Here is a 112,569-nt window from a genome sequence, read left to right as displayed (position 1 = left end):
CACCCCGTCATAGGTGACCACGTTCTTCACGCCGTTGCCTTCTGCGTCGGCGTAGTAGTCGTCCACCTTCTCGTCGATGCCCACGACCACGCCGGTTTCCTGATCCACCAGGATTTCGCGCTCGGCGGCGTGGTGCAGGAAGGTGCGCTGCGGCTCGCCGTTGTCGTCCTCGAGCGTGAGCGTGTTGCGCGGGTCGGCGTAGCGCATGGCCACGTTCGTCGGCGCGATGCGTTGGGTATAGCGGTACACCGTACGCCCGGCGATCTCCTCTTCACCGGCAAACTCCGCAGGCGCCGCGCCACGCAGCACCGCGTCGAAGACCTGGACGGTGTCCTGCGGCGCGGGGGCGGGGAAGGTCAACCACGCGCCGTCGATAGGCACCTGTGTTGCGGGCATGCCCATGACCATCAGCGCCTCCGCCGGGCCTTGCGCGGCACCTGAAACGCGGTCCACGGCGTACGACCACGTCGATGCCGTGAGCAGGTCATTGAAGTCGGAACCGGACTCCCCCGCCCGCAGCGTGTCGCCCACGCGCACGCTCGCCGTGTCACCGTCGGACGGCTCCTGGATCTCCATGTGCAGCTGGCGCGTCACCGGCGCCGCCTCGCCCTCGCGGGTGCCGTTCGGGTCCGTGATGGTCCACGTGGCCTCCCCCAGCGCCAACGGCAGGCGGTTGCCGGAAAGCAGCACGCTCGGCGCCAGCAGCCCCGCCACCACCAGCGCAGCACCGACGCCGGCGAGTAGCACGGAAAGAATGCGGGAAGTGGGCAGCATGGTGGGAAAGTGTAGCGCAGCCGGTGGGCGCGCCAGCGCTGCGAACTACCGTTACTGATACAGGACAGGAACCAGCCGCCCGTCGCCAACCTTGCGGTATAGCGAGTGGATCACGTCCATGAACCACTCCGGCTTGTCGGTGAATGCGAGCTCGTGGACATACCGCGCGCCGCGGCTCTCGTCGTAGTCGAGCGAATCGTCGCTACTGAATCCGCTGTTGGAGCTGCGGGACAGCGATGCGTCCTGCGACAGGGCGTCGAAAACCTCGATGGACGCGTACTCGACCTTCTGGTCGGGACTCGCCATCGCCTCCCGAACAACCGAGTACACGTCGTTTGCGACCGACGCCCAATCCTCGACCACCAGCGCCTCGTCCTCCGGGGAAAGCTTCACGCGCTCCATCGGGATGCCCTGGAAACTGACGTTTTCCAGCTTGCACCCGGACAAGTCGACGCCGTCGAGCTGGTCGTAGCGGTAGTGCTCGCCAAAACCGACATTGCGCAGCTCGCCAGTAATCGTCGAATCCAGCACACGCGCGCGAATTGGAAACTGTGCACCGCGCCCCTCGATCACCACATCGCGCAGGGTGGAACCGGTAACGGTGCTCAACCAGTCGGCACGGAAGCCAAACTCTGGGGCCGACAAATCAGTATCTATGAACGCAATATCGTTGACCTTGCCCGGGTTCCCGCGCGGGCGGGTGATGGTGCAGGACTCGAATCGGACCGTCGAAAAGTTGATGTTGTCGACGCTGGGCTCGTCGAACGTGCGATCGTCGTAACGCACAGCATGCAATTCCATGATCTACAGCTCCACCCCGTAGGTGCGCATCCACTCGGCCATGCTGGGATACGGCCCGTCCAGGTACTGCCTGTCCCAGAAGTGGTAGCGGCCAAACTCGACCGAACCGTCGTCGTTGCGGTGGTACACGGCGTACGCGCCATCACCAACGATCGCGACCGGGAACCAGGCGTCAGGGTCGTCTCCGAACGCCTCGGCTTCCTCGCGGACACTGCTCAGGATCGACTTGATACTCAAAGGATCACCCGGCGGAATCTCCGGATAGAGCCACTCGCCGTGTTCGAAATTGAACGAGTTGTACGAGTCGAAAAATTCGCGGTACTCGGACGGCACCCAATCAGGCACACACGACAGTGAGAGCTCGAGCACATCCGGATCGATTGGCCACCTCCACGGAACGACGCGACCAGGTTGCTTTGCCGGGGTATCAGACATCTTTAATCAGCCCTAAGCAGCGGCGCTCAGCGGGTTCGGCAGCCCCAACGTCTCGCACCACAACGCAACGAGGTCGCCGCCGTCGCTGGCCGCGTCGTCAAACTTACTCTCGGTGTCCGTGGACATAATGCGGTACTTGCGCACAAACTCCGCGATGCCGTCCTTCGCCTCCGGGTAACGCTCGGCGAAGAATGCGTCGAACCTCTCGATGTCGTAGTCAGGGACGTGCTCCGGCTCAACCCCGTCCACAAGGGTGGGGTTCGCGCCGAAAAAGTACTCTTTATTACCGTCGGCGGTGCTGATGGTGATGAAACACATGTCCAGATCGGCGACGCTGATCATCCAGTCTTCCTCGGGGCCAATACCCGGATCGCCGATCTCCCAGTCACCGTCGATGTATTCAAACCCTGCATTAATACTCATCTTTAGTCCTCACTTTCTTCAAACGGGTCACGCATGAACTCCGCCCCCGCGTCGCGGTACAACCCCAACAGGTAGTCGTGACTATGCCCCCAGTCGGCCCAGGCATCGAGTTCAAGGCAATATCGGGCGCCACGGGGCCGTGGTGCTTCGTCGTGTTGTCCCCTGAAGTCGTCCTCCATGAAGATCAGCGCCAAGCTCGACTGCTTAAACGCTTCTTCCCCCTGGGAAGACGCCTCATGTAATTCCTTCACCAGCTCCACCACGCGTCCGCGAATATCCTCCCAGTTCAGCACAGTGAGGCGCTGCAGCTCTGCCGGGATTTTCACCTTGCGCATATCCACGTATTTGAAGCTGGCCGTGCCAAATTCAACCTCGCTGAAATCGCAGCCAACGAGCTGATCCCCCTCGACCGTCTCTTCAAGACTGCACTCTTTCCACTTGCCGCTCACCGTCACATTGGTCAACACCGGGTTGTTAAGTCCTCCGCCTACCGGCCCCTTCAACCGCATGTCAATGGCCTGGCAATTGTCGTAGCGCGCTCCCCAAGCAAAGACCTCCGGAAACTTGCACGCCCGAAACACGCAATTAGTCACAGTCGTCTTAAGCCAGGGCATCCTACCTTTCACCGTGCAACGCTCAAACTCGCAGTCAGCCACACTGCCATGCACCCAGTCGGCCACGAAGATCTTCGCCCGCTTAGCGTAACTATTAGTCAGCGTGAATTCTCGGGCTGTAAACGGACTGATCTCCGCATAACTGAGATCAACATTGTCAACCGTCTGCCCGCTGACCGAAAACACCTTCTTCGGAAACCCCCACTTATCCAACGGGTACGTCCAGTGAAAACCACGAAAATCTTCCCGGCCATCAAACAAGCCGAACGGCGACGGGGCGAGCAACATCTCAGGCGTGCAGGCGTCCTCCCAACGCTCCACAAGCTGCTTTCGGGTCGGACCACTCATCGCGTCGGCCTCCTGACGCTCATCGGAATCACACCATTGCGGTCAAGCGTGCCGAAACTCCGCAAAGATTTCCACCGTTTTCGGCAAACATCCTGTTCAGATGGTCCGCCATAACGGCAGTAGTGTCTAATGTTCGGAGCTGATTTGCCCGGGCAGCCAGGTATCGAGGCCGTTGGTATTGGTCTCTCTCGGCTTGTAAGACAAGGCTTTGAGCATATCCAGATCAGCCGCGGTGTTGGCGGTCCGCGCTACCGCATCCCAGTGATGCTGATGCCCCTTCGTGGCAAAGAGGTACTGGAATAAGCCCTTGATCTCTTCGCGTGGGTACGGCGCGTCGACCGTGCGGTGGTCTTGCTCGTAGAGTTCCAACATCTGGTCCAGCAATTCAGGGTCGTGCGCGGTCAGGCGGTCAAGGCACTGGAACATGTGGAAGCGCACTGCGAACCGCGGTTCCGCAAGATAGCAGCGGTAGATGGTGTCGAAGTGCTTCGTATGCCTTGGACGAAGATGCTCATCGACGACTCGGGCCAGGCCGGACACCGCATCTAAGTCACGGTCGGATACCGCGAGTTGATCAGTGAGATCGGAAACAAAGGCATCCAGCTCTTCGTCGCTGACCGTGTCGTATCGAGTAGGTAGTGCCGCCATCGCGAGAATCTCCTCTAGCTGAAGTACACCGCAACGGCGTCGCCACGCTGCGCTGCTGCTGTGTAGAACTCGATGAGTGTTTCCACGGCGTCGGGAGAGTCGAAGTCCTCCGGCTCAACGCTCTCCAACGCCTCGGCGAAGCTGCCTACCTGGTCTGGCGTGTTGATGCGCATCCCGTCGGTCAGGTTTTCGCCGTCCCAATCCGCGGCGCCGAAGACGATGCTGTTGGCAGTTTCCTCATCAAGGCTGGCTTTCAATTCCTCGACAACACCGCCGAAGAACTGGTCAATATCCGCCACCGGACGGTTCGACGTCTCAAGCGCCTCCGTGATCGTGTCCCGGCGTGACTCTGCTTCGGACGCTTGCGCTTGCTCGTATTCGTCCTGGCTAAATGCGACATAAAACGGAATGATCATTGGGGCTCCTAATCCTCAGTAGTGGGTGGGACGCTGATTACGCGTTGCGTGATATCAAGCTCAGGTATCCACGCATTCACACCGCGACGATCCAATTTCTTCTTGAACTTATTGGAGAACAGAACGAGCATCTCGATATCCCGCTGCGTATCCGCGGTTTGCGCGATGAGATCCCAGTGGCGCTGCTTTCCCTTGCGGGCCACCATGAGCTGGAAATACTCTTTGATCATTTCGCTAGTGGACCCGATGCTGCGACGATCCGTCATATACATCTCAAGCATCCGGTCCAGCAATGGTCCCTTCGTCCCCGCCAACCGGTCCAACGAGAAAAACACCTGGTCGCGGGGTGTCAGGGTAGGCACCGCGTAGTAGATCTCTTCAAACTCATCGAAGAAGCGATGATGCCGTGCCTTGAGAAACTCGTTGACGGCACACACCATCTGGTCAACCCCAATTGGCGTGTACTCATTTCGCCGAACAGCCTCCGTCATACCCACGATGTAATGCTCCAGCAAATCATCGGGCATTTCCTCCCAGCGCGACGGCACCGGGGTGTGGAGCCCTACGGATGCTGCGAATTCGTTTACCAACTCGTTCAAAACGCCTCCCTCCAGGCGGGTCACCGTTGCAACCCAGCGTGCCGAAATCCCAGACGGATGTCCAGCGTTTTCCGAAAACGCTCTAGGTGCGGTCCGGGCGGTAGAAGTATGGGTCGCGTTCCACCCTGTTGATGCTTAGCCCGCGGGTGTCGAAGTTCGCCTTCAGCCACTCCGCAAACTGCGGGGTGTAGTACTGATCCATCCACAGGTCAGGGTTCGACGGCGTAGTGCGAGTCCTAAACACCGGGGCCTCCGGCGTCTCCTCGTACAGATTGAAAGCGCGGAACCCGTAGTAAGTGCCGAACTGGCTGACAAACGTCGCCTCCGCAATCTTCGCCCCACCTTGATTCAACGCGTCACGGACCGCGGGAGCTAAGTCGCTTTCAACCACCAACGCCCCCAATGCCTCCGTCAGGCCATATTGCGGCAGCGGGGTGCCGTCGGTGTCTTTTCGAACTTCCAACACCTCGAAGTGCTGGCCGTCGAACTCGTTGAAATCCTGGGTCTCAGTCATACGCAACACATGAAATGACCCGTCGTGTTCAAACAGCGCTGAAACACTTGCTGCATCGACTCGGAAGCAAATCACAGGTGCACTCCTCCGGGTAGCACGGTTTGCGCCCGAAAATACACGCGTTTCGTCCCCCAGACACGCGAAACCCCCGCCCGCCGGAGTGGATACCGGCGACGGGGGTGTCGTCGTCAAGCAAAAAGCTCTTACTTGAGGGTGACCTTTGCGCCAGCCTCCTCGAGCTTGGTCTTGGCAGCCTCGGCGTCGTCCTTGTTGGCGCCCTCGAGGATTGCCTTCGGAGCACCCTCGACCATTTCCTTGGCGTCCTTCAGGCCCAGGCCCGGAACCAGCTCGCGGACAACCTTGATCACGCCGATCTTCTTGTCGCCAGCGTCCTCGAGAACGACGTCGAACTCGTCCTTCTCCTCAGCGGCAGCGTCGCCGCCAGCGGCCGGAGCGCCTGCAGCTGCAACAGCAACCGGAGCGGCTGCGGTCACGTCGAAGACCTCCTCGAACTCCTTCAGGAACTCGGAGAGCTCGATGAGGGTCATTTCCTTGAACTGCTCGATGAGCTCGTCCTTGGTGAGCTTAGCCATTGTGGCTTCCTTTCTGTTGTTGGGCGTTTACAGCCCGGATGTAAAAGAGTGTTTATGCGGCTTCCTGCTTGTCCTGCAGTGCAGCGACAAGGCGGGCCGTCTTGGATGCCGGAGCCTGGAACAGGCCGGCTGCCTTTGCCAGAGAGCCCTCGAATGCGCCAGCAAGCTTGGCAAGGGTGGTCTCGCGGTTGTCCATCTCGGCCAGAGCGTCGACCTGGGAAGCGTCCAGGACGTTGCCGTCCATGTAGCCGCCCTTGATCACGAACGCGTCGTGGTCCTTGTTGAACTTCTTCATCACCTTCGCAGCGTCGACAGCAGCGTCGCCCTTGATGAACGCGACGGCGGTCGGGCCGGTGAGAAGATCATCGAGACCCTCAATACCGTGCTCGTTTGCAGCGATCTTGATGAGGGTGTTCTTGGCGACGTGGTACTCGACATCGAAGCCCATATCGCCGCGCAGCTGCTGCAGCTCGCCGACGGTCAGGCCACGGTACTCAGTCAGCACGAGGGAATCCGCCTCAGCGAACTTCTCCTTCAGAGCTGCAAGTTCCGCAGTGTTCTTCGGGTTTGCCATGACACACGCCTCCTTCCGATAACTTCATGTTGTTCAATCCGCCCGGAGCATCTTGCCTATCGACGTTCGCTTAGCGCGAAGCTGACGCGTATCAAGCAAAAATGCCCCGTGCAGAAGCACGAGGCATACGTTGGAGTGTGCCGCGTTTCTCCTGCGTGGGTCGGCCCCGTAAGTGGAGCGCCTTCGACTCCCTCACGAGAGTGACCGACGGTCTTCGGTGAAACTTGAGCTCGGCCTTTGCGGGCCGTTCAAACTTCGGTAGGGAATGCTAGCGGGTGGACGCGGGTTTGACCAAATCGCGGGTCACGCGAGCTGGCGGTTTTGGCGGCGGTTCTCCAGGATCTCGCCGAGCCTAGAGCCGTAGCGCGCCCAAATCGCGCCCTCTTCCGGAGTGAAACCGAGGTACTCGTAGAGCGTGAGGTCCTCGCTTCCTGGCTCGGAGTTGTGCCAGGCCGTCACCCAGTCGTCGACGTCATCCGGTTGCGCGGTGCCTTCCAAGCACCGTTCCACAAACGTCTTAAACATCGATCTTCCTTCCACGAATTGGATCTCCGATTTGCATCCCGCTCACTGCGTCATACACGCCGACGTGTTCTCCTCGCAGGTTATAGCCCTCAATGTGGCCGTGTAAAGGGTCATACTCAAAGAGACGCTTTTCTTTGAGATCACGCCACCTGGGCGGACCGCTTCTACTCAGCCGCTCCAAATTGTCCAAGAATCCCGGCCTCGGCCGCGGAATATAGCTCGCCATAAAACCCCTCCCCATCCGTTAGACGTAGTGGAGAGAGTTCCGGTTCCCTTGCTTTACGACGCGCTCCGCTCCACGCGCCGCAGCAACCTCGCCGCCGCGACGAACAAAACGCACCCGCCGATGAGCGCCATGACGCCCACGCCGATGGCGAGGCCCGCCCAGAATCCTCCCGCGGTCGGTGACGTGTCCGACGCCTGGTCGCCCGGCTGCGCGCCGGCTGCGTCGAGCGACGAATGGATACCGGTCTCGCTTCCGCCGGCGGGGTTGCGCGACGAGGCGTAGTCGTCGGGCGCGGCTGGGGCCTCAGACGTCGCGGGGCTGCTGGTGGACCTCGCCGACTTCGAGGACTTGGAGTCTTCCCGGGAGTCGGCGCTGGTCTTGCTTTTACTGGTTTGCCGGTTGCTGGGCTTGCTTGAGGAATTGCTGGCTCGGCTGCGTTCCGGCGCGCGCTGCGCCTGCGCCGCCGGTTTCGCGGAGGCTGGCTCCGCTGCACGCGCGGGCGCAGCCTGAGCGGGAGCAGATTGCTGGACGGGAGCGGCCTGGGCCGGCGCCGCCGGGGTTGCCAGCGTCGAGACATTCCCTGAACCACCTTTGCCGCCGTCGTTGGTCTTGCGCGCGAGCGTGTCGCCCGCCTTCTTAATCTCCTTTTCCAGCGAACGGATGCCTTCCGCGAGCGCGCCCGGCAGCGTGAGCTTGCCCTTGCCGGCGCTGGCCCCGCCAGCGCCGGCGTCGCCGAGGCGGCCGTCGCGTGCGGCGGCGACGGCCTCGTCGCCCACGGCGAAGGTGGCTACCAAGTCCTCGGAGAAGTCCTCGCCGGAGGCGGACGTGCCGGCGAAAGTGAACGTGGCGGTGTACACGCCGGGTTCGGTGAACCCGAAGCCTTGGTGGTCGTGCGCGTTGACCGGGTACTCAAGTTGCTTGGAGGCGTCGCCGGAGTCCAGCTCCACGCGCAAACCCCGCAGGTCCTCGTGCCAGGTGTAGATGCGACCGGGCCCGGACACGTCGCGCATGGACACTGTGACCTTCGAACCTTGCGACAGCGCGTCGGCGCCCACCCGGGTGGTGGAAAAGCCCAGCCAAGGCAGGTTCTTCTCCTGCGCCTGCGGCAGGATCCACATCGCCTCAGGCGGCTCCGGGAAGCTCTCGCGTGCACCTTCCGGCAGCGTCTTTTTGGCCGCGTCGGGCACGGCGAAAATGAAGCTGCCGGATTCGCGTTTGGCCTGGTTGTGGGGGTCGGAGTCGTCGATAAGCACTGCGCCTATCGACGACCCTTCGGCCACCAACGCCATATCCATATGTCCGGCCTCAATGAGCTTGCGCCGGTCCTCGGCCGCGGCGGAACCGGTGCTCGTGGGCGTTGGCGCGGTCGTGGACGTGGGCGGCGACGTGGGCGGCGACGTGGGCGTCGACGTGGGCCGCGACGTGGGCCGCGGCGCGGGCTTCGGCGACGGCTTCGCGCTCGTCGTCGGGCTGGCGGTGGTGGTTTCCTCCGTGGTGTTGGGGGTGCGCAGGTCGGTGGTGGTGCCCTCGGGGAGGCCGACGGTGGCGTCGTCGCCGACAAGCCAGTACTGGGTCACCGGCTCGGAGCGCTCCACCCCGCCGCCTTTGAGCTCGGCGCGGCCCTGCCAGGTCATCTCGTAGATGCCTGGTTCGGAAAACGTCCAGGTGAAGTGGCCGTGGCCGCCGACGTCGTAGGTGATGGTGCGCATGTCCTCGTCTGCGGAGCTAAACAGCCGCTCCGGGTCACCCACGCGCGAGGAGAAAAACACGTTGACGTCGCCGGGGCCGTCCATCTCCACCAGGTCGAAGTGCATGACGTCGTCGACGAAGTTGTCCGGGATGTCGCCCGCCTCGTGCGCGGGGTCGAACGCGCCCAGGCCCGACCAGATGGGCCGCCAGCTGTCGGTCCAGTCCGCGGACTGCGGCGCGGCCCACACGGTGGTGCCGGGCTCGCCGAGGAAGTCCAAGGAGCCGTCCTCAGGCACGGTCAAGGTGGACACGTCGTTGCCGTCGGCATCCGCGTCCGGGGCGAGGCGGAAGCAAACCTTTTCCTGGTCGGTGACCTGCTGGCCGTCCACTGCCATCACGGTGAGCTTGTCGTTTTTGTAGGTGCCGTAGAGCGCGTCGTTGTGGGAGTGGTAGAGCAGTTTGCGCCCGGCGCACGGGTGGTCGATCTTCCCCAGTTCCACGCTGTGGCCCGGGTCGCCGGGGTTGTGCTCCGAGGCCTGCGCCAGCGGCGCGGCCACGAGCGTGAGCACTGCTGCGGCTGCTGCTGCGACGAATCGCTTCACCGTTTCACCCCCTGAAGCCAGCCGGCCAGCGCACCGCGCTTCGGGGCGAACAGCCAGCTCAGCGCGAAGATGGCGGTCACGGCCAAAACGATGGTCGCGCCCGTGGGCGAGTCGTAGGACCACGCCAGCCACACCCCCATCACGCTGCCGGCCACGCCGAACGCGGCGGCGATGCACATCATCGCGCCCAGCTTGTCCGTGAACAGGCGCGCCGCGGCGGCCGGGGTGATCAGCAGGGCCACCACCAGGATGTTGCCCACCGTCTGCACCGCCAGCACCACTGCAAAAGTCACGCACAGGTACAGCGCCAGATCCAGCGCGGCGACCGGCAGGTTCATCGCCCGGGCGGTCTCCCGGTCCAGTGCCACCGCTGTGAGCCACGGGCGAAGCGCCACCACCACGGCCACGATCAGCGCGCCGGCGACGGCGTGGACGGCCAGTGTGGCGGAGCTGACGCCCGTCAGCGAGCCGAACAGGAACGAGCTGACGGAGGCGGTGTAGCCCTCCGCACGGGAGATCACCACCAGGCCGAAGGCGAACGCGGCGGTGAACACGATGCCGATCACGGAGTCCTCTTTAATGGTGCGCCGCTGCGACATCACCGCGATCAACACCGCGACGATCGCGCCGGCCACCGCCCCGCCCAGCAGCACGGAGACCTGCCACGCAAACGCCACCGCGATGCCCGGAAAGACGGCGTGCGCCACCGCGTCGCCGATAAAGGCCATGCCGCGCAGCACCACAAAACAGCCCACCACCGCGCACAGCACCGCCGCGATCACCGCGGCCGCCAGCGCGCGCGGCAGAAACGCCAGCTGGGGGTTGGCCATGTCGGCCAGGAATTGCACAAACGAAATCTCAGGCACGGGCAGCCTCCAAATGCGCTCGCACGCCGCGCAGCCACGGTGAATCCTCGTCGACGGAGAAGGTGCGGGTCCACGGGGCGTCGTCGTTAAGCTCATGCGTCGCAGCATCGGCGACGACCCCGCGGTTGAACAGCACCAAGCGGTCGCAGGAATCGATGGCCTCGGCGATGTTGTGGGTGGACATGACAACGCCGAGCCCCCGGTCCACCAGGCGGCGGAACAGCCGCAGCAGGTGCTCGGTGGTGGGGATGTCCAGGCCGGTAAACGGTTCGTCGAGAAGCAGCATGCCCGGCCGCCGCACCAGGGCGCGCGCGATAAGCACACGCTGGCGCTGGCCGCCGGACAGGTCGTGGATTGGGCGCGCGGCCAGGTCGGTCAGGTTGACCATCGCCAAAGCTCGCTCGGCGGCACGGTGCTCGCGCTCGCCAGCGCGGTGCCACCACGGGCGCTGGCCCAGAGTGGCGTTGAGTGTGGCGTCATAGACGTCGATGGGGAAATCCCAGGCCACGTTGTGCGCCTGCGGCACGTACCCCACCACCTTGCGCACCGGGCGCCTGCCAGCGGAAACCGTCCCGGCGTCCGCGGGGATAAGGCCTAACACCGCACGCATGAGGGTGGTCTTGCCCGCGCCGTTGGGCCCGAGCAGGCCGACGAACTCGCCGCCGCGCAGCGTGAGGTCCACCCCACGGAACACGTCGCGGCTCGGATACGACACCGCCAGGTCGCGCACCTCAATCCTTCTCATCGGCGGCCCCGCACAACAAACAGCGCAATCAAAGCGAGAAGCAGCACGCCCGCGCCCGCCAGCAGCCCGATTTTCAGGCCGTTGTTCTGCTGCTCCGCGCCGGCCTGCCCCTCAGCCCGGAATTCGCCGAACGTCGCATCCGCCGCCTCCGCCGGGTCCACGCCCACGGCGATGCGCACGACCTGCTCGTCGGTGTGCACGGTGCCGTCTTGGTCTTCCACCGTCGCGCGCACCCCCACCAGGTGAGCGCCCGGCTCGGTGAACACCCAGTTGGCGTGGGTGTGCGTGTTCGGCTCCACCCACATCGACTGCGTGCCGGTCTCCTGCTCGTTCCACAGCTGCTGCGGCTCGTGGAACCCGCCGGGCTGGACAAACAGGGAGAACTGGCCCGGGCCCTCGTGTCCGCCGAACTCCAGGCTCATCCCGTTGGCGGAGCGTTCCAGAAGCGATGGCGCCTGCGAGTTCCACCCCAGCCACGGCACGCCGGCGACCTCGGTCTGCGGGATCACCCACACCTCGGCCCCCGGCTTCGCGCCGGTGAACGCGAACTGGTCGGTCTCCGGCAGGGTCTGCTTCGCGCCGTCGCCGACGGCGAAGACCACGTCCTCGAGGTGGCGCCACACGGGCGTGTCCTGCGTGTCGTCGCGCACCAGGAACTGCATTTTGCCGTCAGCGAAGACGGGGCCCAGGTCCGCGTGGCCGGCGTCGATAACGGCGCGCTCGCCCAGCGGGGCGACCTGCTCGTCGGCGCCGACGACCTGCTGCAACGCCGGGTCGTTGTCCGGCACCTGGGCGGCAGCGACGGGTGCGGCCGCGATCATTGCGGCGGTGATAATGGCGGGAATCTTCATGGTTGTCCTTTCAAACATTTGCTTATCGACGCCCCATTGGCCCGCACCAGATCCACATACGTCTGCGCAGGCCCCTCCCCCGGCGGGTCCAAGGTGTCGCCCCAGATCGGGCACACCTCAACCCCGTGCGAGGCAGCGGTTTCGTTCAAAACGGGCGTTTCGTCTTCCTGGCCGTGTTCGACGAACACCGCCGGCACGCCCAAGTTCTCCAGCGTGCGCGACAACGCCATCAGGTCGCGCGGGCTCGGCTCCACGCGCGGATTCGGAGTGACAAACCCGGCCACACGCAGCCCGTACGCGCGCGCCAGATACGCGTAGCCGTGGTGGGTGGTGACCAGGTTGCGGTTGGTCTCCGGGACCTGCTCGATCTGCTCGCGCACCTCCTGCGCCACCTGCTTGAGCTGGGCGCGATAGCGCTCCGCGTTGTCGGCGTACGTGCTGGCGTGGCGCGGGTCGGCCGCGGACAGCTCGTCGCGCACCACCTGCACCACCGCATCCATCGCGGCCGGGTCGTGCCAGATGTGCGGATCCAGCTCGCCGTGGACGTGGCGGCCCAGCACCGCCTGCGGCAGCAGGTACGTCTCCTCGCCCGGGTCGCCGAGAAAGCGGAACTCGCGCTGCGGCGGGATCGGCTGCAGCGTCTTCGACGGCACCACGACCACCGTGCCCGCGGGGTCCAGGTCGCCCTCGTCGTCCGTGCGCAGGGTCAGCTGCGTGTTGTCGTTGTCGGCGACCGTGGCGATGTCCACGTGCCCGCGCTCCACCGCATGCTTGCCCGGGGCGGCCTGGGCCGGGTCCTGCCCCACCACGAGGGTGACCGTCTGCTCCGTCTGACTGCGCACCGGCGCGTCCACCGCGTCGCGCACTGAGGCGCGAAGCTTCAGTTCGTACACGCCGGGGGCGGAAAAAGCCCAGCTGACGTGGGTGTGCGCGTCCACTGGCAGCGTGGTGGCGCCACCCGTGGAGTCAAACAGCAGCTCCGGGGTGCCAAAGGTGCCGAGGATGAAGGCGGAGGCGGTGCCGGGGCCGGAGGCGTCGACAAGCTCAAGCTCCGCCACCGCCGTGCGCGGCAGATCCGCCGCAAACCGCAACCCCAGCCACACCGTGTCCAGGCTCGCGTCCTCCACCAGCGGAATCGGCGCGTAGCCGAAGCGCTGCGTCTGCTCCGCCAGCGCCACCACCCGCGCCTGCGGGCGCGCCGTCGCATCAATCGTGCGGGTCAGCGCCTGCGGCTCCAGCAACAACCCGTTGGTAAACACCGCGTCCGCGTACGCGATATCGCGCGTGTTGTGCAGCGTCGGCTCGTACGAGTGCGGGTCGGCGCCGCGGCGCATCAGCGTCTTGACCTCGGCGTTATCGCCGGCGACGTTGCGCACGACGTCCGCAAGAATGCTTGTCGACGCCACCACGTTCACCCCCTCCTCCGCCGGAGCCTGCGCGCACCCCGCGAGCCCGGCAGCGAGCGCGCACGCGGCAAGCGCCCGCGCACGCGTCACCGCTTCGCCCCCGCGAGCAGCTTGCGGCGCAACGCCGTGTCCAGACAGCACATCGCCGCGCCAAACACCGCCACGCCGAGGCCGAGGACCGCGAACGGGACAGTCATCACCGTCGTACCGGTCTCCGCGAGAGCGTCAGGGCGCTGCTCGGGCTCCGGTTGGGGCTGAGCTTCGGCCGGGGCCGGCTTGGCTTCTTGCTTCGGGGCTTGCTTTGGAGCCTGCTTCGGGGCCGAGCTTGTCGACGCCTTGCTCGCCGGCGCCGCAGGTGCTGCGGGTGCGGCTGACGTTGCGCTCGCCTCAGAAGTTGTCGCCTGCGCCGGTGCTGCGGGCGCCGCTTCACCGTCGCCGACAACCCAGGTGTATGTGGCCTCGTTCGAGCTCGAGCCGCCGCCCTCCGCCACAACGCGCATCTGGTAGGTGCCGGGCGCGGTGAACAGCCAGTTCGCGTGCACGTGCGCCGGCTCTTCCTGGGCGATGACCGCACCGGATTCCAAACGCGTCGCACCGCCCTCAAGCACCGCATCCAGCGAGCCGAAGCTGCCCGTCTGGAACAGGTACACCTCGCCGGGGCCGGTGACCTCGACGAACTCCAGGTCAATCGCGCCGACATCGCGCGCGCCCTGCGTGTCCCAACCCGGCCAAATCAGATCCGAGCGCTGCGTCTGCGGCAGCAGGTATCCGGCCTTGCCGATCTCCGGGACCTCGGCGGTGCGATCGGTGTACGCATCCTTGCCGACGACTAACTCCACGTCTTCCGGCGCCCTCCGCACGTGGGTGCCGGTGGCGTCCTCCTTCAGGTCCAGGGTGAGCTCGCCGCCGTCCGCGGTGACGTTGAACGCGTCGATGTGGCCGCGATCCAGGCGTTCAACCTGTGCGCTTGCTGGGGTGACGCCAAGCAACGCGAGTAGAAACACCGCCAAGCTAATGAAAACTTTTTTCAACACTTAATGGAGATTAGTTTCAATAGCGTTTGGCGCGGGAACGCTACCCCCATCACGGGGAAAACGCAAGGGTCTTCCCCGGCTGTGGACAACTTTGGGGCTGGTGTGGCGAGTTGTCCACAGATTTCGGTTCGGGGGTTGTGTGGGGTTGCGTTGTGTTTAGTGTTCGTGGCATGAACCCGTTCGACGCATTCATTCAGGCGATGGCCGCAGCATCCATGGAGACGCTGCGGCACTTCGACCTGTCTGTTGCGCTGGGCGCCGGGATGGCGCCGGATCGGGCACGGGCGTGGGACGCAATGCAGAAGGTGTACTACGGGCCGACCAAGTTCACCCGCAAACAAGCTGTGGCAGCACAGAAGGCCCGCGGGTTCTCCCTGGACGAGCTCGCGCTGATCGAACGCCGCGTCGGGGGCGTGAAAGATCTTGGTGAGCGGTGGCGGCTGCGCCTCGCCTTGCTGGACGTCACCGGCGGATACCGCGCGATCGAACGCGCCGCACGAGAGCTGGTGCCCCGCGACGATGACACCCCGAAAAAGCAACAGGTCGCGTTCTCCGCACCGAGAAACGGCCGGGCGCGCATCACCATCGACACCACCGACCGCAAAGCCGCAGACCTCGAGCACCGCCTGCGCCAAGACATCGACGCCACACAGCCGGCCGCAGCCCAGATGGAGGAGGCGTTTTGGCGCATCGTCGAAGGCAAAACCGGCGGGGTCGTCGCCGCGGCACCACGCCCGATCGTGATGGTGCCGATTTCGGAGCACGCGCGCATCATGGCGGGTGACGGCGACGACGTCATCCTCACCTTGACTGACGGCACCACCATGACCGGGGCGGAGTACATGCAGCAAGAGTTCGGCGACACCTTGGAGGTTGCCGCCTTCCACCCGGAGGAAGGCGCGGTGAACCTCTACGACACCGAGCGCTTCGCCAACCAGAAACAACGCGACCTCGCCTGCATGGTCTCACCCGTGTGCGCCTTCCCAGGCTGCAGGCACGGGGCGTTGGGCTCCGAGATCCACCACGTGGATGCGTGGAAACACGGCGGCTACACCAACATGAACAACCTCGTGCCGCTGTGCCGCTACCACAACCGGGTCAACGACGACGACCCCTGGCGCAAGAGCCGCGGCCGCATCACCATGATCAGAGGCGCACCCTGGTGGATCTCACCGCGGGGATACCACCTGAGAAACACCGACCGCGGAGCACTCGACCAACTCTTCGGACCCCGAAGCACACCCCTGCCCTAACAACGCGAAACGCCGCCGCCCAACAACGGACGACGGCGATTCGGCGCGCGCGAAAGAAGACGAACTACTTGGTGGCGTAGTTCTTCTCCACGGAGGTGTCCACCGGAACACCCGGGCCCTGGGTAGCGGAGACGGTGATCTTCTTCAGGTAGATGCCCTTGGCGGACGCCGGCTTCAGGCGGATGACCTCGTCGAGCAGCGCGCCGTAGTTCTCAGCGAGCTGCTCCGGGGTAAACGACGCCTTGCCGATGATGGCGTGCAGGTTGGACGCCTTGTCCACGCGGAAGGCGATCTTGCCGCCCTTGGAGTCGGCGACAGCCTTAGCCACGTCCGGGGTGACGGTGCCGGTCTTCGGGTTCGGCATCAGACCACGCGGGCCCAGCACGCGGGCGACGCGGCCGACCTTGGCCATCTGGTCCGGCGTAGCGATAGCCACGTCGAAGTCGATGGTGCCTGCGTTGATCTGCTCGATCAGCTCGTCGGTGCCGACGATGTCCGCGCCAGCCTCCTGCGCCTTGGTTGCGTTCTCGCCCTCGGCGAAGACAGCGACGCGGACGGTCTTACCGGTGCCGTGCGGCAGGTTGACGGTGCCGCGGACCAGCTGGTCGGCCTTGCGCGGGTCGACGGACAGGCGCATTGCAACGTCGATGGTTGCGTCGTACTTGTCGGAGGAGGTCTCCTTCGCAAGCGTGACGGCGTCGAGCGGGTGGTAGAAGCTGTCGCGGTCGACCTTCGCCAGCTGCTCGATGTAGTGCTTGGACTTCTTAGCCATGTTGGGTTCCTTTCAGGAGCTGTGGTTTGCGGGCCTGGCTAAAGGCCCTTCCACGCGAAGCTTTTTACTTCTCGACGTCAATACCCATGGAACGGGCAGTACCAGCGATGATCGCAGCACCTGCCTCGATATCGCGGGCGTTGAGGTCGTTCTTCTTGGTCTCGGCGATCTCCTTGCACTGCTCCCAGGTGACCTTGCCAACCTTGTCAGTGTGCGGGACGCCGGAGCCCTTCTTCAGGCCTGCAGCCTTCAGCAGCAGCGACGCTGCCGGCGGGGACTTCAGGATGAAGTCGAAGGAGCGGTCTTCGTAGACCGTGATCTCCACCGGCACGATGTTGCCGCGCATGGACTCGGTTGCGGCGTTGTAGGCCTTGGTGAACTCGACGATGTTGACGCCGTGCGCACCGAGGGCCGGACCGACCGGCGGGGCCGGGTTGGCCATGCCTGCTTCGATCTGCAGCTTGATCAGGCCGGTGACCTTCTTCTTTGCCATCGCAGTACCTCCTAGTTACAGCACCCGCAGCCACGATGAGCTGCCGCGGGGCTTCCGGATGCCGGGGGTAGACCCAGCCACCGGGGATTTACAAGAATTGAAAACGTCGCGCGTGCGTGCACGCGCGACGAATTAGGATACGCCGTGAGGACGTCGAGAAGCAAAACGCTCCTACATGATGCGCTCGATCTGGTCGGCGGTCAGCTCCACCGGGGTCTCGCGGCCGAAGATGGACACCAGCGCCTCGATCTTGCCGGTCTCCGGGTCGATCGCGTTGATGGTGGCGGACACGCTCGCCAGCGCGCCGGAGAGGATCGTGACGGCCTCGCCGACCTTGTAGTCGTGCGCGAGCTTCTTCGGTGCCTCTTCCTCCGGCATCGCCACGACGGTCTCGCCGTCGGCGTTGACCTCCGGCTTCGCGCCGGTTGCGGCGGACTTGGGAAGCAAGAACTTAGCGACGTCCCGGTGCTTCACCGGCGTCGCATTACCCTCGTTGCCCACGAACGAGGTCACACCCGGGGTCTCACGGACCACGGACCAGGCAGCGTCGTTCATGTCCATGCGCACGAGCACGTAGCCCGGCAGAAGCTTGCGCTTGACCAGCTTCTTCTTGCCGTCCTTGTTCTCGATGGCCTGCTCGATGGGCACGACAACCTCGTAGATGGAGTCCTCGACCTCGAGGGTCTGGGAACGCATCTCCAGGTTGGTCTTTACCTTGTTTTCGTAGCCGGAGTAGGACTGGATGATGTACCAGTCGCCCGGCTGCTTCTTCAGCTCGCGGGTGTACTCGCGCAGGCGGCGCTTGTACTCGCTGTCTGAGTCGGCGTCTGCCTCGGCGCCATCTTCACCCTCGGCGGACTCGATGGTGTTCAGGTCGGTCTCCTGGACCGGCTCCTCCACCGCGCCCTCGGCTGCGGCGTCGGCGCTACTGTCGCTCTCCTCGTCGGAGGAGTCACCGCCCTCGGTGCCGGCCGAGTCGTCGTCGCCGCCGTTCAGGACCGGGTCGGTGGACGGCTGCACGGGCGCGCCCTCGTCGATCATTTCCTGCTCGTTGTTCTCGATTGCGCCTTCAACGTCTTTGTTTGCCTCAGTCATGGGTGTGTCTCCTCATCCGTCGAAACGTGTGCGCCCCAGGGTACCGGGGCAAAAATTATCCCGCCCTCCTCGGCGTCCGAGGCGGCGGGAAAAGTTTGTGCGCGTTGAATTGTACCTAGCGGATGAAGATCCAGCGAATCAGCCACGATGCCAGCGCGTCGGTGCCCCACACGAAGATGGTCAGCACGATCAGGAACGCAAACACGATGAGGGTGTAGTTGAGCATCTGCTTGCCGGTCGGCCAGATGACTTTGTTCATCTCGGAGACGACTTCGCCCGGGAAGGCGGCGACGCTGGAGCCGTCCTTCTCGTCCGCGTCGTCGGCGACGGGGGCACGCTTCGCTTCGTAGCCCTCGGAGGAAACGGGAGAAGCCCCACGCAGCTGACGCTTGCCGGTCGGCTGTGCGGGGTTTTGACCGTTGGGGTTAGTCACTAAAACTCCTCCAGGTTGTTTTGGCAGGGGCGACAGGACTCGAACCTGCAACCTACGGTTTTGGAGACCGTTGCGCTACCAATTGCGCCACGCCCCTAGGGCACTCGTTCAAGTGCGCCTAACCCTACCACGGTCACCTTTCGGCTCCCGTTTGAGGTGAGTAGCGATGGAGAGAATTGAACTCTCGACACAGCGATTATGAGTCGCTTGCTCTACCACTGAGCTACACCGCCCTGGTGTTCGCCGGGCCAAAAGGCCCTAGCAAACAACAGAGCCCCCTGACAGAATCGAACTGTCGACCTTTTCCTTACCATGGAAACGCTCTGCCGACTGAGCTAAGGGGGCACAGCCTCTGTGTTGTGGATCTTCGCTTTCGCTCTGACCCGCTCCGTTGAAGCCTTGGAAAGATTAACCTGATGTTGTTTTCAAACACAAATCGCCAGGCAGTTGCGGGTTTTTTAGGCGGTTACGGTGGGTGCTTTAGACGTCGTGAAGCACTTGCTTAACGACGAAACCCCGCCGGTGAAACCGGCGGGGTTTGTGTGTGGTGCCAGGTAGAAGATTCGAACTTCTGAAGGCAATGCCGGCGGATTTACAGTCCGCTCCCTTTGGCCGCTCGGGCAACCTGGCAAGCACGTTCAAAGTGCGGGATTTACCTTACAACACCGCCCCGCGATCGGTGCAAATCGGCTGGTTAACCGACTCGTTCGACGGTCAGGCGGGTCATGGTGCGAAGCGCTTCGCGGGCGGGGCCGTCCGGCAGGGCGTCGAGTTCGCGCTCGACGTCGTCGACGTAGCCGCGCACCGTCTCCAGGGCGCGCTCGCGCCCGCGGGTTTGGCCGAGGAGTTCCAGGGCGCGGGCGACGTCGGCGTCGTCGGTGAGCGGGCCGGTGAGCAGGCCGCGCAGCTCCTCGCCGGCGGGCGAGTCCTCCTTCAGCGCGTAGAGCACCGGCAGGGTGAACACACCCTCGCGCAGGTCGGTGCCGGGGGTCTTCCCGGACTGCTCGGGGTCGGAGAAGATGTCGATGATGTCGTCGACGATCTGGAAGATCATGCCCACCGCGTCGCCGATGCGGGAGCAGCGCTCCACCACCTCGTCGGAGGCGCCGGCGTGGCGCGCGCCCAGGTAGGCGGCGGAGGAGATGAGCACACCGGTCTTTTCCTCGATGACCTTCAGGTAGTGCTCCACCGGGTCCGCCGCGCCCGTGCCGTCCGCGCCGACGGTTTCGCGCATCTGGCCGGTGACCAGCTCGGAGAAGGTGTCCGCGAAGTGGGCCACGGTGTCCAGGTCCATCAGGCTCATCTGCCGCGACGCGTGGGCGAACAGGATGTCGCCGGCGAGGATGGCCACGGTGTTGGTCCAACGGGTGTTGGCGGATTCCACGCCGCGGCGGCGCTCGGCTTCGTCCATGACGTCGTCGTGGTAGAGCGTGGCTAGGTGCACCATCTCGGTCGCCGCGGCGCCGCGGATGACGTTCTCAGCGCCGGGGTTCGGCCCGAACTCGCTGCACAGCAGCGCCATCATGGGGCGGAAGCGTTTGCCGCCGGCTTTGGCCAGGTGGGTGACTTTGTCGGTGAGGAAGCTCTCCCCGCGGGAAAGTTCCGTAATCAGCAGCTCCTCCACCGCTTCGAGCCCGGTGTTGAGCCGGGTGTTGAGCGCGTCGTCGCCCAGGTCCAGGTTGAATCCGTGGCGCGGTGACGGAGTGGTGCCGTACGTCATAGATAACGTCCTTGCAGGTTGGATGGGCCCATGTGTAACGCACTAACCGTAGCCCAATTACCCCGCCGGGTGCACTTGCGGGTGGCGCTGGCAGAATGTGGCGCGTGAGTGAGTTGTTCGACCTCGTCGTTGTGGGCGCAGGCCCTGCGGGTTCCGCCGCCGCGATCGCCGCGCAAAGGGCCGGCATGAGCACCCTGCTTCTCGACGCGCAATCCCCCCGCCGCGACAAAACCTGCGGGGACGGGCTCACGCCGCGCGCCGTCGATACGCTTGCGCGCCTGGGGCTGGAGGTGCCCGCGTACCGCAACAAAGGGCTGAAGCTGCACGGCTTCGGCGGCGATGTGGTCGCGCCGTGGCCGCGCGGCGAGGGGTCCGCGTCCCCGCGCGCGAAATTCGACGCGATGCTTGTCGACGAAGCTTCGCTCGCCGGCGCCACCGTCCGCCACGACTGCGCCGCGACGGGGGTGCGTTTCAGCGACGGGGCGATCAGCGCGGTGGAGACTTCCGGCGGCGTGGTCCGCGCCCGCTGGGTGATCGTGGCGGACGGGGTGCGCTCCCCCTTCGGCAAGCTGCTGGGGCGAAAGTGGCACCGCGGGCAGGTCTACGGGATTGCGGCGCGATCCTACTGCGCCTCGCCGTTTTCGGACGAGCCGTGGATGCACTCGCACGTGGAACTTCGCGACGCCGACGGGGTAATCCAGCCCGGCTACGGCTGGATCTTCCCGCTTGGCGACGGCACCGTGAACCTCGGCTGCGGCGCACTGTCGACGGATGCGCGCCCGGCGAAAGTGAACACGAAGAAGCTGCTCGCCCTGTACGCCTCGCAGCAGCGCGAGGAGTGGCAGCTCGGCCCAGAACAGGCCGTGGCCTCGGCGCTGCTGCCCATGGGTGGGGCGGTGTCCAACGTGGCGGGCCCGAACTGGGCGCTGATCGGCGACGCGGCGGCGTGCGTGAACCCGCTCAACGGCGAGGGCATCGACTACGGACTGGAAACGGCGGTCGCCGCCGTCGAGCTGATCGCAGGCGGCGGCGACCTGACGCTGGCGTGGCCGGCGCTTCTGCGCGAGCGCTACGGCGAGGCGTTCACCCTGGCCCGCACCCTGGCGCGCCTGCTTACGTACCCGCAGTTTTTGCCGCTGGCGGGACCGGTGGCGCTGCGCGGGCTGGGCGGGCGTTACATCATGCCGGTGGCGGCGTGGCTGATGGGCAACCTCGTGGCTGAGGAGGACACGGACCTCGTCGCAAGGCTGTGGCGTATGGCCGGTAAGGGCGCGCGGGCGGTGTCGGGCGACCAGCCGCTTTGGGACGTGCGCTAGGCAGGCTTGACCGCGCTGTGCAGCGCGACAATACCGCCGGTGAGGTTCTGCCAGCCGGCATCGGTCCAACCGTTGGCGTTAATCGCCGCGGCGAGCTCTTCCTGGCCGGGCCAGGCGCGGATGGATTCGGCGAGGTACTCGTAGGCCTCCGCGTTGGAGGAAAATAGCTTCGCCAGCGCCGGCACCGCCAGCGGCAGGTACTCCTTGTACAGCGTACGGAAGCCGGGCACGACGGGCGTGGAGAACTCGTTGACGGCGAGGCGCCCGCCCGGCTTGGTCACGCGCGCCATCTCGCGCAGGCCGGCCTCGAAGTCGTGGACGTTGCGCAGGCCGTAGGAGATGGTCACCGCGTCGAAGGTCTCGTCGGCGAACGGCAGGTGCATCGCGTCGCCGACGACCTTGGGCACGTCGCGGTCCTTGCCGGCGGCGAGCATGCCCTGGGAAAAGTCGCAGGCCACCACCCACGCGCCGGACTTGCCCAGCTCCACGGTGGACACGGCGGTGCCGGCGGCCAGATCGAGCACGAGCTCGCCGGGCTTTAAGTCCAGGCGCTCGCGGGTGCGACGTCGCCAGTACTTGTCCAAGCCGAACGACAGCACGGTGTTCGTCGTATCGTACTTCGCGCCGACATCGTCGAACATCCCCGCGACGTCGAAGGGCTTTTTCTCCAGATCCGCCTTGGCCATGATGCGCAAGTCTACTTTGCCACCCACAAACGGAGGCCATACGACAACACAACACTTGCAAGTTCGGCGCACCGAACTTTATTATTCGCCGGTATGGGACTTGATGACTCCAACATGGGCGCATGGCTCGAAGCCATCGCATTGTTCGAGACCGCACGCGAAGGCGACTACCTCGCGTCCGCGCGGCTCGTGCGCTCGAGCGCCAACCCGGAAGACGTCACGCTCAACCTGATGCGGCTGCTCGCCGTCTACCTGCGCGACGAATCCCCGGAAAAGCTCGACCGATTCATTGCCACGTCCCACCGCGTCGGCCCGCCGCCGCTTCTCTAACCGCACGGAAAAGAACACAGAAGAACACGGAAAGAAGAGGACCAACATGCTGAAATCCAAGGTGCTCGCACTCGCCGCCACGGCTGCGCTAGCCGCCGGCCTGGCAGGCTGTTCGCAGGACAGCACCGACGCCGCAGGCGACAAAGACACCCCCGTCGTGCTCACCACGTTCACGGTGATCCAGGACATCGCCTCGAACGTCGCTGGCGACCACCTGCGAGTGGAGTCCATCACCAAACCCGGCGCGGAAATCCACGGCTACGAGCCCACCCCGGGCGACATCTCGCGCGCCTCCGACGCCGACCTGATCCTGGACAACGGCATGAACCTGGAAAACTGGTTCTCCCAGTTCGTCGCCGACCTGGACGTGCCCCACGCCGTGGTCAGCGAAGGTGTCGACCCGATCGACATCGCGGAGGACGCCTACGCCGGCAAGCCCAACCCGCACGCCTGGATGAGTCCGGTGAACGTGCAGAAGTACGTGGACAACATCGTCGACGCGTTCAGCGAACTCGACCCGGAGCACGCCGATGATTTCAAGGCCAACGGCGAAACATACAAGCAGGAACTGCAGGCTGTGCAAGACGAGCTGGAAACCAAGCTCGCCGCTGTCCCCGACAAGCAGCGCGCCTTGGTCACCTGCGAAGGTGCGTTCTCCTATCTGGCTCGCGACGCGAAGTTGACCGAGCGCTACATCTGGCCGGTCAACGCTGAGCAGGAAGCCACCCCGCAGCAGATCGCCGGCGCGATCGAGTTTGTGAAGGAAAACAACGTCCCGTCTGTGTTCTGTGAATCCACGGTCTCTAACGCGCCGATGATGCAGGTCGTGAAGGCCACCGGCGCGGAGTACGGCGGCACCCTCTACGTCGATTCGCTTTCTGAGGAAAACGGTCCGGTGCCGACCTACCTGGATCTGATTCGCCACGACACGAAGGTGATCATCGACGGTTTGAACGGGGGCAAGCAGTGATCCCCGCAATCGCGGTTGACGATGTTGCGGTGCGCTACGGCGACGTCGTCGCGCTCGACGGCGCAACTTTGAGCGTCCAACCAGGCCGTATCTGTGGGCTGATCGGGATGAACGGCGCGGGCAAATCCACGCTACTCAAGGCGATCATGGGGTTGGTCAAGCCGGATCGCGGCACGGTTCGTATCAACGGCATCGACCCCATGCGCGCCCGCAAGACGCAGGTGCTGGGCTACGTCCCGCAGAGCGAGGACGTGGACTGGCAGTTCCCGGTCACAGTGCGTGATGTGGTCATGATGGGCCGCTACGGCCACATGGGCTTTACCCGCCACGCGCGTGCGGAGGACATTGCGGCTGTGGATCGCGCGCTTGAGCGCACCCACCTTGAGTCGTTCGCAGACCGCCAGATCGGTCAGCTTTCGGGTGGCCAGAAGAAGCGTGCCTTCATCGCCCGCGGTATCGCTCAGGGTGCGAGCATCATGCTTCTCGACGAACCCTTCGCCGGCGTGGACAAACATTCCGAGGCCACCATCACTGAGCTGCTGCGTGACCTCGCGGCAGAAGGCACCACTATTTTTGTGGTGACGCACGACCTGGTTGCCTTGCCCCAGCTCGCGCCGGAGACAGTGCTGTTGAACCGCCGGGTGTTGATGCACGCCCCGACTGAAGTGGTGTTAGAGCCGGACAATTTGGTACAGGGCTTCGGTATGGGGGTGTCAGCATGATTGCGCTGCTTACGGAGCCGTTTGGGTACGAGTTCATGATGCGTGCGCTTGCGACCTCGCTGGTGGCGTCGATTGTCTGCGCGCTGTTGTCGTGCTGGCTGGTGTTGGTTGGCTGGTCGCTGATGGGCGATGCGGTAAGCCACGCTGTCCTGCCCGGCGTGGTGCTGGCCTACATTCTGGGCGTGCCGTTTGCCGTCGGCGCGGTGGTGTTCGGGTTCCTTGCGGTGGCACTGATCGGGCTGGTGCGCGATACGTCCCGGGTGAAGGAGGATGCGGCCATTGGCATTGTGTTCACCACCATGTTCGCGCTGGGGCTCGTGCTCATTTCGGTAACCCCTTCGCACACGGATCTGAACCACATCATCTTCGGCAATCTGCTTGGTGTGTCCCGTGGGGACCTGCTGCAGGTGGCCATCCTGGGAGCGATCGTGTTGAGCGTGCTGGTGCTCAAGCGGCGCGACTTCACCCTCTACGCGTTCGATCCCACCCATGCACACGCGATTGGGTTGAATCCGCGCCTGCTCGGTGCGGCCCTGCTGGCACTGCTGGCGCTGACGTCAGTGGTGGCACTCCAGGCCGTTGGCGTGATCCTGGTGGTGGCGATGCTGATCATCCCGGGTGCGACCGCCTACCTGCTCACCAACAAGTTCGGCACGATGCTGGTCATCGCCCCGACCATGTCGGCAGCGTGTGCAATCGTGGGGTTGTACTGCTCCTACTACCTGGACACAGCCTCTGGCGGCATGATTGTGCTCGCCCAAGGTGTGGTGTTTGGTGTGGTGTACCTGTTCGGCCCGCATGGGGTGCTGCGGGGTCGTCGTTACGCATCCACGCGCACGAAGACGGAATCCGTGGCTTCCTCGCCGAGCGGCACCGCCTCCGCCGCGCCGGCAAGCCGGACCGCGACCGCGCCGGAGTAAGGGGCACCCTCTCCCACCTCGAGGGTTGCGCCGACGACGAGCCCGTGACTGTCGAAGAATTGCAGCAGTTTCGGGTCGTCGTCGGCAATGCGTTCAATCGTGGCCTTCTGCCCCGGCTGCACGCCGGTCAGTGGGACGGCCTCGGGGGCATCAACACGCCCGCTGGCTGAGGGGATGGGGTCACCGTGGGGGTCGCGGCTGGGGTAGTCCAAAAACGCGTCGATGCGGTCGACCATAAAGTCGCTCACCGAGTGCTCGAGGTTTTCGGCCTCGTCGTGCACCTGGTCCCAGGTGTAGCCCAACGCCTCCACCAAAAACGTTTCAATCAGGCGGTGGCGGCGGATCATCGCCACCGCGTACGTGCGGCCAGTGTCGGTCAGCTCGACGGCGCCGTAGGGCTTGTGCTCCACCAGGCCCTGCTCGCCGAGTTTGCGCACCCCGTCGGAGACGGTGGATTTGCGCAGTCCAAGGTGCTTGGCCACTGACGACGGCGTCACCGGCGTATCTGACCACTCCGAAAGCGCCCAGATGCCTTTGAGGTAGTTCTGGGTGCTGGTGGACAGGTCGCCGACGGACATGCTCGCCACTCTACTTGGCGGCGCGCATGCGCCTACGCGGTGTCGCCGCGCCGCGCTTGCCTGCGGGATTGGCCTAGGCGTGCCGGTGCCCAGCGCGGCAGGGCCACGTCGCGGCCGAACAGGCTGACCACCTTGCGCTCGTAGGAGTCCAGCACCTCGGTGTAGTAACCCAGCAGCTGGTCGCCGAGTGCGGCCCAGGTCTTGTCGGCCACGGACTCGCGGGCGGCGGCCTGCAGGGTGGCGTGGCGGACGTCGTCGAGGATCCAGCGCGCGGCGTCCGGCAGCTCGTCTTCGAAGGTGTCCACCTCAAGCAGCAGGCCGTTGTCTCCGTGCTTAATCAGGTCGATGGGGCCGCCGGCGCGCGGGCCGATCGTCGGCACGCCCGAGGCCTGCGCCTCCTGGATGGCCTGGCAGAACGTCTCAAACTCGCCGGTGTGCACGAACAGGTCCAGCGACGCGTAGGCGCGGGCGAGCTCCTCGCCGGACAGCGCGCCGGTGAACACGGCGGAAGGCAGGGTCTCGGCAAGGCAATCCCGCTCCGGGCCGTCGCCGACGATGACGAGTTGGACCGCAGGGTCGTCGACAAGCGGGGCAAGGCGGTGCACCGACTTCTCCGCGGCCAACCTGCCCACGAAGCCGACGATCTTCTTCTCGCCCGTGGGATCCCACATGCGGCGCAGCACGTCGGAGCGCTTTGCCGGATTGAACAGCTCGGTGTCCACGCCGCGGCCCCAGTGGCGCACGTTTTTGATGCCGTGGGACTCGAGCATGCGGATGTAGCTCGACGACGGCGCCAGCGTCATCTCGCTCATGTTGTGGATCGTGCGCGTCCAATCCCACGCCAAGTTCGCCACCATGGGCAGGTGGTACTTGGTGGCGAAGCCGGCGACGTCCGTCTGGTACAGCGCCACCGCCGGCACACCGAGCTGGCGCGCCGCGAACACGCCGGCCCCGCCGAGGACGAACGGGCTAGCCAGGTGGATGATGTCCGGCTTGAACCCGGACAGCGCCGCCGCGACGGTGGAGGTGGGCACGCCGATCGGCAGCGAATCCACCAGGGGGACCATGACTGTGGGCACGCGGACGATCTCGAAGCCCAAGTAGTCGGGGATCTCGTCCTGGAAGTCGCGCGCGCCGGGTGCGACGACCATCGCCTCGTGGCCTTCGCGCTTGAGGTGCTCGAGCACGCGCAGCACCGAATTGGTCACTCCGTTGACGTTGGGGAGGAAAGACTCCGCCACGATTCCCACTCGCATATCAGGCACTCTCCCACTGCAATTCGAACTTGCCACCAATTCTGGTTGAACCGGACATGAATTTTTTTCTACCCCTCCGGCACCCACCGGCCCACGGCGAACCAGGCCCCGGCGGCGACGAGCGTGACCACAGCCCAGGTGGACAATGCGGGCAGAAGCGCCAGCGCCCAGCCGCGGCCTTCCACCTTGACCAGGTCAGGGTCGGTTTTGTCGTAGGTCACCCACACCTGCTGCCCCTCCCCTAGCCCGGTCGGGTACAGCAGCCCGCGCGGCGGGGAGACCAGCTGGCCGTCTTCGGTCTGGTACTCCACAAAGGTGCGCATGCGCCCGGCTTCGGTGACTATGGCGGTGCCGCGGCCGGGGTTGGCCTGGATGCGGGCGTCGTTGAGCGCGGGACCTGCGACCATGGCCACGCTGCCGAGGGTGGCAAAGGCGTAGAGCGCGAGCACCACCTGGTGCGCGCGGCGGCGCCACCTCATCGGTTCAGGCGCGCCGCCAACGCTCGGCGGGTGGTGCGTGTGGTGGCGGCCTCCACGACGGTGATCGGGCTCGGCTGCGCTTCGAGCTCCAGCAGCACCTCGTTGAGCTCGGCGAGGGCGTCGGCGCGCCGGTAGTCGGCGCCGTACGCTTCCGCCAGCTGCTCGATGTCCGCGCCGTGCGGCGTGCCGAAGACCCGCTCAAACGCGCCGCGGAGGTGATCCGCACCCGGCTCGAGGGCTTCGAAGATGCCGCCGCCGTCGTCGTTGGCCACCACGATGGTGAGGTTGCCCGGGCGCGGCTCGTCGGGCCCGATGAGCAGTCCGTTGGCGTCGTGGAGGAAGGTCAAATCCCCCATGAGCGCGACGGTGCGCGGTGCGCGGATCTCGTCCGGGCGCAGCGCCTGGGTGGCCAATGCCACGCCGACGGCCTGGGAGACGGTGCCGTCGATGCCCGCAGCACCCCGGGCGGAATAGGTGTCCACGCCGTCGAAGGGCATGCCCACGAACGACGCGTCGCGCACCGGGTTGGACGAGCCGAGCACCAGCGTGTCGCCCACGCCGAGGGTGTCGCACACCGCGGCGGCGACGTGCAGGCCGGTGAACCCGAACTCGTCCTCCGTGAGCGCTTGGCGCACGGTTTCGGCGCCGACATCGCCGGCGGCCTCGCAGATCTTCAGCCACGTGTCCGTGGGCTGGCCGGTGGCGTTGACCCGCGAGCCGCGCTTATCCGGCTGCCCGGTGAACGTCTCTGTGCGCGAGATGCCGACGACCTCGATGTCCGGGTCCGCCAACAACGCCATCACGTCGCGGTGCAGCGTCGGGTGGCCCACCACGATGACCTGCTCCGGCTTGGTGTCGGCAGCGAAGTCGCCCCCGTCGTGGGAGATGGCCACCTCAGATTGCGCGAAAAAGCGCGCGGCCAGCGGGTGCACCTGGTGGAACGGCGTGGGCGCGGTCGGCTCAGCGATGGTGGGCACGTGCTCCAGCCCCGGCACCTCCCAGGCCTCGTCGCCGGCAATGACCAGGGTGTTGCGGGTCAGGTCCACGTCCACGACGCCGTGATCCTCCCAGCCGCGCGAGCCCTCGAGGGCACCCGGCCCGACCCGGCGCGGCTGCCCCACCGGTTCCGGCAGCTGCTCCGGCACGAGCGGGGTGTCCAGGGCCACGTTGATGTGGACCTGGGGGGTGGCAAAGGAGGCTGCGTGGACGTCGTCAAGCGATTGCACCTGCTGCGTCTCGGCGTAGCGGCTGAAGATGCCCTGCTGCCAGATGGTCTGCGACGCGCCTGTGCCGACGAGGCGCTCCGGGCGGTCCGCGCTGATCACCGCGAGCGGGGTGTGGGACATGTGCGCCTCAATCACCGCCGGGTACGCATTCGCCACGGCGGTGCCGGAGGTCATCACCACGCCGACGTGGCGGCGCTGCACTCGTGCCAAACCGAGGGCGGTGAAGGCAGCGGAGCGCTCGTCGATACGCATGTGCACCCGCACGTCGCGGCGCGCGAGCAGCGCGTATGCCAGCGGCGAGTTGCGCGAGCCCGGGCTCATGACCACATCGGTGCAATGCTTGGCGACGAGCTCCGCCACCGCCGCCGCAATCTCCATAGCTGCCATCTACTGCTCCTGTAGGTACTCGTCCGCGCCGCCGCGCAGCTGGTCCAGAATGTCGCGGGCGCCGTCGCGGATCTCACGCTCGAGCTCGCCCGGATCCGGTGCCGGCACCGGCTCCGTCGGCTCCAGTGTCGCGGTGGGGTTGTCCCGGTCCCGGAAAATGGACGGGAACTTGGTGGTGGTCTCCGTCTTCGTCTCGCGCTCGGTGGTGGTTTGCACGATGGTGCTGGTCTCCGTCACCGGCGGCTTGTCCGCCTCCGCGGCGGCGCCGCGCCACAGCACGGCCAGCACCACCGCGGCGATGAAGCTCAGCGCCGCGAACACGCCGAGCGCGATCGCGCCCGCCGAGGTGCCCTTCTCCGGCTCTGGCTCGTACCCGTTGTCGTAGTACGGCTGCTCGTAGGCGGGCTGAGCGTAGTGCTCCTCGTAGCGCGACTGCGGCTGCGGTTGCTGGTACTGGTTTTGGGACTGGTCCGGGAAGTACTGCCGGGGTCGCTCGCGGCGCGGCTCGCCACCCTGGGGGCCGTACTGTCTCGTCTCGTTATCCATGCGAAATACACTAGCGCGCCCCGCCAAATGCTCTTGACGGGGCGCGGAGGTGTCGGGCTTTAGAGGCTTTACAGCACCAGCCCGAACACCGGCACCGCGATGAAGTAGGTGGCCAGGGTGATCAGCACCATGGCAATGGCGTTGAGCCAGACGCCGCCCTTGATCATCTCGCCCATGGTGACGTAGCCCGACGAATAGGCAATCGCGTTCGGCGGGGTGGCCACCGGCAGCATGAACGCACAGGTGGCGGAAAGTGCCACCGGGATGGCGAGCAGCATGACGTTCATCTCCGTGGCGTCGGTAAGCCCGATGCCCACTGCGACGCCGCCCATGATGGGCAGGAACGTCGCCGCCGTGGCGGTGTTGGAGGTCAGCTCCGTCAAAATCAGCACGAGCGCGGCGACGGCGAGGATGAGCAGGAACGTCGGCAGCGAAGACAGGCCCTTCGCCTTCTCACCGATCCACAGGGACAAGCCGGTCGCGGTGAACATCGCGGACAGGCTCAACCCGCCGCCGAACAGCAGCAGCACGTCCCACGGCATCTCGTTGGCCGTCTCCCAGTCCAAAAGGCGCTTGCCGTCGGACTTGCCGGGCACGATGAACATGAGCAGGCCGGCGATGATGCCCACGATGGCGTCGTCGTACGGGAAGGTCCAGCCGAACTGGTTGATGCCCAGCGGGATGAAGATCCACGCCAGGGCGGCCACCAGGAAGATCACGCCGACGGCGGCCTGGGGGAAGGTCCAGGGACCGAGCTTTTTCAGTTCTTCGTCGATGAGCTCGCGTCCGCCCGGGATGTTGTCCACCTCCGGCTTGAACACGGTGATGAGCACCCACCACGCGATGAAGGTAAACAGCACGGCCACCGGCAGGCCCACCAGCATCCACTCGCCGAAGCCGATGACGATGCCGTGGGCCTCCTCCATGTAGCCCTTGAGCAGCGCGTTCGGCGGGGTGCCGATGAGCGTTGCCAGCGAGCCAATCGACGCCGAGTACGCGATCGCCAGCATCAGCGCGGTGGCGAACTTCTTCTGGTTCTTCATCCCGCCGACGGTGTCGGCGGTGAGCATGAGCACGGAAGTGCCGATGGGCAGCATCACCACGGCCGTTGCGGTGTTGGACACCCACATGGACATAAACCCGGTGGCGAGCATGAAGCCCAAGATGATGCGCTTCGGGGACGTGCCCACCACCTTGACCACCATCAGCGCCAGGCGGCGGTGCAGGTTCCAGCGCTGCAGGCCCAGCGCCATGAGGAACCCGCCCATGAACAAAAAGATCGTCGCGGAGGCGTACGGCGAGGACACGTCCTTGAACGGCGCGACTCCCGCCAGCGGGAACACGGCGATGGGCAGCAGCGCGGTGGCGGCCAGCGGGATCGCCTCCGTCATCCACCACGCGCCCATGAGCACGGTGGTGGCGGCGACGATGCGCATGGTGTCCGCGGAGTACTCCACGCCTTCCTTCGCGCCGGAGGACTGCGCGACGGTCTCCGCCGCGCCAGAGGGGAAGAAGATGTAGACGAGCACGGCCAGCACCACACCGGTGATCAGGCCGATGAGCTGGCGGCGCCACTCGCCGGGTTCGGGCGCTTTGGCCAGGTCGCCGTCGGAAAGCGCGGCGGATTCGTGGATCACGGGAGTCGACATGGGCGAAAGGTTAGCGGACACCCCCTGATTCCCACACCCGTTTCCGGAATTACACCCGGATTCGGGGGGCACTGATTTAGCACCTCTACGCAGGCGCGGACGCGGTCGAACCACCATTCGCGGCGCGTCGCTGGCGCCTGCAGCGCGTGCAGCCTGTCCGGATCGGGGGTAGTGCGAGTCACCGCCATGCGCCCGTTTGTGATCTCCCGGGGCTCCGCGACGTCTTCAACAAACAGCCGCTGCGTGGCCAGCCCAGCCGCGCGCGAGCCCGCAAGCTTCGCGGCCACCAGCCCCGCGTCCATCCCGACGGCGGTATCCAACGCGCTGGCCACGGTCACATCGAGGTCCAAGTCGCGGGCAATGCGCAGAAGCTTATCGACACCACCTAACGGCGCGACCTTGCACACCGCCACATCAGCCGCCTTAAGTTCGGCCACGCGGTACGGGTCCGCGGCGCGGCGGATGGACTCGTCCGCAGCGATCGGGGTCTGGGTGCGTCGCCGAACCTCCGCGAGTTCCTCCACGGTGGCGCAAGGCTGCTCGATGTACTCCAGCTCGCCGAGCTTCTCGGCGGCTTCGACGGCCTCATCGACGCTCCAGCCGCGGTTGGCGTCCACGCGAAGGGTCGCGTCGGGGCGAAGCTGGCGGACGGCGTTGACGCGCCGGAGATCGTCGTCAAGCGACTGCCCCTTCTCCGCCACCTTGATTTTGAAGGTGGAAACGCCGGGGTAGCGCGCGAGCACCGGCTCGACGTCGGCGACCGCCGGGATGGTGCCGTTGACCTCGACTTCGCCGTGCGCTTCAGGCAGGCCGGTAAATGCCGCCTCGATGCCGGCGGCGAGCCACGCGGCGGATTCCTGCGGACCGTATTCGGTGAACGGGGAGAATTCGCCCCAGCCGGCGGGGCCGTCTATGAGCAGGGCCTCGCGGGTGGTCACGCCGCGGAATTTCACGGCCATGGGCAGCGCGACAACGTGGGCGCGCTCGAGGATCTCGTCGGCGGAAGGCAGCATGGGTGTGTTATACACCGGGCCGGGTGCCCAACACGAGGGCGACGGGGCCCTTCGGCCGATCCGCGCACGTCATCCCGCTGGAGGCGGCGGCGATGCAGGATCCGCAATCCCCTCCCGCGCACGAGGACCCAAGTTCCTCCAGGGTCAAGCGGCCGGTGCGCTCAAGGTGGTGGATCACCGCGTCCACGGTGGAATCAGTCAGACCAGTCGTGCGGCGGATCTCGGCGCGGGAGCGCGCGCCTTGCTGGATAGCGGCCATCACCGCCTGCATCGGCCGCATTAGAACCACACCTTCAGCAGCTGGAACGCCACCACAGCCAAACCCCAGGCAAGCGCGAGTTGGCCGACTAAGCCAAAGAGGGTCCATTTCCATCCGATCTCCCTGCGCTGCGCGGCAAGTGTGGCGACACACGGGGTGTACGCCATGAGGAAAATCATGTACGCCCACACCGCCGCGACCATGTGGCCGCCGGAAGCCTCGTCGAAGTCGGCTCGCACCGCTTCAGCGAGGTCGGAAGTGCCTTGTTCCTCCGGCTCCAGTTCCGACGGGTCCTCTAGCGCGTAGGTCTGTGCCCAGGTGGAGATTACGGCCTCTTTGGCCAGGAACCCGGTGACCAACGGCCCGGTCAGCGACCAGGAGCCGAAACCGGCGGGCTCGAAGATCGGAGCCGCGGCACCGGAGACCGTGCCGTATACCGAGTCCTGTGGCGCGAGGTCTTCGTCGCCCCAGCTGTAGCCGGCAACCGCGGGGGTGGACTGCAGGGCCCAAATGACCACAACGGTGGCGACGATAATGCCGCCGGCCGTGTTGAGGAAGCCCTTCAGCCGCATCCACATGACGGTCAGACTCAGCCTGGCGGTGGGCATCTGGTACGTGGGCAGGTCGATGACCAGCGGATCGGAGCCCATTGTGCGCCACAACGTGGTCTTCAGCAGTAACCCGGCAAGCACAACGAGCGCGATGGATATGACGTACATCGCGAACACCACCAAGCCCGCACGCTGCGGGAAGAAGGTCTGCGCGAGCATGACGTAGACCGTCAACCGCGCCGAGCAAGAGGTGAACGGCACGAGCAGGGCGGTCAGGAGGCGCTGCTGCGGTGTGGCTAGCACACGGGTTGCGGAGATCGCCGGCACATTGCAACCGAAACCGACGATGAGCGGGATGAACGCTTTGCCCGGCAGGCCGATCGCGCGCATCAGCCGGTCGGCCACCACCGCGGCGCGGGCCATGTAGCCGGAATCCTCCAACACGGCCAAGCACAGAAACATCAGGGCCATAAGCGGCACGAAGGTGAGCACCATCCCCACCCCACCGATGAGGCCGCCAACCACCAGACCTTCCACCACGGGGTGCCCGAGCCCGACCGCATGAAGCGCGGCAGTTGCCCAGCTCGATACCGGGCCCGTAAACAGCGCGTCGAGCGCGTCCTGCATCGGCGCGGCGACTGTAGTGGTGATCTGAAAGACCGCGAACATCGCTGCGAGGAAGATCAGCGGTCCGGCAACCGGGTGCAACACGAACCGGTCGACGGTCTCCGTCAGAGTGTCGCGCTGCTCGTCGCGCATGGTGGCGGCGGCGATGGCGTTGTCGATGAATTCGAAGCGCTCCTCGGCTAACTCAAACTCATCACCCACCCCCGCCTCCCGCGTCGCTTCCCCAGGTAGAAGCAGTTGCTTAGCGACGACCCCAGCAACCCCACCGACATCCCTCCTGCGCGGATCCAGCGCCACCACCGGCAGCCCGAGTTCGCGCTCCAGCGCCACCGGGTCCACTTCAAGGCCCTGACGGCTAGCGACATCCCCTTTGGTCAGCACCACCACGACGCGGTACGGGTGCTCCGCCAATTGCGTCACCAGGTACAGCCCACGCGCGAGGTTTGAGGTGTCCACGGCCACAAGGACGAGGTCGGGTCGGTCGTGGAGCGTGGGGTCGTCGATAAGCAATTCGCGCGTGAGCGCCTCATCGGGGCTGACCGGGTCGAGTGAGTAGGCACCCGGAAAGTCAATGATGTTGTACGTTGCACCCGGTGCGCGCCAAACTCCACGGGCGACCTCGACGGTGGTGCCCGGGTAGTTGCCCACGGATGCGCTCGCGCCGGTCAGCGCATTGAAGAGGGTGGATTTGCCGGCATTTGGCGCACCGACCAACGCGAGGGTCGGGGTGCCAACGGGTGCATGTTGCGCGACAGGGGCGCCGTGACAATTCGACATTTATGCCGCCTGCCCCTCAGCGATGGTGATTAAACGCAGCGTTTCTTTGCCCAAGGCGTAGTGGGAGCCGCGGACTTTGATCACGCGGCCGCCGCCCGCGGTTTTCTGCATGACGGTCACTTTCGAGCCTGTGCGCAGACCCAGCTCGCGGAGGCGGCGTGCCGTCGGACAGCCGACGTGCGCGATGGTGGCGTTGTGTCCCACTGGGACGTCAATAAGCACATGTTCTTCCATAACGATCATGTTAAAGCAAGGCTTGCCTAACTAAAAGCATTTTGGGGAAACTAGTGGCCTACCATTACCCCCATGCAGTACTCCACCGCCCAGCCCTTCGACCCCAGCCAATGGCGCGAGGTTGAAGGCTTCGATTTCACGGACATCACCTACCACCGCCACGTGGGCAAAATGCACCAGCCGGCGGGGCCGTCGATGAGCAGGGCCTCGCGGGTGGTCACGCCGCGGAATTTCACGGCCATGGGCAGGGCGACGACGTGGGCGCGCTCGAGGATTTCGTCGGCGGAAGGCAGCATGGGTGCTTTATACCTCTTTATAGGTTGGGGTAGTTATAAAGAGTTATAAAGCAGGCGCATCGGCCAGTTCGCAGGACACTGCCCATCAAAGCAAAGCCGCCTGACTAGAAATGTCCGTGAGTACGATTACCCCATGCTGTACTCCACCGCCCAGCCCTTCGATCTCGCGCAGGGACCAACGGCAGGCAACATAACACTATGGGTCCTTTCAGTGATTCCGTCGAGGTCAGCACAGTTGGAATAACCTGCGACATCGTGAAGGCCCTCGCGCACACGCCCCATAACAATTGATTACGGCGCGGCATCCTCAGCCCATTTATAGAGACGCCCGCTGCCTGCAACGAATGCGTAGAGAAGAATCGGATAGAGCAAGGAAGCCGCAGAAAGTCCCCCCTGCCAAAACCCGATGACACCGGGGATGTACGCCGCAAACAATGGAGCAAAGGAACTGGGCAGAAATCGCCTGGGCTTCGTGCGGGAATACCTGGGAACCAAATAGAAGAGGGCTCCAAACACAATTACGGCTGCGGAGATGCCCCAACAATATTCAGCTGCAGACTGTGCATTGGTAATGCACGAATAAGCCAAGCCCAACGCGGGCACCGTCAGCGCGACCAGCCACGAGAGATTGAGGCCCCTCTCCCGCCTAGTGAGCCTGGCAGAGTGAAGATTTGCTCCAGAGATCGGCATCAGCTAAGCACATCCCTGCGTGTAGTGTTCCGGAGTTACTCCTAACGATGGAGGAGAAACGCTGCCCGTAGCGCCAACTTTGAGCGCGAGACATTTGTCCTGCGCCACCGCCGCTGTTGCCCAGACGGTCACGTTAACACTATTGTCTGCCCACCACGCCCCTAATACCTCGCCGAACGGGGGCGGAACCAGAACCCAGAAAGGTGAAATTGCTGCCCCCGCTGCCGATGAGGCAGCCATTCGCCGAGTTTCTTCCTTGCTGAAGTAAATATGACCGCTGACAATCCCCCAATTCACGCGGGGATCGGCTTCAATGGGATAGGCCACGTCGGGTTGATTCACCTCGACAACTTGGGTGAACGTATCGCCAGCGACTTCGTAGTGGGTGGGGAGCGCCTTTCCGGCAGCGTCGCGCGCCCACGGAGCGTCAATGAGCGCCACATCAGATCCGTCAACTCGGACGAGTAGAGCGCCACTGTTCCGATCGACATGCAGGTCAACCTGACCATCCGCCTCTACCCTGAACGACTTTTGATGTTCCTCTACGGGCGACTCAATACTCCACTCGAGTTGCACCCCCGAAGGAGTATCGATCTTCTCCCCGATCCCACCTCCCGAGGCATTCCGAATTGTAATGCTCTTTGCGGATGGAGAGACGCTACGCGCAGCGTCACTGTTGTTGTTCACGGTTACAATCTGATCTGAGTCGGTGACGTCTTTAGCATTCGCCTTTTCGGTCACAAATCCGCCGGAAAGGATCACCGAAACACTGAGACTTGCGAGCAGTTTCTTCATGGACTACTCCTTGTGTCGACGCGAATCCAATACTCACGCATTGAATTAGGGCTGTCCCCAAAACCAGGGACTGCGAACTCCCTCTCCGAAGAGTCGGCCACTCGACTTAGGTTCTCCAGCCAAGAGGCTAGAACCCACATCCCGCGGGCGCAACCCGATTTTGAAAGTCGGCACTAAAGTAGATAAGAATTGCGTGAGTTTGCGCACGGGTGAGAATGATGGAAGGTATCGTCCGCACCCTTTACACGACAGTGGTGACGCCGTAAGCAAAAACCGACGCGAGCGATGTCGGAAAGGCCGTGGTTTTCACGATTACCCCCCGCCTGAGGTAAGCAATACCTAACTTCGGATTTCTCCACACTTCTGTTGTGAAATTGGCGACACGTAGGATGAGCCGCATGAGCTACTCCACCGCCCAGCCCTTCGACCCCAGCCAGTGGCGCGAGGTCGAGGGCTTCGATTTCACCGACATCACCTACCACCGCCACGTGGGCGACACGCGTGCCGACGGCACCGTGCGCATCGCGTTCGACCGCCCCGAGGTGCGCAACGCGTTTCGCCCCCACACCGTGGACGAGCTGTACCAGGCGCTCGACCACGCCCGGTGCGACCCGTCGGTGGGCGTGGTGTTGCTCACCGGCAACGGACCGAGCGAGAAGGACGGCGGCTGGGCGTTTTGCTCCGGCGGCGACCAGCGCATCCGCGGCCGCTCCGGCTACCAGTACGCGGGCGGCGAGACGGCGGAGACCGTCGATGAAGCGCGCGTGAAGGCCGAGGGCGGGCGCCTGCACATCCTGGAGGTCCAGCGTTTGATCCGCACGATGCCGAAGGTGGTCATCGCCGTGGTGAACGGCTGGGCGGCCGGCGGCGGGCACTCGCTACACGTGGTGTGCGACATGACCATCGCTTCGAAGGAGGAGGCCAGGTTCAAGCAGACCGACGCGGACGTGGGCTCCTTCGACGCCGGCTACGGCTCGGCGTACCTTGCCAAGATGGTGGGCCAGAAGTTCGCCCGCGAGATCTTCTTCCTGGGCCGGACCTACTCTGCGGAGGAGATGCAGCGCATGGGCGCGGTGAACATCGTCGCGCCGCATGCCTCGCTTGAGGACGAGGCGATCCAGGTCGCCCGCGAGATCAACGGCAAGTCCCCCACCGCGCAGCGCATGCTGAAATTCGCGTTCAACTTGGTCGACGACGGCCTGATGGGCCAGCAAGTCTTCGCCGGCGAGGCCACCCGCCTGGCGTACATGACCGACGAGGCCGTCGAGGGCCGCGACTCTTTCCTAGAGAAGCGCCCGCCGAACTGGGAGGAATTCCCCTTCTACTACTAGGGCTGCTCGGCCGCGCCGGCGAGCAGCTTCTCGACGGAGATCGCGCCGCCGGCGAGGCGGAACTCCTCCTGCGCGTCAGCGAGCAGCTGGGGGTCGTTGAGGATGTCCGCGATGGTTTGCGCCAGCCCGACCGCGGCGTCGAACGCGCCCTCAAACGCCTGGTCCGAGATCGCCGCCGCGGCGAAATCAGTGGTGTGCAGCGCGGTGCCCTCCGGCGCGATCTTCACCAGCGGATGGATGCCCGGAACCAGATGGGACACGTTGCCGAAATCGGTCGACGCGGCCTGCGAATCCGGCAGGGTGCCCGCCGGAAGCACGTCTCTTCCGCGTGACGCTTGCGTCGCACCCCACCGCCGAGCAAGCGTCGCGTTGTTGCGGACAGGCAGCGACATCGGATGTTCGTCCCACTGCGCATCTACGGTCGTGCCCGTCATCAGGGCCGCGCCTTTGAGGATGTCCTCCACGCGCTGGCTTAAGTCCATCAGCGTCTCGGTGTAGAGCGAGCGGACGTACATCTGCAGGGTGGCGGTCTCGGGGATGATCGAGGCGCGGGCTCCGCCGTCGGAAAGCACTGCATGCAACCTGTCCGAAGGCGGCATCTGCTGGCGCAGCAACCCGCACGCTTGATAGGCGAGCGTGGCCGCGTCGAGGGCGTTTCGCCCCATGTACGGCTGCATCGAGGCGTGCGCGGGCACGCCGGTAAACGTCGCGGTCAGGGTGCGGCGCCCCACCCACACGTGGGAGACAAGGTCGTAGGAAAACGGGTGGACCATCACCGCGCAATCGACGCCGTCCAGCATCCCGCCGCGGATCATGTACTCCTTGCCGGTGTGCCCCTCCTCCGCGGGGGTGCCCAGGAACACGATCCGGCCGCTGCCGCTTCCCACGGCACCGAGGAAGGCCCCCACCCCAGCGGCCGCAATGACGTTGTGCCCGCAGGCGTGGCCGATGCCGGGAAGCGCATCGTACTCGGCCAGCACGGCGACCGTGGGATGCACCGTCGAGTCGTAATCGGCGCTGGACCATTCGGCCCGCACTGACGTCGATACGCCATGTGCACCGCGTTCCACCTGGAACCCGTGGCGTTCAAGAACCCCGGCGATCACCGCTTGCGCGTGGTGCTCTTCAAACGCCTCTTCCGGGTGGGCGTGCAGGTCGCGAACGATGTGGTCGAGGTCCGCGCGGACCTTTTCCACCCGCGCCTCCGCGTCCTCCCAGGACTGCAGGTGCTCAGGGCTTCTGGTCCCAAGGTTAAAGTCCGGCTCCGCCTCCGCGAGCCGGTCCTGGACGGCTTCATCCATGCGCTCCAAGAACGCGCTGGAGGGGGCGGTCGGTCGGGCGGGTGGGTCGAAAGTAGACATTGGTGCTCAGCAGTGATCTTGTCGAAAAGGACATTTCGGCCGACGGTAACAAAAAGCCCGCGCACCACGTCGGAGCCAATTCCCCCGCTACTATTAGACACCTGTACGGGTATTTCAGGGCGCTTCAAGGTCCGCGGGTTACGCTCCGGGCATGTTGAGACGAACGATGACAGCCACAATCGTCGCCGCCTCGCTGACTCTGGCCGCGTGCGACGGAAACATTCCAGACACCCCGACCGCCGCTGATGCCGCCGATACCTCCGCGGAGGCGGCACCGCCTGCTGATGCCCCCGCCCCTGCTGAGCCTGCGACCCCGCCCGCCGACGATCCCGCTGCCGACCCTGTCGCGCCGGTTGCGGACGAAGACAACCTCCCCGCGCCCCCGCCATCGTCGGCGGTACCCAACAAGCGCGACGCGTACGCCGCAGCACTTGCGGACCCGGCGCAATACTTCGCCGACCAGGACGGCCTCGACGGCACGTTCACCTACGACCTCATCGATGTCGACGGCGACACCGAGCTCGAGCTGCTCCTGCGCGCCGGTAAGGAAGGCCCGGCACCGGTGCGCGTGCTGCAGCTTTTCGACGGCACCCTCACGGCCACCGCCGACTACCTGGTTGACGCCGCCGGCACCTACCCCACCGTGTTCACCGCCGGCGTGCAGCCGGGACTGACGCAATACGAAACGGACGGCACGACGCTGACCGCGACCCAGTTCGAACTGCACGGCAACCGCCTGGTCAAGGCGTTCGGCCCGGAGGAGACCGTCGTGGGCAACCCGCTGGACGACGTGACCCTGATCCACTGGACCCCCACCACCGACACCGCGCAGCTGGCGGAGATGGACCAGCCCGACCCTCTGAACGTGCCGCGCGAAGGCACCATGAAGCAGGTCTCGGACATCTCGGAGCTCAACGACCAGTCCTACCGCGTGCAGTTCGGCACCCGCGACCGCGGCGGCCGCATCCCGGTGACCTACCCGGACCTCGGCTGCGCAGGTCTCCTCGAGCCGGTGCACGCCTCCGCCGGCGCAGAGATCCAGGACGGTTTCCGCGAGAACATCACGGAAGGCACCTGCGACAACGGCGGCACCTGGCACTTCTCCATCAACGACTCCCGCGAGCGCGCCACCTACAACGCCCCCACCGGGCGCTACCACGCGGAAGGCCCGCTCAACCGCGCCGGCTGAGCGCGGCTCAGCGCCGAACCGGGCGCATCCCGCGCAGTACCCGGAGCAGCACAACCACCACCGCGGCCAGCAGAATGGCGCCAACCGCGAGCGCAACCCACCCCCGCGGGCCAGTGGCGGTCACGGGCCAGGCGGGCACCGCGGCGATCCACAGGAAGGACTCCGCCAGCACGTCACCGCCGATGGTGGCAGAAACGATCGTGACCAGGATTGTCGCCGCCAGCGTCCACATCACGCCGAAGCGCACAGTCACGGCGAGCGCGGCGAGGGTGAGGACGGTGCCGGCAATCACGGCGAGCACACCAAAACGCGCGCTCCCAGCCACCACACCCGCGAGCAGGCACACAAGCGCAACAATGCTGGTAAACCAGCTCATCAACGCGACGCCGACTCGCGGGTGCTCGACTTGCATCAGCGCCCATGCCGGGCGGATCCGCGGCCACACAAGCGTGGGCAATACGCCTGCGCCGACCGGGAGGATCGCGTACGCGAACAGCGCCTGGCGCACGTCCGCCGGATAACGTGTGGCAAACAGCAGCACCAGGGCGGTCAGCACTAGCACCATGCTTAACGACGGCATCCGCCCCGCCCTCGCAACCCCCTTCCACGCGGACACAAACCCGGTGCGCGCGGGCCTCGGCATGGCCGGCCCAGCAGGCGCGGGCGCAACGACTTCGTGGGTGGTGCGACGCCTAAAAATGGGTCGCGTGCGGCGCGGAGTGAGCACGGCAGCGGCGAATCCGGCCGCGGCTAGAAGCAAAGTGAGCGCGAGCGCAGGAAACGGCGACTCGCCGGCCATGGGCGAGGTGTCCTCCAGCGGCAACAGGTTGAAGTGCATCTCCATCGTGGGCAGCGCCAAGCGCGCAGGCCAGGCGCCGGGGTTAAGCCACCACCAGCTTCGCTCCACGAAGTACCCGAACTCGATGGTGAACACGAATGCGGCTACGAGCGTCGGCAACAGCCCAACACGGCGGGTGGCCGCGGCTGCCAGGCCTGCCGGGCCGAGCATGCCGAGCCACACAAACGCAGCGACAAGCGCGACTTTCGCAGCGCCGTCCAGGCCGAACACCAGCGCCGCCGCAACGGGCACCACGAAGTCCAAAATGACGAACACGGCCAGGGCCAGCCACACCACTGTGACGCGGGCGGCGCGGGTGCCCGTGGAAGAGACGGGCCGCCAAAACGTGCCACCGGCGCGGGAGTCGCGCTCGCGGTTTTCAGCCAGTCCCGCAAACAGCGCCGCAACGGGAGCGGCCATGCCAGTGACCAGAAGCCCCTGGGGATACAGCAGGGACGTCGCGGAGCCGACATCGCCGACCAACGAAAAAGCAGTCAGCAACAGGCCAAGAAGTAGCCCAGCTCCTGCGAGCCACCACAGCGTTGAGCCTTTGGCGCGGATCCATTCGGCGCGAAGCAGACTCATTTCCTGCCCCCTGCGGTCAAGCGGAAGAAGGATTCCTCCAGGTTCGGGCCCAGCTCCGCAAGTTCTCCGGCGAAACGGACGTCGCCGCCGGCGATGACGGTGGCGTCGTCCGCCATGTGCAGTACCTCGCCCAACTGATGGGAGCTGACCAGCACAGTGCGCCCGGCGCGGGCGTAGTCCTTCAGGTAGGCGCGCAGGTGGGCGATGCCCTCGGGGTCGAGGCCGTTTTGGGGCTCGTCCAAAATGAGCACCTCCGGCTCACCGATGAGCGCCTGCGCCAGCGCCAACCTGCCCTTCATTCCGGTGGAGAAGGTGCCCGCCTTCTTCTTGCCTGCGCCCTGCAGGCCGACGAGTTGGAGCACCCGGTCAGCCTCCGAGTCGGGCAGGCCGAGCAGCGTCGTGTGCACGCGCAGGTTGTTGCGCGCGCTCAGGTGGCTGTAGAAGGCGGGGTCATTGATCGAGGCGCCCACGTGCCGCAGCGCCTCGCGGGTGAACGGCTGGCCCATTAGTGTCACCTCGCCCGCGTCGGGTTGGATCAGGCCAAGCAGCACCGACATCAGCGTAGATTTCCCCGCGCCGTTTGGCCCCAACAACGCGTGGACACGGCCCGGGGTGGTTGTCAGTGAAATATCGCGCAGCACCTGGTGCCCGCCGAACGAAACTGCGACACCGCGGCAGGCGAGTTGTGTATCGGTCATGCCCCCATCGTCCGCGGTGAGCGAGCCTCACACATCGGCCGGCGGGACCACAGCGCCTCCTTCTCTAGGAGGAGATGCCAGCGCGTTGCGCGATCAGCGCCAGCGCCACCCGGTCGCGTGCGCCGAGTTTGGCCAGCAGGCTGGATACGTGCGTTTTCACTGTGGTTTCCGCGATGTACAGCGCGGCGGAGATCTCTGCGTTGGTCGCTCCGCGGCCGATCTCGGCGAGCACGTCACGCTCGCGGGTGGTCAGCCCCTCCAGCACAGTGGCCGACGCCGGGCTACCTGGACCTTCGCGCACCCACTCCATCACCCTGCCGGTCACGCCGGGCGCGAGGACGGATTCGCCGCTGGCTACCGCGCGCACCGCTCCCGCGAGCACGTCCGGCTCTGCGTCCTTGAGCAAGAATCCGTGGACGCCGGCGGCGATGGCTGCGTGGATGAGCGCGTCGTCGTCGAACGTGGTCAGCATGATCACCCGCGGGCCCAGCTCCATGATTGTGCGGGCGGCGGCGATGCCGTCGAGCACCGGCATGCGGATGTCGAGCACGGCGACGTCGATGCGGTGCGCCCGCGCCTTCTCCACAGCCTCCGCCCCATCGGCGGCTGTGGCCGCGACGGTGATGTCGTCTTGCGCGCCCAGGATGGTCTCGAGTGCGCTGAGCAGCAACGGTTGGTCGTCCGCAAGCAAAATCCGGATCATGCCGCCAACTCCGCCCGCACGGTGAATGCCTCGCCTGCCTGCCATGCTTCGAGCGTGCCGCCGGCGCTCGCGGCGCGCTCGCGCAGGCCTTCCAAACCGACGCCGGTGCCGGGCTGCGGGCACACCCGCCCGGTGGAGACCACCTCCACCACAACAGTCTGCCCCGGTGTCACTTTTACAGAGACGACCGGGTCCACTTGGTGGCGGGCCGCGTTGGTCAGCGCTTCAGCCACGATGCGGTGGATGGCAAGGGAGGTCACCGGAGGGACGCTGATAGGCGGGGCGTCGAGTGTGACCTGCATGCCGGCGTCGCGGAAGCGCTGCACCAGCGCGGGCAGCTCCGCGATCCCCGCCACCGGCGCGAACCCGCGATCACTTTCGCGCAGGCCGCGCACGAGCAGGCGGATCTCCGCCAGCGACTCACCCGCGGCGGCGTTGATTCGCTGCAGCGCCTCCCGCTCGCGCCCGGACGCGAGCCCCGCGTTGGCCTGCGCCTTGATCAGGGTCAACGAGTGCCCGAGCACGTCGTGGATGTCCCGCGCGATGGCCTGGCGCTCGTCCACCCGCGCCGCCGCCAGGCGTTGCTCCTTCGCTTCCGCGGCCCTGCGGCGGGCGGCCTCCTCCCCTGCCAGATTCGCACCCAGAAGGTACGCCACTGCGAACGCTGCCCAATGCAGCGCCAGCGTGAGCGCGCCGTCTGCGCCACGGCGGTAGAACAACACGAGTTGTTCGTCCCACGTCCACATAAACGGGGAGAGCAACGCCCACCCGCACGCCGCCGCCAGCACCCCAAGTGCGAAGCGTTTGCCGGCGTACCTGCCGGCGACGAACACCGCCACCGGCACTGCCAGCACCCACAGCGAATACCCCAGATTCACCGGCGCAGCCAGCCACACCAGCGCCCAGGCGGTGTTGAGCACCACTAACGCGGCCGACGCCGCCCGCGGCTTGCCGGTGAGCACCGCGAACGCAGCGACGAACCCCCACGACAGCAGCGCCTGCGCCCAGGCGGCGGCGCCCGGGTCGCTGATCGCACTCACGGTGTAGACGGCGGCAAGCACCGCCGCCGCCACCGCGAGCACCGCATCACCCGTCTTCACCTGCACGGGCGTCTAGCTTATCGACGCCTCCGCGCCCCCACATCCTCCCCAAGGAGGAGACCTACTTAGTCAACCCCGGGATCTGCGGAATGGTGGGCAGGCCCTTGACGCCTGCGTTCTGCGGCAGGGCGAACAGCGCACCCAGGGCGGTGAGCACCGCGGCGACGATGCCGATGATCTGCGCCAGCTTGGCGTCGAAGGTCTCCGGTGCCTTTTCGTCCGGTGTCTCCTCAGGGTCCTTCGGTGCGGGGCCCGGCTCAGGCGCGGTGTCGCCCAGGTCGGCGTTTTCCAGCTTCGGCGTCTCCGGCAGCTTTAAATCCTGCGTGGGGAAGATGACGTGGCTGGTGCCGTCGTGGCAGGTCTTGGCCTCCTCGAGCGCGTAGTAGTACGAGCTTTCCAACGTGTCCTGGACTTGGCCGAAGTAGGTCTTCTTCATGTTCGCGGCGAACGCGTCGCGCTGCCAGCCCTCCACATGTCGCAGCCACTGCGCGGTGTTTTTGCCGGTGCGGCCGAACACGTAATCGTCGCCGAGCGGCTGTGCCTTCGGCACCCCGCCGTCAATGCCCACGAACCAGTCGGCGTTGCCTTTGAGCGCGCGACCGGCCGGACCGAGCGGAATCTGGGATCCTTCCTTCATGTCCAGGTAGAAGTCGGCGTCGGTGGTGTGCAGGCCCAGCGGCGCCAGCTTCTCCTTCACGGCGGCGCGGGCGTCGGCGCGGACGTCGCCCTCGGGCGTTTTGTCGTCCCGCAGCAGGCGCAAATGCTTGACGACGTCCGGCTCGGCCACGTATTCGTCGCCAAGCTTCTTCAGCTCTGGGAACGTTGCCTCGAATGCCTCGGTGACCGAGGTGGCGTACATGCCGTGCGTGAGCGTTTTCGCTGCGCGTTCGGCTTGGTTGGCGGGGCCGCGCTCGACGTCGTTGAGCGTGACGCGGCAGTAGTTGGTGCCGTCCTTGGTGAACGGGGTCAAGGTGGCGGCGGTAGCAGTGACAGGGACGGTGAGTGAAAGGGCGGTCGCCGCAGCGACGGCCGGTGCGATGATCTTCCTCATGCTTGTTTTATCGACGGGCGGTGAGATCTGCGTTACAGGTGACTAGGAGCGGGGCAGCCAGGTCGATAGCTCGATGTCGATACTTCCAGGTCGATAGTTCCAGGTCAGCGCGTCGGGAGTATTTTCGGTTTAAAATCGGCGCAACGCTGTGACCAGCAACTATCAACATCAAGATATCGACCTCGACGCAAACGCCCGTTTATCCGCCCCGCCTATCCCGCCCCGTCGCACCGCTCACCGCGACCCGCCACGACCGCAGCGGTATCGTTTCTGCCATGACGTTGGGCCTTCTCATTCTGCAGTTCGTAGGCATGATCGCCCTGGTGGTAGCCGCATGGTTCGTTGGGAAGCGCAACCTCGGCTTCAACTGGGCCTCGCTCGGCTGGGGCGCGCTGGCGTTCCCGTTGTCCCAGGTGGCCAGGTTCGCGTTGGTGATCCCGCTGCAGTTCCTGTTCAGCAAGACATTCGATCCAGCAACGGCCACTGCCCTGACCACGGCACTGTTCCTGGTCACCTCCGGTTTGTTCGAGGAGACCGCCCGCTGGATCGTGCTGCGTTTCTGGGACAAGAACACCCGCGAGTGGAACGACGGCGTCGGCTTCGGCCTGGGCCACGGCGGCATAGAGGCGCTGCTGCTCTTCACCAACCTGTTCATCGGCAACATCATGCTGCTGACCACCGGCGACGCAATCAAGGCGCAGGCCACCGGAAACGACGACCCCGCCATCGCGCAGGCCATTGCAGAGCAGATTGAGGCGCTGCAGAACATCGGCATGGGAATGATCGCCGCGAGCTGGTACGAGCGCGCGCTCGCGATCGCCGCACACGTGGTGTTCACCCTGATCGTGCTGCGCGCGGTGCGCGAGCGCCGCTGGCAGCTCTGGGCGCTGGCGGTTGTGTGCCACATCGGGTTCAACGCCGTTGCCGTGCTCATCGCGCCCCACAGCGCGCCGGTGATGTACGTGTTGCTCACCGCACTCACAGCCGCGGGGCTTTGGGCGACTATCGACGGCCCGCTGTCGCGCAAGGCCTTCGCCCGCACCACTCCCACGAACCCCCTCGAGAACGAAACGCCCGCCAAGTGACCCACCTGCTGGAACTTCTCCCCGTCGACCCCGCCAACCCGCTGGCCATCATCCCCGCGCTGGAAGAGGCCCTGACCGGCCAGCGCACGCTGCTGCCCGTGCCCGCGAACGACCCGGCGCGCACGAACCTGCTGCGCAACACACTCAAACCCGGCGCGCCCATCGACGAAGACATCGCCCTGGTCGTGTCCACCTCCGGCTCCACGGGCAAGCCGAAGGGCGCGATGCTCACGCCAGCGAACCTGATCTCCAGCGCGGACGCCACCCACCAGGAACTCGGCGGCGAGGGCCAGTGGCTGCTGGCCATGCCCGCCGCGTACATCGCTGGCCTGCAAGTCCTCATCCGCAGCATGGTCGCCGGCGTCGAGCCCGCCTTCATTGACCTGACCCGCGGCTTCAACGTCGCCGAGTTCGCCGCCTGCGCCCACGAGCTGGCCCGCACCGGCGAGCGCACCTACACCGCCCTGACCCCGATGCAGCTGGCCAAGGCCACCTCCACGCTCAAGGGCATCGACGCGCTGCGTACGTTTTCCGCGGTCCTCGTCGGCGGCGCCGCAACCAACCCTCGGCTGCTCGACTCCGCCCGCAAGCTGCGCATCAATGTGGTCACCACCTACGGCTCCAGCGAAACCTCCGGCGGTTGCGTCTACGACGGCCGCCCCATCGCCGGCGCCCGCGTGCGCATCCAGGACGGTCGCATCCACCTCGGCGGCCCCATGGTCGCCCGCGGCTACCACAACTTCGACTCCCCCGACCTCCAAGACGGTTGGTTCCGCACCTCCGACGCCGGCGAGCTCGACGGCGGCGTGCTCACGGTCCTCGGCCGCACCGACAACGTCATCTCATCCGGCGGCCTCAAGCTCCACCCCGAGGTGCTAGAAGAAGAGCTTTTGCTTATCGACGGCGTCACCGCCGCCACCGTCATCGGCAAAGACGACGACCGCTTCGGCCAGCGCATCTGCGCCGCGTACACCGGCTCAGCGACAGTGCCGGACATCCTGGACGCGCTCGCCGATGCGGAGGACGCCGGCCGCATCGCGCACTGGCAGATCCCCAAAGAACTCAAGGTGGTGGCGGCGCTGCCGCAGCTCGGCCCGGGCAAAGTGGACCGCGCGGCCGTCAAGGAGCTGTTTTAGCCGTTCGGGTTCTCAATGATCACGGGCGCGACTTGGAAGCCCGGCGAGCCGTAGTCAGCCACCCACCGGAGAAACGGCGTGATCTCTTCGCCCGGGCGCTTCCCTTCGTTGATCTGCTTGATCACTAAGTGCGCAGCCGCGATCTCCCCCTGGTGCGGCGGACGCTTGAGGCGCAGTCCGTCGAGAGACTTGATTTCCTTGTAGCTATACCGCATCTTCGCCGCTCCTTTCTGCATCGGGCTCTTCCGCGAGGATGTTTTGAAGCACTTCGTCCGTTATTCTGCTGACCATTCTAACCTGCTCATGGTCCAGAAATCGACGATCGTCCAGCTCATCAAGCAGCGCAATACCTATACCGATCCGTTTCGGCTCGCCCGTTAAACACAGCTCCGTCGCCCACCGCAGATCTTGATGCCATTCCTTCGCCGTGTCCTGCAGTCGCGAGTTCGCCACCGTGTGTGAGACACCCGCCCACGCGATCAGCGCAGCTCCCAGTGGCCCAATCACTTTCGCGGAAAAGTCCAGCACCGTTGCGGTCATGTTCGGCGGCCCCAAGGCCAGCACCACCGCATACGCGACCGCCACAGTCGCCGCCAGTCCAGTGAACAGCCAAGCGATCACTCCCGAGTTCTTCATGTTTCTTTAGACGCAGCGAACCCGCCGCCGGTTCCGTGGAGCTTTTACCTATCGACGCCCTCCGGTCCCCTCCCCCGCCGCCAACTCCGACGCCCGCTGGTACGACACCCCGAGCACCTGCCCCATCTCGCGGAGTGTGAAGCCCTCGTCTTTCAACTTTCGCGCCAACGCAGCCCTCGCAGCCGCAGCTTCTTCCGACGCGGCTTTCGCCTTCACGCCGAGGTCGTCGGCACGCTGGCGCAGCGTCTCAACTTCAGCGGGGAGGATCGGCACGACCTCGATCTTAAACTCGCCCGGCTGCATCCCAGACTGAAATGCGATCGCCTCGGCGACCTCATCCTCTGCGCGGTCGAGCCTCCGGGTCTGTGAGACCACCCCAAGTTCGTCGCACTCCAGCACCCATGCGCCGCTGGGCCCACGCTCTGCGGTCACCGTGAACGCCTTCATCGCCACCACCCTTTTCCTAATTCACGCGCTTCAGCTCGCAACTTCTTAATTACTGCATAACGCGTCACTGTTCAACCCCCCCAGCACTCATCTGTCACCCTCATGTTGACAACCAACTTCATCCTTCGCCTTTTAGATGCATCGCCCCCACCCGAACACCCGTCCGACAACCCTCACCGCGTGTCGGCCCGTGTCCTACTCTGCTAGGCAGTCACCAACAAGCAGCGCAAAGCCGCAGAGTACAAGGAGCCACGATGGACCCGCAGACCGGGCACCCAGACCTCACCACCCACACCACCGGATTCGCGGTGGTGGACCTCGAGACCACAGGGGTCAGCAACGCCTGCCGCATTGTGGAAATCGGCGTGGTCCTGCTTCGCCCAGACCTCACCGTGGAGCGCACGTGGGAGACACTGATCCAGCCCGGTCGCGATATTCCCAACAGCCACATCCACAAGATCACTGCCACCGATGTGGTGGACGCGCCCACGTTCCGCGACGTCGCCGCGTACCTCGGCTCCTTGCTCGACGGCCGCGTCCTGGTGGCGCACAACGCGCCGTTTGAGCACCGTTTCCTCACCAATGAGTTCAACCGCGCGCATGCGCACAACGGTCTCTGCCAACCTTGGGTGGACACGATGGCGCTGGCCCAACAGCACTTGGGCTGCGCGAAGCTCAGCGACGCCCTCACGGCCACCCACATCCACAACCCCCAAGCGCACTCGGCCCTCGCCGACGCACAGGCAACCGCGGAGTTGCTCCATCATCTCCACTTCCACTGCGGCGCCGATGTGTCGGGCTACCCGACGGCAACGTTCCCCGCCCCGGCCGCGGAATGCCGCGTCCTACCACGCGGTGCCGAATCCTCCTGGTCCGGCCAGCTCTCTCACGCCCTGCCCGCAAGCGGTGCAAAGGATGAGGACGCGTACCGCGATGAGCTAACCCGTGCGCTTGTAGACCGCCACATTTCCCGCACCGAAATGCGCCAGCTTGAGCAAACCGCGATCGCCTCTGGCCTAGACGCGGACGATGTGGATGCGATCAACGAAGAATTCACGCGCCAGCTCGCCGTCGATGCCTGGTCCGACGGCGTCATCACCGATGACGAGCGCACCGAGCTGCTCGCCATTGCCGACGCGCTCAGCGTGGACTTCGCTTTTGTGCAGTCGCTTCTCGACGAACCACAGGCCGGCACCGCCCCCGCCCAATTCACCCTCCAGCCGGGCGATCTCATCGCGCTCACAGGCACGATGGACATCCCGCAGGAAGAGTGGGTGCGCCGCGCCACCGCCGCCGGCCTGCACGTAGGCCAAGTGACAAAGAAGTGTGCCCTGCTGGTCGCCGCCAACCCCGACTCCATGAGCGGCAAGGCACAAAAGGCGCGAAAGTACGGCATTCCAATCGTCGGCGAGACGAAGTTCGCACAGCTGCTGAGCACAATCGATCACGAAGCCGTTTCCGCGCAACCAGCGGTGTCGGGGCAACACGCAGCGTTGGAGCAGTCCACAGCGCAGTTCCCCTGGTTCTCCCCGCAGCAAGTTCAAACGACAGGCGCGTCCACCTCGCGCATCGCAGCAGCGTGGATCGCGCTGCACCCGAACCGCCCGCTGCACGAGATGGCGGACAACCTCCAACCCCACCACGTCCCGGAAGCCACCGGCAAAGGCATCGACCGCTACCTCGCGGTGTGGAGCCTGGAGCACCCCGAGATGCTGCAAGTCAGCGCCGACGACCTGCTCCAACTCCCCGGCGTGGGCCCGAAGCGCCGCAGCCAACTGGTGGAGATGGTGGTCGAGCTCGCCGCCGACGGCATTGTGGACGACTCCACCAAGAATGCCACTGCCGAGCCCGCCCCCGAGCGCACAGCTGACAGCACGGCAATCACGCCGCGGCCAATCCCCGAACCGTCCGCCCCTGCGCAAGCGCAGCCCCGCCAAACTTCAAGCAGCCCCGTCGACCCGACCCCAGAAGAACTCCTCACCGCCGCGAACGCCCCGCGCTACACCCCGGCGCCGGTGCAGCCGTCCTGGAACGCCTCTGCTCCGATGGACCCAGCGCCCTCGCCAGTCAAACGCCCAAAGGCCTCCAAGGTGTTTAAGTGGTCTGCGGGCCTCGGTGTGCTGTGCTTTTTCCTGTTCGGACTTTGCATCGAGACGTTCGACCCCGACGCGAAGTCGTTCATCGCCGGAGTCTTCGCACTCGGGTTCTTGCTAGCCGGCCTCACTGCTGCCATTTCTGGTCTGATGTCACTGATAACAAGGCTGACTAGGTAAGTGAAGTATTGAAGGAACCCTCCACCTCAACCTGAGGAAGCCAAGTAACATATGTACGGTCAGCCGGTACAAGAAGAAGGATTGAATCGTTGGGAAACCTCAAACAACAGCGGTGGAACGAGGTCACTCCTTCTGGCTTTGCACATGAACGCACGGGGTTGGAACTGCTCCGAAAGGCCGTGCCCGATGCACCGCCTTACCGAGTGTGGACCAATTTCGAATTAACCAACTCGGACGGAAGCCGCCGCGAGGTGGACGCACTGGTTATCGGGCGGCGCAGAATCCACCTCATCGAGCTGAAGCACTACGCTGGCAGCGTCACTGGAGATGACCAACGCTGGCACCAAGAAAAGCTCTCCGGTGAGTCATTGGACATGCGCCACCCCAACATTTTGGCAAACTACAAGGCCAAGATCCTGAAGAGCCGGCTCATCGAAGTCCTTCCAGCTATAAGGCGACTGTGCGAAGAGAATGGCATTGACATTGCCCCGGAATACGACTACGTGCCCTGGATCCAAGAATGCACTGTGCTTACCGATCCGAACGTGCGCACATCATTCACTCCCCTAGGCGAGCGAAACGTCTTTGGAACAAACGGTTCCCTGGCAGATGTGACGACGCGCCTAACGGAAGAGCCGGAAGGTCGCTCGCGTATTGACGAGAGGTTCAGCCAATTCTTGGCTCTAGCGATTGACAAAATCGTGGGTCACATCCCGGGCGATGGCAAACGCAAATACGGCCAATGGGTCGTAGACGAAGAAGATGATCGCGTCGATCCGTTCATTTACTACTTCGGGCACAAGAAGACGGATCCGGATATCACTGTCTCGCTTCGTACCCTGCCAACCGCGAATTTGACACCCGCAGAGCGAAAGTGGCGCTCCAAGCTGCACGAACGCGAATACAAGTCTATGAGTGCGCTGCAGCACGCCCACTTGGATACTGCTATTGATGCCTTCCAAGATGATGGGCCGTCAGCGGCGTTGGTGATGGCGTATCCGCGCGGTAAGGGCTCCTGGGTTTCACTCGATTTGCTTCCTAGCACCGTCACGTTCACCGCAGAGCAGCAGGTGGATCTGGTCATGCAGATCGCGGACGGTATCGCGTACGCCCACCAGAATGATGTCACGCATCGGCACCTCACTCCGTCCGCGATCCTGATTGACACCGCCGAGCTCGAACGCGGCAGGATCAACGCAAAGGTGTCCCGCTGGACCGAGCTCGGTCTGATCAACCCCGAGCAAACTCAACAAACCCAGCTCACCGCGTTGGGCAAGAGCGCGTCCACAGCCGAAGACGACTTTTTCGCTGAGTTCCTTCCGCCCGAGGGCTACCAGGCCGATTCGGACAAGCGTCTCGGAGACCTTTACTCCGTCGCCGCTTTGGCGTTCTACATCTTCTCTGGAGGTACGCGACCAGCCGAAAACCTCCCCGAACTCCGCCGCAAGCTTCTTCAACATGGCGGGCTTGACCTCGCCGCCTCAGGCGCGGATGTGGAAGATGCTGTGCGAAAGCTGATCAAGGGAGCGACCTCCCCGCGACCGGCTGAACGCGCAGATGCCGTGCGCCCCCCGCACTCCACCGCCGCAATGCTCAATCCGGTTCGATCTTTCGCTCAGCGCTTCCAGGACGCGACAAGGGAGCGTAAGCAAGACGGGGGCGACGTTTTGCACCCGGCGATCGATTCGCTGATCGCCGACCGGTTCAGGGTGAAGAAGGTGCTCGACTCAGGTTCCACGGCGCGTGGGGTGTTGGTGGACGACCTTGAGGCAGAGGCTCCGGCGAGCAACCCCGCCCAGGTTGGCGCAGAGAGGGTGCTGAAAGTCGCCCTGGACAAGCAGAAAGAATCGCGCCTGGACAAAGAGGCTGTGACGCTTAAGGAACTGCACCAAATTCTCGGTGCCAAACCTGCGGCGAGGCGCTTTGTGCAGCTTGAAGACGGCCCGCTGCGCCTTCCCCACGACCGTTACGCGTTGGTGTTGTCCAACGCAGGAGAAAATTCCTTGGCTGGGCGATTGCACTTCGGTGCGTTCCACCCGCGCGATTTTTGGCGGTTGGGCTCTCAATTGTTGGAGATCGTGGAAGAGCTGGAGCCGACGGGGATCTATCACCGGGACATCAAGCCTGCGAACCTTGGTTTGCGCGGTAAACCCTCGGAGATGCAGCTCACCCTGTATGACTTTTCTCTTTCCAGTGCTCCGCTCGACGCACGGGATACCGGAACGGTGCCCTATTCGGATCCATTTGTGGGAGTTGATGGCACTCACCGAATGCGTTTCGACGGTTACGCGGAGCGCTACTCCGCTGTCGCGGTGTTGTATCAGATGGCCACGTTGGAAACTCCCCGCTACGCCGAGGACGGCACCCCGCCGGAATACACCGATGGGCACGTACTGCTCGACCCCGTCGCATTCGAGCAACTCGGGTTGAACTCGGGCCAACGGGATGCTCTGATCCAGTTCTTCGAGCAGAACCTGGACAAGAACACCAGCCTCCGTGCTGCGAGCGCAGCAGAGCTGCGGCAACAGTTCCTAGCTGCTCGAGATGCTAAGACGGACAATGCTGACAAGACTCAGAAAGCAATTCGGCCAACGCCCGCGCCAAATCCGGTCCCGCCAGCGACACCGGACAACCCGGCGCCGATCGAAACACTCGAAGAGCTCTTGGAAGCTCTCAAGCTCAACGCCGGGAAAAAGTATGATTCCCTGCGCAAGTACGTGACCAAGATCCTTGGCACCGCGGAAACTTCGCCGGCGGACCCGTTCGCCACCAATAGCGAATACTCCAAGCTCATGAATGTCTCCACTGGGCGGATCTCCCAACTATCTGGGGAGGTACCCCAGATTTGGTCCAGACAGCCCAGCCTTAAGCGCGCCTTCGACGATTTGGTCTCCGAGATCAATGACATGCTGACTGAGCTTGGGGGGCTTGCCACCCCTGATCAGCTCACCGAAGCAGTTCACCGTGTTGCTCCTCCAAGGTCTGAGAATGCGCACCGCCACTTGCTGGGAGTTCTCCGCCTAGTGCAGCTGACAGTGTCAAGGGACCACGATTCGAAGAAGACGTTTGAGGTCATCCGGCGCGGGCGCGCGCAGACCGTAGTCGCCCTCACAAACACCGACTCGCTCAGTAACTTGCCTGAAGCACTCATGCGGGAGGCGTTGCGAGCTGTCAGTAACGCGCCCACCGGGATTGTCGGTGCTCGCCTGCTCACGGATACACTCGCGGAAAAGGCGGCTGCCATTATGGGGGTGCGCGCCCAAGACATGCCGCTGACCGGCGATGTTTTGCGTGAAGTAGCCACGAAGGGTGTACCGCAACTTGCGCTGACGGATTCAGCAGATCTCTACCGCACCGACATCTCTGTTGAGAGAATGCTACAAAGCGTTTTTCCCCGCACCGCAGATCAGCTCACGCGCAGTTATCTGCAGGGGTTGATCAACGCACGCTTCCCCAAGGCCGAGCATAAGGAGTTGCCAAAGCATCCGGACTTGGACGTTTTGTTGTCCAAGATCGACCCGGAGCTGGTGTACGTCGCGAAAGACTCGAAGTATGTTCGCCCCAACGAGCACGGGCCAGATGTGCCTACTTGGCATGCAACCAGCACCGAGGTGGGCCGAATCGAGGCGTCGGCGTACAGCGATCTCTCGTCCGCCCTCGCCCCCACCGTCGCTAGCCGCGATTTCCGCGTCATCACCACTCCTGTTGGTCAGGCCACGAAGACTGCTGCTGCGGTCGAGGAGGCGTTTGGTGCACAAGTAGTCAATGTGCAAGATGCCATCTTTGCCAAGCTGCAGGCCATGGCGGGTTCGGATGAGGCTTTCACGCAGATCCTGGACTCGGATGTCCCGGGCCGTCGTGAGCAGTTGAGTGCGGTGGTCAAGCACCTCGCTCAAACCACGCTGGACGAGGAAATTGCCCTCGCGCAGCAGCCGGTGCTTCTCACCGATGTCTCTCTTCTTGGCACGTATGACGCGTTGGGTGTCTTGGACCCGTACGCCGACATCACCGTGCAGACAGGCGCACCAGCGGTGTGGATGATCGTCCCCCAAGAAGAGAATGCACCGGTCAACGGCATCGAAATTGAGGGCAGCACGTTCAAGCTGACCAGCCCCAACCAGATAATCAAGGTATAGAACCATGGCGAAGAATTCCGGAAACGAACTCACTCAGATGCTGCGGCCGCTTGTGCAGTTGCTTATCGACGATATGCGGTCCCACCTCAACGGCACCCCCGAAGAAAAGGCGTCCTGGCGGGCGCAATTCGATGCCGCCAAGAAGGCCGAGCGCGTTGGCGTTGCCTACGACGACTGGGAAACGGAGCAGCTCACCCAAGCGGCAGTGGGCTGGGTCGTGGCCACCGTTTTCATCCGTTTCATCGAAGATAATGAGTTGTTCGGTGAGGGCAGGGCCTACTTGAGCGGGTACAACACCCCATTGCGTGAAGCTGCCCGCTACTTCGAGCGGGAGCTGTATCGCCGCCACCCGGAACAGTCCTACCGCGGATACATCGAGCATTGCGTGAACCAGCTCAGTACCGCGGAAGCCACCAAGGGGCTTGTGGAGGAGCACTCGGCGATTCACATCTATACCCCAACCGACGATGGCGCTCGAGCAATCGTGGAGTTCTGGCGTGGTTTTAACCCGGATGAGGAGGACCCTCGCGCACTGAAAGATCCTGACCTGGATACCCGCTTCCTCGGCGACTTGTACGAGCACCTTTCGGAATTCGCCCAGAAGAAGTACGCGCTCCGGCAAACGCCAGAGTTCGTGGAGGAATTCATTCTGGACCGTACGCTTACCCCAGCGCTGAACGATCGCCCCCTTGAAGGATTCAAGCTCATTGACCCCACCTGCGGGTCTGGCCACTTCCTGATCGGTGCGTTCCGCCGGATCTTTGAACGGTGGCGCCGACAAGAACCGGCCGGTGATCTTCGCGTGCACGCTAACCGTGCGATGGGCTCCATCTATGGCGTCGACATCAACCCGTACGCGGTGGCCATCACCACGTTCCGCCTCACCGTTGAAGCGCACAAGACGGGACAATACTCACACCTTAAAGAACCGCGTGAGGCCACGTTCACGGTGCTTACTGGTGACACTCTGTTCTTCGGTCCGGACAGTATGGGCCGCATCGACTTCGACATGGATCTATCTTCGGCTGGCCAGCGTCAGTTTGCTTATTCCACCGAAGATAAGCAAAGGCTTGATCAGGTCTTGATGTCGAATCAATATGACGCGGTGGTGGGCAACCCTCCCTACATCACGCCGAAGGATCCGGCACAGAACAAAGCCATTCGCCAGCGGTACAAGGAGTATTGCAAGGGCACTTACGCCCTAACAGTCCCTTTTATGGTCAAATTCTTCCGTCTTGCCAAGAAGCAGGGCACATCCAACGCGCCGGGGTGGGTTGGACAGATCACCGCAAATTCGTTCATGCAACGTGAATTTGGCAAACCACTGATCGAGAAATTCTTTCGGGAAGTTGAGCTTCGAGAAATTATCGACACCTCGGGCGCCTACATCCCTGGGCACGGAACGCCTACTGTCATTCTGATTGGGCGAAATTATCCAGACTCTCCTGCTTCCGTCAAAGGGGTTCTCGGTAGCGAAGGGGAACCCGGCATCCCCCGCGATCCTGCACGCGGCGTTGTCTGGAACTCTGTTCGCGAGCATGTAGACGACGTTGGCTACGAAGACCGCTACATTACAGTCACCGCCTTGGACATAGGTTTTATTAGCAAGCATCCGTGGAGTATGAAAGGCGGAGCTTCACCCGACCTAGCGCAGCTTATAGACGAAAACTTTTCCATTCGCTTAGAGCAACTTCCCGTTGACTCGGTAGGGTTCGCTAGTTTTCCCGGCGCGGATAATGCACTCACTTTCCCTCCTCATCGGTTGAGAGCCCTTGGCCTCGATTTCCCACTGGTCCGAGACTTCGTGATGGGAGATTCCGTACGAGATTGGAGACTTCGATGCGAGCACGTCGGTTTGGTGCCGTACGACCTTGACCAAGAACTTATCCTTCTCGACCCAGAATCAAATTGGTTTCGACTTTTGTGGCCCAATAGAGCAATCCTTGCAAACATTAAAGGATTTAACGGCAGGCCCCGGAATGAAGACGGGACACCTTGGTGGAGCTGGTACCGGTGGATCAAACAGAAGTATCAAACTTCCCTATCTATCACTTTCGCTTCCGTTGCAACCCAAAACAACTTTGTTCTCGACCGTGGATCGAGGGTTTTTAAGCAGTCTGCTCCGGTAATTAAACTGCCCACGAGCGCCTCGGAGGCGGACCATCTCAACCTAGTCGCGATCCTGAACTCTTCTACCGCTGCATTCTGGTTGAAACAGAACAGCCATGGCAAAGGAATTGGGGGAGTAAACCAGGAATCGCGGCACGAGCAATTCGACGAGTTTTACGATTTTAACAGCACCACTTTGAGGCAATTCCCGCTTCCCCTTGGGGCCGTGCTTGAGCGCGGTAAAGCGCTTGACGATCTCGCAGGGCGCTTGGAAGTTTGGGAACCAACTGCGTTGTTCGCACGGCAGACCCCCTCGCATGCAGCTTTAAAACATGCTGAGAAAGAATTCAACCGCATCCGCTCCCTCATGATTACCGAGCAGGAAGAGCTGGACTGGGCGGTTTACAAACTATATGGGATTACCGACGAGGATCTTTCTTTCCCTGCTGGCTCGGTGGAGGGGATAGAGCTCGGCCAGCGCGCATTTGAGATCGCGTTGGCACGCAGAGTTGCTTCGGGTGAGACAGAGACTGCGTGGTTCGAACGTCACCACTCCACACCGATTACGGAGCTTCCTGAGGGCTGGTCATCGGAGTACGCGGCGAGGGTTCAAAAACGCCTTGAACTGATCGAGTCGGACCGCTTCATCAATCTGCTTGAGAGGCCGGAATATAAGCGTCGTTGGTCCTCTGAGCCTTGGGAGGAGAAAGTCAGTGCCGCATTGCGGGACTGGCTACTCACTCGCCTGGAGGATGGCGGAATTTGGTTCGACCAGGACGGTATGCCCCAGCCGCGCAGCATCGCGGAGATCTCGGGTGTTATAGAGGCCCGCGCGGAGTACGCAGACGTTCTTTCGGTGCTGCCGCTTTGGTCCCAGAAGCGAGATGCCACCACGCTGCAGATGCTCGAAGACCTGCTGAAGGGCGAGTCGGTGCCTTTTCTCAAGGCCCTGCGGTACAAGCCCAGCGGGTTGCGCAAGCACGCTGAGTGGGAACGCACGTGGGAGCAACAACGCGAGGAAGATGCGGGTACCCGCGATGGCAAGGACGTCGATGTTCCGCCGAATTACACCTCAGCGGACATGTACCCGGAGGTGTGGAAACACCGCGGGAAGCTTGACGTTCCCAAGGAACGCTTCATTGCGTACCCGGGCGCGGGTTCGGAAGAGGATCCAACAGATGTCATTGGATGGGCAGGATGGGATCACCTGCAGCAGGGCTTGGCTATCTACCGTCTTTTCTTGGAGCGCAAACAGGAAGAAGCGCCGGTAGAAGTCCAAGCCGCACTGCTCAACGGTTTGCAACAGGAACTGCCGTGGATTATGCAATGGCATAACGATGTCGACCCTGGAACCGGCGAACGCTTGGGCTCCTACCTCTCGCAGCACCTCGAAGAGCACACACATCAGCTCGGCATCTCACTGGAAGACCTTGAGCAATACAACCCAGCCCGCGGGCGCGCGAGACGCGCGAAGGGTAAAAGTAAGAAGTAGTCACCGCGCGAGGCGGTAACAAGAAAAGCAGGAGAACCAGCAATGTTCGGCATGGCAACGGGCGGGTCCGCAAAGACCTTCGGCGAGATTTTCACTATTCCCGAATCGCAAGGTGACACCTTCGTGCTCAAGCTCGGGGAATCGGTCACACCGGAGCATATTCAGGAGACGCTCGAGTCGTACGTGGTCACCGATTCCATTGCGGCAAATCTGCGCCGCGCGCTCGGGTTCGTACAAAACGCCCTCGATTCTGGCAACAACCAAGGCGTGTACCTCACCGGTAACTTCGGTTCCGGTAAGTCCCACTTCATGGCGGTGCTGTACGCCCTCCTCTCGCAAGCCCCGGAAGCACGCCAAGTGGAGGAACTTCAACCGATCATTGCGGAAAATGACAAGCTCGCTTCCAAACGGCTCTTACAGCTGACTACCCACTTCCTCGGCTCCGATTCGGTGGAGGAGCGCCTGTTTTCTTCCATCCTCAACCAGCTGGCAGCGCAGCACCCCAACGCTTCGATGCCGCGGCTGCGGGAAGATTCTTTCCTGTTTGAAGATGCTTCAAACCTTCGTTCAAAAATCGGGGATGAACAATTCTTCAAAGAGCTGAACCAGCACGCGGCCGAAACTGGGACGAACGGGTCAGACGACGCGCTTTCCAAGCTCTTCACCACAATCAGCGGGGGTGGTGATGCCTCCACGACCTGGAGCGCGGAGAACTACGATGCCGCTGTCGCATCGGGTGACCTGACTCAGCGCCAGCGTTTGGCGGAAGCTTTAGAGAAATCCTTCTTCCCCTCGCGCAACGTGGAGGGGAAGTGGCTTGGCCTTTCAGACGGCCTCTATGAGCTGTCCAAGTTCGGCGCTGAGCAAGGATACGACGCGATCGTGCTTTACCTCGACGAGCTCATCCTGTGGCTCATGTTCATGGTCGCAGACCCCGCCACCTTCGCCCGCGAGGTGCAGAAGTTAACGCTGTTGGTGGAAAGCGATCAAAAGGCCTTCCCCATCCCTGTCATTTCCTTCGTCGCCCGTCAGCGCGACCTCTCTACTTGGGTGGACACAAGCTTCGATTCTGGCTCCACGTTGAACGCCCGCCAGGAAGCACTCGCGCACCAGGAGGGCCGTTTCCAGAACATCGTGTTGGGCGAGAAGAATCTGCCGGAGATTGCACACAAACGCTTGCTTACGCCCAGGGATGAAGCGGCCCGGCAGGATTTGGAATCGGCTTTGGCCAAACTCCAGTCAAAACCGGATGTTTTGCAAACACTGCTGAACGGCGAAAACACCTCCGATACGCACCAAGCGGCAACGTACGAGCAGTTCAAGCTCACTTACCCGTTCTCTCCGGCGTTGGTGGATACCCTCGTTCATATGTCCGCTGTCATGCAGCGTGAACGTACCGCGTTGAAGGTCATGGAGAACTTGCTCATCCAACAGCGCGAAACGGGAACGATTGACAAGGTCATCCCGGTTGGAGATGCGTTCGAAGAGTTGGTCACCAGCAGCGATCGCACCGACGATTCTGCCCAGGAACGCTTTAGTAAAGGCCGCGCCTTTTGGTACAACAAATTGCGTCCGGTGATCCTGCGCTCAAACGACCTGGAAGGCCAGGAGAACGTGCCCGATGCGGAGCTACCGGGTTACGTGCAAGCTGACCTCCGCCTCGGCAAGACGCTCGTGCTGTCAGCGCTGGCGCCGAATGTACCGGCGTTGAAAAACCTCACGGCGCCCCGCCTGGCGGCCCTCAATCACGGGTCCATCACCACGCTTTTTTCCAGCGACGCCACGACGCGGGTTCTTACGAAAGCGAGGCAGTGGTCGACTTCCCTTCCGGAGGTCAGGGTCCAGCCTGACTCGGCAAACCCCATCATCTCGCTGGTAATCGATGAGGTGCCGTGGGAAGAGGTCATGAATTCCGCGCGCTCCGTCGACACGCCTCTGAAGCGCAAGGAGAGGATCCGCGTTGACCTCCGGCAGGAGTTCGGGGTGGCGGACGTCAATCCTGCGAATGATGGCTCCTACCAGCGTGAAGTTGTATGGCGCGGTACCGCGCGCACGGTCGACGTGATTTTCGGCAACGTTCGCAGTGCTCAAGACTTGCCTGTCGACCGGTTCGCTTCCCCTTTCCGTGACACGCTCCGCTTCGTGGTGGACTACCCGTTCGATGAAGCTGGGTACACCCCGGCAGACGATCACGCTCGGCTGGAAGAAATGAAAAACGTCGGGGCCGGCGATCGTTTCACCGTTGTATGGCTACCCCAGTTTTTCAACCAAGACACCATGACCAAATTGGGCAATTTGGTGGTCACCGAGCATGTCACAGCGCCAGGGCGGTTGGGGGATTACACCCAACGCATTGCGGCGGATCAGGTCGATGCGGTACGAGAGAGGCTAAACGAGCACAAAGAGAACCTTTCCATCGCGCTCGCGGATAGTCTTCGCACCGCGTACGGCATCAAGGCAGGTGCAATCTTCCCCGAGGGGCAAGACCCCCTGAAGTCGCTGGACCAGTCACTTGACATCAAGATCCCCAGCGCACCGACACTCGCGGATGCAGTGGATAAGGTCATTCAAGATGCGTTTGACAAGCGCTACCCGGAGCATCCGAAATTCGGCAGTGACCGGGCACTGCGTGCCGTCGATTTCAACCGCGCGCTCAACTACATCCGCAAGGCCGCCACTGCAGAAGGTGGCCGCATCGACATCGATGCACGAGATCGCGTGCTCATGCGGGGCATCATCAATCCGCTTAACCTCGGTGAGGTCCACGAAACCCACCTCATCTTTAACGATTCAACGGCGGGCATCACCCTAGCCAGTATCGATTCCTCGCTTCGGCGCCAGGGGTTCCCCGTGGAAGACACCGTCACTGTGCAGGCAGTGCGTGAAGCCGTTGAGCGGGTGCACGCGTCGAAGAGCTTGAACGCTGACACGGTCGACCTGTTCGTCGGCGCCTGGGCTGCGATAAATAACCGCTCGTGGTACCGCCAGCATTCCCCAATCGCATCTGCGCCAGTGGTAGGGGAAATGGATCGCAACATGGAACTCCGGCCCATTCAATTGCCGGATAGGCACGAGTGGAACGAGGCAAACCGCGTGTATGCGTTGCTGTCGGGAAATGTACTTCCCCCGGCCCTTACAGGCGACAGTTTGCAACGGTTCCACGAACAAGTCCGCGAGTTTGCTGGAGTGAAAGAGCAGGAGGCCACTGAGCTGGTTGCCGCGATTCGGAGCGCAACCAATGTTATTGGGGTGCAACAGCACTCTCGGCGCCTCGAGTTAGCAGAGGCGATCCATGCGTTCCTCAGCCAGGTGAGCAACTCTCCAACACCGACCGACACTGTTCGTCTTGTTGCCAGCTATGGCGGTGACTCCGACCGCATCTTCGGTTTCACCAACACCCAGGCCAATACTTCCCTAGCGAAGGCAGCGGAGGTTACTCGCGAGCTGAAGCGCGTGACCAGTGGTGACTTCCACTTTGCGGTGGACGAGGTGCTCAAGGGCCGCGACAGCGGCGACGAAACCGCGGGACGCATCGTAGGAGCCTTCGCTAACTCGCTCCACGAGGTGGAAAATACGCGCCCAATCCGCAGCGCAGTCGATGTCTTGCTGGAAGAGGCGAGGGACTGGATCAAACGACAGATTCCGGGCAAACCAGAGCCAACAGTGGATCGTCTGCCGCCGGAGCCGTCGGTGGATCCTCTTCCACCAACACCGGCAGTGGTCATTCGGCCAGACCGGGTGGCCGCTACCCTGGAAGTCAACGCAGCTGCCGGAGACACAGATATCGACGCGGCACTCCAGCAGGTGCGCGATTCGCTTGATACAACGGCGCGCTATCGGATTGTGGTGGAGAGGATCACCGAGTGAACCCAGTACAATCCATCTCCTCGCGCGACCTCATTAGGCTCTCGCAGGACTTTGCCGATAAGCAACACAGGCACCCCGTAGTGCTTGTACATGCTGAAAGTGATCCAACCCTGCCCAATTCCCTTCGCGGGGAGGGTCATGTTGTAGCGGTGAGGTACGCGGCAACCCCACTCGCTTTGCGCTTTCACGTCGGCGATTTGGCTCGCAGGCGCGAGGAGTTCACGACCGGTGTCGTGCTCACTCCCCTGTCAACGGCCAGTATCCCGGTAGATGTGCAGGAACAGCTCGCACAGCGCGTGGTCATGCGCCTTGATGTCACTTCGCAGTTGCGGGGGATCTTTTCCGCCACGCGGCACCGCCGTGGTGTCGTGGACTCAAACGATGACGTGCCGCCGTTGATCGCATATCTCACGCGGGTACAGACCAATGCCGACGGCACGCAATCTACGCTGTCGCTCCGGCCAGCTGAGGCCGGGTTGCTCACCCGGCAGCATGTCAATCGGGAGGTCGTTCGGTCGCTGCTGGGCGCCCAGCACTACCCGAGCCAGTTGTACGACATTGTCAAGTGGTCCCTTCGTGCAGATGCGCAGACGCGCTGGGCTGAGTTCACCGAACTCCCCCAAAATGTTCAAGCTGCAGCGCTGAGCGAGTTGGGTGAGCAGCTGGGAGGGCGTTCACGGCTAGCGCTCGAAGCGTTGCGTAAGAAAGGCCCCGGCTACCTGCTCGAGGGCGGAGCCATTGCAGAGATGCTTACGTGCCCCAACGTTGACCCGGATTCCCGCAACCAAGCCAAAGCAGTCTTCCGGTCCACGCTGGTTGCCCCTGCAGTGCCTGAAGAAGAACTGGCTATGTGGGCGGACGCAGCGACCACCAGCGCACGCCAGGTGGGTCTGGGTGAGATGGAGGTGCAGCAGCCGCTGTCTCGAGCAGAACGCTACGTTGTCTCCCCCCAGGGTTTTGGGGATCCGGAGCTGCTCCTTGGCTCTTCCGTGTGCTCCGCAGGCTACGATGCCCGCGCAACGTACTTCGGGGAAGCGTTGGAACAGGAGCGTGTGAGAAGTGGCAGCACCAATGTCAACCAGCGGTTCAAACTCCTCTTAGCGCACGCCCGGGCCACGCCTGCAAATGCTGAGCGTGTGGTGGCACAAAGTGCGATGCGCTTGTTGGCGTTTCGGCAGCGGGAACAATCTCCCGCCCCCCAGCAGCTCGCAGGATGGCTTGCATATTACCGTAGCGATCTGAGTTTCTTCGACGTGTGCCTCAACCACGTTTACGCCGGTGCATCGAATGAAGCGCTGACCCGCGCAGCCCGCGCGCTCGCGGCCCAGTTCGATGAGGCGCGAACCGCCGCAGGGCGCAGCTTCGCGCACGTTGCGTGCCGGGCGGCATCCACAACTGCGCTTCAAGCTGGCCAAGGATCCGTGGTGGGGGCGGAACAGGTGCTTGACCGGGTGGTGCTTCCACTGCTTCAGACTGATAAATCGGTGCTACTGGTGCTGTTGGATGGAATGAGCGTGCCCGCATCCAACGACCTCGTCTCTGACCTGCTGCAGGGCAAGCATGGGGCCTGGAAGATCGGCTACCCCGCGAGCGAGGAGTTGACTACCGCAGTTGCGGTGTACCCAACACTGACCAAGTATTCACGCAGCAGCTTGCTGTCCGGTGCGTTGGGCGAGGGCAACCAGTACACGGAGAAGAATGCGTTCACAGCCTGGTTCAAAGGCAGCGGAGTAGCAGCGGGCGCCATCGAGCGGTTGGAGGCAAAGCTTTTCCATAAAGATGAGTTGGCTGCACACCTGGACAGCTCCGTGCGCGCCGCCATCCTGGATACGCATCGCACCAAGCTCGTGGGTGCCGTGCTGAACACCATCGATGATGCGTTGGACAAGTCCCAAACGCTCGGACGTGTGTGGACGGTGAAAGATGTCGAATACCTTGCCAGTTTGATCGATATCGCGAGCAAGGTGGGACGAACCGTGGTGCTTGTGTCGGACCATGGCCATGTCGTGGAGCGCCACCTGTCGGACATCTCTGGCGTGGTCCCTGGTGAAAGCGGTGTGATCTCCGCCCGGTGGCGCGAGGCGGTCGGCGAGCCGGAGGTTGGTGAGGTGGAAGTGGCCGGCAACCGCGTACTCGCCCCCGGCGGACGGGCAATTCTGGCCGTTGACCGGGACCTTCGCAACACCAGAAAACGTGCTGGATATCACGGAGGGCTCTCCCTGGAGGAGGCGGTCATTCCGGTGACGGTGCTTACCCAGGATGCTGAGCTGCCCGGATACGACCTATCGACTTCGCTGTTCGCCCCGCCGTGGTGGGATGCGCAACCTAGCGCGGCTGCACATCCGGCTACCCATGGTTCACAACCTGCCGGCGGCAGCGGGTCCACCAAGGTATCCCCGAATGCTGGCCAACTTTCGCTTGGTTTTGAGGCAGGCCCTGCCTGGGCCGAGCTGCTTCACAAGAATGATGAGTTCCAACGCAGGTTGCAGGCCACCCCCACGTTCGGCCAAATGGAGATTGATCCAGTACAGATCCTGGTGGCCATTGATAACAACAACGGGGCGATCCAGGAGAACACCCTGCGCACCATGCTCAAGCTTTCGCCCATGCTCACACGCGGCGTGGTCTCGAACCTGCAGAAGCTGGTGAACATGGACGGCGTGCAGGTCGTCGGAACGAATGGGCAGGACGTCACATTCAACCGTCTCCTGCTCGTTGATCAGTTCGGGTTGAAAGGATAAAACCTATGTCCGTTTCCAGTTCCCGCCGCGATGCCATCCTTTCCGCCCTACGTAAGGGCACGGTTCCTGCAGACGGGCTGGATCAGCTCGCTGTCGGACTCGACCATCTGCGTCCGGCTATCGAAGATGAATTGAAGGCAGTTGCGGCAGGGGGCGGCGCATTCAAAGCTATCCGTGGTGAGTACGGGTCAGGTAAGACTTTCGCGTCCCGCTGGATCGAGCAGATCGCGCTGGATGAAGGATTTGCTGTAGCGGAAATTCAAATCAGCGAAAACGAAACTCCGCTGCACAAGCTGGAAACGGTGTATCGGCGCGCCACTGAGCAGTTGCGCACCTCCTCCTACCCCAACCAGGCGTTTCGCAGCGTGCTGGATAGCTGGCTGGGCCAGGTTGAACTCGACGCCATGAGTTCGGGCCGCGACCCTGGCGAAGTCATGGAGGAGCGACTTGCGGTGGTTGGACAGGCGGCGCCTGTATTTCCCCTTGCGCTGCGTGGCTACCGCTCCGCGGTGGAAGCGGACGATGTCGCCGTCGCTGACGGGCTCGCAGCATGGCTCGGTGGGCAGCCCTCCGTCGCTGCCTCGGTCAAGCGCTATGCAGGGGTGAAGAGCGATCTCGACCATTTCACGGCGATGGGGTTCTTCCGCGGACTGCTGGAGATCCTTCGTGGGTCCGGGCACGCTGGCTTGCTGCTCGTTCTCGACGAGGTAGAGACACTTCAACGCATGCGCGCCGACACCCGCGAGAAAGCCCTGAACTCCCTCCGGCAGTGGATCGACGAGCTTGACAACGGCCGTTACCCCGGAATGTACCTGCTAATAACCGGCACAACCGCGTTCTTCGAAGGCACCCAAGGTGTCAAACGTCTCCCCCCGCTTGATTCACGCATCAACGTGAACTTCTCAGGCGACCCCAAGTGGGACAATCCCCGCCTCCCCCAGATCAGGCTGCAAAGCTTCGACCTGCCAAAGTTGGTCGAGGTTGGCATCAAGGTGCGTGACCTGTACGCGCAAGACAAACCGCAAGTGCTCCAGCTTGTCGACGACACTTACGTCTCCGACTTCGCCGGCGTCGTCGCGGGGAGCCTCGGATCCCAAATTGGCATCGACCCACGATCGTTCCTACGCCAACTTGTCGATGTTCTCGATCGGACCACGGATAACTTCCCCAATTTCGACCCGCGACAGCATTACGTGTTTGAGGTTCCGGTGGACGCGGAGTCGTCGATAAGCAAGAGCCCAATAGTGGATCCGGACGATATCGAGCTGTAGGGATTCCTTATGTCAGGCATCTTCAGTCTTTCTCCGGTGCTCCAGCACCACATAGTTTCCACACTTCGCTGGCCTGGGCTTCGCCCGTTACAAGAGGCCACCGTTGAGCCTCTCGTGGCGGGAGAAGACGCGATCCTGCTCGCCCCAACAGCAGGCGGTAAGACTGAGGCCGCCATCTTTCCCGTCCTCACCCGAATGGCCGAAGAAGGATGGTCTGGGCTGTCGGTACTGTACATCTGCCCACTAAAAGCGCTGCTGAACAACCTTGCCCCGAGACTCTCAACATACGCAGCATGGCTCGGTCGCACCGTCGAAGTGTGGCACGGTGATGTAGGCGCATCAGCACGTAAACGGATACAGCGCGACCAACCGGACATCTTGCTGACCACGCCTGAATCACTTGAAGCGATGCTTGTTTCCACCGGGGTGGACGATGCGAAATTGTTCGCCGGACTGCAAACCGTGATTATCGATGAGGTGCACGCGTTCGCCGGCGACGATCGTGGATGGCACCTCTCCGCCGTACTTTCCCGTCTCGAGCATCTCGTGGGACGGCAACTCCAGCGAATCGGTATGTCCGCAACCGTAGGCAATCCGGACACGCTGCTGAGCTGGCTACAAGGGGGAGTCGACCGCTCCGGCTGCGTAATCGCTCCGGGTATCGATTTCGGCGCGGGGCCTTCACCAGCAGACATAACAGTTGATTCTGTCGACGATCTTTCCCGTGTTGCACTCCTGCTTTCACAGTTGCACGCAGGCGAGAAACGCTTGGTTTTTGTGGATTCACGCCGCCGTGCCGAGGAGCTTGCAGCTGCGCTCCGTGGCCAACATCAGACGGTTTACCTTTCCCATTCCTCGCTATCCGCAGAGGAACGACGTCGCTCTGAGGCAGCGTTTGCAGACGCCCGAAATTGCTTCATCGTGGCAACCTCAACGCTTGAGTTGGGCATCGATGTGGGCGACCTTGATCGCGTCATTCAGGTTGGGCCACCGCGCACCGTCGCATCCTTCCTGCAGCGACTCGGCCGCACCGGACGTCGACCGGGCACTACCCGCAATTGCTTATTTATTGCTACTGATGACAAGGAGCTGCTCCCCACCCTTGGCATGCTCTCGGCGTGGTCCGAAGGCTACGTCGAACCGGTGATCCCTCCACCAGCACCACGCCACCTGGCTGCGCAACAGATTCTCGCGGCTGCATTGCACACAGGCGCCGTTCGACTTTCCGATTGGCAGCAGCGCTGGGACGCGACCCCGCTAATGCACTCTTTGGATATGAGCGCCCAAGAGATCATGGATTTTCTTTTAACTGAGGGGTTTCTCGAGGTCGACGGGGATTTCGCGTTTATCGGACCATCTGCTGAGCAAAGGTTTGGTAGGCAACATTTCATGTCTCTACTGTCCGCTTTTACCACTCCCCCGGTATTCACAGTGCTCGATGGTAAGCGCGAAATTGGCACGGTAGAGGAACGAGTCCTCGTGGGGCCAGATGACAAGGATCGTGTACTTGTGCTCGCCCTCGCCGGAAGAAATTGGCATGTCACCCACGTGGATTGGAACCGGCACCGCGTCTTTGTCGAACCAACAGATCACCGCGGAGTGGCCAAGTGGGGCTTCCTGGGACCGACTTTCGGGGAAGCTGTTTCACAAGGAATGCGACGAGTGCTCCTGGGGGATGATCCTGCAGGCGTGAGATTAACCAAGCGCGCCATCGAAGCACTCGAGTCTGTGCGCGCAATGGAGAGCTCAACTGTCTCTTCAGATGGAGTATTCGTTGAGACTGATGATGGCTACCGCTGGTACACCTACGCTGGCGGACCGAAAAACATGGCCTACCTTGCTGCGTTGGGGAAGGTGGAGGGCGTTGGCCCCGCTCTCGTAGACCCTGCTCAACGAGTTGGATACGAGGGACTTCGCCTACTGCCCGGGGTGCAGCCCTCACAAGTGAAAGATCGAATCACATGGTGGTCCACTCTGCCCGAAGCCAAGCGACCCATCCCTCAGGTGAACCCGAAAGCACTATGGGGCCTGAAATTCGCCGACGCTTTACGAGAAGACTGGGCGGCGTACACGTTGGGGCGACGTTTAACGAGCGAATAGGCCCGGCAACCTAGAAAACCGAAGGACCAAATGAACGATTTCGATGTCGAAATCTTGCACTTTGACACCAATGATCTGGCATATGCGCACTACGCCGAGATGAGCACCGATCTGCTTTTCTCACAGGATCTGGATAGTCTCGCCCGCATCGCTGGAGACCTGACGCTGAATCAAGTGATCTGTCTCTCGGAGGCATCACAATATATTCAAGATGGCCTTCAGATGCAGTGGCTCGACGCCGACAAGAGAACCAAAGCGCGCGATCTCCTGACACAAGCCAGACGTGTTATCGGTTCAAAGTTGGGAAGCCTTACAACGGAGATACTTAGCCAGGAAGCCCCCTCCCTTTCAACTCTTTACCACGCGCGTTTCATCTCAACCTTGGTCCATTTCAATTCCCCGATTCTCAATGAAAAGTCTATAATTTATATCCTTAAAAGCTCCGGATTTCATCTGCGCGACTTACTCCGGACTCAGAAGTTCGTTGATCGCCTGGATCCTGAACTCTCTAAGGCATTCCCAGATTTTCCTGAGGCAGCCGAGGTTCTCCTGAGCGCAAAACTACGAAATGATTCCGAGGATTCACTTTTCATCCCCAAGGGAGTTGATTCGAAAACAAAACGGTCACTCATCGACAAATACGTAGCTTCCGAGAGCGCTAACCCGAACTACCTTCAAATGATTTCCACTGCCCCTGGCAGTATGCAGTCCTGGATTACGCCGCAATCTCGCTATGTGGCACACAACCGCAACAAACAGAGATGGGACGAATATTTTGAGGAGAATTCGGGCATCGACCTGAACCTTCAGATCTCTCTCGATCCAGACCTGGAGAGTATCGTCGAAACTGATTTTTCGTCGGGCTGCTTTAACTTTAAGATTTCGACCGCATATCTCCTCGAATCGATGGACTACCCCTCAATTCTCAACAACTTTATTTACGTCTTCGGGATGACTCATCCCGATGGCACTCTCCGTTGGCCATCGAGCCAGTCAGAGTACACTCTCGTCGATCACATCCGATTCCAGGGAGACGCTGAATACCGGGACACCGTTTGTTTCCAGCTCCGTTCGGATTTCTACCTCCTCGCAATTGCAGCCTATTCTCGCTTCCTTAAAAGTCAGGAAATCGACTTGGAAAGCGTGGTCGCCTGGTTTTTCCAGGACTATCTAGTCGAGGAATTCGGGATAGAGAACTTCGCCTTCGAGCCCACACCGCCAAGTCTCCCGACGCGAGCTCGGACGCGGGAATTGCTTGCAAAGTTAGAGAATATATTCCGCCAGTTCACACAATTGTGCCAACAGGGCGAAATCAATCCGTCGATGACCAGCTTTTACAGTGATCCGATTAAGCTAAGCGAAATTCCATCTCTCATCCCTGAGAAAACTGCTGAACTAACCGAAAAAGGCTCGGCGATCGCAGCAGCGTTGTTCTCAGATCAGTCGAGCCTCAATTATCTGAACGCCGATCGCTCTGCCGAGACTTTCGTCCAACTCATTTCTCAGAACCACATTAATGTTGCCGATTTTGCTGCCTTCCAGCAGAGCGCCATAAGAGAGCTCGAACAGGAGCTTATTTTGAGAGTTGAACCGGATGGTGAAATTGGGTTAGCCAACAAGTATGAAGCAGCCACGCTTCGAACTGCTTGGGTGCAGGGCGGCGTCCAGCGTCGTGCACCGACAGATAGCCGGTTGTCCGTTACAGGAGCATTGATTCAGCGCTCGCTGCTCGCCAATCGAGAAGGCTTTTTCACCTCATCAGAAGCCGATTTTTACAATTTCGTACTCAACCGAAAATTCACAAACGGCCTCAACATTCGAAACAAATATGCTCACGGTAACGAAGGAACCCCCGATGAGAACGAACAGCTTACCGACTATCTCCAAGTGCTCCTCTTGATGATCGGAACGGTCATCAAGATTAACGACGAGTTAGAGATTCGTTCTCGCACTACTCCAAGGGGAGAATCTCTTCCGCCAGAGAGTCGTTAGACTCGAAGCGACATGACTGGCAGTCATGTCGGCGAACGGCTGGACCCCGCGCCGCTTTAATCGTCAGCGCGAGGGTTTGGCGAGACTAGCTATCTGGCCAATTGAACAGCTCGTGGACGATGCCCGCGAGCAGCCTGGCCAGTAGCCCGCCTAAGGACCGGACCGCGATCTCGACCCCTCGCGTTCCGGGCCTTAGGTTTTCCGGTTGAAGCGCTACCTCATCCTCATGTGTCTTTCGGTGCGATGAGGAAGTTGAGTCGAGAAATTACTTTCCGTGCCCGCCCCTCAATTTCTCTTGGAGACAACATCAGCAAGCGCTACAACACGCTTAGAGACACAACCACGCACTTCCAGCCATTTGTCCACTGAATTGCGCAGGTCTGACCAGCCGATAGCACCTGCGCAGGCTAAACTTCACTAAAGCCTAGGTGCTAGAAGCTGTGAAGAAGGACGTCCGCTGTGTCATACGACTCCAAACTCGCGTCGTTCCTCAGCGGCGCCACCCGTTCGCAGTTAGACGGGTGGGCAAAGAGCGGCATGCTGCGACCCGAAATCTCGTCCCGTCCTAGGCGATATTCTTTTCGCGATGTCGTGGCTTTACGGGCCATCGCCAAGTTGCGTTCAAAAGTGTCACTGCAGAAGATCCGGGCTGCTCTCGCCACCTTGCACGACCAAGAGTTCAACGAGCATCTCTCCACATATAGGTTCGCTACCGACGGCGAGTCCGTGAAACTGTGGACGGACGAGGGCTGGCTGGACCTAGTGTCCAACCCGGGCCAGTGGGAGCTCTACACGTTCGAGGATATTTACGGCGAGTTCCCCAATTGGAAGAACCGGATTGTTCCTCCGCTTCTGCGGCCGCACGAGGGAATTGAAATTGACCCTCAGAAAATGCACGGCACTCCCGTGCTTACTGGCACAAGGGTTCCATTCGACCTAGTCATCGATCTATGCAGCGGCGACGAGGCGATGGATATGGAAGAACGCAAGGACGCATACCCATCACTAGACCGTGACGCCATTGCACACGCCCTTGACTTTGAATCAGCCGTTAAAGAGTGGTCTGCGTGAGGGGCTGCACGAGCGTCAGCCGAAGGCCCGTCGATAGTCAAAGGCCCCCAGGGCTTCGTTGCGGTGATGGCGAATTGGAGCGGCAGGCGCTCGGGGTTGCAGCGGAGGATGAATCCGCGGGAGTATTCCACCATCAGCTCGAGCCACGAGCACCACGCGGAGTAGGGGGTTTCTTCGAGGGCGGTGATGGTCAGGCCGGCGTCGATGAGCGCGGTGGCGATCTCGCCGAGTGAGTGGTTCCACTGGTGGTTGCGCGGGCTAGAAGACCACGATTCGCAGAAGTTGACGATCCTCCGATTCTTGGGCTCTAAAACCCCAGGTCAGATTTCTGGCTCGTTAACTTTTACGAACCTGTGCCGGTTTGCGGCGGGAACCGAAGGCCCGTCGACAAGCACAAGCCCCTGTGACAGGCGCCCGAGGTTACGCGCCGCGGGCTTCGTCGATGAGGCGAAGGAGCTTACTCACTGGAATTGAGGCCTCGGCCCCAGCCCGATCATCTACTCCGGCTTCAATGAACCGCCGGAGCACATCGTTGGTAGAAACTCCCTCGGCTGCGGCCATTCCCCGCGCGGTGCGGAGAACCCGATTAGGCATGGTGACAGTAAACGCAACGCTAGCTTCGGGGTCTGCGACATTGCCCAGGTCGCCTGGTTGGGCATCTTTCATGAGATCGGAGGTGTCGGTGTTGTCGTAATAGGAACGTAGTTTTTCCAACTGCTGCTCGTTCATCGTTGCTCCTTCCTCCGGAATTGCGTGATTTCTTGGACCGCGCACACTTGGTCGGCATTTTTATCACCCGCTGGCGAGACTAGCTTGCGCGAGAGTAGAAACCTACCCATTTAGCTGTCTAAAATGCGTAATTATCTTCCCCATCTTAAAAACTAAGAACGGAGGTGCCATGAGAAAGTCTCTGACCCCAGTTCGGAGAACTGTGGAGGAATTGGATGAAGAACTCGCCAGTTTGAAAGCCCAAATGGCACCTCTCACCGTCGAGCACCTTCGTCGCTTACGGGATGCTGGTGCGATTGAGTATGCGGAAGAGCGACTCTTGGAGCGGTACGAGGCCTGTATGTGGCTCCGATACGGAGTGGCGTGACTTCATCACGGGGCCTCGAAAACGCAGTGCGCGCCTTCATGCTGCTGACGGTGCAATTGCTCGAGAGGACCCTTGAGGGCTCATCGCCGATCGACGCGGAGATTCTGGCTGACGGACAACGAGCATTCGTCGAGGGTACTCATCCGGTCATTATTGCCCACTCTGGGAGCGACCGCCTAGTCCTCCGCTATGAGTATCTACTCAGATATGACGATGTCAACGACGATGTCGAAATAGAGAAAAGCACCTTCAAAATCGAGTTCAGGGCGAGAAAGAAGCCCGCCCCGGTCGTCCGGTTCGAGTACGAATCGCAAGCCAGGAACAAACCCGCTTCGCATTTCCAGTTCCACGCTGACTCGGTGCCACTAGGACTACTGCTTGCCCGTGCGGGAAGGTATGACACCGCAGCCCAGCAGCAGGACATCCATTTCCCGATGGGCGGACCTCAATTCCGTTTGCAACTCACGGATGTCGTCGAACTGCTTATCCGAGAGTTCGGCGCTGCGCCCGAGACAGGATGGGAAGAGTGGCTCGATTTTCACCGCACCCTCTACCACGACGCGGAGGTGGATCGGGTGATCCGCGGAAATCTTTCCCGGGCGGTGACCATTCTGGAAGAGAGCGGGTACAGGGTCGAAGGACCAGAATAAGGACTGCTACCGAAGGTCCGTCGATAGCCAACCGCTTGCAAAGCACAATCGTGTAATTCGTGCCACAATGCGGTGGTGTGAGGCACGAGAAGCTACGCTCCCGCAAACCGTCCACGAATCCGAAGTACGCAACCTCCCCCTCCACCACCCACTACCGCGGCACCTCGCCGGCGCGCATGCAGGCGTCGAGGTTCCGCAACAAACAGCGAATCCCGATGATCCCGGCCAGGTGATAGTGCACGTTTGGGCCGGGCGTAGGGGTTAGGCAGTTTCAGTTGTTGTTTCAGCAGTCGGTGCCTTCGAGCGATCGAAGGCCAGCAGGAGTAGGCCGAGGAGAATCCAGCAGCACAACACTATCCAGGGCTGCGTGGACCCGGCACCATCGAAAAAGCTTAGCGAGCGAACGAGGAAGCCCGTCGCGCCAATCGGCATCAGCTGGCCGAGCGTGGACCAACCCGCCGGCAGCAACCACGGGCCCGTGGCCAGGCCGGACAAGGGGTTGGCAACGAAGATTGTCAGCACCGCGCCCAGGCCCGCACCCGGCATACCCATAAGCGCGCCGAGGCCCGCGGTCACCGACGACGTCGCGGCGATGCCGAGCGTCACAGCCAACCATTCCATGAACACGCTGCCGGAGAGGGTGCCGTATACGCCGTGCAGCATCCAGACCGCGACACCGGCGCCAATCATTGCAACACCAGCAATCACGGCAGCCTTCGACCACTTCTTCCCGCGAAGCAGCAGCGTCGGCAAGATGCCCGAGATCACGCCGCCGAACGCGAGCGGCAGTCCGAGCAGCGCGAGGCCTTGGGCCTGCGGGTCATCTTTGGTGGTGGGGGCGAGATCCTTCGTTTCCACAGGCATGCCGCTGGCCTCCATGTTTTGAGCGACACCGCTCAGCATTTGCACGTACGGTGCGCCATTGCCGGAGGCGGTATACACGGTCGCGCCGCCTTCACCGATCGCGATCGCGCCAACCGCCTCGCGGTCGCGCACCATCGTCTCCGCCTCCTCCGGCGAGCTCACGGTGATGAAGTCCGGGTGCTCCTCTTGCTGTTCAGCTTGAGCAATGAGCTTCTCGACGACAGGCCCCGGACCGGCCACCGCAACCGGCACCCCGTCCGGCCCGGACGCGAATGTCGGGGCCAAAAACGCCCAGAGCATCAGTCCGATGACGACGGGGATGCCAAGGATCATGGCGAGTGCCTTCTTTGTTGCGCCCTGCGTGGGTGCGGGGCGCGCCACGGTTGTGGACATAATCTCCTCAAAATGGAACAGTGTGTTTCAATTACACAAATGGATCATACTGTTCCACTTCTGGCGCGTCAACGGTAAGCTGCGGGTCATGCGAAAAGATGCTGCCGAAAACCGTCAAGCGATTGTGGAGGTCGCCTCCACGCTCATCGCCCAGATGGGGCCTGGCGTGTCGCTGCGCAACATCGCTAAGGAGGCAGGCGTGGGCGTGGCCACCGCGAGCCGCCACTTCCCCGACAGGGACGAGCTCTTCCGCGCGGTGCTCGAACACATCATGAACAGCATGCGCGACGTGGTGGACAAGCACCTCCTGCGTTTCCCCGACGCACCCGAAGACACCTGGCGTTCCGCGATCGGCGAGATGGTGAACTTGAACTTCCCCGCCGTCGGCCAGGAAATCCTGCCCAAACTGCTACCCACGTTGTCGCACGAAGACAGGGCTGTCGCCACCGCGCAGCTGCAAGCCATCTACGACCCGCTACTTGCGCAAGCCAAACAGCACGAACTGTGCCCCCCGGACCTCGACTACCTGTCGTTCCACTTCGCCATCATCGCGCTCTCACGCCCGCTGCCCGAGCCCGCGGAGGAAGCGTTCGCGGGCAGGCGCGCCTGGCTCGTCGACGTGTTCATTGATGGATTGCGCACCCAGCAAGCGAGCTAATGTACGGCTCCTACTAGCTCGTCGATAAGCGAACGCACACGGGCGTCAATGTCGTCGCGCACCAGGCGCATGCGCTTCATGCCCTCGATGCCGCGGTGCGAGGGTTCGTCGGTGTGCCAGCGCTCCAGCGTGCCGCGGGCGCCGTCAGGCATCTCCACCTGCGCGTCTTCGCCGAGCACCACGACGCGATCGACGTTGCGCAGCAGTTCCGGATCGATGGGTTTGGGCGTTCCGTGCGACATGTCGGCGCCAGCCTCTGCGATCGCTTCGACCGATTCCTGGTTCAGCTTCGTGCCGGGTTTGGTACCCGCGGAGTGGATGCCGAGCTTGCTACCAGCGTGCTTCTCGGCGAGCGCCGCCGCCATCTGGGACTTGCCGCCGTTGCCGACGCAGACGAACAGGACTGAGGGCTTCATGTAAGGCTCCTTTGGTTAGGCAGGGTTGGGTCACCGGGGAACAGTTTCGGGCCGATGGCGCGCATGAGGTAGACCAAGCCGACGAGCACCGGGATCTCGATGAGCGGGCCGATTGTGCCCGCCAGCGCCTGGGCGGAGGTGGCGCCGAAGGTGCCGATGGCCACCGCGATGGCGAGCTCGAAGTTGTTGCCGGCGGCCGTGAATGCCACCGAGGCGGACTGGGCGTAGTCCATGCCGGACAGCTTTGCCACTACAAGAGCCACAGCGAACATGCCCACGAAGTAGCACAGCAGCGGCAGCGCCACCGTGGCCACGGTCAACGGCCTGGACAGAATCTGGTCGCCCTGCAGCGAAAACAGCAGCACGATCGTGTACAGCAGGCCGACCAGCGCCAGCGGGGAGATCCGGGGCAGGAAGGTGTTTTCGTACCAGTCGCGGCCCTTGGTGCGCTCGCCGATGATGCGGGACAGCAGCCCGGCCAGCAGCGGGATGCCCAAAAAGACGAGCACGGAGGAGACGATCGCCCAGAAGGAGAACTCCACCGAGGTGGTCTCCAGGCCCAGCCAAGACGGAAGGACCTGCAGGTAGAACCAGCCGAGCACGCCGAACATGAGCACCTGGAACACCGAGTTGATGGCCACAAGCACGGCGGTGGCTTCCCGGTCGGCGCAGGCGAGGTCGGACCACACCAGCACCATGGCGATGCAGCGCGCCAGACCGACGATGATTAAGCCGGTGCGCAGCTCGGGCTCGTTGGGCAGGAAGATCCAGGCGAGCGCGAACATGAACGCGGGGCCGACAATCCAGTTCAAGATGATGGACACGGTCATGAGCCGTTTGTCGGTGGCGATCTCGCGGGTCTTGTCGTAGCGCACCTTGGCCAGGGGCGGATACATCATGATCAGCAGACCCAACGCGATCGGCAGCGAGATCCCGCCGACCTCCAGGCGCTCGAGCGCGCCCGAAAGGCCCGGCACCGCGCGGCCGAGGGCAAGGCCCGCAGCCATGGCGAGCATGATCCACACCGGCAGGAAGCGGTCAAGAAATGACAGGCGCTCTACTGGCTGAGAGGTTGTGTCTTCCATCTGGAATCCTTACCTATTGACGATTATCAATACGAACACTAAAAGGCACATTTATCGCTGTCAATATGAAAAGGTAGGAAGCATGAAAGATTCTGTCGCCACGACAGCAGACACTGGCCTCGACTGCTGCTCGCTGGGCTCCGGCTTGCTCTCCGCAGACGACGCGACGCGTTACGCGGCCCTGTTCAAAGTTTTGGCGGACCCCGGCCGGCTGCAACTACTCTCCTGGCTCGCCGAAGAGGGCTGCGAGCCGATGAGCGTGAGCGAACTGACGCAACGCTCTGGGCTAAGCCAACCGACGGTTTCCCACCACCTCAAAAAACTTACCGAGGCCGGTCTCCTAGAAAAGAGCCGCCTGGGCAGGTCAGTCCTCCACCGGCTACGCCCGGAGCTCTTCGCGGAACTTCGCACCGTGCTGCAGATGGACTGAGACTTACCATCTGAGACAGAACCACTCCCAGCAGAACTGGTCCAAAGACTGCCACATGCCCCTACAGCTGGGAGAAACGCTCCAGATCATCCGGAGCGCCGGCCAGCACAATCAATTCCGAGGCGCTGAGCTGCTGGCCTGGGGTAAACGGCCGCCATTGACCTGAGCCAGTGCGCACGGAGACCACCTGCACGCGGTGCTTCTCCCACAGCTTTTCCGCGTCGCAGGGGCCGGACAGCAGCGCACGCGGCGGGGCCATCTTGATCACGCCGTAGTTCTCCGCCAGCTCTGCGAAATCCTGGAACCTCCCGCCGAGCAGATGCGCCACCCTGCGGCCGGTGTCGTGCTCCGGGTGCACCACGTGGTGCACGCCGAGGCGTTGCAAAATGCGGGCGTGGGACTCCGAATCTGCCTTCGCCCAGATGTCGGGCACCCCCAGATCCACCAGGTTGGAGGCGGTCAGGATGGACGCCTCCAGCGCGGAGCCGATGCCGAGTACAGCGCGTTTGACGTCGTGAACACCGAGCTGGCGTAAGGCTTCGGGGTCGGTGGTGTCGGCGACGGTGGCGTCGGTAAGCAAAGGCGCATGCTCGCGCACCAGCCGCTCATCCGCATCGACGCCTAGGACCTCCACGCCGTAGCGGGTGAGCTCCTGGGCGATCGCACCGCCGAAACGGCCCAGGCCAATGACCACCACGGGCGGGATATTCAAACGCTGCGTGGACGTGAAACGGGGGAAGTTAACCAATGAACGGCCTTTCTGTGGGGTAGTCGAACCTGCGGGAAACAGTGCGCAGCGCCAGCGCCGCGACGAGTGTGAACGGGCCGATGCGCCCGAGGTACATCAGCAAGCACAATGCGAGCTGCGACGGGCTGGACAAGTCCGCGGTGATGCCGGTGGAAAGCCCCGTGGTGGCAAACGCCGAGATGACCTCGAAGTTGACTTGGTCGGCGGTGAACTGGGGGTCGCAAATGCGCAGCGTGGCCACGCCTGCGGTCACCGCTACCAGCCCCGCCGCGGCCACCGTCATGGCCTGGCGCACCACACCTTTTGGCACGGTGCGGTGGCCCACGGTGGTGGCGTCGCGGCCTTTGAATTCCGCCAGCATGGCCGCTAGCAGCACGGTCGCGGTGGTGACCTTGATGCCGCCGGCTGTGCCCGCGGACCCGCCGCCGATGAACATGTAAATGTCCGTGACCATCAGCGTGATCGGGTGCGCCTCGGCGTAGTCGACCGAGTTGAACCCCGCGGTGCGCGGCGTCACCCCGGAGAAGAACGCGTTGAGGCACTTGACGCTGGTTGGCATGCCGGCGAGGAAGCCGCGCCACTCCAGCAGCGCGATGATGAGCGTGGCGCTCACAGCCAAAAACGCGGTCGCCTTCAGCGTCATGCGGGTGGTGATGGACAGCCGCCGCGAGCTCACCGGGGCGCCGTGGATCAGACCGCGCACCCGCTCGCGGCCGCGGCGCACCAGCTCAGAGAGCACCGGGTAGCCCAGCCCGCCAATCATCAGCGCACCCGCCAACGGGATGAGGATCCACCCGTCCGTGTTGTAGGAGACCAGGCTGTCCGGACGCAGGCCAAAGCCCGCGTTATTGAACCCGGAGATGGCGTGGAACATGCCCTCGTATGTGGCGCGCCCCGGCGCCATGCCGTAGTCGGTGACGAAGCGGATGCCCAAAATCACCGCTACCACCCCCTCAAAAAAGAAGGTGAGCAGCAGCGTTGCCACAAGCGTCCGCCTCACCCCACCATCCAAAATCGGCCGCCCCTCGGCTGCCGTGGCATACCGTGAACGCAGCTTCACCCGGCCGGTGAGCAGCATGCCGGTAAGCGAGGTAATGCTCATGATGCCCAGGCCGCCGGCCTGGATCAGCGCCAGCACAATGAGCTGTCCGGCCAGGCTCCAGTGACTGCCGGTGTCCTCGGTGACCAGGCCGGTCAAAGTGGTCGCGGACGTGGCGGTAAAAAGCGCGCTCATCAGCGCTGTCGGCGCGCCGTCAGCGGAGGCGAACGGCATGGAAAGCAGCGCTGTGCCGGTGAGGATCAGGGCTAGAAAGCCCAGCGCAGTCAGTTGCGCGGGGCCGAACCACCTCGCGGAGGCTGTGTCATTCACCGGACAAACGCTCCTCCGCGCCGCGCAGCTTAGCTACGTCTTCCGCCGAATACGTCGCCGCGATTTGGACATCGTTGCCGCCGGAGAGGTTCACCCGCGACAGGCGCACCCGCTGCGAGCCCGGGACCAGCGGGAAGTTCGCCGAGCGCTCCGAAACCTGCTTCACCGGGAACCCGGCGCGCAGGGCGCAGTGATTCAGCCACACATCGTCGGCGCGTGGTGCGAGGTCCAAAAACTCCGTGCCGCGCTCGGCGACGTAGCGCACCATCTCCTTCGGGTAGCGCACGCCGTCCACGCCGGTGGCGAAGTGCAAAATCGACGGCTCTGTGCTCCTTACCGGCCGCCACTTCTTGTACGGGGCGATGCCTTCTTCGTCCAGCACGACTCTGTGGGCGCGGTAGGCGGTGATGGTGGAGGCCGAAGGAGCGTCGATGAGCTTCTGCGCAAACGTGCGCGGGTAGAGCACATCGTCGTCGACGGTGATGACGTTGCGGTCCGGGTACTGCTGGAACGTGCCGTAGTACTTGGTGTGCGGGCCCAAGCCGCCGGTGGATTCGTGCACCTGCAGGCCGCGATTCGCAAGCGACTGCAGCGCGTCCGGCCACCGGGCGTGGAAATCCACCGGGTCCAGCCACAGGTGCACCGGCAGGCGCACCGTGCCCACCAGCAGCGACGCAATCGCCGCGGCAGCCGAGCGCAAACGGGTGCCGTGGGTGGTTAAGGAAATGACGGTCTCGCCGTCTGCCGGGAAGCGCTTGTCCGAGTTGTGCGCCGCGTTGAGCAGCAACGGGAGACGAACGAATGCGCCGGTGGCCACGAACCCTTGGCGCACGGCGTAGTCAATCCACATGGCGCATTACCCTAGCCGACCGGCGAGGGAGGGTGCATGATGGAGGGCATGACTGACACTGGGACTCACACTGCCACGCCCCGCGACTGGTGGGACGCCGCCCGCCCCCACACCTGGCCCAACGCATTCGCCCCCGTCATCGCCGGTACCGGCGTGGCGGCCCTGACCTTGCAGGCCCACCCCGGCCGCGCCGTGCTGGCGCTTCTGGTGGCGTGGGCGCTGATCATCGGCGTCAACTACGCCAACGACTACTCCGACGGCATCCGCGGCACCGACGACGACCGCACCGGGCCGACGCGCCTGACCGGCTCCGGGCTGGCCGCGCCGGAGCAGGTAAAGCTGGCGGCGTTTATCGCGTTCGGCGCCGCCGCTGTGTTCGGCGTGATCCTGTCCGCGGTGGCGGGCGCGATGTGGCTCGTGCTGGTGGGCGCGCTGTGCATCGCCGCGGCGTGGTTCTACACCGGCGGCGACAGCCCGTACGGCTACTCCGGCTTCGGCGAGGTCTCGGTGTTCGTGTTCTTCGGCCTCGTCGCCGTGATGGGCACCGAGTACACCCAGTCCGGGATGGTGTCGTGGGAAGGCTTCCTGTGCGCGCTGGCCATCGGCGCGATCTCCGCGTCGGTGAACCTGGCCAACAACATCCGCGACATCCCCACCGATGCGGCCGCCGGCAAGCGCACACTCGCAGTAAGGCTTGGCGACGATAAAGCGCGCACCCTCTTCACCGTCCTGACTTTGTTCCCGTTCTTCATTTCCGTGGTGCTGTCGATGACCACCGTGTCTGCGCTTGCGGCACTGGTGGCGCTGCCACTGGCGGTGGCGAGCGTTTTGAAGGTTCGCGGCGGGGCTTCGGGCAAAGAGCTCATCCCGGTGCTGGGCCTGAACGGTAAGACCATGCTGGCCTGGGCCGTGGTCACCGCGGTGGCGTTCGCGTGGTTCGGCTGGTCGTTCTGGGGTCAGTTCGCCGGTATCGGCGAGGCCGTGCCGTACGCGCCGTTGGCGTCGCGCTAGGTGTGATGTCCAGGGACGTTGTTGAGTCGGTCGAAGGGTACGCCGCCAATCGCAGAGTGGTGTCGGTGGTGGTTGTAGAAGTGGAGCCAGCCGGGCAGCGCCAGGCGTCGTTCGGCCTCTGAACCGTAAAACCTGGCATAGGCCCAGCCGTCCCCGAGCGTGCGGTGGAATCGCTCGATCTTCCCGTTCGTCTGCGGCCGGTAGGGGCGTGTCCGCTTGTGTCGGATGCCGAGCCGAGCGCAGAAGTCCCTCCATGCGTGGGATCTGTATGCCGACCCGTTGTCGGATAGGACTCGCTCGACGGTCACGCCTCGTTCGGCGAACCAGGCCACGGCGCGTTCGAGAACTCCCACCGCTGTGCTCGCCTGCTCATCCGACCAGATTTCTGCGTATGCGACGCGGGAGTGGTCGTCGATGACTGTGTGAACGAACGCCGTCCCGGTGCGCGGCTTGTGATCTTTTCCTCGTGGTAATCCCGGAGTCGCGAGCTTGTTCCGTGCGCCTTGCTGCCGACCTACGTAACGATGTCCACCGCCGTCGGGGATGTTGCCGAACTTCGTGACATCGACATGAATCAACGATCCCGGATGAGGATGCTCATATCGCCGCAATGGCTCGCCAGTGACACGATCGATATGCGAGAGGCGGTTCACGCGGCAACGGACGAGGACCGCGTGAACAGTCGACGTCGAGAGACCAAGTCGCGCAGCGATCTGGGCTGGCCCCAGTCGAAGCCGCCAGCGCAGGTTGATGATCTTCTTCTTGACATGCTCGGGCGTCCTGCCTGGGATCCGGTGCGGCTTGCTGGAGCGATCCTGCATCCCAAACTCACCCTCTTCCCGGTAGCGGCCTGCCCATTTCCGGGCAGTGATCGGGGAGACCATGAACATCTTGGGGTCGTTTGCGGGAGGGGGCGGAATCCTACGCTAAGGCTTTGGCCAGCGATATTCTCCGGTGAGATTGATGTGTTCCCATCCGAGCGGCGAAACATGGGCCAAGAGATCGGGCGATAGCAGCTTTCCATCGCGTTTCTGGTTTGCAACGACCTCGCCGAGCTTCATGGTGTTCCAGAAGATGATGATGGCGGCGAGCAGATTCATGCCGGCGATGCGGTAATGCTGGCCTTCGGCGGAACGGTCGCGGATTTCACCGCGGCGGTGGAAGCTGATTGCCCGCTTCAGCGCATGATGAGCTTCGCCTTTGTTGAGCCCGATCTGGGCACGCCGTTGGAGTTCGGCATCCAGAATCCAGTCGATCATGAACAGGGTGCGCTCGACGCGACCGACTTCCCGCAGGGCTGTCGCGAGCTCGTTCTGCCGCGGATAGGAGGCGAGTTTCCGCAGAATCTGGCTTGGCGCGACGGTCCCGGCAGCAATGGTGGCGGCGATGCGCAGGATGTCGGGCCAATTGCGCTCGATCATGGCTTGGTTGACCTTTCCGCCGATCAACGCTCGCAGGTGCGCCGGGGCGGCCGACGGATTGAACGCGTAGAGCCGTTTGGATGGCAGGTCGCGGATGCGCGGAGCGAACCGGTAGCCGAGAATGGCACATGCGGCAAAGACGTGATCGGTGAAGCCGCCCGTGTCGGTGAACTGCTCGCGGATATGGCGTCCAGCATCGTTCATCAGCAGGCCATCGAGGATGTAAGGCGCTTCGCTTGCCGTTGCAGGAATCACCTGGGTTGCGAACGGCGCATATTGGTCGGAGACGTGGCTATAGGCTTTCAGGCCCGGGGTATTGCCATATTTCGCGTTGACCAGGTTCATGGCCTCACCTTGCTCTGTAGCGACGAAGAACTGTCCGTCGCTCGAAGCCGACGTGCCCATGCCCCAGAACCGGGCCATGGGTAACGCTGCCTGTGCCTCGACCACCATGGCCAGCGCCCGGTCATAGGCTTCGCCCTCGACATGCCACCGTCCAATGCGGATCAATTCCCAGAAAGTGTGGGTGTTTGTCGCATCCGCCATTTTGCGCAAGCCGAGGTTGATCCCTTCCGCCAAGATAACGTTCATTAGCCCGATCCGGTCAGCGCAGGGTGCTCCTGTGCGCAGATGGGTGAACGCTTCGGTGAAGCCGGTCGCCGCATCCACCTCCAGCAGGAGATCGGTGATGCGCGTGGGCGGGATCTGCTTGTAGAGATCGAGCACCAGATCTTCGGCGCCTGTCGGCGCGGCGGCTTCGAGTTTCTCGATATGCAGAACGCCGTTTTCAATCGACCCGCCCGGGATCGTGCCTGCGCGAGCGGCACGGCCAAGCTCGCGCAACCGCATGTCGAGGCGAGCTTGCCGGTCTGCCAGCCATTCCTCCGGCCGCAATGGCACAGCGAGACGACCGCCTTCCGCGATGGCTTGTGCCGGAACGAGTGCGTGTTTCAGATCGCCATAGCGCCGGGACCTAGTAAGCCAGACATCTCCGGAGCGGAACGCATCGCGCAGATGGAACAGCACCGCGATCTCCCATAGGCGAGCGTCGCCAGCCCTCTGGGCCCGAAGGTGGCGATGCCATTTCGAGCTGGGCCGCAAGAAGCTGGTCATCGCGGCATCGTTCAAACCGGTACGAAGGGCCGTCACCGCTTCCAGAAGCGGCAGTGCAACGGGCGCAGCTCGCAGATCGAGCAGGCGCAACATGCGTGGAGCGTATCGGCGGAAGCGGTGATAACCGTCGAGCACATGATTGAGCGGATCGTCGGCCATGGTGGCGGTCAGCCTGGTTGCCATTGCAACAAGGGTTTTTAAGCCGTCCCACCCTGACCCACTCGCGATGACATCGCCCAGCGGCTGGCCATCATCCTGTGCATCGACCAGGGCGCCCCCGATCTCGGCGAAGGATTTCAGGGTGTCACGCACCACCCCCGCTTCGTCTGCGACCTTTGCATGGCAAATACGCTCCGAAGCACGGTAGAGACGGCCGACGATCCGGTCGTGGGTTTCGACCACTGCGTCGGCCAACATCGCCTGCCATTCCGAGACGCAAACAGCCAAGATCGCAAGCCGCCTGTCCTCCGGGAGATCGCGCATGCCGTCGGCATAATACCGTTCACCCTGCCTGCGCAGACGAGTCACCCGATGGGCAGGAACGCCGGCAAGCAGATCCTCGGGGAGATCGACGCGTTGCAGATATTCGAGCCGGTCGAGCAGCCGGTTGGCCGACGAAGAGTTCGAGCCAGGCTCGAACTGGCGCAGCCACACAAAACGGGTCACCCGATCATCAGCCGTCTCCTCGAGCAATGCCAGCAACTGTTCTCGGATCGACATAGGCAGCCGACTGGCGATCCTCGTCTCGATGCGTCGCTCGGCATCGACGAGAGCCGCGGCACAAAGCCGCTCGATCGTGGATGTCGCGGGAAGGACAGTGCGGGTGCGTCGGCACTCGGCTACGAAGCGACGGGCGATATCCTCGTTCGACACCGCCATCTCGGCTTCTCGGAACAACCATTCCTTCAGCTCGCTCGCACCACGTCCGGAGAAGGTGCGGAAGCCGTAGAGCCCCCGTAACTCGGCAAGATGCTCGTGCCGTGTTTCCTCGCGGGCAGCATAGTCTACGAGATCGTCGGCACCCAGGCCAAGCTGCGCTCCGATAAATTCGATGACCTCTGCAGGGATCAGTTCGCCTGGAGCCAGCACCCGGCCGGGATAGCGCAGGACACACAATTGCAGGGCGAAGCCGAACCTGTTGTGAGCGCGCCGACGCAGCCTGATATGCCCAAAGTCTTCATCACTCAGCGTATAGTGCTTGAGCAAATCCGTCTGTGAAGTCGGCAAGCGCAACAGCGCGTCTTTCTGCCGATCGGTTAGAGTGACGCGACGCGGCATACATGTTCCTTTTTCAAAATCTGATAGCGTTCAAGACGCTTTGTTTATGAAGCTGGTTGAGATACATTTCCAGAGGTCAATGCAATCGTGGCCGAAGCGCCGCCTCAAACCAACGTTTGTGATACATGCTGATCGGATATGCCCGCGTCTCCAAAGCCGATGGCTCGCAGTCTCTCGACCTGCAGCACGACGCCTTGCGCGCCGCAGGTGTCGAACGGGACAATATCTATGATGATCTTGCTTCCGGCGGTCGTGATGATCGCCCTGGCTTGACTGCCTGCCTCAAGTCATTGCGTGACGGCGATGTGCTGGTGGTCTGGAAGCTCGATCGCCTCGGACGATCGCTTGCCCATCTGGTCAACACGGTGAAGGAGCTGTCAGACCGCAAGATCGGCCTGCGGGTTCTGACTGGAAAGGGCGCTCAGAGGCACTGTTGCAAAGTTAGCGATGAGGCAGCCTTTTGTCTTATTCAAAGGCCTTACATTTCAAAAACTCTGCTTACCAGGCGCATTTCGCCCAGGGGATCACCATAATAAAATGCTGAGGCCTGGCCTTTGCGTAGTGCACGCATCACCTCAATACCTTTGATGGTGGCGTAAGCCGTCTTCATGGATTTAAATCCCAGCGTGGCGCCGATTATCCGTTTCAGTTTGCCATGATCGCATTCAATCACGTTGTTCCGGTACTTAATCTGTCGGTGTTCAACGTCAGACGGGCACCGGCCTTCGCGTTTGAGCAGAGCAAGCGCGCGACCATAGGCGGGCGCTTTATCCGTGTTGATGAATCGTGGGATCTGCCACTTCTTCACGTTGTTGAGGATTTTACCCAGAAACCGGTATGCAGCTTTGCTGTTACGACGGGAGGAGAGATAAAAATCGACAGTGCGGCCCCGGCTGTCGACGGCCCGGTACAGATACGCCCAGCGGCCATTGACCTTCACGTAGGTTTCATCCATGTGCCACGGGCAAAGATCGGAAGGGTTACGCCAGTACCAGCGCAGCCGTTTTTCCATTTCAGGCGCATAACGCTGAACCCAGCGGTAAATCGTGGAGTGATCGACATTCACTCCGCGTTCAGCCAGCATCTCCTGCAGCTCACGGTAACTGATGCCGTATTTGCAGTACCAGCGTACGGCCCACAGAATGATGTCACGCTGAAAATGCCGGCCTTTGAATGGGTTCATGTGCAGCTCCATCAGCAAAAGGGGATGATAAGTTTATCACCACCGACTATTTGCAACAGTGCCAACCCATGTTATATTGCACAAGATAAAAATATATCATCATGAACAATAAAACTGTCTGCTTACATAAACAGTAATACAAGGGGGGTTATGAGCCATATTCAACGGGAAACGTCTTGCTCGAGGCCGCGATTAAATTCCAACCTGGATGCTGATTTATATGGGTATAGATGGGCTCGCGATAATGTCGGGCAATCAGGTGCGACAATCTATCGATTGTATGGGAAGCCCAATGCGCCAGAGTTGTTTCTGAAACATGGCAAAGGTAGCGTTGCCAATGATGTTACAGATGAGATGGTCAGACTAAACTGGCTGACGGCATTTATGCCTCTTCCGACCATCAAGCATTTTATCCGTACTCCTGATGATGCATGGTTACTCACCACTGCGATCCCCGGGAAAACAGCATTCCAGGTATTAGAAGAATATCCTGATTCAGGTGAAAATATTGTTGATGCGCTGGCAGTGTTCCTGCGCCGGTTGCATTCGATTCCTGTTTGTAATTGTCCTTTTAACAGCGATCGCGTATTTCGTCTCGCTCAGGCGCAATCACGAATGAATAACGGTTTGGTTGATGCTAGTGATTTTGATGACGAGCGTAATGGCTGGCCTGTTGAACAAGTCTGGAAAGAAATGCATAAGCTTTTGCCATTCTCACCGGATTCAGTCGTCACTCATGGTGATTTCTCACTTGATAACCTTATTTTTGACGAGGGGAAATTAATAGGTTGTATTGATGTTGGACGAGTCGGAATCGCAGACCGATACCAGGATCTTGCCATCCTATGGAACTGCCTCGGTGAGTTTTCTCCTTCATTACAGAAACGGCTTTTTCAAAAATATGGTATTGATAATCCTGATATGAATAAATTGCAGTTTCATTTGATGCTCGATGAGTTTTTCTGATAGTTAGTCTTTGTAGAGACACAAACCTGAAATTCCGGACACCGCGCTTCAGGACATCTCCCTGGACGCCGATATCTGGCAGTATCCGGACGGGGCACTGTTGCAAATAGTCGGTGGTGATAAACTTATCATCCCCTTTTGCTGATGGAGCTGCACATGAACCCATTCAAAGGCCGGCATTTTCAGCGTGACATCATTCTGTGGGCCGTACGCTGGTACTGCAAATACGGCATCAGTTACCGTGAGCTGCAGGAGATGCTGGCTGAACGCGGAGTGAATGTCGATCACTCCACGATTTACCGCTGGGTTCAGCGTTATGCGCCTGAAATGGAAAAACGGCTGCGCTGGTACTGGCGTAACCCTTCCGATCTTTGCCCGTGGCACATGGATGAAACCTACGTGAAGGTCAATGGCCGCTGGGCGTATCTGTACCGGGCCGTCGACAGCCGGGGCCGCACTGTCGATTTTTATCTCTCCTCCCGTCGTAACAGCAAAGCTGCATACCGGTTTCTGGGTAAAATCCTCAACAACGTGAAGAAGTGGCAGATCCCACGATTCATCAACACGGATAAAGCGCCCGCCTATGGTCGCGCGCTTGCTCTGCTCAAACGCGAAGGCCGGTGCCCGTCTGACGTTGAACACCGACAGATTAAGTACCGGAACAACGTGATTGAATGCGATCATGGCAAACTGAAACGGATAATCGGCGCCACGCTGGGATTTAAATCCATGAAGACGGCTTACGCCACCATCAAAGGTATTGAGGTGATGCGTGCACTACGCAAAGGCCAGGCCTCAGCATTTTATTATGGTGATCCCCTGGGCGAAATGCGCCTGGTAAGCAGAGTTTTTGAAATGTAAGGCCTTTGAATAAGACAAAAGGCTGCCTCATCGCTAACTTTGCAACAGTGCCCGCTCAGATCGACACCACGACTGCGTCCGGTCGCATGGTGTTCGGAATCTTCGCCACCTTGGCCGAGTTCGAGCGGGATCTGATCCGAGAGCGCACCATGGCGGGTCTCGCCTCCGCGAGAGCGCGCGGTCGCAAGGGCGGACGAAAATTCGCGCTCACCAAAGCTCAGGTGCGTCTCGCGCAAGCCGCCATGGCCCAGCGCGATACTTCAGTTTCCGATCTCTGCAAGGAACTCGGCATCGAGCGCGTCACTCTCTACCGATATGTCGGTCCCAAAGGCGAGCTCAGAGACCATGGAAAGCATGTTCTCGGACTTACGTAGCAACTCGTTTCTTTTCGCAGGTTGAGCCACCTCCGCGCTTCATCAGAAAACTGAAGGAACCTCCATTGAATCGAACTAATATTTTTTTTGGTGAATCGCATTCTGACTGGTTGCCTGTCAGAGGCGGAGAATCTGGTGATTTTGTTTTTCGACGTGGTGACGGGCATGCCTTCGCGAAAATCGCACCTGCTTCCCGCCGCGGTGAGCTCGCTGGAGAGCGTGACCGCCTCATTTGGCTCAAAGGTCGAGGTGTGGCTTGCCCCGAGGTGATCAACTGGCAGGAGGAACAGGAGGGTGCATGCTTGGTGATAACGGCAATTCCGGGAGTACCGGCGGCTGATCTGTCTGGAGCGGATTTGCTCAAAGCGTGGCCGTCAATGGGGCAGCAACTTGGCGCTGTTCACAGCCTATCGGTTGATCAATGTCCGTTTGAGCGCAGGCTGTCGCGAATGTTCGGACGCGCCGTTGATGTGGTGTCCCGCAATGCCGTCAATCCCGACTTCTTACCGGACGAGGACAAGAGTACGCCGCAGCTCGATCTTTTGGCTCGTGTCGAACGAGAGCTACCGGTGCGGCTCGACCAAGAGCGCACCGATATGGTTGTTTGCCATGGTGATCCCTGCATGCCGAACTTCATGGTGGACCCTAAAACTCTTCAATGCACGGGTCTGATCGACCTTGGGCGGCTCGGAACAGCAGATCGCTATGCCGATTTGGCACTCATGATTGCTAACGCCGAAGAGAACTGGGCAGCGCCAGATGAAGCAGAGCGCGCCTTCGCTGTCCTATTCAATGTATTGGGGATCGAAGCCCCCGACCGCGAACGCCTTGCCTTCTATCTGCGATTGGACCCTCTGACTTGGGGTTGATGTTCATGCCGCCTGTTTTTCCTGCTCATTGGCACGTTTCGCAACCTGTTCTCATTGCGGACACCTTTTCCAGCCTCGTTTGGAAAGTTTCATTGCCAGACGGGACTCCTGCAATCGTCAAGGGATTGAAACCTATAGAAGACATTGCTGATGAACTGCGCGGGGCCGACTATCTGGTATGGCGCAATGGGAGGGGAGCAGTCCGGTTGCTCGGTCGTGAGAACAATCTGATGTTGCTCGAATATGCCGGGGAGCGAATGCTCTCTCACATCGTTGCCGAGCACGGCGACTACCAGGCGACCGAAATTGCAGCGGAACTAATGGCGAAGCTGTATGCCGCATCTGAGGAACCCCTGCCTTCTGCCCTTCTCCCGATCCGGGATCGCTTTGCAGCTTTGTTTCAGCGGGCGCGCGATGATCAAAACGCAGGTTGTCAAACTGACTACGTCCACGCGGCGATTATAGCCGATCAAATGATGAGCAATGCCTCGGAACTGCGTGGGCTACATGGCGATCTGCATCATGAAAACATCATGTTCTCCAGTCGCGGCTGGCTGGTGATAGATCCCGTCGGTCTGGTCGGTGAAGTGGGCTTTGGCGCCGCCAATATGTTCTACGATCCGGCTGACAGAGACGACCTTTGTCTCGATCCTAGACGCATTGCACAGATGGCGGACGCATTCTCTCGTGCGCTGGACGTCGATCCGCGTCGCCTGCTCGACCAGGCGTACGCTTATGGGTGCCTTTCCGCAGCTTGGAACGCGGATGGAGAAGAGGAGCAACGCGATCTAGCTATCGCGGCCGCGATCAAGCAGGTGCGACAGACGTCATACTAGATATCAAGCGACTTCTCCTATCCCCTGGGAACACATCAATCTTACCGGAGAATATCGTTGGCCAAAGCCTTAGCGTAGGATTTCGCCCTCTCCCGCAAACGACCCCATCTTTGCGGCGATCGTGGCCGGATAGCCGTCTTCGACAATCAGCCGAGCTAACCGGAGACGGGCACGAGGAGTGAGAAGAGCGTTCGGATGGGTCATCAATTGGCCTCCGCCGCGGTCTTCGTAAGCGCGCGTCTGGTGAGAAGCATGATGACGAGAGCGATCGCTGTCAGCACCGAAGCGACCCAAACCGGCGCGAGCAGCCCCAGCCCGGTCGCGAGCCCGAGCGCACCAAGCACGGGCCCCGCTGCAGCTCCGATATTCAATGCTGCGGTTGCGTACGAACCGCCCATCGTTGGCGCACCCGATGCTGCATACAGCACACGCGTGATCAGAGTACTGCCGACGCCGAACGACAGGAATCCCTGAACGAGGACGAGGACGATAAGCGCAACGGGATGAGATGCGACCACTGCCAACACGATCCAGCCTGTCAGCAATAGCGGTCCGCCGACTGCGAGCACGAGGCCAGGTCGTTGATCTGATAGTCGTCCTGCGATCGTGACGCCAAGGAACGATCCGATGCCGAACATCACCAGCGCGACGGACACCCACGCTTCGGCCAAGCCCGCGGTCTCGGTCACGATGGGTGCCAGGAAGGTGAATGCCGCAAAGGTCCCTCCGTTGATCAGCGCTCCGAGTGCCATGGCCAGGATGAGCCGCGGCGTCGCCAACTGGCTGAGCTCGACACGGAGCCTTGGTGAGGTCGCGCTAGTCTCGCTCCGACCAACATTGTTCGTGACGCCACGAATGACTCCAACGGCCGCGGGAATACAGAGGATGGCGATCGCCCAGAACGTCGTTCGCCAGCCCAGCGCTGTGCCGAGCAGTGCCCCGGCGGGGACGCCCACGACGGTTGCGATCGTCGTGCCGGAGAGCAGGATCGACAGTGCACGCCCCTTCTGGTTCGCTGGCACGAGGGTAGTGGCCGTGCTCAGTGCTACGGCGAGGAATCCTGCGTTTGCGAGAGCGCTGAGCACCCGGGTGATGAGCAGGAGAGAGAACACTGGTGTCATCGCTCCGATGACGTGGCTTCCCGCGAACACGAGAAGGCAAACGATCAATGTGAGCCGCGGTGGCCAACGGCGAGCGAATGCCGCCATCACTGGCGCGCCGACGACCATACCGACTGCGAATGCGGAGGTCAGCAGGCCCGCAGTGCCGACCGAGACGTCAAGTTCGGTCGCGATCGCGGGGAGCAATCCCGCGAGCATGAATTCTGAAGTGCCCATGACGAAGACCGCCAGGGCAAGCATGTAGAGGGCAAAAGGCATCGAGTACTCCGAGGTGTGAGATCAAGAAATGGTTCTTCTTGTCACCACGGCCAGCGCCCCGGGTACGCCAGACATACGCCCACACAGATCGTGGGCGTCGTAACTAGTGGTTCAAGGGGCTGGCGGTGTGACCGACAACCCCTGACCTGTCTGATTCGGGACTCGACATGCCCCAAACTCTAACATGCCTTCAATGGCAAGCGGTCTGGACAGATACTTCTTGAATCGGCACGGTGTCATTACGGGCGGGGGCCAGAACAACGTCCCTGGACATCACAGCTAGGTGTCGCGTTTTCGCAATGTGGCAAATATTTGCCACATTCCCAAACGCGACCACCCCCAGCCCCGGCGATACACTCACGGCATGCTTGACGTCCTCACCGGTTTCGCCATCATCTTCACCGTCATCGCGGCGGGGTGGTGGCTGGCCCACAAAGGCGTCATCGGGCCGGGCGAGCAGCGCCTGCAGCTCAACCGCATCGCGTTCCACGTGGCCACCCCGTCGCTGATCTTCTCTTCGGTGGCGGTCTCGGACACGGACGCGTTTTTCTCCCCGGTCATCCTGGTCATCGCCGTCGCCACGGTGGTGACCATGCTCATCTACTGGGCAATCAGCGCGCTCTTCTTCCACCAGGACGCGGCCGAGACTATGGCGGGCGCGGCGTCGTCGAGCTACTACAACTCCGTCAACATCGGCCTGCCCATCGCAACCTATGTGCTTGGCGACGCCACCTTCGTCGTGCCCGCCCTCGTGCTGCAAATGGCGGTGCTCTCCCCCATCGTGATCGCCGGGTTGGACCGCAGCTCCTCCGGCGTTTCCAAGTCCGTGCTGTCCGGGCTGACAGCTCCCGTGGTGGTCGCGGCGTTCGCGGGCTTCGCCGTCTCCGCGGCATCCTGGACCGTGCCGGAGCCGGTGCTCGCGCCGCTGGAGATCCTGGGCGGGGCGTCCATCCCGCTGATCCTGATGAGCTTCGGCGCCTCACTCACCGGTGAGAAGGTGCTGACAAGCCACCGCGGCCCCACCCTCACCGCCACCGCGTTGAAGCTGGTGGGTATGCCGGCGGTGGCATGGATCGTCGCAAAGCTTCTGCACCTAGGGCCGGAAGAGATGTACGCCGCGCTGATCCTGTGCGCGCTGCCCACTGCGCAGAACGTGTACAACTACGCGGCGACGTACCGCTCGGGTGAGGTGATTTGCCGCGACACGGTCTTTCTCACCACGTTCCTGGCGCTGCCCGCGATGCTGCTCATCGCCGGGGTGTTCTAGGTGCCTTCGCTTGACGGAGCGAGTGGAGTGGTTCACACTTTGGCAATGACCAAGGCGCGGAAATCAGTGGCCGCCGTGTTGCTTGCGGTGGTGGCGGTGTTGGGCGGATGCTCGTCGACAGGCGGAGCCCCCCGCAACGAAGACGGCGACGGCACGGCGGGCGGCGTGGACACCCCGCGGTACGTGGTGGCGATGGTCACCCACGGCGCGCCCGGCGACACCTACTGGGACCTCGTGCGCAAGGGCGCCGAGGACGCCGCGAAGAAAGACAACATCGAGCTGCGCTACTCCTCCGACCCGCAGGCGCCCAACCAGGCGAACCTCGTGCGCTCCGCGGTGGACGCGGGCGTGGACGGCATCGCCGTGACCATGCCGAATGCGGAGGCGATCGGCCCGGCGGCGCGTGACGCCGTGGACCATGGCATCCCCGTGGTGGGGCTCAACGCCGGCATGACCGCGTACCAGGACTACGGGATGACCGGCTTCTTCGGCCAGGACGAGACCGTGGCCGGCCGCGCCGCCGGCGAGCGGCTCAAGGAGGAAGGCAAAAAGAAGGTGCTGTGCGTGATCCACGAGCAGGGCAACTCGTCACAGGAGGCGCGCTGCGACGGTGTGCGCGACGGCCTCGGCGGCGACTCAAACGCGGTGGAGCTGCTGTACGTCAACGGCCAGGACCTCACCTCGGTGCAGTCCACCATCTCCTCCAAGCTTTCCCAGGACCGCTCGTTCGACACCGTGTTTGCGCTGCAGGCGCCGGTGGCGATGCGCGCCGTGGAATCCGTGAACCAGTCCGGCGCGCAGGCGCAGGTGTCCACCTTCGACACCAACGCGGAGCTCGTCGGCGCCATCGCGGACGGCCGCGTGGCGTGGGCCGTGGACCAGCAGCCGTACCTGCAGGGCTACCTGGCGGTAGACTCGCTGTGGATTGCAAAACGCAACGGCGGCACCCTCGGCGGCGGGCGCCCCGTCTACACGGGCCCGAGCTTCGTGGACCAAAGCAACGTGGACAAGGTCGAAGAGGCCGCGAAGGCGGGCATGCGATGAGGGACGACCGCCTGAAAACCCGCACCGGGTTCGCGCGCCTGATCCGCCGCCCGGAGTTTGCCAGCCTCCTCGGCTTCATCGCCATCTTCGTCTTCTTCCTCTCCGTGGCGCCGGCGTTTCGCTCCTTTGAGGCGCTGGCCACCACGTTGTACGCCAGCTCCACCCTGGGCATTGTGGCGCTGGCGGTGGGCATGCTCATGATCGGCGGGGAGTTCGACCTCTCCTCCGGCGTCGCCGTGACCACCGCCGCGCTGGCCGCGACGATGCTGAACTACAACCTGCACCTGAACTCGTGGGTGGGCGCGTTCCTCGCGCTGGGGATCTCGCTGGCCATCGGCGCGCTCAACGGCATTATGGTTACGCGCACCGGCATCGATTCCTTCCTGATCACCCTGGCGGCCTTCCTCATGCTCCAAGGCCTCAACCTTGCGGTGACGAAGCTGGTCACCGGCCAAGTGGCCACCCCCACCATCGCGGACATGGAGGGCTTCCCGTCCGCCCACGCCGTGTTCGCCGGCAACTTCCACATCGGCAACGTGCGCATCTCGGTGACCGTCCTGTGGTGGATCTTTTTCGTCGCCGTGGCGTCGTTCGTGCTGTTCCGCACCAAGCTCGGCGGCTGGATCACCGCGGTCGGCGGCAACGCCGATGCCGCCCGCGCCGTCGGCGTGCCGGTGCGCCGCGTGAAGATTCTGCTGTTCATGGGCATCGGCTTCGCCGCGTGGTTCGTCGGCATGCACACCCTGTTCGCCTTCGACTCCATCCAGGCCGGCCAGGGCGTGGGCAACGAGTTCCTCTACATCATCGCCGCGGTCATCGGCGGCTGCGCTATGACGGGCGGGCGCGGCACCGCCGTCGGCACCGCCATCGGCGCGCTGATCTTCGGCATGACCAACCAGGGCATCGTCTACGCCGGCTGGAACCCGGACTGGTTCAAGTTCTTCCTCGGCGCGACGCTGCTGGTGGCGGTGCTCGCAAACACCTCCTTCGCCAAATACACCAAGGGGCGCTAAGTGGCTGTCATCGAACTGGAAAACATCACCAAGTCCTACGGCAGCTTCGAGGCGCTGCGCGGCGTCAACCTCGCCGTGCGCGAAGGCGAAGTCACCTGCGTGCTCGGCGACAATGGCGCCGGCAAGTCCACCCTGATCAAAATCCTGTCGGGCCTGCATCAACCCACCTCGGGCACCATGCTTATCGACGGCTCCGCCTCCACCCTCACCTCCCCCCGCGACGCCATCAGCGCCGGCATCGCCACCGTCCACCAGACGCTGGCGATCGTCGACGAGCTCAGCGTGTGGCGCAACTTCTTCCTCGGCCAGGAACTCACCGGCGCGTTCGGCGTGCTGCGCCAGGCCGAGATGAAGCGGATCTGCTCCGAGCAGCTTCTAGAGATGGGCATTGACATCCCCGACGTGGACGTCGAGGCCGGCAACCTCTCCGGCGGCCAACGCCAGGTCATCGCCATCGCCCGTGCCGTCTACTTCGGCGCACGAGTGCTCATCCTCGACGAGCCCACCGCCGCCCTCGGCGTGAAACAGTCCGGGGCGGTGCTGCGCATGGTCGCCGCCGCCCGCGAGCGCGGCATCGCCGTCGTGTTAGTCACCCACAACCCCCACCACGCCTTCTTGGTGGGCGACCACTTCACCATCTTGAAGCTCGGCCACCAGGAGCTCGACGCGCCTCGTTCCGAGGTCACCCTCGAGGAGCTGACCCACCAGATGGCCGGAGGCGGAGAGCTGGAGGCGCTCAGCCATGAGCTGAGGCGGGACTAAACCTTTGGTGCGTCGATTAGCGAGCTAGCGTTCGGCGAGCTCGGACTGAATCCAGTCCTTGCGCGCCTGGCGCTGGTGCTTCAGCTCCGCGACAGCCTCATTCGCCTCAATGCGGTGGCGCTTAAACAGCAGCATCGACAGCGGGAACGCCACAATCAGCGCCAGCAGCGCCGACATAATCACCGGCACCGGCGCGCCAATGAGCACCGCGGCGAGCTGGATCACCACCGTCAGCGCGATGAACAAAAGCAGGCGGTCCAAGCCGTAGATGGCCACGGCCTTGTTCGCCCTCGATTTCGCCCCGGGGTCTACCTGCGGAGAACGTTGATCAGTCACGGTTATTCACCCTATCCGGCGGGCAAGTATGTTTAAAACCATGGGAAGGTTGCTACTCCTCGCATTGGTCGTCCTGGCCGCCGTGCTGCTCTGGCGCGCGTTCGGCCCCGGCTCCGCCGAGCGCTACGGGTCGCTGCGCGGCGGGTCGCAGCGGCAGGTGGAGCAGAAACCCGTGATCAAGGGGCCTGACGACGACGAAGAGTTCCTCTGGAACATCGAAAAGAACCGGTTCAAGGAGCGCCGCGCGCGTGAAGAGGCCGAGCGCCGGGAGGCCGAGCGACGTGAGCTGGAGCGGCGTCGTTCCGAGGCCGAGGCGGAGCGGAAGCGCCGCGACGACGAGCAGCGCGACGACATCTAGGGCTTTTGCCAGCCCGTCTGAATTTGTTCACTAGCCCAGTGAACAAATTTCGAACGGGCGCCAGATTCCTGACAAATCACGGCGGCCGTTTGCGCCGACCTGGGCAAATAGGGGCCCTCTGACAGATTCCGCCGCGGAGTGTCAGCGGCGGGGGGCGGAACGCGGCCGCGGCGAGCGGAAGAAGCCCGACCTACGCCTCGGTGAACCCGACGCGCAGGCCGAGCTCGGCCGCCACGGCGATGACCTTCTCCCAGCGCACGCCGGCGCCGCCGTGCTCGATGGTGTGCAGGGTGGAGCGGGACACCCCGGCGGCGTCGGCGACGTCCTGTTGAAGGCGGCCGGTGGCGCGGCGCCTGGCGGCGATCTGCTCCCCCAGCGCGATCAGCACCGGGTCGTCGCTGGCGGGTTTGCCCTGCTTGTTGCGGGGTTTGTGGTGGGCGTCGCTCATCGGCCCGCCTCCTTCAGTCCGGCTTCCTCGGCGAGCACTGCGGGCAGTTTCTTGGACCAGGCGAGGGCGTCGCGGACGCCGTCGACAAGCGAGCGCTCCGCGGACCACCCCAACACCGACTGGGCCTTGTCGGTACGCGACGCGCTGCCGACCACGTCGCCGGGGCGCGCGGGGCCGGTGCGGACCTCGAGTGGCGTGCCGGTGGCTTCGCCGAACGCCTCTGCGAGCTCGAAGACGGTGGTGCCTTGGCCGGTGCCGAGGTTGATCACGTCGTAGCCGGAATCCCCCACCACCGAGTCGAAGCGCTGCAAAACCGCGACGTGCGCGCGGGCCAGGTCCCAGACGTGGATGTAGTCGCGCAGGCCAGAGCCATCGCGGGTGGGCCAGTCCACGCCGGTGACGGTGAACGGCTCGCCGGCGGCGTGGGCCTCGATCATCTTGCCCATGGCGTGGGTCGGGTGCGGGTTCTGCAGGCCAGTACGAAGCGCAGGGTCGGCGCCGATCGGGTTGAAGTAGCGCAGGGCGACGACGCCTAACCTGCCGGTGGCGGATTCGTCGCGAAGCACACGCTCCAGCAGCCACTTCGACGCCGCGTACGGGCTCTGGGGATCCACGGCGCTGGTCTCGTCCACCATGTAGTCCGGCCCCGGCTCGTACATCGACGCCGTCGACGACAACACGAACCGGCGCACGCCGTGCTGCTCCATCACCTGCAGCAGCGTGATGGCTTTGCCCACGTTGTTGTCGTAGTAGACCAGCGGCTGCTCCACGGACTCGGGCACGACGATTTTGGCGGCGCAGTGGATTACAGCGTCGATGTCCGAGTGCTCCGCGAACACCCGCTCCAGCACATCAACGTCGGCGACGTCGCCCTCGTAGCAGGCGAAGCGCTGGCCGAAGACGCGCAGGCCGGTGGAGAAATCGTCCAGGATCACCGGGGTGATCCCGGCGTCCGCGCAGCACGACGCAATAGTGGACCCGATGTAGCCGGCGCCGCCGGTGATCAGCACCTTCACTAGTTCAGCCCCGCGTAGGAGTGCAGGCCAGCGACCACGGTGTTGACGTAGGTCATGTTAAAGATCGTCATGGCCATGGCGAAGACGTTGATCCAGGCGGCGGCGGTGGACTTCCAGCCGGCCGTGGCACGCGCGTGGAGGTAGGCGGCGTAGAGGATCCAGGTGACCATGGAGACGGTTTCCTTGGCGTCCCAGCCCCAGAAACGGCCCCAGGCCACCTCGGCCCAGATGGCACCGAAGACGATGCCGATGCCGAACAGCGGCAGCGTCACCACCGCGGTTTTGTACGCGATCTGGTCCAGCGTTTTCGCGTCCGGCAGCGGGCGGAGGATCGCACCCAGGAATCCGTGTTCTTCGCCGCGCGGCTGGCGCATGCGCAGCAGGTACAGCAGGGCGAACGCGCCGGAGACCAGGCCCACGGACGCGCCGATGGACACCGTAGACACGTGCACTGGCATCCAGTAGGACTGCAGCGCGGGCACCACGGGCGCGGCCTGCATGTGGAACACCGTGGAGTTCAAGAACATGGCGATGACCATGGGGAACAGCAGCCACGGCCAGACGGTGTGCCAGTTCTTGCGCTGCACCACTACGGCGGCGACGACCATGATCACGGCGGTCATGAACAGGATGTACTCGTACAGGTTGCCCAGCGGGAACCGCCCGGCGGCGAGCCCGCGGGTGACAAACGCCACCAGGTGCAGCGCCACGCCGACCCAGACAAGCGCCTGGGTCATGCCAGCCCATTTGCGGGCGTTGGCGATCATGTCCTCGTCGGGCTTTTGCTTCTCGACGACCTCCGGTCCCCCAGCGCCAACCAGCACCTTCTGCTCCGCCAGGGCCTCGCGGCGCGCCTCGATGACGCTGTTGACGCGGCCGTAGTAGATGAACGCCAGAATCAGCGCCACGATGTAGACGATGAATGCGGTGCGGAACGTCAGGTCAGACAGCTCCGCCATGGTTGTGTTGACGAGCATGCCCATAACCTACCCCACTAGCAGGCGTTATCAAAGGTCATAGGGGTTGAACTCCCCCTGCTCGCCCTCATCGTCGTCGGGGTCGAGCCCGAGGATGGCGGCGGCGATGTCGTCGAATTCGCGGCCCCACCCGGCGCGGTCGGTGCGGGCGAGCCCGGCCAGCTCGACGTGGGTGACCGCCTCCCCTGCGGCCGAGGTCCCCGGCCGCAGCCGAACCCAGATACGGCGGCGCTTGATCGCCAGCGAGCCAGCCAGCCCCGCGAGCATCACCGCGGCCGCCAGCAGCGCCCACACCTGCGTCGGGTCGCGGGAGATCTGGTAGTTGGCGTACTCGGCGGCGCCGTCGAAACGCACCTTGACCTCGCCGTCGCCGGTGTCCACAGTGGCCTCGGAGCCGGGGGTGAGCTGGACGCGAGAGACCTTCTCCAGGCGCCCGTCGGCGACCAGGGACTGGTCCAGCACGAACACGTTCTGGGGCCGGCCGGTGTCCAAGCCGGCGTCGCCGACGTAGACGTCCACGGACACCGCCGGGTCGTCCATGGAGGGGAACGCGGACTGCAGCTGGTCGCCGTTCGGCCCGGCCCAGCGGGCGGTGGGCGCAAAGTTGCCCTCGATGGCGATCTGGTGCTGGCGGCGCTCCGTCAGGTCCGGGTACATGCCGGCGGGCGGGTCGAAGCGCATCACGCCAGAGGACAGGAACGTGAACACGTCGGTGGGCCTAAACTGCACCATCTGGGTGCGGGTCTCCCCGTTCGGCCAGGTCAGCGTCACCTGCGGAGCGAACCCGTGGCCCTGCAGGTAGATCCGGTCGCCATTGATGCGAAGCGGGTGGTTCACCGCCAGATTCGCCGGCTCCCACTGCTCCTGCGGCACCGTCAGGTCATCGGTGTAGGTGATGTCGGAGGAGAACTCGTTGGCCTGGCCGTTGTTCAGGTAGGTGGCCGAGAAATTTTGGGATTCGAAGCAGAACGGGGTCAGGCCGGTGCCGTCGAAAAGCGGGCCTGCCCGGAAGACGTCGAAGTTGGCGGGCGAGGTGTTGCAGAACACCCTCGATTGCTCCACCGGCACCGCGGATTCTGCCTCCGAATTGGTCACCACGATGACCTGGCCTTCGTAGAAGACCAAGCGGCCGGCCACGAAGGTGAGGATCATCGCGACGATGCCGATGTGGAAAATCAGGTTCATCAGCTCGCGGGTGTAGCCGCGCTCCGCGGAAATCGAGTACGCCCCGGCGCGGTCCTCGTCCTGGGTGTAGGACGCCACGTGCCAGCGTTTCAGCTGTTCACGCAACTGCTTCTCGACGTCCTCCGGTGCCCCCGCGACCTCCCCCTCCACGTGGTGCGGCATGCGTCCCAAGTACTTCGGCGCGCGCGTCGGCTTGGCCTTGTAGGCGCGCCAGTGGTCGATGGAACGCGGAATGATGCAGCCGACCAGGGAGATGGTCAACAGCACGATGATGGCGAGGAACCACGTGGACTGGAAGACGTCGAAAAGCTGCAGCTTGTCGTAGATCGGGCCGGTGGTGGGGTTGGCCTTGAGGTAGTCGTCCACCAGCGAGGACGACACAGTGCGCTGCGGCAGGAGCGCGCCCGGGATGGACGCGACGGCCAGCACGAACAGCAGCATCAGGGCGGTGCGCATGCTGGTGAGCCAGTGCCACGCCTTTTTCAGCCAAGTCAAAGCGGTGCGCATTTAGATGATCGTCCCTCCGAATCCGTCAACGAGCTGGCGGGTCCAGCCGATGAAGCCGTTCCACGCGCCGGTCACAAGCATCAGCCCGACGAGGATCATGGCGATGCCGCCGGCGATCTGGATGGCGCGGGAATGGCGGCGCAGCACGTCGATGCCGCGCACCGCGAACGAGGACCCCAGCGCCACCAAGAGAAACGGCAGGCCAAGGCCCAGGCAGTACGCGATGACCAGCAGCACGCCGCGCGCGGCCGTGAGCCCCGCGGTGCCCACGGACACCGAGATGATGGACGCCAGCGTCGGGCCCAAGCACGGCGTCCAGCCGAGCGCGAACACCCCGCCGAGCAGGGGCGCGCCGAGGATGGTGGTCCACTTCTTCGGCTGGAAACGGGTGTCTTTTTGCAGGACGGGCACCGCACCCATGAACACCACGCCCATGAGGATGGTCACCACCCCGCCGATGCGCATCAGCGTGTCGGCGTTGAGCGCGATCGCGCGCACCGCGCCGAAAACGGTGACGGTGGCCAGCAGGAACACCACGGTGAACCCGGCGATGAACAACGCCGCCGCGCCCGCCACGGCCCAGTGCTTGCGGGACACGCGCGCGCCCTTTTCATCCAGCGTCATCTCCCCGCCGACCACGCCGGTCAAATACGAGATGTAGCCCGGCACCAGCGGGATCACGCACGGGGAAGCAAAGGACACCAGGCCGGCGACCGCCGCCGCAAGCAGGCCCAGCAGCAGCGGGCCGTCCGCCGCCAGTTCCGCGAACCCCACCTACGCCTCCTCGGCCAGGCGGTCGGTGAGCTCGATCAGCTCGTCCGCAGAAACGGCGCGCAAGAACACCGCCGCCGGGCGGTGCTGCTTGTCCAGAACGATGGTCGTCGGGATGACGGAGCTGGGCACGCCGCCCAACTGCGCCGCGGTCTTAAACGGCGGGTCGTAGATGGACGGGTAGGTCACGCCGTTATCCGCCAGGAAGTCCAGCGCGATCTGCGGGTTCGGGTCGCGTACGTTGATGCCCAGCACGGTGCCGACGCCACGCGCTTGGAGGTGCTCGTGGGTCTGCTGCAAGTCGTCAACCTCCGCACGGCACGGCGCGCACCACTGGCCCCACGCGTTGAGCACAACGATCTCGCCGTCGAAATCACTCAGGGCGATGGTCTGGCCTTCGTCGAGAAGCGACTCGCCCTCGAAGCCGGCCAGGGGCTTGCGGTCCGCCTCCTCGTAGAAGATTTCAGTTTGCCCGCCCGGCGAGTGGAACGCGAAGTTGCCGCCGTCGTCCGGGCCGGAGCAGGCAGCCAGCAAAAGCGCGGCCGCACAAAGCGGCGCGGCGAAAAGCTTGCGCATAGTACCTCTCAAATGTGCTGGGCAGGAGTGCTGTAGGCCCAGTCAACAACACTGCCGCCGTCAAACACAAGTGAGGTCACGCTGGCCAGGTCGCAGTTGCGGCTCGCGTGCGCCAGGCGCTTGCCCTGCAGGTGGCGCTGCACCATCACAATCGGCAGCTGGTGGCTCACCAGCACCGCCTCGTGGCCTTCGGCTTTGTCGCGGGCGTCCTCGACGGCGGACCACATGCGCTCGAAGATGTCCTGGTAGGGCTCGCCCCAGCTCGGCTCGAACGGGTTGGTCATGTGCCGCCAGCGGATCGGGTTGATCAGCTGCGAGCGCCACCCCTTCGTGCGCAGGCCCTCAAAGGTGTTGCCCGCCTCCAGGATGTCCTCGCGGGTGTCCACCTCGCAGCCGGTGACCTCCGCGATCGGGCGGGCAGTTTCTTGCGCGCGCTCCAGCGGGCTCGCCGCAAGGTAGACCACATCGCGGCCGCGGAAAAACTTTGAGGTGGCCACGGCCATGGAGTTGCCGCGGGAAGACAGGTGGTAGCCCGGCATGCGCCCGTAGAGGATTTTCTTCGGGTTGTACACCTCGCCGTGGCGCACCAGGTGCACCGTCGTCTTCGTCATTTAGGCCTCCGCGGGTTTCGCCGCCGCGGCGGCCTTCGCGGCGGAGCGCAGCGCGTCCTCGATGCGGCCGAAGTCCTCGTCCGTCAGCGCCGTGGAGACGAACCAGGTCTCAAACGCGCTCGGCGGCGCGTACACGCCAGCGTCTAGCAGGGCGTGGAAGAACGGGGCGTAGCGGAACGTGTCGGCGGCCTGCATGTCGGCGAAGTTGTGGCCCTCGCCCTCCCCGAACCGGACGGAGAGCATGGTCGCCGCGCGTTGGATGTGGTGGGTGACGCCTTCGGCCGTGAGGGCGTCGTGAAGCAAACGCTCCAAAAGATCGGCGTTCTTGTTCAGCGTCGGGTAGATGTCCTCGGTGGCCAGCTCGAGCGAGGCCAGGCCGGACGCCATCGCCACCGGGTTACCGGACAGGGTGCCCGCCTGGTAGACGGGGCCGTTCGGCGCGAGGTGCTCCATGATGTCGCGGCGACCGCCGAATGCCGCGGCGGGCAGGCCGCCGGAGACGACCTTGCCGAAGGTGGTCAGGTCGCCCGCAACGTTGTCAACGCCGTACCAGCCGGCGTAGGAGGTGCGGAAACCGGTCATGACCTCGTCGAGGATCAGCAGCGCGCCGTTGAGATGCGCGAGCTCCTTGAGCTTGGCGTTGAAGTCGTTCTGCGGGGCGACGGTGCCCATGTTGCCCGCGGCCGCCTCCGCGATGACCGCGGCGATCTCGCCCTCGTTCTCGCGGAACGCGCGCTCCACGGCCTCGAAGTCGTTGTACGGCACCACGATGGTGTCCTTCGCCTGCGCGCCAGTGACACCCGGGGAATCCGGCAGGGAGAACGTGGCGATGCCGGAGCCAGCGCTTGCCAGCAGCGCGTCGACGTGGCCGTGGTAGCAGCCTTCGAACTTGAGGATCTTCGGCCGGCCCGTGAACCCGCGCGCCAGGCGGACGGCGGACATGGTGGCCTCCGTGCCGGAGTTGACCATGCGCACCTCCTCCACCGACGTGCGCTTCACAATGTGCTCCGCGATCTCGATCTCCGCCTCCGTGGGCGCGCCGAAGCTCAGGCCGTTGCGCAGGGCCTTCTCCACGGCCTCGACGATCTTCGGGTGGGCGTTGCCGTGCACCATCGGGCCCCAGGAGCACACCAGGTCCACGTACGAGTTGCCGTCCACGTCCACAAGCTTCGAGCCGTGCGCGCTCTGGATGAAGCGGGTCTGCCCACCCACCGAGCCGAAGCCGCGCACCGGCGAGTTCACGCCGCCCGGGGTGGTTTTCTGCGCCCGCTCGAACAGTTCGTGCGAGCGCTGGGTGTTAGCTGAAGTCGGCTTTTCCGCAGTCATGGTTGTCTATCCTAGGCCATATGAAAATCGCGTTTTTAGGCCTCGGCCGCATGGGCACGGAGCTCGCGCTCAAGCTTGTCGACGACCACGAACTGACCGTATGGAACCGCACCGCCGAGAAGACCGAGCCGTTGGTCTCGCGCGGGGCTCAGGCTGCGTCTTCCCCCGCGGAAGCCGTCGAGGGCGCCGAGCTGGTGATCACCTGCCTGTTCGGCCCCGACATCGTGCGTGAGGTGGTGATCGAGCCCGGTTTGATCCCCGACGGCGTGACCTGGGCCGATGCCACCACCATCTCCCCCGCGGACGCCGCCGCCTTCGCCGACGCCGTGCCCGGCTACGTGCACACCCCGGTCGTCGGCTCGCTGCCGCCCGCGCGCGCCGGCAAGCTCGGGGTGTACGTCGGGGGCGCCGATGCCTCTCGACGCTCTAAAGTCGCCGACGTCGTTGCCCCCTGGGCCGCCGCCAACCCTTCACGGCTCAAGGAAGTGGACACCGCCGCCGGCGCCGCCGTGGGCAAACTGCTTGCCAACCTCGCCCTGGCCGTCACCATCGAAGGGTTCAAGGAAGCGCTGGTGTTGGGCGAATCCCAGGGTCTGTCGGAAGAGCAGGTGGTGGACATGCTCGGCTCCACCGGCCTGGAGTTCATCGTGAACATGAAGTCGCCGTTCCTTTTGGGTGAGCGCTCTACTTCGCCCGGCGACTTCACCGCCGACGCCATCGCCAAGGACGCCCGCCTGATGCTCGCGTCCGCGGACCAGGACCTGCCCGCCGTCTCCGCCGCCCTGGCGTCGTTGGAGGCGCAACAGGACGCTGGCCACGGAGACGAGGACTTCTCCACCGTCGTGGTGAACCGATAGCCGCGCCCTGGTGCCCGACACTTCGCGGCGGAATCTGTCAGGCTGCCCCCTAAACCCCCAGGTCGCCGCAGACGCCCGGCGGAATCTGTCAGGCCCCTTTCGCCCACCGCCGCGAAAGTCGAGTCCGGGAGGTCGAGTCCGGGCCTAAAACAGGGCGAACTCGACCTCCGCCGCTCGACTTTCGGCGCCGCCCGGCCGCCCTACCGACCGGCCTCGATCTCGTTGCCCACGACCTCGGCGGCCGGCTTCTTCTTCCCCTGGTTGCGGAAGATGCCGTAGAACACCACCACCAGCAGCGCGATGGCGATCCAGTTGGCCACCTTGGCGTACTGTTCCAGCACCATCACGACCGGCTCACCGATCCACCAGCCCAGACCGAGGTAGAGGAAGGACCACAGCGTCTTGGAGATGAAGTCCAGGACCATGAACTTCCACAACGGCATCCCGGTCATACCCATGAGTACGAACACCACGAACGCGATTGGCAGCGGGATGGGCACGTAGGCGAGGAAGATACCCAGCCAGCCCAGCTTGATAGCCCACTTCTCCACGCGCTCGATGTTTTTTGCGGCGCGCGGCGAGTTCGCGGCCTGCACGTCGAGGATCCCGCGGCCCCAGAGTTTGCCGGCCCACCAGTAGATCCAGTCGAACTTGATGTTCACGATCGAGCCGATGAGCAGGAACAGCAGCCAGTGCGGCGCCTCCCCCACCGCGGCGAGCGCACCGGTGGACGCGGCGCCGACGCGCGAGCCTGTCAGCGCCAGCATGATCGGCGGGTCCAGCCCCAATAGCCACGCCCGGAGCGGGATCATGGCCAGGCCGAAGATGCCGACGAAGCCGAACCAGCCCAGGCACCAATAGTCGGCTTTGGTGGGTTTGCCGTTCCATGGCAGGCCGTCTTCTTCCCACCATTCCTTCTCGGCAGGCTCAGCAGGCTCGGCAGCCCTCTCGCGTGGATGCGCGTGTTCTTCCATAGGTGATCAACCTAGTGCACATCCGCCCGCACCCCCTACCCAAGCGGAGAATGAGGTGCTAGGTTCTGCGTGCACGCGACTCAGAGAGGAGGCGCAACATGGAAACACCACAAAACGAATCCGACCGAGGCACACGCCCTGTCGATGCCGGCCGGCTCATCTACGAGCTTTCACGGGAATACGGCGGCTTCGACAACTTCGAGCTTCCAGAGCGCACTGGCAGCCGGGACCTCCCGCTGGTTTAGGGCTTTTGCTTTGCGACGGCAGCTGCCGCCGCAGCCCTCGCATCGGCAATAACCGCCGGCACGCCGACCCCACCGGCCCACGCGCCGGTGAGGGAGATGTGGGAGGCCTTTGGTTCGTCGAGAAGCAGGCTGCGCACCTTGGACACGGTGGCGAGGTGGTTCTCGTCGAAGCGGGGTAGGCCGCCGAGCCAGCGTTGGACGTAGATTTCCTCGAGGCCGGCGGCGCGGCCGTCGAAGCCGGTGATGGTTTCGAGGTCGTCGAGGGCCCAGTCCACGAGGTCGTCCTCGGAGGCGGTGATGGCGACGTTGTCGCCGAAGCGGCCGAAGCTGGCGCGCACCAGTGCCCCGCCGCGCTCGGCGAGGTGCGGCCACTTGCGCGAGGAGAACGTGAACGCCTTCGCGTGGACGTCCTCGGCGCCGGTAGATACGAGGACGCCGGAGTTCTGCGGCAGGCCCTCGTCGGTGGCAAAGCGCATGCCCACCACCGCGGAGTTGGCCAGCTTCACGGTTTTCAGCACCTCGGAGGCCTCGGGCGCGATGTCCTTGAGCAGCAGCGCCGCGGTGGGGGCGGGTACGGCGAGGATGACGTGGTCGTAGGCCTTGTCCTCCCCGCCTTTGAGCCGGTACTTCGGTGCCTCAGCCGAGCCCTCGAGGCTGATCGCGGAGATGAACGCGTCGATGTAGATGTCCGCGCCGGATTTTTCGGCAAGCGTTTCGTAGAGCTCCTGGTAGCCGTCGCGGAACGTCTTGAACACCGCACCCTGGCCGGTGGGCATCTCGCGGCGGGAGCGCTCCAGGTTGGCCACGGCGGTGGACAGGTGGACCGGCCCGTCGGCGGCAAGGCGGTCGAATTCCTCCGCCAGCTGCGGGATGGTCGCGCGCACGCCGAGGTCGTCGGCCGTGCAGGAGTACACCCCGCCGAGCAGGGAGGAGACAATGTTGTCCACCACCTCGTCGCCGTAGCGCTCGCGCACAAGCTTGCCGACGTTGACGTCGCCGCCGACTTCCCAGTCGAAGCCTTCGCGCTCGGCCTCGGTGTCGATGCGCTGCGCGGTGTCCTCGCTGACCAGGTGCTTGACAGTCTCGGAGGTGGACGGGATGCCCATCACCCCACCGGTGGGCAGCGCGCGCGCCTCGCCGTCGACCCACACCAATGAGCGCAGGCCAGACGGCTCTACCAGGGAGTCGGCCAGGCCGAGCTCGGTGAAAAAATCCACGGCGTCCTGGCGGCGCGCCAGGAACGCCTCGGCGCCCATGTCGGTGGGGCCGGCCTCGAAGGCGACCGTGTGGAGCTTGCCGCCGAGGCGGTCGGTGGCCTCGTAGACGTCGACCTTGAGGTCGTCCTCTCCCTCGGCGCGGGCGGAGCCTGCGCGAAGCTCGAATGCGGCGGTCAGCCCCGCAAGGCCCGCACCGATGATGGCAATGTTCATTAGCTCTCCTCGTGGATGATCGCTACGGCTTCGGTGATCGCGTCCGCGTCGGTGGTGGGCAATACGCCGTGGCCGAGGTTGAAGATGTGCCCGGTGGCGTCGCCGGCCGCAATTGCCCGCGCGGCCTCGGCCTTGATGCGCGCGACCTCGCCGCGCACCACGTTGGTGCCGGCGAACAGCATGGCCGGGTCCAGGTTGCCCTGCAGCACGCGCGGGGAGGCGAACCGCGTCGCGGCCGTGTCCAGCGGCACGCGCCAGTCCACACCCATGACCTCGCTGCCGGCCTCGGACATCGCGCCGAGCAGTTCGCCGGTGGTCACGCCGAAGTGGATGCGCGGGATCTCGCCTGCCACGGATTCGAGGATTTCCACCGAGTACGGCAGAACGAATTCGCGGTAGTCCGCTTCGGTGAGGAAACCCGCCCAGGAGTCGAACAGCTGCATCGCGTCGATGCCGGCTTCGACCTGCGTGCGCAGAAAGGCGACGATGGTGGGCACCAAGCGGCGCATCAGCGCGTGCCAGGTCTCCGGCTCGGCGTGCATCATCGCCTTGGTCTTCTCATGGTTCTTGCTCGGACCGCCCTCGACGAGGTAGCTGGCCAGGGTAAACGGCGCGCCGACAAACCCGATCAGGGCTTGGGTGTTGCTCAGTTCGTCGAGGATGATGCGGATGCCATCGGCCACGGCGGCGACTTCGTCGTCAAGCACAGGCAGCTTCTCGACGTCACTCCGCCCCCTCACCGCCTCCCCCATCACCGGCCCGCGGCCGGGCACGATCTCCACGTCCACGCCTGCCGCTTTGAGCGGGACCACGATGTCGGAGAACAGGATCGCGGCGTCGACGTCGTGGCGGCGCACCGGCTGCAGCGTGATCTCCGCAAGCAGCTCCGGCATGAAGCACGAGTCCAGCATGGGGATGCCTTCGCGCACTTCGCGGTACTCGGGCAGGGAGCGGCCGGCCTGGCGCATGAACCACACCGGGGTGCGCGAGGGGGTGCGGCCGTGGGCCGCCTCGAGCAGTGGTGCGTTGGGGAGGTCGCGTCTGGTCATGGCACTCAAGCCTACCGGCGCAGGCCGTGAACCCGGAACCGGCTGGCGCGGCGGGAGCTGTACTCCACAAGCAGGGAACTTCCCAGCATGAGCAGGGTCGCGCCCACTGGCGGCAGCACGCCCGCGGCCGCGAGGATGATGGCGGCCGCGTTGTAGATTCCGGCGAACCACAGGTTCCTGTCGGCGATGCGGTTGACGCGGCGGGCGTGCTCGATGGCCTGGGGCACAGCCATGACGTCGTTGCGGATAAGCACGACGTCGCTGACGTTGTTCCAGTTCGGCACCTTGGTGCCGTAGAGGTCCTCGCCGGCGTAGAGGATGCCGGAGTCCGCCACGCGCAGCACCGGCAGCACGCTGGAATCGCACACCATGGCCACGATGCCGCCCTGGGTGTGCAGGGCGCGCACCGCGGCGGGTTTCTCATTGGAGCGGATGCCGGCGAGCACCTGCGAGATGCCCAAAAAGTCCGCGAAGCGGCGCGCCACCGGGTAGGTGTCGCGCGAGAGCATCACGGTTTCCACGCCCATGGATTCCAGGGTGTCCACCGCCTCAATGGCGTCTTCCTTGGCGGGGTCGAACAAGGTGATCACGCCGCGGTCCTTGCCGTCCCAGCGCACCACCACCGGGGTGCCGCCGGTGGTGGCGGCCACCGACAGCTTGCCCTTGAGCTGGGAGAGGTTGGTCGGGCGCCACAGGGAGGCGTCGTACGTTTGCGTGCGGGCGTTATCGCCGCTACCCCAGGTGGCGGTGACGCGGCCGCCGAACTCGCCGTCCGGGGTGATCGTGTCGTCGCTGACTTCGATCCAGTCCGGCAGGCGCGGGTCCCCGGTGCGGGCGTCGCGCACCTCGCGGGCCGCCTTCACAATGGCGCGGGAGGCCGGGTGGTCCGAGTCCGCGGACAGCACGCCGGCGATGCGCAGCACCAGCTCGCTGCTTTCGCCGGCCGCGGCGGTGACGGTTTCCACGTGCATCTCCGGCAGCACGAGCGTGCCCACGCGGTTGAACACCACCGTGTCCACCTTGGACAGCACCCGCAGCGCGTTGCCGTCGCGCATGAGCACGCCGTTGCGCACGGCAGCCTCGATGCCCTGGCGGATGGCCAGCGCCGGCGAAATGGCCAAACTGAACGGGGCGACCACGATCAGGATCGCCAAGGCTGTCGACGCCGCGGTGTTGACGTTGCCCGTAAACAGCAGCCACAGGCCGAAGTCCAGCACGGCAATCGCGTACGCGGCCGGGATGAGCATGCTGGCAGACCGGGTGGAGACCATCGTCGCGGCGTTTTGGTGGCGCGAAGCCTCCTCCAGCCAACGTTGCACAGCGGTCAACAGCGTGGTGTGGCCGACGCGGACGGCGCGGACCTTGATGTCGCCTTCGCGCACCACGGACCCGGCGACCACGCGCTTGCCTACCTTTATCTGCGGACTGTCGTGGGTGTTCACCAGCTCCCAGCCGATTTCGCCGGAGCCACCGACGACCTCTCCGTCGACGGGGATGACCTGCCCGGCGCGCACACGGACGTCGTCGCCACGCATGATCTCTGTGGCCGGGAGCCGCTCGCAGCCGCCGCCCTTCTTGCGGTGGGTGACCTCGTAAAGGGACTCCGCGCCGGGGCGGCGCGCCTCCAGCTCGTCCAGCAGGTTTGTGCGCACGCGCATCGAGAAGAAGCGGCCGAGCAGCAGCAACGTGGTCACGGTGCAGGCGACCTCGAGGTAGAGCTCCGGGCCGCGGCCGATCTCCAGCGGCGCCCAGGCGCCACTGGACTCGTAGCCGATGTGGCCCGCCTCAGTGAACAGCAGCACGGCGAATGACCACAGGTAGGCCGCCAAGATAGCGATGGAACTCGCGCCGTCCAGTGCCGAAAGGCCGCGGCGCACGCCGCCGGCCATCGCGCGGTGGAACGGGGAGGCGCACCACAGCGCCACCGGGGTGGTCAGGGCGAACGCTACCCACTGCCAGCCGGGGAACCCGAGGGCGGGCACGTAGGTGAGCAGCAGTACCGGTATGGTCAGCACCACCGCCAGCCAAAGCCTTCCCGGGGTAACCAAGTCGCGGGCGGTAAACAGCACGTCGCCGCTGCGGCGCCCCGTACGGGGCTTGTTCTGCACGAATCCTTGGGCGCGGGCGAGCAGGTGTGCCGCTTCTTCCTTGCGGTGGTGCTTGGCGCGGCGCGGCATCGGGTGCTCCGACCAGTACCGGCCGTGCGCGCGGCGTTGCAGCGTGGAGTCCGTGATCACTGCGGTAACGCCGAATTGTTCGATGATCTTGATCAGGTGGTGCGGCGGCATGGTCGCCGGTGCGGTCACCCACGCCATGCGGGTGGGGTACACCAGGCGGGCGGAGACGCCTTCCATAGATTCCAGGGCGTCCTCGATCTCCGTCAGCTGCGGGCCGTCTTCCACTCCCCGCAGTTCGAAGGCGTAGGAGGCGTTGGGGCGCACGAGCTCGCCGTCCAGGTCGCGCCGTGCCGTGGCTGGGTCGATGCCAGCTTGGCGGGCGGCGTCGCGGGCCGCCTCGATGTAGTTGTCGAGCTCCTCGCCGCTCAGCTGCTCCAACTTGGCGCCTTCGCGCCCGGTGGTGCTGAGCTTTTCCAGGTCCCCGCCCTCGTATTTGCTCATTCCACGCCTTCCCAGACGTCGCCGCTGCGCTTATCTACAAACGCGTTGGCGGCCGGGCGGAACATGAAGAACAGGGCGAAGACCAGCACGCCGACCACCACGAACGCGGCCCAGCCGGCCACGCCGACGAAGAAGCTGGCCAGCTGCAAAAACACCGCCAGTCCGATGAACCCGGCCAGCCAGCGACGCGCCACCTTCGAACCTTTGGGCAGGTAGGCGCAGCACGAGGTAATGAGTGCGCCGAGGATGATGCTGCCCCAGGTGTAGACCCGCAGGTTGCGCGCGAATCTATCAATGAGCTCCTCGTCGGCCCCCTCAATCATCCACGTATCCGGTAGCCGGTCCGGCACCCCGTTGGCCATGGTCAAAAACGCGATGACGAACATCAGCACCGCCGCGGTAAGGCACAGGTAGTAGCCGATTTTCAGCGGCTTCGGCCACGCCGGGCCGACCTCGCCGGTGAAGCGCCGGTTCCTGTCGTTCGGGTCCGACACCATGGTTGGGAACATCCCTGCCACCGCTTAGCTCTCCTTCTTCTCCGGCGCTCCCGCCGCATCAGCATTACCGCTGGTTTTGTCCTTGGGCGGCTTGGTCCACGCCACGGAATCCTTGTCAACTGAATAGATGATGCCCAGGATGCCCGCAACACCAAGGATGATCTGGATAACGCCGTCTATGCCGAACATGGCCGTCGGCACCGCGGTGGAGGCCGGCACCATCATGAACAGCGTGACCATGCGCAGGGCGAAGAAGACGGAGAAGATCTGCAGCAGCCTGCGGGCGTTTTCCGCCCATTTCGCCTGTTTTTGTACCGCGCGCAGCGCGAAGACGAACAGCAGGATCACGCCGAGCTGCAGCAGCGCCATGATGAAGATCGAGCCGTACACGCTGGCGTTCATCAGCGCCTCGGAGACCTCGCCGTCGCCGTTGGTGGCGCGCTCCTTGGCCACCTCGCGCAGCGCGGACGGGTCGATCACGCTCGCCGCCACGGCGAAGATCTGGTGCAGCAGTTCCCCGCCGATCATCACGGTCCAGGCCGCGAGCATGTAGCGCACAGCTTCGGGCATGGAGCCCTTGTGCTTCTCGACGGCCTCCGGTCCCACCCGGCTCGGTGATCCCGGATTCATTGGGGGCAAGCTAACCATTGAGCCTCTTTGCTGCCTCGATGGCGTAGTAGGTGAAAATTTGGTCTGCCCCGGCGCGCTTGATGGACATCAGTGCTTCCATCATCGTCTCCTCGTAGTCGATCCAGCCGTTCTGACCGGCCGCGTTGAGCATGGCGTACTCGCCGGAGACTTGGTAGGCGGCCACCGGCACCGGGGACATCTCCGCGATCTTGGCCAGCACGTCCAGGTACGGCAGCGCGGGCTTGACCATGACA

Annotated in this window: 108 protein-coding genes, 4 tRNA genes and 6 pseudogenes (2 of these 118 running past the window's edge); 39 read left to right on the top strand and 79 right to left on the bottom strand. The window is 63.4% G+C overall.

Annotation, left to right across the window (positions count from 1 at the left end):
* The 19 genes from ACX1NL_RS01845 to ACX1NL_RS01755 form a co-directional block, all read right to left on the bottom strand.
* A protein-coding gene (locus ACX1NL_RS01845; protein WP_085956827.1) for a PorA family protein crosses the window boundary here: on the bottom strand, positions 1-774 show its 5' portion. The gene continues 165 nt to the left of window position 1, outside the view; the window shows 774 of its 939 coding nt (coding positions 1-774); its start codon is at positions 772-774; the stop codon falls past the left edge of the window.
* A gap of 51 nt (positions 775-825) precedes the next feature.
* Entirely contained in the window at positions 826-1,575 is a 750-nt protein-coding gene (locus tag ACX1NL_RS01840) for a hypothetical protein (protein ID WP_085956828.1), read from the bottom strand.
* Between the two features lie 3 nt (positions 1,576-1,578).
* Entirely contained in the window at positions 1,579-1,920 is a 342-nt protein-coding gene (locus tag ACX1NL_RS01835) for an SMI1/KNR4 family protein (protein WP_143338948.1), read from the bottom strand.
* 102 nt (positions 1,921-2,022) lie between these two features.
* Positions 2,023-2,433, bottom strand: coding sequence for a hypothetical protein (locus ACX1NL_RS01830; RefSeq protein ID WP_085956830.1), 411 nt, complete (start codon positions 2,431-2,433; stop codon positions 2,023-2,025).
* Between the two features lie 2 nt (positions 2,434-2,435).
* Positions 2,436-3,395 (bottom strand): hypothetical protein, encoded by a 960-nt coding sequence (locus tag ACX1NL_RS01825; RefSeq protein ID WP_143338949.1) that lies wholly within the window; start codon positions 3,393-3,395, stop codon positions 2,436-2,438.
* Between the two features lie 126 nt (positions 3,396-3,521).
* Positions 3,522-4,043, bottom strand: coding sequence for a hypothetical protein (locus tag ACX1NL_RS01820; RefSeq protein ID WP_085956832.1), 522 nt, complete (start codon positions 4,041-4,043; stop codon positions 3,522-3,524).
* Between the two features lie 14 nt (positions 4,044-4,057).
* Positions 4,058-4,459: a DUF1877 family protein gene (locus tag ACX1NL_RS01815; RefSeq protein WP_085956833.1), complete on the bottom strand. Its 402-nt coding sequence runs from the start codon at positions 4,457-4,459 to the stop codon at positions 4,058-4,060.
* Between the two features lie 8 nt (positions 4,460-4,467).
* Positions 4,468-5,082 (bottom strand): hypothetical protein, encoded by a 615-nt coding sequence (locus ACX1NL_RS01810; RefSeq protein WP_085956834.1) that lies wholly within the window; start codon positions 5,080-5,082, stop codon positions 4,468-4,470.
* 58 nt (positions 5,083-5,140) lie between these two features.
* Complete coding sequence (locus ACX1NL_RS01805; protein ID WP_458898468.1) at positions 5,141-5,572, bottom strand: hypothetical protein; 432 nt, start codon at positions 5,570-5,572, stop codon at positions 5,141-5,143.
* Between the two features lie 203 nt (positions 5,573-5,775).
* Positions 5,776-6,165, bottom strand: coding sequence for a 50S ribosomal protein L7/L12 (rplL, locus tag ACX1NL_RS01800; protein ID WP_458898467.1), 390 nt, complete (start codon positions 6,163-6,165; stop codon positions 5,776-5,778).
* Positions 6,166-6,217: 52 nt separating this feature from the next.
* Positions 6,218-6,739, bottom strand: a complete 522-nt coding sequence (gene rplJ, locus ACX1NL_RS01795; RefSeq protein ID WP_458898466.1) for a 50S ribosomal protein L10 — start codon at positions 6,737-6,739, stop codon at positions 6,218-6,220.
* A gap of 303 nt (positions 6,740-7,042) precedes the next feature.
* Complete coding sequence (locus ACX1NL_RS01790; RefSeq protein WP_458898465.1) at positions 7,043-7,264, bottom strand: hypothetical protein; 222 nt, start codon at positions 7,262-7,264, stop codon at positions 7,043-7,045.
* A complete protein-coding gene (locus ACX1NL_RS01785; protein WP_458898464.1) occupies positions 7,257-7,490 on the bottom strand; it encodes a colicin E3/pyocin S6 family cytotoxin in 234 nt (77 codons plus the stop codon). Before ACX1NL_RS01785 ends, ACX1NL_RS01790 begins: the two co-directional genes overlap by 8 nt.
* A gap of 53 nt (positions 7,491-7,543) precedes the next feature.
* Positions 7,544-9,781, bottom strand: a complete 2,238-nt coding sequence (locus ACX1NL_RS01780; protein WP_458898463.1) for a choice-of-anchor M domain-containing protein — start codon at positions 9,779-9,781, stop codon at positions 7,544-7,546.
* Positions 9,778-10,611: an anchored repeat-type ABC transporter permease subunit gene (locus ACX1NL_RS01775; RefSeq protein WP_239356006.1), complete on the bottom strand. Its 834-nt coding sequence runs from the start codon at positions 10,609-10,611 to the stop codon at positions 9,778-9,780. The genes ACX1NL_RS01780 and ACX1NL_RS01775 overlap by 4 nt, the downstream gene beginning before the upstream one ends.
* Positions 10,612-10,639: 28 nt before the next feature.
* A complete protein-coding gene (locus ACX1NL_RS01770; protein ID WP_301612411.1) occupies positions 10,640-11,392 on the bottom strand; it encodes an anchored repeat-type ABC transporter ATP-binding subunit in 753 nt (250 codons plus the stop codon).
* A complete protein-coding gene (locus ACX1NL_RS01765; RefSeq protein ID WP_458898462.1) occupies positions 11,389-12,243 on the bottom strand; it encodes a choice-of-anchor M domain-containing protein in 855 nt (284 codons plus the stop codon). Before ACX1NL_RS01765 ends, ACX1NL_RS01770 begins: the two co-directional genes overlap by 4 nt.
* On the bottom strand, positions 12,240-13,739 hold the full coding sequence (locus ACX1NL_RS01760; protein ID WP_458898461.1) for an anchored repeat ABC transporter, substrate-binding protein: 1,500 nt from the start codon (positions 13,737-13,739) through the stop codon (positions 12,240-12,242). The genes ACX1NL_RS01765 and ACX1NL_RS01760 overlap by 4 nt, the downstream gene beginning before the upstream one ends.
* Positions 13,736-14,680 carry a choice-of-anchor M domain-containing protein gene (locus ACX1NL_RS01755; RefSeq protein WP_181890046.1) on the bottom strand — a complete coding sequence of 315 codons (945 nt, stop codon included), beginning with the start codon at positions 14,678-14,680 and terminating at the stop codon, positions 13,736-13,738. The genes ACX1NL_RS01760 and ACX1NL_RS01755 overlap by 4 nt, the downstream gene beginning before the upstream one ends.
* 173 nt (positions 14,681-14,853) lie before the next feature.
* On the opposite strand from ACX1NL_RS01755, the gene ACX1NL_RS01750 reads away from it, so the two are divergent.
* The gene (locus ACX1NL_RS01750) at positions 14,854-15,936 is read left to right on the top strand and encodes an HNH endonuclease signature motif containing protein (protein ID WP_239355882.1); all 1,083 of its coding nucleotides are present in this window, start codon (positions 14,854-14,856) and stop codon (positions 15,934-15,936) included.
* Between the two features lie 64 nt (positions 15,937-16,000).
* Here the strand turns inward: ACX1NL_RS01750 and rplA are convergent, their stop codons facing one another.
* From rplA to ACX1NL_RS01705, 9 genes are all read right to left on the bottom strand, one after another.
* Positions 16,001-16,708, bottom strand: a complete 708-nt coding sequence (rplA, locus tag ACX1NL_RS01745; RefSeq protein WP_181889764.1) for a 50S ribosomal protein L1 — start codon at positions 16,706-16,708, stop codon at positions 16,001-16,003.
* A 64-nt stretch (positions 16,709-16,772) separates the two neighbouring features.
* Entirely contained in the window at positions 16,773-17,201 is a 429-nt protein-coding gene (gene rplK / locus ACX1NL_RS01740; RefSeq protein ID WP_034997189.1) for a 50S ribosomal protein L11, read from the bottom strand.
* A gap of 171 nt (positions 17,202-17,372) precedes the next feature.
* On the bottom strand, positions 17,373-18,296 hold the full coding sequence (gene nusG, locus ACX1NL_RS01735) for a transcription termination/antitermination protein NusG (protein ID WP_458898460.1): 924 nt from the start codon (positions 18,294-18,296) through the stop codon (positions 17,373-17,375).
* Positions 18,297-18,411: 115 nt separating this feature from the next.
* Positions 18,412-18,729: a preprotein translocase subunit SecE gene (gene secE, locus ACX1NL_RS01730; RefSeq protein WP_181889763.1), complete on the bottom strand. Its 318-nt coding sequence runs from the start codon at positions 18,727-18,729 to the stop codon at positions 18,412-18,414.
* 21 nt (positions 18,730-18,750) lie between these two features.
* Positions 18,751-18,826, bottom strand: a tRNA-Trp gene (locus tag ACX1NL_RS01725).
* A 64-nt stretch (positions 18,827-18,890) separates the two neighbouring features.
* Positions 18,891-18,962 (bottom strand) — tRNA-Met (locus tag ACX1NL_RS01720).
* A gap of 39 nt (positions 18,963-19,001) precedes the next feature.
* Positions 19,002-19,074 (bottom strand) — tRNA-Thr (locus tag ACX1NL_RS01715).
* 200 nt (positions 19,075-19,274) lie between these two features.
* Positions 19,275-19,359: transfer RNA gene (locus ACX1NL_RS01710), tRNA-Tyr, on the bottom strand.
* Between the two features lie 64 nt (positions 19,360-19,423).
* Positions 19,424-20,449: a polyprenyl synthetase family protein gene (locus ACX1NL_RS01705; RefSeq protein ID WP_458898459.1), complete on the bottom strand. Its 1,026-nt coding sequence runs from the start codon at positions 20,447-20,449 to the stop codon at positions 19,424-19,426.
* 95 nt (positions 20,450-20,544) lie between these two features.
* Between ACX1NL_RS01705 and ACX1NL_RS01700 the strand changes: the two genes are divergently transcribed.
* Positions 20,545-21,765 carry a geranylgeranyl reductase family protein gene (locus ACX1NL_RS01700; RefSeq protein ID WP_458898458.1) on the top strand — a complete coding sequence of 407 codons (1,221 nt, stop codon included), beginning with the start codon at positions 20,545-20,547 and terminating at the stop codon, positions 21,763-21,765.
* Here the strand turns inward: ACX1NL_RS01700 and ACX1NL_RS01695 are convergent.
* Entirely contained in the window at positions 21,762-22,451 is a 690-nt protein-coding gene (locus ACX1NL_RS01695; RefSeq protein ID WP_269508433.1) for a demethylmenaquinone methyltransferase, read from the bottom strand. The genes ACX1NL_RS01700 and ACX1NL_RS01695 overlap by 4 nt on opposite strands.
* Positions 22,452-22,544: 93 nt before the next feature.
* On the opposite strand from ACX1NL_RS01695, the gene ACX1NL_RS01690 reads away from it, so the two are divergent.
* From ACX1NL_RS01690 to ACX1NL_RS01675, 4 genes are read left to right on the top strand one after another with little or no spacing between them, the layout of a single operon-like run.
* A complete protein-coding gene (locus ACX1NL_RS01690) occupies positions 22,545-22,781 on the top strand; it encodes a tudor domain-containing protein (protein WP_239355888.1) in 237 nt (78 codons plus the stop codon).
* Between the two features lie 46 nt (positions 22,782-22,827).
* Positions 22,828-23,751: a metal ABC transporter substrate-binding protein gene (locus ACX1NL_RS01685; protein ID WP_311389723.1), complete on the top strand. Its 924-nt coding sequence runs from the start codon at positions 22,828-22,830 to the stop codon at positions 23,749-23,751.
* Complete coding sequence (locus ACX1NL_RS01680) at positions 23,748-24,473, top strand: metal ABC transporter ATP-binding protein (protein WP_034997179.1); 726 nt, start codon at positions 23,748-23,750, stop codon at positions 24,471-24,473. The genes ACX1NL_RS01685 and ACX1NL_RS01680 overlap by 4 nt, the downstream gene beginning before the upstream one ends.
* On the top strand, positions 24,470-25,393 hold the full coding sequence (locus ACX1NL_RS01675; protein WP_051106251.1) for a metal ABC transporter permease: 924 nt from the start codon (positions 24,470-24,472) through the stop codon (positions 25,391-25,393). Before ACX1NL_RS01680 ends, ACX1NL_RS01675 begins: the two co-directional genes overlap by 4 nt.
* Here the strand turns inward: ACX1NL_RS01675 and ACX1NL_RS01670 are convergent.
* The 10 genes from ACX1NL_RS01670 to ACX1NL_RS01625 form a co-directional block, all read right to left on the bottom strand.
* Positions 25,294-25,971, bottom strand: coding sequence for a metal-dependent transcriptional regulator (locus ACX1NL_RS01670; RefSeq protein ID WP_038609549.1), 678 nt, complete (start codon positions 25,969-25,971; stop codon positions 25,294-25,296). The genes ACX1NL_RS01675 and ACX1NL_RS01670 overlap by 100 nt on opposite strands.
* A gap of 32 nt (positions 25,972-26,003) precedes the next feature.
* Complete coding sequence (locus ACX1NL_RS01665) at positions 26,004-27,227, bottom strand: glycosyltransferase family 4 protein (protein WP_269952421.1); 1,224 nt, start codon at positions 27,225-27,227, stop codon at positions 26,004-26,006.
* Between the two features lie 68 nt (positions 27,228-27,295).
* On the bottom strand, positions 27,296-27,706 hold the full coding sequence (locus tag ACX1NL_RS01660) for a DUF3592 domain-containing protein (RefSeq protein ID WP_458898457.1): 411 nt from the start codon (positions 27,704-27,706) through the stop codon (positions 27,296-27,298).
* Positions 27,703-29,319: a 2-succinyl-5-enolpyruvyl-6-hydroxy-3-cyclohexene-1-carboxylic-acid synthase gene (menD, locus tag ACX1NL_RS01655; RefSeq protein ID WP_458898456.1), complete on the bottom strand. Its 1,617-nt coding sequence runs from the start codon at positions 29,317-29,319 to the stop codon at positions 27,703-27,705. Before menD ends, ACX1NL_RS01660 begins: the two co-directional genes overlap by 4 nt.
* Positions 29,320-29,865 (bottom strand): hypothetical protein, encoded by a 546-nt coding sequence (locus tag ACX1NL_RS01650; protein ID WP_458898455.1) that lies wholly within the window; start codon positions 29,863-29,865, stop codon positions 29,320-29,322. It lies immediately after the preceding gene.
* A 68-nt stretch (positions 29,866-29,933) separates the two neighbouring features.
* A complete protein-coding gene (locus ACX1NL_RS01645) occupies positions 29,934-31,514 on the bottom strand; it encodes an SLC13 family permease (RefSeq protein ID WP_458898454.1) in 1,581 nt (526 codons plus the stop codon).
* Positions 31,499-32,527, bottom strand: coding sequence for an o-succinylbenzoate synthase (locus ACX1NL_RS01640; RefSeq protein WP_458898453.1), 1,029 nt, complete (start codon positions 32,525-32,527; stop codon positions 31,499-31,501). Before ACX1NL_RS01640 ends, ACX1NL_RS01645 begins: the two co-directional genes overlap by 16 nt.
* A gap of 7 nt (positions 32,528-32,534) precedes the next feature.
* Entirely contained in the window at positions 32,535-32,807 is a 273-nt protein-coding gene (locus ACX1NL_RS01635) for a FeoC-like transcriptional regulator (protein WP_458898452.1), read from the bottom strand.
* On the bottom strand, positions 32,807-34,741 hold the full coding sequence (gene feoB, locus ACX1NL_RS01630) for a ferrous iron transport protein B (RefSeq protein ID WP_458898451.1): 1,935 nt from the start codon (positions 34,739-34,741) through the stop codon (positions 32,807-32,809). Before feoB ends, ACX1NL_RS01635 begins: the two co-directional genes overlap by 1 nt.
* Positions 34,742-34,975 (bottom strand): FeoA family protein, encoded by a 234-nt coding sequence (locus tag ACX1NL_RS01625; RefSeq protein WP_458898450.1) that lies wholly within the window; start codon positions 34,973-34,975, stop codon positions 34,742-34,744.
* A 72-nt stretch (positions 34,976-35,047) separates the two neighbouring features.
* Between ACX1NL_RS01625 and ACX1NL_RS01620 the strand changes: the two are divergent.
* A pseudogene (locus tag ACX1NL_RS01620) lies at positions 35,048-35,143 on the top strand (1,4-dihydroxy-2-naphthoyl-CoA synthase); the annotation flags it as partial.
* Between the two features lie 8 nt (positions 35,144-35,151).
* Here ACX1NL_RS01620 and ACX1NL_RS01615 read toward each other — a convergent pair.
* Both ACX1NL_RS01615 and ACX1NL_RS01610 read right to left on the bottom strand, forming a co-directional pair.
* A pseudogene (locus ACX1NL_RS01615) lies at positions 35,152-35,271 on the bottom strand (o-succinylbenzoate synthase); the annotation flags it as partial.
* Between the two features lie 693 nt (positions 35,272-35,964).
* Positions 35,965-36,756 (bottom strand): hypothetical protein, encoded by a 792-nt coding sequence (locus ACX1NL_RS01610; RefSeq protein WP_194560160.1) that lies wholly within the window; start codon positions 36,754-36,756, stop codon positions 35,965-35,967.
* 398 nt (positions 36,757-37,154) lie between these two features.
* Between ACX1NL_RS01610 and ACX1NL_RS01605 the strand changes: the two genes are divergently transcribed.
* Positions 37,155-38,087 (top strand): 1,4-dihydroxy-2-naphthoyl-CoA synthase, encoded by a 933-nt coding sequence (locus tag ACX1NL_RS01605; RefSeq protein ID WP_085956856.1) that lies wholly within the window; start codon positions 37,155-37,157, stop codon positions 38,085-38,087.
* Here the strand turns inward: ACX1NL_RS01605 and ACX1NL_RS01600 are convergent.
* The gene (locus ACX1NL_RS01600) at positions 38,084-39,448 is read right to left on the bottom strand and encodes a M20 family metallopeptidase (protein ID WP_085956857.1); all 1,365 of its coding nucleotides are present in this window, start codon (positions 39,446-39,448) and stop codon (positions 38,084-38,086) included. The genes ACX1NL_RS01605 and ACX1NL_RS01600 overlap by 4 nt on opposite strands.
* Before the next feature lie 166 nt (positions 39,449-39,614).
* Here ACX1NL_RS01600 and ACX1NL_RS01595 point away from each other — a divergent pair, with 166 nt between their 5' ends.
* Entirely contained in the window at positions 39,615-40,637 is a 1,023-nt protein-coding gene (locus tag ACX1NL_RS01595; protein ID WP_269952428.1) for a hypothetical protein, read from the top strand.
* A 7-nt stretch (positions 40,638-40,644) separates the two neighbouring features.
* Here the strand turns inward: ACX1NL_RS01595 and ACX1NL_RS01590 are convergent, their stop codons facing one another.
* The 5 genes from ACX1NL_RS01590 to ACX1NL_RS01570 form a co-directional block, all read right to left on the bottom strand.
* Positions 40,645-42,060, bottom strand: a complete 1,416-nt coding sequence (locus ACX1NL_RS01590; RefSeq protein WP_458898449.1) for an ABC-2 family transporter permease — start codon at positions 42,058-42,060, stop codon at positions 40,645-40,647.
* Positions 42,057-42,758 (bottom strand): ATP-binding cassette domain-containing protein, encoded by a 702-nt coding sequence (locus ACX1NL_RS01585; RefSeq protein WP_239307138.1) that lies wholly within the window; start codon positions 42,756-42,758, stop codon positions 42,057-42,059. The genes ACX1NL_RS01590 and ACX1NL_RS01585 overlap by 4 nt, the downstream gene beginning before the upstream one ends.
* 64 nt (positions 42,759-42,822) lie before the next feature.
* Positions 42,823-43,461 (bottom strand): response regulator, encoded by a 639-nt coding sequence (locus ACX1NL_RS01580; RefSeq protein ID WP_239355904.1) that lies wholly within the window; start codon positions 43,459-43,461, stop codon positions 42,823-42,825.
* Positions 43,458-44,567, bottom strand: a complete 1,110-nt coding sequence (locus ACX1NL_RS01575) for a sensor histidine kinase (RefSeq protein ID WP_458898448.1) — start codon at positions 44,565-44,567, stop codon at positions 43,458-43,460. The genes ACX1NL_RS01580 and ACX1NL_RS01575 overlap by 4 nt, the downstream gene beginning before the upstream one ends.
* 55 nt (positions 44,568-44,622) lie before the next feature.
* The gene (locus tag ACX1NL_RS01570; RefSeq protein WP_458898447.1) at positions 44,623-45,612 is read right to left on the bottom strand and encodes a hypothetical protein; all 990 of its coding nucleotides are present in this window, start codon (positions 45,610-45,612) and stop codon (positions 44,623-44,625) included.
* Positions 45,613-45,887: 275 nt separating this feature from the next.
* Here ACX1NL_RS01570 and ACX1NL_RS01565 point away from each other — a divergent pair, with 275 nt between their 5' ends.
* Entirely contained in the window at positions 45,888-46,697 is an 810-nt protein-coding gene (locus ACX1NL_RS01565) for a YhfC family glutamic-type intramembrane protease (RefSeq protein WP_458898446.1), read from the top strand.
* A complete protein-coding gene (menE, locus tag ACX1NL_RS01560) occupies positions 46,694-47,833 on the top strand; it encodes an o-succinylbenzoate--CoA ligase (RefSeq protein WP_458898445.1) in 1,140 nt (379 codons plus the stop codon). The genes ACX1NL_RS01565 and menE overlap by 4 nt, the downstream gene beginning before the upstream one ends.
* Here menE and ACX1NL_RS01555 read toward each other — a convergent pair.
* The 3 genes from ACX1NL_RS01555 to ACX1NL_RS01545 are packed head-to-tail and all read right to left on the bottom strand — an operon-like array spanning position 47,830 to position 48,916.
* Positions 47,830-48,048, bottom strand: a complete 219-nt coding sequence (locus ACX1NL_RS01555) for a hypothetical protein (protein ID WP_458898444.1) — start codon at positions 48,046-48,048, stop codon at positions 47,830-47,832. The genes menE and ACX1NL_RS01555 overlap by 4 nt on opposite strands.
* Positions 48,038-48,469 carry a hypothetical protein gene (locus tag ACX1NL_RS01550; protein ID WP_458898443.1) on the bottom strand — a complete coding sequence of 144 codons (432 nt, stop codon included), beginning with the start codon at positions 48,467-48,469 and terminating at the stop codon, positions 48,038-48,040. Before ACX1NL_RS01550 ends, ACX1NL_RS01555 begins: the two co-directional genes overlap by 11 nt.
* A gap of 48 nt (positions 48,470-48,517) precedes the next feature.
* The gene (locus ACX1NL_RS01545; RefSeq protein WP_458898442.1) at positions 48,518-48,916 is read right to left on the bottom strand and encodes a hypothetical protein; all 399 of its coding nucleotides are present in this window, start codon (positions 48,914-48,916) and stop codon (positions 48,518-48,520) included.
* A 254-nt stretch (positions 48,917-49,170) separates the two neighbouring features.
* On the opposite strand from ACX1NL_RS01545, the gene ACX1NL_RS01540 reads away from it, so the two are divergent.
* From ACX1NL_RS01540 to ACX1NL_RS01495, 10 genes and pseudogenes are all read left to right on the top strand, one after another.
* Positions 49,171-51,189, top strand: coding sequence for an exonuclease domain-containing protein (locus ACX1NL_RS01540; protein WP_458898441.1), 2,019 nt, complete (start codon positions 49,171-49,173; stop codon positions 51,187-51,189).
* A gap of 89 nt (positions 51,190-51,278) precedes the next feature.
* Positions 51,279-55,325, top strand: a complete 4,047-nt coding sequence (locus ACX1NL_RS01535) for a protein kinase domain-containing protein (protein ID WP_458898440.1) — start codon at positions 51,279-51,281, stop codon at positions 55,323-55,325.
* 4 nt (positions 55,326-55,329) lie between these two features.
* Complete coding sequence (gene pglX / locus ACX1NL_RS01530) at positions 55,330-58,926, top strand: BREX-2 system adenine-specific DNA-methyltransferase PglX (RefSeq protein ID WP_458898439.1); 3,597 nt, start codon at positions 55,330-55,332, stop codon at positions 58,924-58,926.
* Between the two features lie 42 nt (positions 58,927-58,968).
* Positions 58,969-62,793, top strand: coding sequence for a DUF6079 family protein (locus tag ACX1NL_RS01525; RefSeq protein ID WP_458898438.1), 3,825 nt, complete (start codon positions 58,969-58,971; stop codon positions 62,791-62,793).
* On the top strand, positions 62,790-65,534 hold the full coding sequence (gene pglZ, locus ACX1NL_RS01520; RefSeq protein ID WP_458898437.1) for a BREX-2 system phosphatase PglZ: 2,745 nt from the start codon (positions 62,790-62,792) through the stop codon (positions 65,532-65,534). The genes ACX1NL_RS01525 and pglZ overlap by 4 nt, the downstream gene beginning before the upstream one ends.
* Before the next feature lie 5 nt (positions 65,535-65,539).
* Complete coding sequence (gene brxD, locus ACX1NL_RS01515) at positions 65,540-66,805, top strand: BREX system ATP-binding protein BrxD (protein ID WP_458898436.1); 1,266 nt, start codon at positions 65,540-65,542, stop codon at positions 66,803-66,805.
* Positions 66,806-66,814: 9 nt separating this feature from the next.
* Positions 66,815-68,905 (top strand): DEAD/DEAH box helicase, encoded by a 2,091-nt coding sequence (locus ACX1NL_RS01510; protein ID WP_458898435.1) that lies wholly within the window; start codon positions 66,815-66,817, stop codon positions 68,903-68,905.
* Between the two features lie 30 nt (positions 68,906-68,935).
* Positions 68,936-70,897: a hypothetical protein gene (locus tag ACX1NL_RS01505; RefSeq protein WP_458898434.1), complete on the top strand. Its 1,962-nt coding sequence runs from the start codon at positions 68,936-68,938 to the stop codon at positions 70,895-70,897.
* Positions 70,898-71,434: 537 nt separating this feature from the next.
* Positions 71,435-71,497 (top strand): annotated as a pseudogene (locus ACX1NL_RS01500) (hypothetical protein); the annotation flags it as partial.
* Between the two features lie 27 nt (positions 71,498-71,524).
* Positions 71,525-71,968: a DUF433 domain-containing protein gene (locus tag ACX1NL_RS01495; protein WP_458898881.1), complete on the top strand. Its 444-nt coding sequence runs from the start codon at positions 71,525-71,527 to the stop codon at positions 71,966-71,968.
* Positions 71,969-72,388: 420 nt separating this feature from the next.
* Here the strand turns inward: ACX1NL_RS01495 and ACX1NL_RS01490 are convergent, their stop codons facing one another.
* Entirely contained in the window at positions 72,389-72,697 is a 309-nt protein-coding gene (locus ACX1NL_RS01490) for a hypothetical protein (RefSeq protein WP_284871670.1), read from the bottom strand.
* Positions 72,698-73,060: 363 nt separating this feature from the next.
* Here ACX1NL_RS01490 and ACX1NL_RS01485 point away from each other — a divergent pair, with 363 nt between their 5' ends.
* Both ACX1NL_RS01485 and ACX1NL_RS01480 read left to right on the top strand, forming a co-directional pair.
* The gene (locus ACX1NL_RS01485; RefSeq protein ID WP_239307148.1) at positions 73,061-73,714 is read left to right on the top strand and encodes a hypothetical protein; all 654 of its coding nucleotides are present in this window, start codon (positions 73,061-73,063) and stop codon (positions 73,712-73,714) included.
* Between the two features lie 77 nt (positions 73,715-73,791).
* Complete coding sequence (locus ACX1NL_RS01480) at positions 73,792-73,947, top strand: hypothetical protein (RefSeq protein ID WP_158407438.1); 156 nt, start codon at positions 73,792-73,794, stop codon at positions 73,945-73,947.
* 28 nt (positions 73,948-73,975) lie between these two features.
* On the opposite strand, the gene ACX1NL_RS01475 is transcribed toward ACX1NL_RS01480, so the two are convergent.
* Positions 73,976-74,971: a membrane protein gene (locus ACX1NL_RS01475; protein WP_038609485.1), complete on the bottom strand. Its 996-nt coding sequence runs from the start codon at positions 74,969-74,971 to the stop codon at positions 73,976-73,978.
* Between the two features lie 88 nt (positions 74,972-75,059).
* On the opposite strand from ACX1NL_RS01475, the gene ACX1NL_RS01470 reads away from it, so the two are divergent.
* On the top strand, positions 75,060-75,629 hold the full coding sequence (locus tag ACX1NL_RS01470; protein WP_179154772.1) for a TetR/AcrR family transcriptional regulator: 570 nt from the start codon (positions 75,060-75,062) through the stop codon (positions 75,627-75,629).
* Here ACX1NL_RS01470 and ACX1NL_RS01465 read toward each other — a convergent pair.
* Positions 75,626-76,045, bottom strand: a complete 420-nt coding sequence (locus ACX1NL_RS01465) for an arsenate-mycothiol transferase ArsC (protein ID WP_458898433.1) — start codon at positions 76,043-76,045, stop codon at positions 75,626-75,628. The two genes, ACX1NL_RS01470 and ACX1NL_RS01465, sit on opposite strands and share 4 nt — an antisense overlap.
* Positions 76,042-77,130, bottom strand: a complete 1,089-nt coding sequence (arsB, locus tag ACX1NL_RS01460) for an ACR3 family arsenite efflux transporter (RefSeq protein WP_458898432.1) — start codon at positions 77,128-77,130, stop codon at positions 76,042-76,044. Before arsB ends, ACX1NL_RS01465 begins: the two co-directional genes overlap by 4 nt.
* Positions 77,131-77,212: 82 nt before the next feature.
* Here arsB and ACX1NL_RS01455 point away from each other — a divergent pair, with 82 nt between their 5' ends.
* On the top strand, positions 77,213-77,560 hold the full coding sequence (locus ACX1NL_RS01455; protein ID WP_070844914.1) for an ArsR/SmtB family transcription factor: 348 nt from the start codon (positions 77,213-77,215) through the stop codon (positions 77,558-77,560).
* Positions 77,561-77,621: 61 nt separating this feature from the next.
* Here the strand turns inward: ACX1NL_RS01455 and ACX1NL_RS01450 are convergent, their stop codons facing one another.
* From ACX1NL_RS01450 to ACX1NL_RS01440, 3 genes are read right to left on the bottom strand one after another with little or no spacing between them, the layout of a single operon-like run.
* Positions 77,622-78,308 (bottom strand): potassium channel family protein, encoded by a 687-nt coding sequence (locus tag ACX1NL_RS01450; protein ID WP_239355918.1) that lies wholly within the window; start codon positions 78,306-78,308, stop codon positions 77,622-77,624.
* Complete coding sequence (locus ACX1NL_RS01445; protein WP_239355919.1) at positions 78,301-79,677, bottom strand: TrkH family potassium uptake protein; 1,377 nt, start codon at positions 79,675-79,677, stop codon at positions 78,301-78,303. Before ACX1NL_RS01445 ends, ACX1NL_RS01450 begins: the two co-directional genes overlap by 8 nt.
* On the bottom strand, positions 79,670-80,527 hold the full coding sequence (locus ACX1NL_RS01440; RefSeq protein WP_458898431.1) for a glycosyltransferase: 858 nt from the start codon (positions 80,525-80,527) through the stop codon (positions 79,670-79,672). The genes ACX1NL_RS01445 and ACX1NL_RS01440 overlap by 8 nt, the downstream gene beginning before the upstream one ends.
* A 39-nt stretch (positions 80,528-80,566) precedes the next feature.
* On the opposite strand from ACX1NL_RS01440, the gene ACX1NL_RS01435 reads away from it, so the two are divergent.
* A complete protein-coding gene (locus tag ACX1NL_RS01435) occupies positions 80,567-81,538 on the top strand; it encodes a 1,4-dihydroxy-2-naphthoate polyprenyltransferase (protein ID WP_458898880.1) in 972 nt (323 codons plus the stop codon).
* Here ACX1NL_RS01435 and ACX1NL_RS01430 read toward each other — a convergent pair.
* Positions 81,535-82,425: pseudogene (locus ACX1NL_RS01430) on the bottom strand (IS481-like element IS5564 family transposase); the annotation flags it as partial. The gene ACX1NL_RS01435 and the pseudogene ACX1NL_RS01430 sit on opposite strands and share 4 nt — an antisense overlap.
* Before the next feature lie 39 nt (positions 82,426-82,464).
* Positions 82,465-85,350, bottom strand: a complete 2,886-nt coding sequence (locus tag ACX1NL_RS01425) for a Tn3 family transposase (protein ID WP_011116984.1) — start codon at positions 85,348-85,350, stop codon at positions 82,465-82,467.
* 125 nt (positions 85,351-85,475) lie between these two features.
* On the opposite strand from ACX1NL_RS01425, the gene ACX1NL_RS01420 reads away from it, so the two are divergent.
* Positions 85,476-85,883 (top strand): recombinase family protein, encoded by a 408-nt coding sequence (locus ACX1NL_RS01420; protein WP_012360777.1) that lies wholly within the window; start codon positions 85,476-85,478, stop codon positions 85,881-85,883.
* On the opposite strand, the gene ACX1NL_RS01415 is transcribed toward ACX1NL_RS01420, so the two are convergent.
* Complete coding sequence (locus tag ACX1NL_RS01415) at positions 85,829-86,533, bottom strand: IS6-like element IS26 family transposase (protein ID WP_001067855.1); 705 nt, start codon at positions 86,531-86,533, stop codon at positions 85,829-85,831. The genes ACX1NL_RS01420 and ACX1NL_RS01415 overlap by 55 nt on opposite strands.
* Before the next feature lie 150 nt (positions 86,534-86,683).
* On the opposite strand from ACX1NL_RS01415, the gene aph(3')-Ia reads away from it, so the two are divergent.
* The 5 genes and pseudogenes from aph(3')-Ia to ACX1NL_RS01390 all read left to right on the top strand — a co-directional run bounded on the left by aph(3')-Ia (position 86,684) and on the right by ACX1NL_RS01390 (position 90,439).
* Positions 86,684-87,499 carry an aminoglycoside O-phosphotransferase APH(3')-Ia gene (gene aph(3')-Ia / locus ACX1NL_RS01410; RefSeq protein WP_000018326.1) on the top strand — a complete coding sequence of 272 codons (816 nt, stop codon included), beginning with the start codon at positions 86,684-86,686 and terminating at the stop codon, positions 87,497-87,499.
* 156 nt (positions 87,500-87,655) lie between these two features.
* The gene (locus ACX1NL_RS01405) at positions 87,656-88,360 is read left to right on the top strand and encodes an IS6-like element IS26 family transposase (protein WP_001067855.1); all 705 of its coding nucleotides are present in this window, start codon (positions 87,656-87,658) and stop codon (positions 88,358-88,360) included.
* A gap of 53 nt (positions 88,361-88,413) precedes the next feature.
* Positions 88,414-88,734: pseudogene (locus ACX1NL_RS01400) on the top strand (recombinase family protein); the annotation flags it as partial.
* Between the two features lie 65 nt (positions 88,735-88,799).
* On the top strand, positions 88,800-89,603 hold the full coding sequence (gene aph(3'')-Ib / locus ACX1NL_RS01395) for an aminoglycoside O-phosphotransferase APH(3'')-Ib (RefSeq protein WP_001082319.1): 804 nt from the start codon (positions 88,800-88,802) through the stop codon (positions 89,601-89,603).
* On the top strand, positions 89,603-90,439 hold the full coding sequence (locus tag ACX1NL_RS01390) for an aminoglycoside O-phosphotransferase APH(6)-Id (protein WP_000480968.1): 837 nt from the start codon (positions 89,603-89,605) through the stop codon (positions 90,437-90,439). The genes aph(3'')-Ib and ACX1NL_RS01390 overlap by 1 nt, the downstream gene beginning before the upstream one ends.
* A gap of 105 nt (positions 90,440-90,544) precedes the next feature.
* On the opposite strand, the pseudogene ACX1NL_RS01385 reads toward ACX1NL_RS01390, so the two are convergent.
* The 3 genes and pseudogenes from ACX1NL_RS01385 to ACX1NL_RS01375 form a co-directional block, all read right to left on the bottom strand.
* Positions 90,545-90,643, bottom strand: a pseudogene (locus tag ACX1NL_RS01385) (IS481 family transposase); the annotation flags it as partial.
* Entirely contained in the window at positions 90,643-91,818 is a 1,176-nt protein-coding gene (gene cmx / locus ACX1NL_RS01380) for a chloramphenicol efflux MFS transporter Cmx (RefSeq protein ID WP_005297378.1), read from the bottom strand. The gene cmx and the pseudogene ACX1NL_RS01385, both read right to left, overlap by 1 nt.
* A gap of 21 nt (positions 91,819-91,839) precedes the next feature.
* Positions 91,840-91,893: a chloramphenicol resistance leader peptide gene (locus tag ACX1NL_RS01375; RefSeq protein ID WP_011113070.1), complete on the bottom strand. Its 54-nt coding sequence runs from the start codon at positions 91,891-91,893 to the stop codon at positions 91,840-91,842.
* A gap of 289 nt (positions 91,894-92,182) precedes the next feature.
* On the opposite strand from ACX1NL_RS01375, the gene ACX1NL_RS01370 reads away from it, so the two are divergent.
* From ACX1NL_RS01370 to ACX1NL_RS01355, 4 genes are read left to right on the top strand one after another with little or no spacing between them, the layout of a single operon-like run.
* Complete coding sequence (locus ACX1NL_RS01370; protein WP_194560146.1) at positions 92,183-93,085, top strand: AEC family transporter; 903 nt, start codon at positions 92,183-92,185, stop codon at positions 93,083-93,085.
* 45 nt (positions 93,086-93,130) lie between these two features.
* Positions 93,131-94,129 carry a substrate-binding domain-containing protein gene (locus ACX1NL_RS01365; protein ID WP_458898430.1) on the top strand — a complete coding sequence of 333 codons (999 nt, stop codon included), beginning with the start codon at positions 93,131-93,133 and terminating at the stop codon, positions 94,127-94,129.
* Positions 94,126-95,142 carry an ABC transporter permease gene (locus ACX1NL_RS01360; RefSeq protein ID WP_194560144.1) on the top strand — a complete coding sequence of 339 codons (1,017 nt, stop codon included), beginning with the start codon at positions 94,126-94,128 and terminating at the stop codon, positions 95,140-95,142. Before ACX1NL_RS01365 ends, ACX1NL_RS01360 begins: the two co-directional genes overlap by 4 nt.
* Complete coding sequence (locus tag ACX1NL_RS01355; protein WP_311390015.1) at positions 95,143-95,904, top strand: ATP-binding cassette domain-containing protein; 762 nt, start codon at positions 95,143-95,145, stop codon at positions 95,902-95,904.
* Positions 95,905-95,928: 24 nt separating this feature from the next.
* Here the strand turns inward: ACX1NL_RS01355 and ACX1NL_RS01350 are convergent, their stop codons facing one another.
* Positions 95,929-96,240, bottom strand: coding sequence for a DUF4229 domain-containing protein (locus ACX1NL_RS01350; RefSeq protein WP_083290284.1), 312 nt, complete (start codon positions 96,238-96,240; stop codon positions 95,929-95,931).
* 40 nt (positions 96,241-96,280) lie between these two features.
* Here ACX1NL_RS01350 and ACX1NL_RS01345 point away from each other — a divergent pair, with 40 nt between their 5' ends.
* Positions 96,281-96,598 carry a hypothetical protein gene (locus tag ACX1NL_RS01345; protein WP_070844923.1) on the top strand — a complete coding sequence of 106 codons (318 nt, stop codon included), beginning with the start codon at positions 96,281-96,283 and terminating at the stop codon, positions 96,596-96,598.
* A gap of 190 nt (positions 96,599-96,788) precedes the next feature.
* Here ACX1NL_RS01345 and ACX1NL_RS01340 read toward each other — a convergent pair whose 3' ends face one another.
* The 8 genes from ACX1NL_RS01340 to hemL are packed head-to-tail and all read right to left on the bottom strand — an operon-like array spanning position 96,789 to position 104,015.
* Complete coding sequence (locus tag ACX1NL_RS01340) at positions 96,789-97,046, bottom strand: helix-turn-helix domain-containing protein (protein ID WP_070844924.1); 258 nt, start codon at positions 97,044-97,046, stop codon at positions 96,789-96,791.
* Positions 97,043-98,062, bottom strand: a complete 1,020-nt coding sequence (gene galE, locus ACX1NL_RS01335; protein WP_458898429.1) for a UDP-glucose 4-epimerase GalE — start codon at positions 98,060-98,062, stop codon at positions 97,043-97,045. The genes ACX1NL_RS01340 and galE overlap by 4 nt, the downstream gene beginning before the upstream one ends.
* On the bottom strand, positions 98,062-99,039 hold the full coding sequence (gene ccsB / locus ACX1NL_RS01330) for a c-type cytochrome biogenesis protein CcsB (protein ID WP_269952156.1): 978 nt from the start codon (positions 99,037-99,039) through the stop codon (positions 98,062-98,064). Before ccsB ends, galE begins: the two co-directional genes overlap by 1 nt.
* A gap of 30 nt (positions 99,040-99,069) precedes the next feature.
* Positions 99,070-100,731: a cytochrome c biogenesis protein ResB gene (locus ACX1NL_RS01325; protein WP_458898428.1), complete on the bottom strand. Its 1,662-nt coding sequence runs from the start codon at positions 100,729-100,731 to the stop codon at positions 99,070-99,072.
* The gene (locus ACX1NL_RS01320) at positions 100,732-101,505 is read right to left on the bottom strand and encodes a cytochrome c biogenesis CcdA family protein (protein ID WP_458898427.1); all 774 of its coding nucleotides are present in this window, start codon (positions 101,503-101,505) and stop codon (positions 100,732-100,734) included.
* Positions 101,506-102,078: a TlpA disulfide reductase family protein gene (locus tag ACX1NL_RS01315; RefSeq protein WP_458898426.1), complete on the bottom strand. Its 573-nt coding sequence runs from the start codon at positions 102,076-102,078 to the stop codon at positions 101,506-101,508. It abuts the gene before it with no gap.
* Between the two features lie 8 nt (positions 102,079-102,086).
* Entirely contained in the window at positions 102,087-102,689 is a 603-nt protein-coding gene (locus ACX1NL_RS01310; protein WP_458898425.1) for a histidine phosphatase family protein, read from the bottom strand.
* Positions 102,690-104,015, bottom strand: coding sequence for a glutamate-1-semialdehyde 2,1-aminomutase (gene hemL / locus ACX1NL_RS01305; protein ID WP_269952151.1), 1,326 nt, complete (start codon positions 104,013-104,015; stop codon positions 102,690-102,692). It abuts the gene before it with no gap.
* 20 nt (positions 104,016-104,035) lie between these two features.
* Between hemL and ACX1NL_RS01300 the strand changes: the two genes are divergently transcribed.
* Complete coding sequence (locus ACX1NL_RS01300; RefSeq protein WP_458898424.1) at positions 104,036-104,872, top strand: NAD(P)-dependent oxidoreductase; 837 nt, start codon at positions 104,036-104,038, stop codon at positions 104,870-104,872.
* A 200-nt stretch (positions 104,873-105,072) separates the two neighbouring features.
* On the opposite strand, the gene ACX1NL_RS01295 is transcribed toward ACX1NL_RS01300, so the two are convergent.
* Positions 105,073-105,846 (bottom strand): DedA family protein, encoded by a 774-nt coding sequence (locus ACX1NL_RS01295; RefSeq protein ID WP_239307398.1) that lies wholly within the window; start codon positions 105,844-105,846, stop codon positions 105,073-105,075.
* Between the two features lie 98 nt (positions 105,847-105,944).
* On the opposite strand from ACX1NL_RS01295, the gene ACX1NL_RS01290 reads away from it, so the two are divergent.
* Positions 105,945-106,091 (top strand): hypothetical protein, encoded by a 147-nt coding sequence (locus tag ACX1NL_RS01290; RefSeq protein ID WP_181889714.1) that lies wholly within the window; start codon positions 105,945-105,947, stop codon positions 106,089-106,091.
* Here ACX1NL_RS01290 and ACX1NL_RS01285 read toward each other — a convergent pair.
* The 6 genes in view from ACX1NL_RS01285 to hemB are tightly spaced (at most 11 nt apart) and all read right to left on the bottom strand, a layout consistent with a single transcriptional unit that may run on beyond the window.
* A complete protein-coding gene (locus tag ACX1NL_RS01285) occupies positions 106,088-107,521 on the bottom strand; it encodes a protoporphyrinogen oxidase (RefSeq protein WP_458898423.1) in 1,434 nt (477 codons plus the stop codon). The two genes, ACX1NL_RS01290 and ACX1NL_RS01285, sit on opposite strands and share 4 nt — an antisense overlap.
* Positions 107,521-108,570, bottom strand: a complete 1,050-nt coding sequence (hemE, locus tag ACX1NL_RS01280; RefSeq protein ID WP_458898422.1) for a uroporphyrinogen decarboxylase — start codon at positions 108,568-108,570, stop codon at positions 107,521-107,523. Before hemE ends, ACX1NL_RS01285 begins: the two co-directional genes overlap by 1 nt.
* A gap of 11 nt (positions 108,571-108,581) precedes the next feature.
* A complete protein-coding gene (locus ACX1NL_RS01275) occupies positions 108,582-111,188 on the bottom strand; it encodes a heavy metal translocating P-type ATPase (protein ID WP_458898421.1) in 2,607 nt (868 codons plus the stop codon).
* Positions 111,185-111,706: a hypothetical protein gene (locus tag ACX1NL_RS01270; RefSeq protein ID WP_181889710.1), complete on the bottom strand. Its 522-nt coding sequence runs from the start codon at positions 111,704-111,706 to the stop codon at positions 111,185-111,187. The genes ACX1NL_RS01275 and ACX1NL_RS01270 overlap by 4 nt, the downstream gene beginning before the upstream one ends.
* Positions 111,707-111,709: 3 nt before the next feature.
* Positions 111,710-112,315 (bottom strand): hypothetical protein, encoded by a 606-nt coding sequence (locus ACX1NL_RS01265; protein WP_181889709.1) that lies wholly within the window; start codon positions 112,313-112,315, stop codon positions 111,710-111,712.
* Positions 112,316-112,325: 10 nt separating this feature from the next.
* Positions 112,326-112,569, bottom strand: partial view of a porphobilinogen synthase gene (hemB, locus tag ACX1NL_RS01260; RefSeq protein WP_458898420.1) — the 3' end only. The gene runs 758 nt beyond the window's last position; 244 of the gene's 1,002 nt are visible here — the last part of the coding sequence; its start codon lies beyond the right edge, outside the window — the gene reads right to left on this strand; it ends in the stop codon at positions 112,326-112,328.

It is taken from the genome of Corynebacterium sp. CQ3829_602738 (assembly GCF_054478435.1).
Note: the sequence above shows the minus strand (reverse complement) of the source record. Positions and strands in the feature narration are given on the sequence as shown.

Excerpts from the sequence above, each read along its gene's own strand:
- ACX1NL_RS01370 (WP_194560146.1), top strand. The coding sequence starts at position 92,183 with ATGCTTGACGTCCTCACCGGTTTCGCCATCATCTTCACCGTCATCGCG.
- ACX1NL_RS01815 (WP_085956833.1), bottom strand. The coding sequence starts at position 4,459 with ATGATCATTCCGTTTTATGTCGCATTTAGCCAGGACGAATACGAGCAA.
- ACX1NL_RS01545 (WP_458898442.1), bottom strand. The coding sequence starts at position 48,916 with ATGAAGGCGTTCACGGTGACCGCAGAGCGTGGGCCCAGCGGCGCATGG.
- ACX1NL_RS01475 (WP_038609485.1), bottom strand. The coding sequence starts at position 74,971 with ATGTCCACAACCGTGGCGCGCCCCGCACCCACGCAGGGCGCAACAAAG.
- ACX1NL_RS01770 (WP_301612411.1), bottom strand. The coding sequence starts at position 11,392 with ATGAGAAGGATTGAGGTGCGCGACCTGGCGGTGTCGTATCCGAGCCGC.
- ACX1NL_RS01420 (WP_012360777.1), top strand. The coding sequence starts at position 85,476 with ATGCTGATCGGATATGCCCGCGTCTCCAAAGCCGATGGCTCGCAGTCT.
- ACX1NL_RS01405 (WP_001067855.1), top strand. The coding sequence starts at position 87,656 with ATGAACCCATTCAAAGGCCGGCATTTTCAGCGTGACATCATTCTGTGG.
- ACX1NL_RS01830 (WP_085956830.1), bottom strand. The coding sequence starts at position 2,433 with ATGAGTATTAATGCAGGGTTTGAATACATCGACGGTGACTGGGAGATC.
- ACX1NL_RS01690 (WP_239355888.1), top strand. The coding sequence starts at position 22,545 with ATGGGACTTGATGACTCCAACATGGGCGCATGGCTCGAAGCCATCGCA.
- ACX1NL_RS01415 (WP_001067855.1), bottom strand. The coding sequence starts at position 86,533 with ATGAACCCATTCAAAGGCCGGCATTTTCAGCGTGACATCATTCTGTGG.
- ACX1NL_RS01700 (WP_458898458.1), top strand. The coding sequence starts at position 20,545 with ATGTGGCGCGTGAGTGAGTTGTTCGACCTCGTCGTTGTGGGCGCAGGC.
- ACX1NL_RS01540 (WP_458898441.1), top strand. The coding sequence starts at position 49,171 with ATGGACCCGCAGACCGGGCACCCAGACCTCACCACCCACACCACCGGA.
- ACX1NL_RS01750 (WP_239355882.1), top strand. The coding sequence starts at position 14,854 with ATGAACCCGTTCGACGCATTCATTCAGGCGATGGCCGCAGCATCCATG.
- feoB (WP_458898451.1), bottom strand. The coding sequence starts at position 34,741 with ATGTCGAATTGTCACGGCGCCCCTGTCGCGCAACATGCACCCGTTGGC.
- ACX1NL_RS01675 (WP_051106251.1), top strand. The coding sequence starts at position 24,470 with ATGATTGCGCTGCTTACGGAGCCGTTTGGGTACGAGTTCATGATGCGT.
- ACX1NL_RS01660 (WP_458898457.1), bottom strand. The coding sequence starts at position 27,706 with ATGAGGTGGCGCCGCCGCGCGCACCAGGTGGTGCTCGCGCTCTACGCC.
- ACX1NL_RS01610 (WP_194560160.1), bottom strand. The coding sequence starts at position 36,756 with ATGAAGAAACTGCTCGCAAGTCTCAGTGTTTCGGTGATCCTTTCCGGC.
- ACX1NL_RS01650 (WP_458898455.1), bottom strand. The coding sequence starts at position 29,865 with ATGGATAACGAGACGAGACAGTACGGCCCCCAGGGTGGCGAGCCGCGC.
- ACX1NL_RS01455 (WP_070844914.1), top strand. The coding sequence starts at position 77,213 with ATGAAAGATTCTGTCGCCACGACAGCAGACACTGGCCTCGACTGCTGC.
- ACX1NL_RS01510 (WP_458898435.1), top strand. The coding sequence starts at position 66,815 with ATGTCAGGCATCTTCAGTCTTTCTCCGGTGCTCCAGCACCACATAGTT.
- ACX1NL_RS01390 (WP_000480968.1), top strand. The coding sequence starts at position 89,603 with ATGTTCATGCCGCCTGTTTTTCCTGCTCATTGGCACGTTTCGCAACCT.
- ACX1NL_RS01360 (WP_194560144.1), top strand. The coding sequence starts at position 94,126 with ATGAGGGACGACCGCCTGAAAACCCGCACCGGGTTCGCGCGCCTGATC.
- ACX1NL_RS01695 (WP_269508433.1), bottom strand. The coding sequence starts at position 22,451 with ATGGCCAAGGCGGATCTGGAGAAAAAGCCCTTCGACGTCGCGGGGATG.
- ACX1NL_RS01605 (WP_085956856.1), top strand. The coding sequence starts at position 37,155 with ATGAGCTACTCCACCGCCCAGCCCTTCGACCCCAGCCAGTGGCGCGAG.
- hemL (WP_269952151.1), bottom strand. The coding sequence starts at position 104,015 with ATGACTGCGGAAAAGCCGACTTCAGCTAACACCCAGCGCTCGCACGAA.
- ACX1NL_RS01275 (WP_458898421.1), bottom strand. The coding sequence starts at position 111,188 with ATGAGCAAATACGAGGGCGGGGACCTGGAAAAGCTCAGCACCACCGGG.
- ACX1NL_RS01665 (WP_269952421.1), bottom strand. The coding sequence starts at position 27,227 with ATGCGAGTGGGAATCGTGGCGGAGTCTTTCCTCCCCAACGTCAACGGA.
- ACX1NL_RS01645 (WP_458898454.1), bottom strand. The coding sequence starts at position 31,514 with ATGTCGACTCCCGTGATCCACGAATCCGCCGCGCTTTCCGACGGCGAC.
- ACX1NL_RS01590 (WP_458898449.1), bottom strand. The coding sequence starts at position 42,060 with ATGAGTCTGCTTCGCGCCGAATGGATCCGCGCCAAAGGCTCAACGCTG.
- ACX1NL_RS01840 (WP_085956828.1), bottom strand. The coding sequence starts at position 1,575 with ATGGAATTGCATGCTGTGCGTTACGACGATCGCACGTTCGACGAGCCC.
- pglX (WP_458898439.1), top strand. The coding sequence starts at position 55,330 with ATGGCGAAGAATTCCGGAAACGAACTCACTCAGATGCTGCGGCCGCTT.
- ACX1NL_RS01290 (WP_181889714.1), top strand. The coding sequence starts at position 105,945 with ATGGAAACACCACAAAACGAATCCGACCGAGGCACACGCCCTGTCGAT.
- ACX1NL_RS01365 (WP_458898430.1), top strand. The coding sequence starts at position 93,131 with ATGACCAAGGCGCGGAAATCAGTGGCCGCCGTGTTGCTTGCGGTGGTG.
- ACX1NL_RS01640 (WP_458898453.1), bottom strand. The coding sequence starts at position 32,527 with ATGCTGCCTTCCGCCGACGAGATCCTCGAGCGCGCCCACGTTGTCGCG.
- ACX1NL_RS01505 (WP_458898434.1), top strand. The coding sequence starts at position 68,936 with ATGAACGATTTCGATGTCGAAATCTTGCACTTTGACACCAATGATCTG.
- cmx (WP_005297378.1), bottom strand. The coding sequence starts at position 91,818 with ATGCCTTTTGCCCTCTACATGCTTGCCCTGGCGGTCTTCGTCATGGGC.
- ACX1NL_RS01820 (WP_085956832.1), bottom strand. The coding sequence starts at position 4,043 with ATGGCGGCACTACCTACTCGATACGACACGGTCAGCGACGAAGAGCTG.
- ccsB (WP_269952156.1), bottom strand. The coding sequence starts at position 99,039 with ATGCTCGTCAACACAACCATGGCGGAGCTGTCTGACCTGACGTTCCGC.
- ACX1NL_RS01705 (WP_458898459.1), bottom strand. The coding sequence starts at position 20,449 with ATGACGTACGGCACCACTCCGTCACCGCGCCACGGATTCAACCTGGAC.
- ACX1NL_RS01525 (WP_458898438.1), top strand. The coding sequence starts at position 58,969 with ATGTTCGGCATGGCAACGGGCGGGTCCGCAAAGACCTTCGGCGAGATT.
- ACX1NL_RS01310 (WP_458898425.1), bottom strand. The coding sequence starts at position 102,689 with ATGACGAAGACGACGGTGCACCTGGTGCGCCACGGCGAGGTGTACAAC.
- ACX1NL_RS01265 (WP_181889709.1), bottom strand. The coding sequence starts at position 112,315 with ATGAATCCGGGATCACCGAGCCGGGTGGGACCGGAGGCCGTCGAGAAG.
- ACX1NL_RS01600 (WP_085956857.1), bottom strand. The coding sequence starts at position 39,448 with ATGTCTACTTTCGACCCACCCGCCCGACCGACCGCCCCCTCCAGCGCG.
- ACX1NL_RS01670 (WP_038609549.1), bottom strand. The coding sequence starts at position 25,971 with ATGTCCGTCGGCGACCTGTCCACCAGCACCCAGAACTACCTCAAAGGC.
- ACX1NL_RS01765 (WP_458898462.1), bottom strand. The coding sequence starts at position 12,243 with ATGAAGATTCCCGCCATTATCACCGCCGCAATGATCGCGGCCGCACCC.
- ACX1NL_RS01775 (WP_239356006.1), bottom strand. The coding sequence starts at position 10,611 with ATGGCCAACCCCCAGCTGGCGTTTCTGCCGCGCGCGCTGGCGGCCGCG.
- ACX1NL_RS01440 (WP_458898431.1), bottom strand. The coding sequence starts at position 80,527 with ATGTGGATTGACTACGCCGTGCGCCAAGGGTTCGTGGCCACCGGCGCA.
- ACX1NL_RS01790 (WP_458898465.1), bottom strand. The coding sequence starts at position 7,264 with ATGTTTAAGACGTTTGTGGAACGGTGCTTGGAAGGCACCGCGCAACCG.
- menD (WP_458898456.1), bottom strand. The coding sequence starts at position 29,319 with ATGGCAGCTATGGAGATTGCGGCGGCGGTGGCGGAGCTCGTCGCCAAG.
- ACX1NL_RS01565 (WP_458898446.1), top strand. The coding sequence starts at position 45,888 with ATGACGTTGGGCCTTCTCATTCTGCAGTTCGTAGGCATGATCGCCCTG.
- ACX1NL_RS01555 (WP_458898444.1), bottom strand. The coding sequence starts at position 48,048 with ATGCGGTATAGCTACAAGGAAATCAAGTCTCTCGACGGACTGCGCCTC.
- ACX1NL_RS01470 (WP_179154772.1), top strand. The coding sequence starts at position 75,060 with ATGCGAAAAGATGCTGCCGAAAACCGTCAAGCGATTGTGGAGGTCGCC.
- ACX1NL_RS01580 (WP_239355904.1), bottom strand. The coding sequence starts at position 43,461 with ATGATCCGGATTTTGCTTGCGGACGACCAACCGTTGCTGCTCAGCGCA.
- ACX1NL_RS01285 (WP_458898423.1), bottom strand. The coding sequence starts at position 107,521 with ATGAACATTGCCATCATCGGTGCGGGCCTTGCGGGGCTGACCGCCGCA.
- ACX1NL_RS01785 (WP_458898464.1), bottom strand. The coding sequence starts at position 7,490 with ATGGCGAGCTATATTCCGCGGCCGAGGCCGGGATTCTTGGACAATTTG.
- rplJ (WP_458898466.1), bottom strand. The coding sequence starts at position 6,739 with ATGGCAAACCCGAAGAACACTGCGGAACTTGCAGCTCTGAAGGAGAAG.
- ACX1NL_RS01425 (WP_011116984.1), bottom strand. The coding sequence starts at position 85,350 with ATGCCGCGTCGCGTCACTCTAACCGATCGGCAGAAAGACGCGCTGTTG.
- ACX1NL_RS01825 (WP_143338949.1), bottom strand. The coding sequence starts at position 3,395 with ATGAGTGGTCCGACCCGAAAGCAGCTTGTGGAGCGTTGGGAGGACGCC.
- ACX1NL_RS01340 (WP_070844924.1), bottom strand. The coding sequence starts at position 97,046 with ATGAGCGACGCCCACCACAAACCCCGCAACAAGCAGGGCAAACCCGCC.
- hemE (WP_458898422.1), bottom strand. The coding sequence starts at position 108,570 with ATGACCAGACGCGACCTCCCCAACGCACCACTGCTCGAGGCGGCCCAC.
- ACX1NL_RS01685 (WP_311389723.1), top strand. The coding sequence starts at position 22,828 with ATGCTGAAATCCAAGGTGCTCGCACTCGCCGCCACGGCTGCGCTAGCC.
- ACX1NL_RS01300 (WP_458898424.1), top strand. The coding sequence starts at position 104,036 with ATGAAAATCGCGTTTTTAGGCCTCGGCCGCATGGGCACGGAGCTCGCG.
- ACX1NL_RS01595 (WP_269952428.1), top strand. The coding sequence starts at position 39,615 with ATGACAGCCACAATCGTCGCCGCCTCGCTGACTCTGGCCGCGTGCGAC.
- ACX1NL_RS01490 (WP_284871670.1), bottom strand. The coding sequence starts at position 72,697 with ATGAACGAGCAGCAGTTGGAAAAACTACGTTCCTATTACGACAACACC.
- ACX1NL_RS01325 (WP_458898428.1), bottom strand. The coding sequence starts at position 100,731 with ATGCGCACCGCTTTGACTTGGCTGAAAAAGGCGTGGCACTGGCTCACC.
- ACX1NL_RS01435 (WP_458898880.1), top strand. The coding sequence starts at position 80,567 with ATGGAGGGCATGACTGACACTGGGACTCACACTGCCACGCCCCGCGAC.
- ACX1NL_RS01315 (WP_458898426.1), bottom strand. The coding sequence starts at position 102,078 with ATGCGCAAGCTTTTCGCCGCGCCGCTTTGTGCGGCCGCGCTTTTGCTG.
- rplK (WP_034997189.1), bottom strand. The coding sequence starts at position 17,201 with ATGGCAAAGAAGAAGGTCACCGGCCTGATCAAGCTGCAGATCGAAGCA.
- brxD (WP_458898436.1), top strand. The coding sequence starts at position 65,540 with ATGTCCGTTTCCAGTTCCCGCCGCGATGCCATCCTTTCCGCCCTACGT.
- ACX1NL_RS01295 (WP_239307398.1), bottom strand. The coding sequence starts at position 105,846 with ATGGAAGAACACGCGCATCCACGCGAGAGGGCTGCCGAGCCTGCTGAG.
- rplA (WP_181889764.1), bottom strand. The coding sequence starts at position 16,708 with ATGGCTAAGAAGTCCAAGCACTACATCGAGCAGCTGGCGAAGGTCGAC.
- ACX1NL_RS01570 (WP_458898447.1), bottom strand. The coding sequence starts at position 45,612 with ATGAGGAAGATCATCGCACCGGCCGTCGCTGCGGCGACCGCCCTTTCA.
- arsB (WP_458898432.1), bottom strand. The coding sequence starts at position 77,130 with ATGGAAGACACAACCTCTCAGCCAGTAGAGCGCCTGTCATTTCTTGAC.
- ACX1NL_RS01585 (WP_239307138.1), bottom strand. The coding sequence starts at position 42,758 with ATGACCGATACACAACTCGCCTGCCGCGGTGTCGCAGTTTCGTTCGGC.
- nusG (WP_458898460.1), bottom strand. The coding sequence starts at position 18,296 with ATGACTGAGGCAAACAAAGACGTTGAAGGCGCAATCGAGAACAACGAG.
- ACX1NL_RS01635 (WP_458898452.1), bottom strand. The coding sequence starts at position 32,807 with ATGCGGCCGATGCAGGCGGTGATGGCCGCTATCCAGCAAGGCGCGCGC.
- rplL (WP_458898467.1), bottom strand. The coding sequence starts at position 6,165 with ATGGCTAAGCTCACCAAGGACGAGCTCATCGAGCAGTTCAAGGAAATG.
- ACX1NL_RS01625 (WP_458898450.1), bottom strand. The coding sequence starts at position 34,975 with ATGGAAGAACATGTGCTTATTGACGTCCCAGTGGGACACAACGCCACC.
- ACX1NL_RS01805 (WP_458898468.1), bottom strand. The coding sequence starts at position 5,572 with ATGACTGAGACCCAGGATTTCAACGAGTTCGACGGCCAGCACTTCGAG.
- ACX1NL_RS01465 (WP_458898433.1), bottom strand. The coding sequence starts at position 76,045 with ATGAAGCCCTCAGTCCTGTTCGTCTGCGTCGGCAACGGCGGCAAGTCC.
- ACX1NL_RS01550 (WP_458898443.1), bottom strand. The coding sequence starts at position 48,469 with ATGAAGAACTCGGGAGTGATCGCTTGGCTGTTCACTGGACTGGCGGCG.
- ACX1NL_RS01345 (WP_070844923.1), top strand. The coding sequence starts at position 96,281 with ATGGGAAGGTTGCTACTCCTCGCATTGGTCGTCCTGGCCGCCGTGCTG.